The organism is Tritonibacter sp. AK171, from assembly GCF_030127025.1.
Classification (GTDB): Bacteria; Pseudomonadota; Alphaproteobacteria; order Rhodobacterales; family Rhodobacteraceae; genus Epibacterium; species Epibacterium mobile.
Genome location: NZ_CP126134.1, coordinates 445,670 through 560,542, shown reverse-complemented (window position 1 = coordinate 560,542; position 114,873 = coordinate 445,670). Strand labels below are relative to the sequence as shown.

Below are 114,873 nucleotides of genomic sequence, written 5' to 3'. Positions count from 1 at the left end.
CACCGAAAAATCGGACGCGGTTGTGGAAGAGCGCTCGCGTCCGGTCACGCCTCGCATAATACCATGCGAGTATGGGCCTGTGCATACCCGCAGGACCCTAAGCGTGCAAGCATCCGCCCACCCGTCACCACACCAAGCGTCACATTTTCGTCATGCCCATGGACGCGGCGACGCGGATCGCGCAATCAGAGGGAGATTGCAGGAGTATCGCCGCAGATATGCGGCTTATACTGCACCCAAGATTTGTCCCAGAACGAGGATCGCCATGAAACGCATGTTGTCTCTTGCCCTTGCCCTCGCGCCGCTTTCGGCGTGGGCCTCTCCCGATCCGGCGGACTGGCCCACTGTGCTGGAGGAAGCGCAGGGCCAGACCGTGCATTGGCATGCGTGGGGAGGCTCCACCGCGACCAATGATTTTATCGCATGGGTCGGGGAACGGCTCGCGGACGACTACGATATCACGCTCACTCATGTGAAACTGGAAAACACTGCCGATGCGGTGACGCGGGTGCTGACAGAGAAATCCGCAGGTCAGGACGAGGATGGTGCGGTGGACCTGATCTGGATCAACGGCGCCAATTTCGCCTCCATGAAAGACGCCGATCTGCTGTTTGGCCCCTTCGCCGAGGCGCTGCCGAACTGGCAATATGCCAACACGGAGAACAGCACCCTGACGCATGATTTTACCGTCCCGACCGAGGGCTATGAGTCCCCATGGGCGATGGCGCAGGTGGTGTTTATGCATGACACCAAAGACCTGCCCGAACGCTTAGGCTCAATGGATGCGCTCTTGGACTGGGCCCGCGAACACCCCGGTCGCTTCACCTATCCGCAGCCGCCGGATTTCCTCGGCACCACTTTCCTGAAACAGGCATTGGTCGATCTGAGCGACAACCCCAAGGCGCTCTCTGAGCCCGTCAATGAAGACAATTATGTCGAGGTGACCGCGCCGCTGTGGGCTTTCATTGAGGAGCTGACGCCGCTGTTGTGGCGTGAGGGGCGCGCCTACCCACCCACCGGCCCGCGCCAGCTGCAACTGATGAACGATGATGAGATCGATCTCGCGATTTCCTTCAGCCCCGGCGAGGCCAGTACCGCAATCGCCAATTATCAACTGCCTGAAAGCGTGCGCACTTTCGTGCTCGACAAGGGCACCATCGGCAATGCGTCCTTCGTGGCGATCCCTTATAATTCAGGGTCCAAAGCTGCCTCCATGGTGGTGGCAAACTTCCTGATGTCGCCCGAGGCCCAGTTGCGCGCCCAAGACCCAGAGGTGCTGGGCTATGGCACCGTGCTTGATATGAACGCCTTGCCGGTTCAGGATCGGGCGGCCTTTCGCACGCTGGATCTGGGAATCGCGACGCTTTCGCCCGAGGAACTCGGCGCTGTGCAGCCGGAACCGCATCCGAGCTGGATGACCCGCATCTCCGAGGATTGGGTGGCCCGCTACGGCGTCGGCAACTGAGCCTTAGATCGCAACCTCTGTGCGCTCCTCCCTTGCCCTGCCCCCGGTCCTGCCGCTGCTGACCATATTGGTGCTCATCGGGCCTGTTCTGGCCGGGCTATGGGGCACCATTAGCGCGGCCTTCGGGCATCTGCCGGTGGCGGGGCTGCAGGGGCCGTCGCTGACGCCGTTTCAGACGCTGTGGGAATGGCCGGGGCTATCGGCCTCGGTGCGCCTCAGCCTTGTAACGGGCGGGCTTGCCACATTTCTTTCGCTGGCGATCACGCTGCTACTGCTCGCAGGCTGGTCCGGTACGCGCCCCTTTCGTGCGGTCCTGCGGCTGTTGTCGCCGCTATTATCAGTGCCGCATGCCGCCGCTGCCTTTGGGCTGATGTTCCTGATCCAACCTTCGGGCTGGATTTCTCGCGCGCTCAGCCCGTGGCTCACGGGTTGGCAGCGCCCGCCCGATGTGTTGTTGGTGCAGGATCCGATGGGCCTAGCGATGACGCTGGGGCTGGTGGTGAAGGAGGTGCCGTTCCTGCTGCTGATCAGCCTCGCGGCCCTTGGTCAGATCGACACCCAAGGCCGCCTGCGCGTTGCCATGGCGCTTGGATATGGGCGCATGGCCGCATGGATGTTTGGCGTGCTGCCCGCGCTTTATGCGCGCATTCGTCTGCCGGTCTATGTGGTGCTTGCCTACTCTATGTCGGTGGTCGATGTGGCGGTGATCCTAGGCCCCAACACGCCACCGCCGCTGTCCGTACAGATCGTGCGCTGGATGGGAGAGCCGGACCTTACGCTGCGCACGCTGGCCTCGGCGGCGGCATTGGTGCAATTGGCACTGGTCATTGGCGCGCTTCTGCTCTGGCACGGGGGGGAACGTGCGCTTGCCGCACTGGGCCGACGTCTGATCTACCGCGGGCCGCGCCTGTCGCGGGATGGCCTCTGGCGCGCATTTGGTCTCATGACGTCTTTGCTCTGTGTGGGGCTGGTTCTGACCGGGCTTGCGGGGCTGGTGGTCTGGTCTTTTGCCGCCCGATGGAGCTTTCCCGACGTTCTCCCTGACGGCTTTAGCCTGCGCAGTTGGCAACGCAACGGCCCCGCCGCGCTAGAGACGCTCACGACCACTTTCGCCATCGCCCTTGCCGCCACCCTTGCCGGGCTGGTCCTGACGCTGGGGTGTCTTGAAACCGAAGAGCGCCGCAATCTGCGCCTCACGCGCAAGGGGCTTTGGCTGTTGTATTTGCCGCTCTTGGTGCCGCAGACCGCGTTCTTGCCAGGCATGCAGACGCTTTTGCTGGGCTTTGGCATCGACCGCACACTCTGGGCGGTGATGCTCGCGCATCTGGTCTTTGTGTTGCCCTATCTGCGCCTGTCCCTCGAAGGCCCCTACAAGGCGTGGGATGCGCGCCTTGGCGCGGTGGGCGCAGCGATGGGGGCCTCTCCGAGCCGTATTTTCCTGACCCTGCGGCTGCCGATGATGTTGGCGCCGATCCTGACCGCGGTGGCCGTGGGCATGGCGGTCTCTGTCGGGCAATATCTGCCGACGCTTCTGGTGGGCGGCGGGCGCGTCCAGACCCTCACCACCGAGGCCGTCGCCCTTGCTGCTGGTGGCGACCGCCGTGCCATTGGCCTATACGGGCTGTTACAAACGGCGGCGGCACTATTGCCATTTGTGCTGGCGCTGAGCCTGCCGCTGATCGTCTGGCGCAACCGGAGAGGACTGCAACATGGCTGAGGGCCTGAGACTGCGCGCCCTGCGCATCAAACACGGCGACCGCCCCTTGCTGGAACTCGACCTCACCGTGCCCCCCGCCACCATCCTGAGCGTGATGGGACCATCAGGCGTGGGCAAATCCACCCTGCTTGCGGCGATCACCGGGCAGATGAGCGCGGATTTCAGCCTTGAGGGCGAGATCCTTCTGAATGGCCGCAACCTCTGCCCCCTGCCACCGCAGGAGCGCCGTGTCGGCATCTTGTTTCAGGACCATCTGTTGTTTCCGCACCTGAGCGTCGGGGCCAACCTCGCCTTTGGCCTCGCGCCGCAGATCCGAGGCCGCGCCCGTCGCGCGCGTATTGAGGACGCTCTGGCAGAGATCGGCCTTGAAGGCTTTCACGACCGCGACCCGGAGACGCTCTCAGGCGGTCAGAAAGCCCGCGTGGCGCTGATGCGGATGCTGCTCTCCGAGCCGGATCTTTTGTTGCTGGACGAGCCGTTTTCCCGACTGGACGCCACCCTGCGGAGCCAGATGCGCGATCTGGTGTTCACCTTCGCCCGCGACCGCGCGCTGCCGGTGCTGATGGTGACACATGATGCCGCAGACGCTGAGGCTGCAGGGGGGCCGATTGTTCAGTTGGAGCCATGAGGGTTGGGAATATCGACCGTCCATTTTCAAATGGACATCATCGCAAGGGACGCCGACACAAGATAAACACACTTTACGACGTTCTGATCAGAGTGTCCGTATCTCACGCGAAAACTCAGCGTTAATACATGTGACGCGACAGTATCAGGAAAACCCTGCGTTTTTCAGAAATCTATCGCTTAATCGGAATGCTCACACCATTGCCGATCCAGACGAGAGACCGCATATAATATTTGAAGGACCATCGAAAAGTTCTCAATTCAATCAACCGCTCTCGTTTGCCGAACGATCTGATTTCGGCTGCAACCAAGTCTTTCTTATAAAACACTAATCCCAAAGGCAGTATCTCAACTTTGTCCTCATGTACGACGACGTGATGCACCTTCTTCAAAGACGCCCAGGTTGACCAAACTACCAAAAATAGAAATGGGGAAAGAAATACCAACACGGAGCGTTTGTGGCTGGAGTGATCCCACGACATTAAAGGGATAGCGATCAAGGATGATGCAAGAAGTATCAAGAACATTTTCAAAACCGCCTTTCTACCCCAATCATCGACAGTGTAATTACCTTGTTCGTTCCGAAAGAACGCATCAATATCGCTCATATATTGCATCCACTTGAGTATTTAGTGTGATCTACTCAAACGCGTTGGGGCGCCTAAAGCGCCCCAACCAGTGTGACAGGATAAGGTGTTTCACCCTATCTTACCGCACAAACTTCTTGTGCTTCAGGCGCTTGGGCTCCAGTGCGTCCGGGCCCAGACGGCGCTTCTTGTCTTCTTCATAATCCTCGAAGTTACCCTCGAACCACTCCACATGCGCGTCGCCTTCAAAGGCGAGGATGTGGGTACAGATCCGGTCGAGGAAGAAACGGTCGTGCGAGATCACCACCGCGCAGCCGGCGAAATCGACCAGCGCATCCTCAAGCGCGCGCAGGGTTTCCACGTCGAGGTCGTTGGTCGGTTCGTCGAGCAGCAAGACGTTGCCGCCTTCCTTCAGAAGGCGCGCCATGTGGACACGGTTGCGCTCACCCCCAGAGAGGAGGTTCAGCTTCTTCTGCTGATCGCCGCCCTTGAAGTTAAACGAGGAACAATAGGCGCGCGAATTGACCTGCGCATCGCCCAGCTCGATGATCTCGGCACCGCCGGAAATCGCTTCCCAGACGGTGTCATTGTCGTTGAGGTCATCGCGAGACTGGTCAACATAAGAGAGCTTCACCGTGTCGCCATAGGTGACGGAGCCCTCGTCGGGCTGTTCCTGACCGGTCAGCATCCGGAACAGCGTCGATTTACCGGCGCCGTTGGGGCCGATCACGCCGACGATGCCACCGGGCGGCAGCGAGAAGGACAGACCTTCGACCAGCTGCTTGTCGCCGTAGTGTTTGGCGAGGTTTTCCACCTCGATCACCTTGCCGCCCAGGCGCGGGCCATTGGGGATGACGATCTGGGCGCGCCCGACCTTTTCCCGCTCGGAGGTGTTGGCCATCTCGTTATAGGCGGCGATACGGGCCTTGGATTTGGCCTGACGGGCTTTTTGACCCTGACGCATCCATTCGAGTTCGCGCTCCAGCGTTTTCTGCTTGGCCTTGTCCTCGCGGGCTTCCTGCTCCAGACGTTTGGCCTTTTGCTCCAGCCAGCTGGAATAGTTGCCCTCATAAGGAATGCCGCGCCCCCGGTCGAGTTCAAGAATCCAGCCGGTGATGTCATCGAGGAAGTAACGGTCGTGGGTGACGCAGAGGATGGTGCCCTTGTAGTCGATCAGGTGCTGTTGCAGCCAGGCGATGGTTTCCGCATCCAGGTGGTTGGTCGGTTCGTCGAGCAGCAGCATGTCGGGCGCTTCAAGCAGCAGTTTGCACAGCGCCACGCGGCGTTTTTCACCGCCTGAGAGATCCTTGATCGCCGCATCATCCGGCGGGCAGCGCAGCGCCTCCATGGAGACGTCGACCTGACTGTCGAGATCCCAGAGGTTCTCGGAATCGATGGCGTCTTGCAGCGCCGTCATCTCTTCCATCAGCTCGTCGGTGTAGTTTTCGGCCATTTCAACCGCGATCTGGTTGAAGCGGTCGACCTTGGCCTTTTTCTCGGCCACGCCCAGCATGACGTTTTCACGCACGGTGAGGCTCTCATCAAGCTGCGGCTCCTGCGGCAGGTAGCCAACCTTGGCCCCCTCAGCCGACCAGGCCTCACCGGTGAAGTCCGTATCCATACCGGCCATGATCTTCATCAGGGTCGATTTACCGGCACCGTTGACGCCGACAACACCGATTTTCACGCCGGGCAGGAAGGACAGATGGATGTTTTCAAAGCATTTCTTGCCACCCGGGTAGGTCTTGGAGACACCCTGCATGTGGTAAACGTACTGGTAGGAGGCCATGGGATTGCTCCGTCATTAGGGGAAAGAGTTTGGCCGCTGTGATAGCGCGTGCGACGGGCAGGAGCAATCGCTGCCGTACAGGTGCGCAAGCGGGCACGTCATCGCGCGCCTTGCCGTGACGTCATTGACCATATTCTGACCACATTTATCTACAATTATTCCAGACATACAGCCCGTATCCGCAGAAGCGGAGAGTCGCAGAACGCCGGGCGAGGCAACAGGAGACCAAATATGATCGTGGCAGCACTCATCCTTGGAGTCATAAGCGGGGCATTGTCCGCGCTCAGTGCAGGGCTGTTTTTTGATGTGAGTTTTTGGGTCTGCTGTGCTATATATATGTCGACAGGGCTCTTTGTGACGGTGCTAACGCTCTTTGTTGCAACAGTTTTGCGCGCGCGTCGTGAGGACACAATGGAACGCGACGACCGGTCCATCGCCCATGCCTGAGGTGGCATTTGATCCGGCGATGTGCGGTTAGCAAAATACGCCCTTTTGTTTCTGGCGCGATCCCGCTCAAACAGCATCAAACACTGTCGCGTTAACCTTTTCTCAACACAATTCTGCTAGTTTAGGATGAGCGGCTTTGAACAAATCAATTAAAGATTGAACATCAAAGCATCGTAATTCGGCTCGATCTTGGGTCGAAAACTGACTGAGGGAGGATCGCAAACAATGGCTTTCGCTGGATTGCTCCTAGGCATGGTTGCAGGGCTGATCACCGCCTCCATCGGGTATATCGCATTGGATCTGTCGATCTTGATCTGCCTGCTTATCTATTCCTTCGTCGGCGCCCTCAGCACATTGAGTGTCACGCTTTTTGCGCATTTGTTGCACAACCGTTCGTCCGAGTGGGAGTCAAACTCCTCGCATGAAACCGCAGTTGGCTAACACCTGAGAGATTGCCTCTCGACGCAAGTGAACTTTTCTAAACCCGGTCGCCGTGGGCGAGGTTTAGCCTCCACCTTGAACGCGCATTTAGATGATAGATGTGCCACTTCTCATGCTGGGTCATATCAGATGCGCGCCTGTCCGCCCCTGATCCTGCGCGACCTCTGCTACGGCATTCGGCGCGACAACGAACCGACTGCCGCGCAAGCCGTTGCCTTCCCCTGCTAAATCTGCGCATCAATCCGATGATGAGACATGCGTATCCCTATCTCGCGCCCGGCATGACCGTGGGCCTATTGGGTGGATCTTTTGATCCCCCCCACGAAGGTCATGTGCAGATCTCGCGCGCGGCTCTGAAACGCTTTGGTCTGGATCAGTTGTGGTGGCTGGTGACCCCCGGCAACCCGCTGAAGGAAAACCCGCCTGCCTCCATGGCCCGTCGCGTGCAGGCGGCCCGCGAGATCATGGGCCACCCAAAGGTGCGCATCAGCGATATCGAAGCCCGCCTCGGCACGCGCTACACCGCCCAAACTCTGCGCGCCTTGCGCAAGTCTTACCCCCGCGTGCGGTTTGTCTGGCTGATGGGCGCGGATAACCTCGCTCATTTTCACCGCTGGAAAGACTGGCGCGAAATCCTCGACAGCGTGCCAGTGGGGGTTCTGGCCCGCCCCGGCGAACGCATTTCCGCCAGACTGTCTCCGGCCGCGCGCATCTACAGTCGCTACCGCATTCCCGCCGCACAGAGCCAGCGGTTGGCGCGGGCTGAAACCCCTGCGTGGTGTTTTCTCAATGTCCCGATGATCAACGCCTCATCCACCGAGATCCGCAAACGTGGTGGCTGGTCCGAATGACCCACGCCCGGCGCAACCGACGTGCCACGTCACAAAAACTTCTTGGTGATATGACCTTCAAAGCATTTGCCCTAGGTTCGGGAATTTGATTCACAATGTTCACCATGATTTCACGTCGTCGCTTCCTCAGCACCGCCCTCGCAGGTCTCGCCACCGGCCCGGCCCTCGCCAACGCCCCCGGCCTCACCCCGCGCCCCAAGGCACGCGGTGTCAGCCCCTACACCCCCGGTGCGGACGGGCTGGAGGCCATCCTCAAAGGTGCAGGGCTTTCGGGTGAAAGCGCCTGCGTGGTCGCAGATGCCCGCACCGGTCAGATACTCGAAAGCGCGCGGGGCGACGCCGCGCTTCCCCCCGCCAGCGTCGCGAAGGTATTGACCGCGCTCTATGCGCTCGACTCGCTGGGCGCAGGCTACCGTTTCCGCACCCGCCTGATTGCCACAGGTCCACTCAGCAACGGCATCATCCAAGGCGATCTGGTATTGGCCGGAGGGGGTGATCCCACCCTCGACACCGACGCGCTAGCCGATCTTGCAGCCCAGATGAAGGCCGCCGGGGTACGCGGTATCTCTGGTCGTCTGTTGATCTGGGACGACATGCTGCCCTATGTGCGCTCCATCGACCCGGATCAGCCCGACCACATCGGCTACAGCCCCTCGGTGAGCGGTATTGCCCTGAATTTCAACCGGGTTCACTTTGAATGGAAACGCGCAGGCGGCAGCTGGGCCATCACCATGGACGCCCGCACTCAAAAATACCGCCCGGATGTCTATACTTCCAAGATGGCGCTCGCCCGACGTGACCTGCCCGTCTACAGCTATCAGGACAAGGCAGGCGTCGATCACTGGACCGTTGCCAGCGGGGCGCTCGGCAATGGTGGCGCGCGCTGGTTGCCGGTACGCAACCCTGCGCTTTATGCAGGGGATGTCTTTCAGACGCTGTCGCGCGCAAATGGCATCTCGCTTCCCAACCCCAAAGTGACCTCCTCGCTGCCCGGCGGCAATGTCATCGCACAGAACCAGAGCGCGCCCTTGCCGGACCTGCTGGAAGCGATGCTCAAATATTCCAACAACCTGATGGCCGAAATGATCGGCATGACCGCAACCGTCAATCGCGGCAGCCGCCCCTCCAACCTCAAATCCTCCGCTCAGATCATGAACGATTGGGCCCGCAGCAACCTCGGAATGCAGCGCTGTCGGATGGTGGATCACTCTGGCCTTGGCGAAGAATCCCGCCTCACTGCAGACGATATGGTGCGCGCGTTGATCGCCTCGCGCCGCACCGGCGCGCTAAAGCCGCTGCTAAAACCCTATTATTTCAGCGACGCCAAAGGTCGCCCCATAAAGACCCACCCGGTCAAGATCGCAGCAAAGACCGGCACGCTGAACTTCGTCTCCGGCCTTGGCGGATTTATCACCACCCCGGACGGCAATGAACTGGCATTCGCGATCTTCAGCGCCGATCAGCGCGCGCGGGCCAAAATCAGCCGCGCTGAACGCGAACGCCCTCGCGGCGGGCGCAGCTGGAACACGCGTGCCAAGAAACTACAAGAAAGCCTGCTGGACCGCTGGGGGCAGGTCTACGGCTCCTGACCCATATAAAAAGGGGCGCATCCTCGCGCCCCTCTCGTTCCGTAAGACATCTCTTCTAACCAGAAATATCCCGGAGCGCGAGGCAGCGCCTCGCATCCCGCCCGCAGACACATCTCAGACCATGTGACGTGCGCGCGAGCCCCGTTCAATCGCCGCCGCATGCAGCCGATCCACATTCAGCTCATAACGGATCTCTTCCAGCAAACGCAGCTCACCTTCGTTCAGCTTGCCATCCGCCGCCGCCACATCGCAGGCCAGCGCATAGCAGGTCTCGGTGAGGCGCTCGGGCAGGATATCCCGCACCAAACCAAACAGCGCATCCAGCCCGTCTTCCTGCTCAAACAGGTCAAAGACCGTGCGCGAAACGGCTGCAATCCGATCCGCATCATATTCGGCAAAGATCGGCAGCATATTGACCGCATTCTGGATCTTCACCAGCTCAGCGGTGCGAATGTCCTCGTCCGATGCCGACACAGCCACCATAACCGCCACAAGGCAGTCCTGCGGGGTCAGCAACTGGATGGTCTCTTCTGTCATCTAGGGCGTCCTTTGTGCCTGAAACTGCGGATTTTCTCCTCCTCCAAGAATAAGCCCCCCCTGCCCCGCATACAACAATGCACCGCGCGAAAAGTGGTTTTCCGCCCATGCTCAGAGAACGGCGCTTGTTGACTCATGCTGCACAGGCACAATAGAGAAGCGCGTCGGTGTGCATGGTGCCACCACACATCCCTGAAAAAGACGCTGACTGGAGTACATCATGTCTGTTCTGCGCGAAGAAGCTCTGAAGAGCAAAGCCTGGCCGTTTGAAGAAGCACGCCGTGTTCTCAAACGTTACGCCAAGGGCGCGCCAGAAAAGGGCTATGTCCTCTTTGAGACAGGTTACGGCCCTTCCGGCCTGCCCCATATCGGCACCTTTGGCGAGGTGGCGCGTACCACCATGATCAAGACCGCCTTCGAGGTGATCTCCGACATTCCGACCAAGCTGATCTGCTTTTCGGATGACCTCGACGGGATGCGCAAAATCCCCGGCAACGTCCCCAATTCCGAGAGCCTCACGGAGCATCTGCAAAAGCCGCTTACTTCGGTGCCGGACCCGTTTGGGACGCATGAGAGCTTTGGCCATCACAACAACTCCATGCTGCGCCGCTTCCTCGACACCTTTGGGTTTGAGTATGAGTTTTATTCCGCGACCGAATTCTATGGCTCCGGCCAGTTCGACGAGATTTTGAAGCGCGCGGTCGAAAAATACGACGACATCATGGCGATCATGCTGAAGTCCCTGCGTGAAGAACGCCGCCAGACCTATTCCATCTTCCTGCCGATCCACCCCGAGACCGGCCGCGTGCTCTATGTGCCGATGAAAAAGGTCTGCGCCGAGACCTACACCATCACCTTTGATGATGAGGACGGTCGCGAATGGACCCTGCCGGTGACCGGCGGCAATGTGAAACTGCAGTGGAAGCCTGACTTTGGCGCACGCTGGGCGGCGCTTGGCGTCGATTTTGAGATGTACGGCAAGGACCACTCCACCAATACGCCGATCTATGACGGCATCTGCCGGGTGCTGGGCCAGCGCGCGCCGGAGCATTTCACCTATGAATTGTTCCTCGACGAAAACGGCCAGAAGATCTCCAAGACCTCCGGCAACGGCGTCTCCATCGACGAGTGGCTGACCTACGCCTCGACCGAGAGCCTTGCGTATTTCATGTATCAAAAGCCCAAGACCGCCAAGCGGATGCATTTTGACGTGATCCCCAAGGCGGTGGATGAATATCACCAGCAATTGCGGGCCTATCACGGTCAGGACCTGAAGGCGCAGCTCAACAACCCGGTCTGGCACATCCACGGCGGCAATGTCCCGCAGTCGGATATGGTGGTGCCGTTCTCGATGCTCTTGAACATCGCCAGCGTCTCCAACGCCGAGGACAAGGAAACCCTTTGGGGCTTCATCAACAAATACGCGCCCGACGCCACCGCCGAGACCCATCCCGGCATGGATCAGGCCGCAGGCCATGCGGTGCGCTATTTCAATGACTTCGTGAAGCCCGCAAAAACCTACCGCCTGCCCACCGATCAGGAGCGCGCAGCCCTCACGGATCTGGCCGATGCGCTGCGTTCTCCAGAGGCGGCACTGGCGGCAATCGCCAAGAAAAACGAGCTGGTCGGCAACGATGATCCGCTGCCCGAGGCCAACTTTGCCGACGACGAGTTCCTGCAGTCCGTGGTCTTTGCTATTGGCAAGATCCACGGGTTTGAACCACTCCGTGCGTGGTTCTCGGCGATCTACGAGGTGCTTTTGGGCGCGAGCCAAGGTCCGCGATTTGGCGGCTTCATCGCGCTTTATGGCGTTGAGGACACCATCGCGTTGATCGAGAGCGCCTTGGCGGGCGAATTGGCCTAAGGGTCAGCTTGCACACAAAACTTCTGACGGGCGCGCTGTATCTCAGGGCGCCCGTTTTGCGTTCCCTATCATCAGGCGAGCATAAATCACCTTCCTAAAAATGCAGACGCCCCGGCTCCGCTTCAGAGAGCGCAAGGACGGAATCATAGAGCACCATGATATCGGCAGGGATCTCTGATCTCAGCTTGATCCCCGTCAACAACTGGTTGGGTTCCTGCTCCACTTCCCGCCCGATAAATTTCAAAGCTGTGATACTTGTGGTCACGCGCGCGCCACTGATAAAACGGTGCCCCATCTTCTGCCCAGCCAGCTCTGCGCCATAGCCATCCAGACGCCGCAACGCCATTGATCCCATAGTGTTGCGGACACAAATATTGGTCTGAAACACGGTCACTTTTCCCTCGGCCTCATAGTAGCGCCCCCAGAATTCTTGGGGGACAATGGTGCCGTCCGCGCGCACACCCTGATTATAACGATGATAAAGCCCGCCGGTTTTCTGGGGAATGAAATGCGTGAGGCTCAGGACGAACTGATCACCGGGGTCTCCATAGCGGGTGATCTCCCAATAAAACCCCGGTTCGACCAATCCTGTGTTGGGTGATGCGTTTTCATTAAACAACTGGTCTAGCGGCATTTTCTCGGGATCTGTCTCTCTCGTCACAGCTTGCCCGGCCAAACTGTCCAAAGACACACCAAGCGCCGATGCGATCCGGTAGGCCGTCGCCAATGAGGGGATGTTCTCACCGCTTAAATACCGGTTGAACTGCTGCCGATTGAGGCCCGCGTTCTTGCAGATGTGAGCGATTGCCCCGCGTTTTTCAACAAGCTCGCCGAGCTGCGCACAGAACAGATCGCGCTCAAATGCACTCCCGCTCTTGTTTTGGGATTCCTCAGACACTTTAGGCACTCGTTAAAATGAATGTTTCAATAGATACGCATCCGCTTACTTTAGCATCAAATACGTGACGAACCACTCGAATATTCTGAATTTCCTACGCAGAAGTTTTTAGAAAACTAAAGTTACGAAATTCAACCAGAGGCCTATGTGCGCTACCATCATAAGCGTCAGAGTGTTGCACAAAGGTATGTCCCTCCCAACTTCACCGGGGTGCAGCGCATCTGACGAACGCAGAGAAAAGCCTTTGAACCGGGTTATGGTGTTTTGGATGAATGGTGTTGTCATTTGGGTCGATGCAGAAAGCAGTGAGGCAATCGTCTGGTGCGAGGACCATGACGAACTGGCTTATTGCGACCTATCCCTTGAAGAAAGCATCCGCCCTTGCACGCCCGGCCTTTGGGTCACATTTCGCCTGAAGGACGATACCGGAGTGCGCGTTGCATATGACATTGCTCCAGCCGCTCATCCCGACTCGCCGGATCTTGCTTTGCTTCTGCGTTCACCTCTTCAGACGGGTTTTCTGCTCTAGCCTGTCCGCACACCACTCACGGCATGGGGTCCCACTGCGGGGCCCCATTTCCTTTGGACGCAAGCCTGCGCCGGGTGTTGCCCATGGGGCGTACGCCCTCCTGAGTGAGAGTTAAATTCAAACTGGTAAAACCCTTCCTCACTCCCGGCGTGGTGGAACAGGAAAGGGTTTTTTATGAACAAGGCAATCACCGACGGTCTGCAACTGATGCCGCCCGCGTTTAGCGACGGATTGGGCATCTGGTCCAGCGGCGACGGCACACCCGGCTCTGACACCTATGACGGGGCGGCAAATGCTGCCGTGGTTGCGGGGGACGCCGATTTTGGCGGCTGTCTGGAGCTGCAAAAGACCGACAGCACCCAGCGGCTGCGCTACATGGGCGAAACGCCGATCCTGCCGGGCTGCTACCTGCGGGTGACCGCGCGTGTCAAAGCCATGAGTGGTGCTTTTCCCACCGTGCGCATCGCGGGCTGGGCCGGGGCGGCCAACAACTCCCATGTCTCTGGCGTGGTTGAGAGCGGGCCGGGCATCACGCTCAGCGCCTATGGCGAGGTGGTCGAGGTGCAGGCCATCGTCGGCACCGGCAGCCGCTCTGGCGTCGATATGCCTTGGGGGCTGGACGCCGCCTACGGGCACCTCGGGCTGAACCTCACCGGGGCCAATGGTGGTGTGATCCGCATCGACGACATCGTGATCGAGGACATCACCAGCGTCTTTTTGCGCGATATGCTGAGCGTGGTGGATGTGACCGATTTTGGCGCTGTGGGCGATGGCACCACCAATAGCCACGCCGCGTTCGAGGCGGCGGATGACGCCGCCAATGGCCGCCGTATTCTGGTGCCCGAGGGCGAATTTCAGATCAACAACACGCTGTCGCTCAATCATGATGTGATCTTTGAGGGCACGTTGTCGATGCCTGATAGCGCCATGCTCCTGCTGACCAAGAGCTATGATTATCCGACCTATGCGGCGGCGTTTGGAGATGAGGAACTGGCCTTTAAGAAGGCGTTTCAGGCGCTGTTGAACAGTGTCGATCACGAAAGCCTCGACCTCGGCGGGCGCAGCATAGCCATCAGCGGCCCCATCGACATGCAGGCGGCGGTGCCCAACCGCACCAGCTACGCCACCCGTCGCTATATCCGCAACGGCCAGTTCACCGCGCAGGCGGGCGCCAGCTGGGATCATGACGTGGTCACCGCGCAGGCGACCTATGACAGCTCTGACAAGAAGAAACTGACCAATGTGGCCAATATCTCGGCCATTCCGGTGGGCGCGCTGGTCGAGGGCGCAGGTGTCGGGCGCGAGGTCTATGTCACCGCAAAGAACGTCGGCGCGACCGAACTGACCCTGAGCCAGCCCTTGTATGACGCAGAAGGGACGCAGAATTTCACCTTCACCGCGTTTAAATACATGCTGGATTTCTCCGGCTTCTCGGCGCTGAAAAAGTTCGGCATCTCCGGCGTGGAATTCCAGTGCAACGGCGTCGCCAGCGCGTTGCGTCTTGCGCCGGCAGGCACCGTCTTTGCGCTGCATGATTGTTTCTTTACCCGCCCCAAGGCGCGCGGGATCACCTCGATCGGCAGCGGCTGTCAGGGCATGCTGGTGGACAATTGCCAGTTCCTGTCGGACGAGGACGCCATGGATGTGGCGGATCGCGAGAGTATTGCGCTCAACGTGAACTCCAACGATGTGAAGCTGCGCCACAACCGCGCCACGCGGTTCCTGCATTGGGCGGTGATGGCCGGGTCGAACCACACGGTCACCGGCAACCACTTCTTTCAGGGCGACAGTGTTGCGGGCGGCATCCGCACCGCCGGGATTGTGGTGACGGATACCTATGCCTCGCACACGATTTCGGAAAACTACATCGACAACTGCTTTATCGAGTGGACCAATGAATATGACGCAAACCCCGATTTTAACGGCGGGTTCTCCTTTGCGGCCATGTCGATCACCGACAATGTGTTCCTCAGCGGCGATGTGGCGAGCTGGTTCAGCTATATCGTGATAAAGCCTTATGGCAGCGGACATTTTCTGAATGGGGTATCGGTGACCGGCAACAAGTTCCGGTCGATCAACGGCACCATCGACCGGGCCGAGCGGGTCGATACCAGCTTTGCCACTCTCGATTTTTCGCGCTCAAAGGACGTGTTCTTTGACGCCAACAGCTTTCACAACGTCAGCACCCAGTGCCGCAATCCGCTGCGGGTGGAGTTTGACCAGAACACCGCTGCCAGTACCTGGACCATACCCACCGGCGGCACGCTGCCGTTTCAGGGCTACAGCCGCGCGGTGGATGCGGTGATCGTTGAGGGATCACTGCGCGGCAGCAGCGGCGCGGTGGTTTACCCCGGCCACTATGTGCGCACGCAGGAGGGCAGCAACAATGATGAGATCGACATCGTGTGGGAACAGGCCGTGCGCGGCACCGTACGGGCGCTGATCCGCATCGACCGCTAGGCACTCAGGGCCAGATCGGCGGGGGTGAGCACATAAGCCTTGCCAAAACCGCCGTTCAGAAAGGCCTCATCAATCTGGAACCGCACGAAGTGGAAATCGGCAAAGCCGATGTAGAGCTTGGCCTTGGGGTGGCGGCGCAGATACTGCGCGGCCATCTCCTCATGCGCGGGGCAGGCGTTGGGCAGGATCTCGGCGCATCCATTGAGCGTCAGGCGCGGATGCGTCAGCGGATCCCCCTTGTCGCCGGGCTCGCCAATCAGGAGCGACACCTGCGGGCGCTCGGTGATCGCCTGCGTGTGCTGCGCCAATGTGGACACCAAAGAGATCGGTCGCCCCCCAGTATCCAGCGCAAAGGCCACACGGCTCTGGACCGGGTGACCTGCCGCGCTGAGCGTGGCCAATGCGGCAAATGTCGCGCTCTGCATCAAATCGGACGCGAGGCCGCGCGCCTCATCATCGGTGGGGCGGATGGGTGATTTTGGGTCTTTCGGGGTATTTGTATTTTCTGGCACGGCTGCGCTCTCCGGTTTGCAAAACAGGCCGGGCGGGCGGATCACGATCCGGCTGGCGAGGCTCAAAACCTGTGCCACAACTCCACCGTCAGTCCAAGCCGCTCCGCGCCAAAAGACCGCCACTCCAACCCGGTCAGCACTTCTCGTTGAGGTGAAAGCTGCCAGCGCAGCCCCGGCAGCGCCTTCCAGATCATCTCACCGCCGTCTGGCTGATAGAGTTCGGTACGCAGGATTACAGAAGGTCCGGTTTTGCGCGCAATCCCCAAGGCGCTGTCGAGCTTCCATGCGGTGAGATCCCCGCCACGCCGCCATTCGCGTGTGAGATCAAAATTAACCCAACCATCGCGACCCTGCCACGACAGGCCGCGGCCCGCAGAGAGGCTGAGCCGCCGCATGCCGGACCACTGCGCCCCGTCGCGCCCGAACCCGCTTGCAAGCTCAAACGCCAATTGCCAGCCCTGATCCGATTGGCGCAGCGGCAGCCGTGCAAACACAAGAGCATGGGCGCTCTTCGTCTTCATGCCCGTGCTGTGATGTAGATCGAGACCAAAGGTCAGCCGCCGCGACACCCCATAAGCGACATAGCCGCTGAGCTCTTGTCCGGACGCGCGTGCCCTGAGTGCGGTTGAGGTGAAACCACCGCCCTTTTGCTCCAGCCACGCCCCCGCCAAAGCAGGCAGCGACCACAGCTGACCTATAAGAGCAATGAGGATGGGCAGACGCATCGGCCAAGCCTTTTGAAATCACACCCACTCCACCTATGGTAGAGCAAGCGGATGTAGACTTTCAAGCGCATTGGATTACGCTTTGAGAAGGGAGGACGTTCTCATGCCGACAATCAAGAAGTCAGACGATCTACAGACGGTCATCACCACCTTCGAGGTCACGCCGGGCACCTGTCAGGATTTGATCGACACACTGGAGGCCGCTTATGCGGAATTCATCTCGCATCAGCCGGGATTTATCGCCGCCGGGCTGCATGTGAATGACGCACAAACGCGGGTCGCCAATTACTCGCAATGGCAAAAGCGTGAGGACTTTATGGAGATGCTACGCTCGACAGAGATGCGCAAGCGCAACCGAGAGCTAAATGCGTTGTGCCGCAGTTTTGAGCCGGTGATGTATGATGTGGTCACGACATTCGGCTAGGCGCGGGATCAAAGGGGCCCATTGGTGTTGCGCAGCGAGGGCTGCGCGTATCATGGCATAATTGGCACCGATCGCGTCCGCGATGTCTTGGAAATGCGGCTTTTGCAACGGCCCCGTCGCGCGCAGGAGTGACGCCCTCGCCTCTTCCATCGCGCGCAGGGTTTCACGTTTCACCGCCTCCTGCGTGCCGGGTTTGATCGCGCCATAGCTCATGATGCCTCGGCGCAAGCGCGTCGCGGTGGGGTCGGCATTGGCAGCAACCATCGCGCCAACCCGCTGCTCTACGCTGTTAAGCGCCTCATAGGCGGGCAGATAATCAATGCTTCCTTTGATCAGTCGCGCCGCAATATTGTAAGATTTCACAATACAATCAAAACGGTAGGCCTCAAAAACCTGAAGACACAAGCCAACCTCATGCTCCAGCGTTCGCACCACTTCGCGCGTTGTACGCTGATTGACTGTATTGTTGGAGCCGTCACCCGCCGCGATAAAATTTCGCGCCTTCGCTAAGGGGGCGTTGAGACACAGAAAAATAACAAGAACACTGATCAAAACACGCATGATCAACCCATCCTTTCGATGAGATCACCTGCGTGAGGATACCATAAAATCTGCCGCGGGCGTATAGTACTCTGCGTTCGCGCGAGGGGGAAAAGCGCGGCTTATTTGGCTTTTTCAGGATAGAGCACCCGACATTGCGCGGCGGCCTCTGCGGCGCGGCTTTGGGCGGCGGGCAGCACGTCCTGAAGCCGGCGCAGTTTCTTGCGCTCTTCTTTTACGTCGATACTGACCGGGGTCTCAATCGTGCGATAATAGGTCTCTGGACAGGGGTAGTAGCCGACCACTTTGCCGTCGTTGACCCGTCGGCAACTGTAGAAAACCGTCTCTGGCACGGTCTGTCGATGGATCGCGTAACCGCGCGTGATATTGGCTTCGGTCTCTTTGATCTTGTTCAGAATCTGCGTTTGTTCTGAGGCCCCTTTGCGGATGCAACGTTCCTGAGGCGTGGCGCAGGCGGCGAGCACCGCAAGGGCAGAAAGGGTCAGAGAGACACGGAACATGAAAGGCGTCCTATGATTGCAGCAAATCGGTTTTGTTATGCCAATACCTTAGCAGATATGCCCTTGTTATTCGATATCAACGCCAACCCCGTGCCCCGACAGCAAAAAGCCATTGGGCCTGCTTACTCCGCCACCTCGGCCACCGCGAGTTCGGCCAGTTTCAAAATCGCATCCCGGCTGTCGGCAATCGCAAGGAAGCGGGCGTTGTGGCAGAATTTCGCGCCCTCCACCCCGGAGGCCTGCTCCAGCGCCGCATCGGTAAGACCCGCCCATGCGGCAGGCAGATCGGCGCGGGTCTCGAACGTGTCGTCGCCCGTGCGGATCGTGGTCAGCGCCCAATCGGAATTGCGCGGGTGGACCACAAACAACAGATGATCCGCGCCCGCGCGCTCGACCGCGCCGCGAAAGGGCATGCCCATGGGCAGTTCCAGCACACGGCCTGTGCCCGCATGCTCAATCGCGGTCAAAACCACATCGGCAGCGCGCAGCTTGGCCGCCTTATGGCGGATGCGAGCCTCAACAATGGCTCTGGCCACCGTAAGCGCCGCATGAAACGCCGTATCATCGGCCCCCTCGCTGCGGTCATCAAACACCGGCTTCAGGCTCTCCAGCAGCACCGGCAGCGTGAGGCCTGCAAACAGCGGTCCCGCCTCTGCCGTGTCCACCGCGCCATTGTCCAACAGGTCCACAGGGCGCACAAAATCCTCGTCAAATGCGGCGTGGACCTGCTCCAGATCTTTCTCCGGCACCGCCTGCGCACGCAGATAGTCACGCCCAAACTCCGCCCAGATCAGACCAAAGGAGCTATAAGGCTGCCCATCCGGACGCAGCGGGTTGGGGCGCTGGTGGTGGTCGAAAATCCCGGCAGCTGCATCAAATTCACCACCCACATCATAGATGATCCGCCCTTCAGCCGGGGTGATCCAAGATTTGTCGCGCGTCCGTACCAGCTCTGCCTCGGGATAAAGGCGGCTCAGGATGACGGTCGACAGCAGTTCATCCGCGTGAAAACCGCCCGAATGGGTGACAAGATGGGAAATGGTCATGGGCGCGCCTCACGTAGCAGGGGCGACCTTGGGCCGCCTTTTGGGGTGCCATGGGCAATAGCGCGCGCAACGTCAAGCGTCACCTTATTGCGGCCCACAGGATTGCGCGCATTTAACTAAAAATCGCTCCCCCAAAGGCCGCATCACCCGCCACTTTGGGCCGAAACCTCGGTAAGACGCTGCATAAACGCGCGCAGCGTCGGCTCCATTGCTTTGATGTTGAGCGCAACCCCGCGTACGTTTGGGTGGATGCCGTCATCTTGCATAAACGCCCCCATTTGGGCCGGGTCCTCGCCGGTCTCGGCCGCCATGCCTGCAAAGGCAAACGGATGCAGAACCAAATCATAAGCCTGCGTCAGATCGGGGTAGATACTGTCAAAGGCGGCCTTGTAATCCGCGCCGTAGTTGCCCGGCGCCTGCATGCCGATCAGCATGACCTCCGCCCCCGCCGCGCGTGAGGCCTCTATGATGCGGATCAGATTGGCGCGCGTGTCTTCGGGCGGCAGGGCGCGCAACAGGTCATTGCCGCCCAAGAGCACAATCACCCCATCGGGTTGATCCGCCAAGGTCCAGTCGATCCGTGCCGCGCCCCCTGCGGTGGTGTCGCCAGATACGCCCGCGTTGGTCAGTGCCACATCATAGCCTTCGGTGTCGAACCAGACCTGCAGTTGCGCGACCAAGCCCTGATCCTGCGGCAAGCCGTAGCCCTGCACCAGACTGTCACCAAAGGCGGTAATGCGCAGGGGTTCTGCCCACGCAATGGACAAAAGCAAGGGAATGCTAACCAAACTGACCACAATTTGCCTAAGAAACTTGCGCATGGCGTTAGACACTCCATATCCATTTGAGATCAAAAAGACAGGTAGCCCCATATGAGCAACGACGCCCGCCCCGTTCTTACGCTTCAAGATGTGCATTTGTCGCTCAATGGCAATACCGGCCCGGTACGTATCCTCGAAGAGATCACTCTGGATGTCGAGGCGGGCGAGACGCTGGCGCTGGTGGGACCGTCGGGGTCCGGGAAGTCCTCGCTCTTGATGGTGATGGGCGGGCTGGAGCAGGCAACAGGCGGCAGCGTGCGCGCCATGGGCGAGGATCTGACCCGGCTGAGTGAGGACGCCTTGGCCCGGTTCCGCCGCGCCCATATGGGGGTGGTGTTTCAGAGCTTTCACCTGATCCCGACGATGACGGCGCTGGAAAATGTCGCCACACCGTTGGAACTGGCTGGCGCGCGTGATGCGTTTGACCGCGCCCGCGAGGAACTGAAGGCCGTGGGGCTGGGCCATCGCTGCGATCATATGCCCGCGCAGATGTCCGGCGGCGAACAGCAGCGGGTGGCGCTGGCCCGTGCGGTGGTGACGCGGCCCGAGATCCTCTTGGCAGACGAACCCACCGGCAATCTCGATCAGGCCAATGGTGCGCAGGTGATGGATCTGCTGTTTGATCTGCGTGACCGGCATGGCTCCACGCTGGTGATGGTGACACACGCGCCTGAGTTGGCCGAGCGCTGCGACCGCACCGTGCATTTGCGCGATGGTCGCATCCTGACAAACGCCCAGCGTGAGGCGGCGGAATGAGTGCTGAGACAGCGGCTCCGAGCCAGCTTCGCCTTGCGTGGCGCTTTGCCCTGCGCGAATTGCGCGGCGGCCTGCGCGGCTTTCGTCTGTTTCTTGCGTGCCTTGCGCTAGGGGTCGGTGTCATTGCTGCCATCGGCTCCATCCGGGCGTCGATCGAGGCGGGGCTTGCGCGCGAAGGCGCGAGTCTTTTGGGGGGTGATGCGGAACTGACATTCACCTATCGCTTTGCTTCCGAGGATGAATCCGCCTGGATGGAGGAGATCGCCCGTGATCGCTCCGAGGTGGTGGAATTTCGCTCCATGGCCGTGGTGGGGGAAGAACGCGCGCTGACCCAAGTGAAGTCGGTGGATGCCGCCTACCCTCTGCGCGGTGAGGTCCGCCTGACCTCGGGCCAGCCCCTGCACGCGGCACTGGCCGAGGTCGATGGCCGCCCCGGCGCGGTGATGGAAAAGGTGCTGGCTGACCGGCTGGGCCTGAGCGCGGGCGACGGGTTTCGCCTCGGCACGCAGGAGTTCCGCCTGAGCGGCCTCCTCGCGTGGGAGCCGGATGCCGCCGGGTCCGGGTTTTCCATCGGGCCGCGCACCTTGGTGCACACCGACGCCTTGGCGCAATCGGGCCTTTTGGCACCGGGGACGCTCTATTCCACCAAATACCGCCTGACCCTCCCCCCCGAGGCTGACTTGCAGGCGCTGGAACAGGACGCCCGCGCACGGTTTGAGGACAGCGGCATGCGCTGGCGCGATGCCCGCAACGGCGCGCCAGGAATTGCGCGTTTTGTCGAGCGTCTGGGCGCGTTTCTGGTGCTGGTCGGCCTCTCTGGTTTGGCGGTCGGGGGCGTCGGGGTCTCAACGGCGGTGCGCGCGTACCTCGCAACCAAGACAGAGACCATCGCCACCCTGCGCACCCTTGGGGCCGAACGGCGAGTGATCTTTCTGACCTATTTTCTGCAAATCGGTGTGCTGTCGCTCTGCGGGGTTGCCCTCGGGTTGCTGCTCGGCGGGCTTGGCCCACTGTTGCTGGGGCCGTTGATTGCGGCACAACTGCCCTTTCCGGCGGTGTTCTCGGTCTATCCCGGCGCACTGGCGGAATCGGCACTTTACGGTGTTTTGACCGCATTGCTGTTCACCCTCTGGCCCCTGGCGCGGGCGGAACGCATCCGGGCGGCGGCGCTCTACCGGGATGCGGTGGGCGGGACAATCCATTGGCCCGCGCCACGGTACATCGTCGCAACGCTTGCGACGCTTGGCCTTCTGATCGCCGCTGCCGCCTTCTTTAGCGGAGCACCGGAACTGGCGCTCTGGACCGCTGGCGGGTTGATCGGCGCGCTCATCGTGCTGCTGATTGCCGGGGCCGCCATCGGCGCGCTGGCGCGGATAGGCAATCGGGTGGCACGGGGGCGACCGGCCCTGCGCTGGGCGCTGGCTTCCATCTCTTCGACCCGCGAAGGCGCAATGCCGGCGGTGCTGGCGCTGGGGCTTGGCCTCACGGTGCTGGCCGCGATTGGCCAGATCGACGGCAACATGCGCCGTGCCATTGCGGGCAACCTGCCGGATGTCGCGCCGTCCTATTTCTTTGTCGATATTCAGCGCGAGCAGATGCCCGCCTTTCTGGAGCGCGTCGAGGGGGACCCACAGGTCAGCAAGGTCGACAATGCGCCGATGTTGCGCGGCATCATCACCCGCATCAATGACCGCCCCGCCAAGGAAGTTGCAGGCGATCATTGGGTGATCCGGGGGGATCGCGGCGTGACCTATGCGGCCGCCAAACCCACAAGCACCAAAGTAACCGCAGGCGCATGGTGGCCCGAGGATTACAGTGGGGAGCCACAGATCTCCTTTGCCGCCGAAGAGGCCGAGGAAATGGGCCTGAAGCTCGGCGATACCATGACCATCAATGTGTTGAGCCGCGACATCACCGGCACCATCACCAGTTTCCGCGAGGTGGATTTTTCCAACGCGGGCATGGGGTTTGTGCTGACCATGAACGAGGCCGCCCTGCGGGGCGCGCCGCATAGTTATATCGCCAGCGTCTATGCCGAAGAGGAGGCCGAGGCGGCAATCCTGCGCGACGTGGCCCGCGCCATGCCCAATATCACCGCAATCCGGGTGCGCGACGCGATCAACCGCGTGTCCGAAATCCTCGGCCAACTGGCCACCGCCACCGCCTATGGCGCGGCGGCGACCTTGTTCACGGGGTTTCTGGTTCTGTTGGGCACGGCGGCCGCGGCGGAACCTGCGCGGCGCTACGAGGCGGCACTCTTGAAAACGCTGGGCGCGCCGCGCAGTCAGATCCTGCGCAGCTTTGCGCTGCGCTCGGCCCTGCTGGGCGCGGCGGCGGGGAGTGTGGCGCTTTTGGCGGGCATCCTTGGCGCATGGTCGGTGAGCCATTTTGTACTGGAGACCGACTATGTCGTGATCTGGGCAAATGCGCTTGGGGTGATCGGCGGCGGCATATTGGTGACGCTCTTTGCCGGGCTGGCCTATGCGCTACGCCCGCTGGCCGCCCGGCCCGCACGGGTGCTGCGCGCGCGCGACTAGGGGCGCAGACCTCTAGGCGTGCGCGGCCACCGCCGGACCCGGACAGGACACAGGTGCCAAAATGCGTTGCAGATCAAAGTTATCGCAGGTCAGGCTTTCCAATGTGACCCCGTCGAGCGCACTGTAAAAGGCCTCTCCCGCGCGGCTGAGCGCATCGCGCAGGCGGCAGGCATCCACCAGCGGGCAGGTATTGTCGACATCGGCAAAGCACTCCACCATCGGCAGGCCACCCTCGACCTGCCGGAATACATCGCCAATGCAGATCTCATCGGCAGAGCGGCTCAGGTTCAGCCCGCCATTGCGCCCGCGCTGTGTTTTCAAAAACCCAAGCTGGCTCAGCTGATTGACCACCTGTGCCAGATGGTTCTCCGAGATGTTGCAGCGCTGCGCGATTTCGGATTTTGTAACGAGGCGACCCTCATTGAGGGCGCAATACATCAGCAGACGGACCGCGATATTGGTTCTTTTTGTGATACGCATGTCTGGGGCCCTCTCCCATTGGCGGCGATGGCCCACTGTTGCAAATTAGGACAAAAAGCGGTTTGACATACATCAAAGCTCGCTCAGAAAACGACAAGGCCCCATGACACCGCATTTCTTCGGCTTCGGCAGCCTCGTGAACACCGCCACCCATGTTTATGGCAACACCCGCCCCGCGCGCCTGCAAGGCTGGCGGCGTGCATGGGTCCATACGCCTGAACGCGATCTGGCATTCTTAAGCGTCACCGCCGCCCCCGGCAACGTGATCGAAGGGCTGCTGGCCGCCGTGCCGAATGGCGACTGGGCTGCTTTGGATGAACGGGAAACCGGCTATGTGCGGGTGGATGTAACCGCGCAGGTGGGACATGACATGGCCCCTGCCCCGCAAATCTCGCTCTATCAGGTGCCCGAAGAGACGCAGGACCGGGACGCCAATGGCCACAAGATCCTGATGAGCTATCTTGACGTGGTGCTGCGCGGCTACACAGAGGTCTTTGGCGAAGGCGGCGCGCGGGCCTTTATGGCGACGACCGATGGCTGGGACACGCCGATCCTCGATGATCGCGCCACCCCGCGCTATCCACGCCATCAAGAGATGACCACAGCCGAGCGCGCGTTCCACGATGCGCTGATCGCGGAGGCTGGCGCACGGGTTCTGGCGGACAGCCAATGATCTCGCGCGGCCTCCTGCTGCTGCGGCGCATTGTGCGCCAACTGTGGTTTCGGGTGGTTGCGATTTCGCTGTTTTCCTTGCTGGCGCTTGCGGTGGCCCCCTTGCTGGCACCGGTCCTGCCGCAAGAATGGGAAGATCGCTTTGGCCGCGATGCGGTGTTGCCGGTTCTGACGATCCTGGCCTCCGGCATGCTGGCGGTGACGACATTTTCGCTGAACGTCATGGTCAGCGCCTATCGCACGGCTTCCTCCATGGCGACACCGCGGGTCTATCGGCTGCTGCTGGAAGACACGGTCACCCAGAGCGTGCTGGCGACCTTTACCGGCGGCTTTGTCTATTCCCTGAGCGCGATCATTCTGTTTCGGGCGCAACTCTACCCGCCGGGGGCGGCCTTTGTGGTGTTTGTGATGACGGCGCTGGTGGTGGTGCTGATCGTGGTCGCAATCCTGCGTTGGATCGATCACCTGTCGGATTTGGGCAGCATGGACCACACGCTGCGCCTGATCGAAACCCGCACCTGCACCAGCCTGCAAGCCCGCAAGGACACGCCTTGTCTTGGTGGCTGCTGCGGCACGAGCGCGCCGCCATCAGATGCCCGCCCCATTTCAGCAACCCAAAGCGGCTTTGTCCGCTATGTGGATATGGCTGCGCTGAACGCCCGCGCTGACGAAGCGGGCGTCATCCTCTACCTCACTCGGCTGCCCGGTGAATTTGTCCTGCGTGGCCGCCCCGTTGCGGTGGCGGAGGGGGCTGACGAGGCCTTTTGCGAGCAGGCCTGTGACCTCATCGATATCGGTGACATACGCAGCTTCGAACAAGACCCGACCTTTGGGCTGACCTTGCTGGCGGAAACTGCGCAGCGCGCCTTGTCCCCCGGCGTCAATGATCCGGGCACCGCCTATGAGGTCATGGGGCGCATCACCCGCCTGTTATGGGAAAACCTGCCCGAAGACACGAGCGCCACAAAGGCAGAGGCGGATTATCCGCATGTTCACCTGCCGCCTGTGACAGCCAAAGACCTGCTGAAGGTGAGTTTTCCACCCATCGCGCTTTATGCAGAAGATGCGCCAGAGGTCATGACATGGATGGAGACATCGCTCAAAGCGCTGGAACATCACTCCAACACCGCCATGACAGAGGCCGCCCGCGAGATGCGCCGCAGCTATTTTGACGCGCAATAGCCCATAAAAAAGCGGGCAGAGCCTGCGCCCTGCCCGCTTTTTGTCTTGGATGCTTCCCGGCTCAGCCGCGCGCGCGCACGGTCTGCATCAAGGCCAGCAGCGCCGACATGTCGGGACCGCGCTCCATGCCGGTTACGGCCTTGCGCAGCGGCATGAACAGCCCCTTGCCCTTGCGGCCGGTCTTTTCTTTCACTGCGGCGGTCCATTTGCCCCAGCTCTCAGAGTCGTAAGGGCCTTCGGGCAGCAGGGTCATCGCCTCGGCGATAAATTCCTTGTCCTCGTCGGCGATCAGCGGCTCCGCCCCGTCGCGGCAGAGTATCCACCAGCCCTCAAGATCCTTGAGCGTGGTGATGTTTTCCTTTGCGACCGCCCAGAAGGCCTCCTGCTTGTCCGCTGGCACGCCGATCCCATCAAGCTCTGCCTTGACGGTCTCCACCGGTAGAGTTTGCAGGTAGCGCGCGGTCAGCGGGTAGAGGTCTTCGGCGTCGAACTTGGTCGGAGCAGAGCCGAACCGGTTGATCTCAAAGCCCTCGATCAGCTCTGCCATATCAGTGCGCAATTCCACCGGATCAGAAGACCCCAGACGCGCCATCAACGACAAAAGCGCCATCGGCTTCACGCCCGCTTCGCGCAGATCGCGCAGCGCCAGCGTGCCGAGACGTTTCGAGAGCGCCTCCCCTTGCGGTCCAGTCAGGAGCGAGTGGTGCGCAAATTCCGGGTGACCAAAGCCAAGGGCCCCCATGATCTGGATCTGCGTCGCGGTGTTGGTCACATGGTCAGAGCCGCGCACCACATGGGTGACGCCCATGTCGGTGTCATCCACCACCGAGGCGATGGTATAGAGCACCTGCCCGTCACCGCGGATCAGCACCGGGTCCGAGACAGACGCCGCATCAATGGAGATGTCGCCAAGAATGCCATCGGTCCACTCAATGCGTTCCTGATCGAGCTTGAAGCGCCACACGCCATTGCCACGCTCGGCGCGCAGGGCGTCTTTTTCGTCCTCCGACAGCGCCAGTGCGGCGCGGTCATAGACCGGCGGCTTGCCCATGTTGAGCTGTTTCTTGCGCTTGAGGTCGAGTTCGGTCGGGGTCTCGAAGGCCTCGTAGAACCGGTTGATCTCGCGCAGCTTGTCGGCGGCCTCGGCATAACGGTCGAGCCGCTCGGACTGGCGTTCGACCTTGTCCCATGTGAGGCCGAGCCATTCGAGATCCTGCTTGATCGCGTCGACGTATACCTCTTTCGAGCGTTCGGGATCGGTGTCATCGATGCGCAGGATGAAGGTGCCGCCGGCCTTGCGGGCGATCAGATAGTTCATCAAGGCGGTGCGCAGGTTGCCCACGTGGATATAGCCGGTGGGCGACGGCGCAAAACGGGTGGTGGTCATCGCAAATCTCCTGTTGAGGTTGCTCTGTCACAGGCGCGCGGAATTGTCCAGTTTTCGCGTCTTTCGCTGCAAAGATGCGCCCCTGTCGGGGCGCGGCCTCCGGCGGGGATATTTTGGAGAAGTTGAAGGCGGTGTGGTGCTCCCACGCATTCGTGATCGGACTTCAGAGGACTTTGCGGGCTGGCGCGCTAGGCTTGGATCATACCACTCAACAGGGAGACCAAGAGGATGACAATAAAGCTATCCCGCCGTGCCGCGCTGGCCGGTGCCGCCGCCGTCCCGATTGCCGCCAGTGTTGCTGCGCCCCTGCGGGCCGCTGGTGAAGGGGGCGCCATGAAACCCTTGCATGCCCGCGCCTTCAAGGTTGGCGATTATACCGTGCACAGCCTGCTGGCGGGCAGCACCGGGCGCGATGGGGTGAAAGATATCTTTGGCGGCGGGGCCTCGGATGAAGCGTTTACGCAGGTCGCTGAGGAGAATTTCATTTCTGACACCAGCGCGCAGTTCTATTTCACCCCGACGCTGGTCGATACGGGGTCAGAGAAAATCCTGTTTGATACCGGCCTCAACGCGGGCGGCATCACTTCGGCGCTGGCGGATGCGGGCGTGACACCCGACGAGATTGATGTGGTGGTGCTGACCCATATGCATGGCGACCACATCGGCGGCATGACCGACGACAGCGGCGCTGTGACATTTCCCAATGCGCGCTATGTGACGGCGGCGGCGGAATACGACCATTGGACCGGGCTGCCCGAGGGCAATGGCGGCGCGGATCGGGTGCGGGCCAAGGTGACACCGCAGGCCGAGAAGATGAGTTTTATCGAGGATGGCGGCGCGGTGGCCTCGGGCGTGACCGGCATGGCGGCCTTTGGGCATACGCCGGGACATATGGTCTACATGATCGAGAGCGGCGGGCAGCAACTGCTGCTGACAGCGGATCTGGCCAATCACTATGTGTTCCCCTTTGCTCATCCCGAATGGCAGACCAGTTTTGACACCGACAAGGATGCGGCCTCGGCAACGCGGCGGCGGGTGCTCTCAATGCTGGCGGACAGCCGCACGCCGATGATCGGCTACCATATGCCGTTCCCGGCTGCGGGCTATGTGGAGACGCGGGGCGACGGGTTCAGGTTTGTCCCGGTCAGCTATCAGATGATGGGTTAAGACCCAAAGCGGCTTAGGCGGAAGGGGCGCGGGTCCACGATGGGCGCGTCCCCCGTCACCAGATCCGCAGTGAGCCGCCCGGCACCGGGTCCAAGACCGAAGCCGTGCCCGCTGTAGCCCGTAGAGACAAACAAGCCGGGGCGGGCCTGCACTTCGGAGATCACCGGAATTTCATCCGGGGTCACATCAATCAGGCCCCCCCAGCTTTGGGTGACATCGGCCTTTTCCAGTGCTGGGAAAGCGTCGCGCACCGCTGCAAGCCCACGGCGCAGCGCCTTTTGTGAGGGCTGAGGATCAAGCACGCGGGTTTCCTCAAAGGCGGTACGATCCTGCCCAGTCCAGGGGCGGGCCTCGCGGGCCTCAATGCGCCAGCGGTTGGACAGGCGAAACCGCAAGGCGGTGACATCCTGCAGGAAGGCGGGAATAAAGCGGTGCCCGATGCGAAACGTGTCGGGCACGATGTCAAAGGTGTTTTCACCGCCCGAGGCAACGGTATAGCCGCCATCTGCACGTTTGCGCAGACCAAAGCCCGCCGCCCAGAGCGCGGTTTCCGGCACACCCTCGACCGGAGAGAGGCGCATCACGGAATTGAGCACCTTGAGTTGTGGCAGGAAGATGCCCTCGTTGCGCAGGAACAGGCGCGACCAGGCCCCGCCCGCAACTACAACAGCCGTTGCTGTCACGCGGCCTTTTTCGGTGACAACACCCCGAATGCGCCCGGCTTCCACATCCAGCGTGCGCACAGCACAGCCAGCGACCACCACGGCCCCTTTGTCGCGCGCAGCCGAAGCAATTGCATGCGTGGCCATCTGCGGTTCGGCGCAGCCGTCCTGAGGTGTATGAAAGCCCGCGCGCAACCGATGGCCATAACCCGGTGTTAGTGCCTCTAGCGCCGCGCCGCGCAGCATATGGCCTTCGCCACCAATCGCCTTGAGATGCTCTGCCCAGGCCAACAACTCCGCCTCGCGCTTGCGGCTGCCTGCGGTGAACATGATGCCGCGTTTAGCATAGCCCGTCGCGTAGCCGGTACGTGCGTCGAGCCCCTCCCAGATGCGCTGGGAATGGGTCATCAGTTCCATCTCGCGGGGGTCACGCTGCGACATGCGCACCCAGCCCCAATTGCGTGAGCTTTGTTCGCCCGCAATCTGACCCTTTTCGCACAACAGCACCGAATGGCCCCGTTCAGCGAGTTCCAGCGCCGTGGATGCGCCAACGATTCCACCGCCGATCACGACGACATCAACCGCGTTTGGCAGCACGCGGTCCGAATTGAAATGAGGCAGCTGTGGTCCGGGCATGGGTCAGTTCTAGTCCGTGGGCAAAGAGCGGGTCTAGCCGCGTATAAGGCTCTGTCGGCCAGTTCCTCTGGCCTGTGTTCTTCCGGCCTCAATCAAGGCCGGAACCACCTTGTTTTCCGAATGCGCCGCAGCGTTTTTCAGCTGGGGTCACGCCAGCGATTGACAATCGGATAGCGCCGATCAAGCCAGAAGGCGCGTTTGGTCAGGCGGGCACCGGGGGCGGACTGAAAGCGTTTGTATTCGCTCATATAAAGCAGGTGCTCGACCCGTTTTGCCACGTCGCGATCAAAGCCTGCAGCGACGCAATCCGCGATCGATCCGTCCTGATCCACAAGGATATCGAGAATCGCATCCAGTTCGGGATAGTCCGGCAGGGAATCGCTGTCTTTTTGATCTTCGCGCAACTCGGCCGAGGGGGGCTTGTCGATGACATTGGGGCGGATCACCTCGCCCGAAGGGCCCATCATCCAGTCGCGGTGATTGGCGTTGCGCCAGCGGCAGGTTTCAAAGACCCGTGTCTTGTAGAGATCCTTGATCGGGTTATAGCCGCCGTTCATATCGCCGTAGATGGTGGCGTAACCCACTGCGACCTCGGATTTATTGCCGGTGGTCAGCAGCATCTCGCCAAATTTGTTGGACATTGCCATCAACAAGAGCCCGCGCAGGCGGGACTGGATGTTTTCTTCGGTGAGATCCGCGTCACGCCCCGCAAAGAGCGGTGCAAGCGTGTTGGTGATCGCTTCGCGCCCCTCTGAAATTGGCACATAGTCGTAATGCACGCCCAGCGCCTTGGCGACGGCCTCGGCATCCTCCAGCGAGTCCTTGGAGGTATATTCCGAGGGCAGCATGACGCAGCGCACGTTCTGCGCGCCCAGCGCATCGACCGCGATGGCGGCCACGATGGCAGAGTCCACACCGCCCGAGAGACCCAGCAGCGCTTTCTTGAACCCGGTCTTGCCCATATAGTCGCGCAAGGACAGCACCATGGTGCGATAGTCCTGCTCCCACGCATCGGGCAGATGCGCCTTCTCGCCCTCTTTGATGCGCCAGCCATCGGCCGTGCGCTCCAGATCGAGCTGCGCGATGCATTCGTCAAAGACCGGCAACTGAACCGCCAATGCGCCATGCGGGTTGAGCGCAAATGTCCCACCGTCAAAGACCTGATCGTCCTGACCGCCCACCATATTGAGATAGATCACCGGCAGGCCAGTCTCGACCGCGCGGGCCACCATGTGGTTGTAGCGGGTTTCCATCTTGCCGCGATAATAGGGCGAACCGTTGGGGATCAGCAGGAACTCGGCACCGGTTTCTTCTAGCGTCTCGGCGACATCCTCATGCCAGCCGTCCTCGCAAATCGGGCTGCCTATACGGGTATTGCCAACGGAATATGGCCCGCCCAACGGCCCGGCATCAAAAATCCGCACCTCGTCGAACACCGTTTCATTCGGCAGGTGGTGTTTCAGGCATTTGGACGCGATCTTGCCACCCTTCAGGATCAAGTAGGCGTTGAAAAGCTTGCCATCCTCAACCCACGGGCTGCCAATCGCCAGCGCCGGACCCTCTGCCGTAGCCGCGGCCAGTGTCTCCACCTCGGCAATTGCGGCCTGATGAAAGGCCGGTTTCATCACCAGATCCTGCGTATTGTAGCCGGTAATGAACATCTCCGGCAGCGCCACAAGGTCAGCCCCGGCGTCGCGCCCCTCTTGCCATGCGCTGAGCGCCTTGGCGGCATTGCCAGCCAAATCGCCAACGGTCGGGTTCAATTGCGCAAGCGTGATGCGAAAACTATCGGCCATCTTACGGGTCCTCGAATTCATCTCTTACCCAGCCATGTATCAGATCCCCGCCGAAGGGGAAGCCTAAGGGGGCAAAACCGTTGCGACCAGATCGCCGCTGACATAGGTTCGCGGTCAAGCAACCCAATTTCCAGGCAGCTCTCGAAGAACTTGAGGCAACTGAGGTTTCCATGATCCGCATCGGCTCCACACTTATCCTGACTTCCCTGCTGGCGCTGACCGCTGCGGGTGTCGGGGCTCCCGCATTTGCACAGGACGGACAGGTCCTGACCACCCAAGACGAAATCGGCGGCGTCTATGAGGGGGAGTTCAAGGGCGGGCTGCAACATGGTCAGGGCACTTATAAATTGCCCAATGGATATGAATACTCCGGCCAATGGGTCGATGGCGAAATTCGCGGCAAGGGTATCGCGCGCTTTCCCAATGGCTCCGTCTATGAGGGGGATTTCTCCAAGGGCAAACCCGAAGGTCTGGGCAAGATCACCTTTGCCGATGGCGGCACCTATGAGGGCGAATGGCAAAACGGCGTGATCAACGGCCAAGGCATCGCGATCTACGCCAATGGCGTGCGCTACGAGGGCGCATTCGTCAACGCCAAGCATCATGGTCGCGGCATTATGCAAAACCCCGGCGGTTATCAGTATGAAGGCGATTGGATTGAGGGGCGTAAAGAAGGCACCGGCAAGATCACCTATCCCGATGGCACCACCTATCAGGGCGGCATCAAGGACGGCAAACTCGACGGGCTTGGCACGTTGGTGATGCCGGACGGGCTGAAGTATGAGGGCGAATGGGCTGACGATCAGATGAACGGCACCGGCACGCTGACCCAACCCAACGGCGACGTCTATGAGGGTCCGCTGGTCAATGGCCGCCGCCATGGCGAAGGCATCCTGCGCTATGCCAATGGCGATAGGTACGAAGGCCGGTTTGAGGATGACCTGCGGCAGGGTCAGGGGACATTCACTGGCACCGATGGCTATATCTACACTGGCCAGTGGCAGGCGGGCCAGATCGAAGGCCAAGGCGAGGTGACCTATCCCGACGGATCGGTCTATGTGGGCGATTTCCGCGATGATCTGGCCCATGGCACCGGCAAAATCACCTACCCCGATGGCTCCACCTATGAGGGCGAATGGGTCGCTGGCGTCATTGAGGGCGAAGGCAAAGCCACCTATGCAAATGGCGCAATCTACGAAGGCAGTTTCAAAAACGCCAAGAACGACGGTCAAGGCGTGATGACCTCACCCGAAGGCTACCGCTATGAGGGCGGCTGGAAAGACAGCCTGCGCCACGGCGAGGCCAAAGTGACCTATGCGGATGGCTCGGTCTATGAGGGCGAGTTTGCAAATGGTCAGCGCCATGGCACCGGTAAAATCACCCGTCCCGATGGTTTCAGCTATGAGGGCGAATGGTCCGAGGGCAAGATCAGCGGCAAGGGCATTGCCACGTATGCCAATGGCGACATCTACGAGGGCAATTTCGTGGATTCCAAACGTCAGGGGCCGGGCACCATGCGTTACGCCTCTGGCCAAGAGGCCTCCGGCACTTGGGAGAATGGCGCGCTGAAATCCACAGCCGACCAACCGGCTGAAACTGAAGGCGGCAGCGACTAACTCTTCGCATGGCCACGCTCCTTTATCTTGTCTTTGGGCGCGCGCTGCGCCAACAACAGCAGCTCTCTTACAGCATCCTCTCCGCCCTGAAACAGGGGCTGGAGGGGGTGGAGATCCTGCTGATGTGCGATGAGGCCAATCGCCGCACGGATTTGCCCGTGCGCCATCATATCCTGTCAGCCGATCAAATCGCACAGTGGACGGACGCCGGGCGCACACCTGCCCGCGCGCAGCTTCATGCGCTCAAACTGGCCCTTTCAGAAAGCACCGCCCCGGTCTGCTGGGTGGCGACGGACACTGCGTTTAAGGCGCCGCCCCGTGAGATGACCGAGCGCATCGCGAGGCAGGTGCCCCTGTTCTATGATCGCGACGGCTGGCTGGCGGGACGCCCGGACTGGGCGCCCATCATTGACGCCTGCAAAGGCACCGCGCTTGAGGCCCATATTCACAGCAGTACCGAAGTCCTGAACACAGGGGTTTTAGGCCTGACAGCGGCAGAAATTGATTTCATAAATCAATCATTAGAGTCGCATATGGCCTCAATAGGTGATCTAAAAATTGACAATATAGAACAAATTCACCTCGGCGCGCTTCTATCAAAAAACGCGCAGGAATTGCGCTTTGCCAACGATACGGTGAGCCAATATTCAAACTATATGCGGCATGTGTATCATGGACGTTTTGACGTCATGTTTCCGCATGGGCGGGCTGTGAACCTGGAACTTGTTCAAAAGTTGCCCACAATAAATGAGCCGCCTAAACCCTTGTCCCTGAGACTAAAAGCAAAAGCATACTCAATGCGCCACGGGCTTGGGCGCGGCACGGAGTTTGGTTATCTCGCTTATCTCTGCGCCTTTGCCGCCCCAACGCCGGAGGGGCGCAATGTCTGGGCCAATATCGCGCTTGATATGATGGAACGCTCGGCACGCGCCCCCGACAAACTCGCCAAGGATTTGCCCAAACTGGCACCGAATGCTCTGGCGCTCGCCGAACTGTCGCCCGAGACAGAAGACAGATGGCGCAAGTTCTGGATGAACAGAACCCGCTAAACCTTTTCGCCCGCCTCCAGTTTGGCAAGGAACGCGTCGGCCTCCTGCAAGATCACATCTCGCTTGTCAGCGTCCATCCTGCCCCATGTGCGGTACATATTGCCCATACGCGGATTGCCCTCGAACCGATCCCGGTGACGGTTCAGAAAATGCCAGTAAAGCAAATTGAACGGACAGGCCCCCTCGCCCGTTTTCTGCTTCACCTTATAGGCGCAACTGGCACAATAATTGGACATTCTGTCGATATAGGCGCCGCTGGACACATAGGGTTTGGAGGCAATGATGCCGCCATCGGCAAACTGGCTCATACCGACCGTATTGGGGGCCTCCACCCATTCAAACGCATCCGCATAGACCGCCAGATACCAGTCGTGCACCTCGGCGGGATCGACCCCGGCCAGCAATGCAAAATTGCCGGTCACCATCAGGCGCTGGATATGGTGAGCATAGGCCTCTTCCTGTGTTTGCCGCACCACTTGCGACAGGCACTGCATCTCTGTTTCCGCCCCCCAATAGAGCGATGGCAAGGCGCGCGTCTGACCCAGCGCGTTGCGACTGGGGTAATCCTCACCCTCGATGAAATAGATGCCGCGCACAAATTCGCGCCAGCCGAGGATCTGGCGAATGAACCCCTCCACCGCGTTGAGCGGCGCGCGACCCGCCTGCCATTCTGCCTCTGCGGCCTCGCAGACCTCCAGCGGTGACAGCAGGCCAATGTTCAGATAGGGCGACAGGATCGAATGATAGAGCCAGCGCTCATCCGTCATCATAGCGTCCTGAAAATCACCAAACTGTGGCAGGGCATGGGTGATGAAATGCGCCAGCGCCTCCAACGCCTGATCGCGGGTGGTGGCAAACCAGAACGGGCGCAATTCGCCAAAATGCTTGCCAAATCGTGCCTCGACCAGATCCAGCACGTCCTTGACGTCGTTATCTGGCTCAAACCGGGGCGGGCCAGCATGGTCGATCTCCTTTGGTGGCGCTTTGCGGTTCTCCGCGTCATAGTTCCACTTGCCACCCGCCGGGTCGTCCCCCTCCATCAAAAGGCCGGTTTTCTTGCGCATCAACCGATAGAAATACTCCATCCGGAGCTGCTTTTTTCCCGCTGCCCAATCGGCAAAATCCGCGCGTGTCGCCAGAAACCGATCATCCGCGTGGAAATGAACCTTGAGCGGTGCGTATTTCAGCGCGCGGATCAGCCGCCACTCGCCGGGCGTGGTGGCCAGCACCTCGGAGGCGTCAAACTCCTCGGCCCGTCGCAACAGCTCCCCCACGATGCTGTCAGCGCCGTCCTCGTCCAGACGGCGATAGGCCACCTGCCAGCCCTGCGCACGCAAATGGGCCGCAAACTTGCGCATCGCTGCCAGAACCAGAGCGATCTTTTTGGGATGATGCGGCACATATGTGCCCTCATCCAGCACTTCGGCCATGACCACCACATCGCGTGCGGGATCAGCCGCCTTCAGCGCTGATAATACTTCGGACAGCTGGTCGCCCAATACTAATACAAGCCGTGTCATGACCGGCATAACTGGCGTGATGCGCGGGGAATTCCACTCTTTGCTTTCAACTTCTTATAAATATCCAAATCCAACCGAAGTCTCAGCACACCACGGTCGCTGCAGCGCAGAGAAATTTGTCCCTTTTCATTCGGCGCATGGCCTGTATAACTCAGCCCATGACCACGTATCCGCATATCCAGATTGCCGACGCTGCCACCTGCAGCGCGCTTTCGCGTGGCCTACTGCTCCTAATCCGCCTCTGAGCGTGCCATCCGGCGCGCCCGCTCAGAGGATGTGCATGCGCGCCAAGGATTGGACCCTACCCCCCGAACACAACGCCTGACGTCCCCGGGGATCAGAGCAAGAAAGACATCTGACATGACCAGCATTACCGACACCGTGAACCCGCAGGATCGCGTTCTCATTTTTGACACCACCCTGCGTGATGGCGAGCAGAGCCCCGGCGCCACCATGACCCATGATGAAAAGCTCGAAATTGCCGAGCTTCTGGACGATATGGGCGTCGATATTATCGAGGCAGGCTTTCCGATCGCCTCTGAGGGCGATTTCAAGGCTGTGAGCGAGATCGCAGAACGCTCCAAGAATTCCGTGATCTGTGGTCTGGCCCGCGCCAACCTCAAGGACATCGACCGCTGCGCCGAGGCCGTGCGCAAAGCCGCCAAGCCGCGCATCCATACGTTTATTGGCACCTCGCCACTGCACCGCGCGATTCCGAACCTCACCATGGATGAGATGGCCGAGCGCATCCACGACACAGTGACCCATGCGCGCAATCTGGTGGATAACGTACAATGGTCGCCGATGGACGCGACCCGTACTGAGTGGGATTACCTCTGCCGGGTGATTGAGATCGCCATCAAGGCGGGTGCGACCACCATCAACATCCCCGACACGGTAGGCTACACCGCCCCGCGCGAAAGCGCTGATCTGATCCGTCGCCTGATTGAAACCGTGCCCGGCGCGGACGAGATTGTCTTTGCAACCCACTGCCACAACGACCTTGGCATGGCGACCGCGAATTCGCTGGCAGCTGTCGAAGCGGGCGCGCGCCAGATCGAGTGCACCATCAACGGTCTTGGCGAACGCGCGGGCAACACCGCGCTGGAAGAGGTGGTCATGGCGATGCGCGTGCGCAACGACATCATGCCGTTCCAGACCGGGATCGACACCAAGAAAATCATGCATATCTCGCGCCGAGTCGCCACGGTTTCGGGGTTCAACGTGCAGTTCAACAAGGCCATTGTCGGCAAGAACGCCTTTGCCCATGAGAGCGGCATTCACCAGGACGGTATGCTCAAGAACAAGGAAACCTTTGAGATCATGCGCCCCGAGGACGTGGGTCTTGCGGGGACCTCGCTTCCTTTGGGCAAACATTCGGGCCGCGCGGCGCTGCGCGACAAACTCACCAATCTCGGCTACGAGGTCGGCGACAACCAGCTCAAGGACTTGTTTGTCCGCTTCAAGGAGCTGGCCGACCGCAAGAAAGAAGTCTTTGACGACGACATTATCGCGCTCATGCGCACCAGCGGCGATGAAGATGATCATCTGAAGCTGGTCTCGATGAAGGTGGTTTGCGGCACCGGTGGTCCGGCAGAATCCACTGTCGAGATGGAAGTCGACGGCAAGGACGTGACGGAAACCGCCGAGGGTGACGGTCCGGTGGATGCGACCTTTAAGGCGATCCGCAAGATCCACCCCAACGCCGCGCATCTGCAGCTTTATCAGGTACATGCGGTGACCGAAGGCACTGACGCACAGGCGACGGTTTCTGTGCGCCTCGAAGAAGATGGCGTCATCGCCACCGGCGACAGCGCCAACACCGATACGGTTGTGGCCTCCGCCATGGCCTATATCGACGCACTTAACCGCCTGATCGTGCGCCGCGACAAAATGGGCGAAGGCGCAGACTCGCGTGAGATTTCCTATAAAGACGTCGACTGACACCGCAGCTTGCTACAAAAAACGACAGCAAAAAGGGCGCCCGAAGCGCCCTTTTTCTTTGTCGCGGTGACGGCTCTCGTAGAGTGCCTTAACGGAAACGCCCGCCTGCCTCGATCACTTCGATCTGATAGCCATCAGGGTCCGCAACAAAGAAGAACCGCGCGACACGCTCTCCGGCGGGGCGGAAGTCCACGATATCACGCGGCGCGCCACCGGCTGCCTCGACCTTGGCGCGGGCATGTTCAAGATCCCCAACCACCAGCGCCAAATGGCCATAGCCATTGCCCAACTCATAAGGCTCGCTCTGTGCTTTGTTGATTGTCAGTTCCAGCTCAAAGCTGCCTTCGGGCGCGGTCAGATAGATCAGCGTGAAATCATCGAAATCAAGACGGTCGGCGATTTCCATGTCAAAAGCCGCTTTGTAGAAGGCCACAGAGGCGGCCTCATCAAGAACACGGATCATACTATGTGCGATTTTGGCCACTATGACCTCCATTCAATTGTTTGAAATGTCGCGAGATCAGCGCCCTTAGAGTGCAGCGCGAATTTTCTCGGCGTGGGCGGCGATTGCATCCATATCGCCCATTTGCCCCGGCGCGCGCGGAGAGACTCCCTCGTGACGAGGCAATACGTGGAAATGCAGATGGAAAACTTCCTGCCCGCCTGCGGCCTCGTTGAATTGCTGGATCGTAACCCCATCTGCATCAAAAGCAGCCTTGCTGGCCTGTGCGAGCTTTTGCACGGTGCGGATTACAGCCTCCAGTTGCGCGGGGTTGGCATCCAGCACGTTTCGGCAGGGTGTTTTGGGGATCACCAGCAGATGCCCGTCAACGCGTGGCATAATATCCATAAAGGCCAGCGTGTCGTCATCCTCATAAACGCGGGTGGAGGGGATCTCACCGCGCAGGATTTTTGCGAAAATATTGTCGTCATCATAGGCGGTCATGGTCGACTCTCTCCGTATCAAAGGCCCAACGCAGGCGTCATGCTTGGGTGTCGCAGTCTCTGCAGATGCGGTCAAGCAACTGGTCTATGCCCGCCGCGACCGCTACGCTCGAGGCATCGCGTAGACCGGATTCGACCGTAAGGCCGGCAAAAAACTCAAGGGGGCGCGACAATTATTCTTGATCCAGATCAAACTCCGCCATTGAAGGGCCGGGCAGGCCATTCTAAAACCGGCAAGAGTCCAGAGCCGCCGGGAATCCCTCGTGCGGTCTCTGAGGAGTATTAACAGGAGGCACCCAAATGGCAGACGCAGCCATTCAAGGTCACGGCCACGAAGACGAGCGGAGCTTTTTCACCCGCTGGTTTATGAGCACGAACCACAAGGATATCGGTATCCTTTACCTGATCGTTTCGGCGCTCACCGGCTTCATTTCCGTCGCATTCACCGTCTACATGCGACTCGAACTTATGGATCCCGGTGTTCAATACATGTGTATGGAAGGCTTTGCCTCCGACCCCTGTACCCCGAACGGCCATCTCTGGAACGTGCTGATTACTGGCCACGGCATCCTGATGATGTTCTTTGTCGTCATCCCGGCCCTGTTCGGCGGTTTCGGCAACTATTTCATGCCGTTGCAGATCGGCGCGCCGGACATGGCGTTCCCGCGGATGAACAACCTTTCGTTCTGGATGTATGTTGCCGGTACCGCGCTGGCGGTGTGCTCGGTCTTTGCACCGGGTGGCAACAACCAGCTTGGCTCCGGTGTGGGCTGGGTGCTGTATCCGCCGCTTTCGGTCAAAGAAGGCGGTTTCTCGATGGATCTGGCGATCTTCGCCGTGCACGTCTCCGGTGCCTCCTCGATCCTCGGCGCGATCAACATGATCACCACCTTCCTGAACATGCGTGCCCCCGGCATGACCCTGTTCAAGGTGCCGCTGTTCAGCTGGTCGATCTTCGTCACCTCTTGGCTGATCCTTCTGTCCCTGCCGGTTCTGGCAGGCGCGATCACCATGCTGTTGATGGACCGCAACTTCGGGTTCACCTTCTTTGACCCCGCAGGCGGCGGCGACCCGATCCTCTATCAGCACATCCTGTGGTTCTTCGGCCACCCGGAAGTGTACATCGTGATCCTGCCGGGCTTTGGCATCATCTCTCACGTGATCGCCACCTTCTCGCGCAAGCCGGTGTTTGGCTATCTGCCGATGGTCTGGGCGATCATTGCGATTGGTGTTCTGGGCTTCGTCGTTTGGGCGCACCACATGTACACCGTCGGCATGAGCCTCAACCAACAGGCCTACTTCATGCTCGCCACTATGGTGATTGCGGTTCCGACCGGGGTGAAGGTTTTCTCGTGGATCGCAACCATGTGGGGCGGCTCCATCGAGTTTAAGGCACCGATGGTCTTTGCCTTCGGCTTCCTCTTCCTGTTCACCGTTGGTGGTGTGACCGGTGTGGTTCTGTCACAGGCTGCGGTCGACCGTGCCTATCACGACACCTATTATGTGGTTGCACACTTCCACTACGTGATGAGCCTCGGTGCGGTCTTTGCGATCTTCTCGGGTATCTACTTCTACTTCGGCAAGATGACTGGCCGTCAGTATTCCGAGCTGGGCGCGCAGATCCACTTCTGGATGTTCTTCATCGGCGCGAACCTGACGTTCTTCCCGCAGCACTTCTTGGGTCGTCAGGGCATGCCCCGCCGTTACATCGACTATCCGGAAGGCTTTGCATATTGGAACAAGATCTCGTCCTACGGCGCGTTCCTGTCCTTTGCCTCCTTCATCTTCTTCTTCGGTGTGGTGATCTATTCGCTGCTGCGTGGCGCACGCGTAACCCAGAACAACTACTGGAACGAATACGCTGACACGCTGGAATGGACCCTGCCCTGCCCACCGCCAGAGCACACCTTTGAAACCCTGCCTAAGCAGGAAGACTGGGACAAAGGCCACAGCCACTAAGACTGGTCTGACCTAAAATCAAAACGCCCCGGAGCCTCGCGCTTCGGGGCGTTTTCTTTTGTGCCACCGATCCAGAACTGGCGGCCATTTCACTCGACAGCCTGCGCATGAGAGCTAAAATGCGCCCCATGCCCTATGACTGGACACGTCCCCCCAGCGATCAAGATGGCGAATTGCACCTGTGGCCCCATCAGTCGCTCCAACCCGAAGGCTATGTACGCTTTCTGGGGGTGACGGCTGCGTTGATCACAGTGCCGCTGCTGCCACTGATGGGCACGCCGTTGTTCTGGGCGCTGATCCCATTTCTCACGCTGGCCGTATTCGGGATGAAATACGCCCTCGATCAGAACCGCCGCAATGCGCAGGTGCTGGAGGTGCTGCGTCTTGGACCGAAGGACGCAGAGTTGATCCGCTCCGATGGACGCGGCAGCACACAAAGCTGGCGCTGCAATCGCCATTGGGCCGAGGTCACCCTGCACCATGAGCGCGGGCCGGTGCCTAACTACGTAACCCTGCGCGGTGCCGGGCGAGAGGTGGAAATCGGAGCGTTCCTGTCCGAAGACGAGCGCAAGGCACTGTATGAGGATCTGCGAAATTCCATTCGTCAGAGCCCTGCCGCCACGTCACGTCAGGACTAAACGGCAGCAAAAAACCCCGGCTCGCGTCTCGAACCGGGGTTTATCTATTCTTGATCGTCAAGCTCTGGGCGTTGGCCTCAGCAGCCACCAGCCGAGCAGAGCTGATCTTTGACCATCGGGCCAACTTTGCCGAAATCCATTTGGCCGGTGTATTTGGCCTTCAGCGCGCCCATGACTTTGCCCATGTCGCGAATCGATTCGGCGCCGGTCTCATTCACAGCGGCTTTCACCGCATTGGACACCTCATCCTCCGAGAGCTGCTTTGGCAGAAACTCTTCGATGATCTCGATCTCATTCATCTCGCGCTCAGCAAGGTCGAGCCGTCCGCCCTCCTCATAGGCGCGCACGCTTTCTTTGCGCTGTTTGGTCATCTTACCGAGGATGGCGAGAATATCTTCGTCGCCGATGCCGCCCTCTTCGCCGTCACCGCGCGCTGCGATTTCACGGTCCTTGATGGCAGCATTGATCAGACGCAGAGTGCAAAGGCGTTCCATCGCCTTATCCTTCATCGCCTGCTTGAGGGCCTCGTTGACCCGAGTTCGCGTATCCATGTGTTCTCTTCGTCCATGTGGAACAAGAAGAGGCAGTATTAATCAAATCCGCGGTAACATTCAAGCTCTCGGGATTGCACGCGACGCAGGCCCGTTATCGGCTTATCTGTGCTTGACCCCACGCTATGCGAGACTTATTGATGCGCGAATTTTGCCCGCATGGAGAGTCGAGTCATGGTCGAAACCGTTTCGCCGAAGCCAACCGCCTGCCTGGCCCTTGCAGATGGCACCGTGTTCTACGGACACGGGTTCGGCGCCACCGGGCGATGCGTGGCCGAGCTGTGCTTTAACACCGCAATGACCGGCTATCAGGAAATCATGACCGATCCCTCCTATGCGGGTCAGGTTGTCACCTTCACCTTCCCCCACATCGGCAATACCGGCGTCACCCCCGAGGATGACGAAACCGCCGACCCCGTCGCCGCGGGGATGGTGGTGAAATGGGATCCGACGCTGGCCTCGAACTGGCGCGCCACCGAAGAGCTGAAATCATGGCTCACCCGCACTGGCCGCATCGCCATTGGCGGCGTGGATACCCGCCGTCTGACCCGTGCGATCCGCCAGCAAGGCGCGCCGCATGTGGCGATGGAGCATAACCCGGACGGGAATTTTGACCTCGAAGCGCTGGTCGCCGCTGCGCGTGCATGGCCCGGCCTTGAGGGCATGGACCTCGCCAAGGACGTGACTTGCGCGCAATCTTACCGCTGGGACGAGATGCGGTGGGCATGGCCCGATGGCTACAGCCGTCAAGAGGACCCCAAGCACAAGGTGGTCGCCATCGACTATGGCGCCAAACGCAACATCCTGCGCTGCCTTGCGTCCGCCGGGTGTGACGTCACCGTGCTGCCCGCCACGGCAACCTCTGAAGAGGTCCTGGCACATAATCCCGATGGTGTGTTCCTCTCCAACGGTCCCGGCGACCCGGCAGCAACCGGTGAATATGCGGTGCCGATGATCAAGGACATCCTTGATAAGACCGACCTGCCGGTCTTTGGGATTTGTCTTGGCCACCAGATGCTTGCACTGGCATTGGGGGCAAAGACCACCAAGATGAACCACGGTCACCACGGGGCCAACCATCCGGTCAAGGAACACGGAACCGGTAAGGTTGAGATCACCTCCATGAACCACGGCTTTGCGGTCGATGCGCAAACCCTGCCCGAGGGTGTGGAAGAGACGCATGTCTCGCTGTTTGATGGCTCCAACTGCGGCATCCGCATGAAGGATCGCCCGGTTTATTCCGTCCAGCACCACCCCGAAGCCAGCCCCGGCCCGCAAGACAGCTTTTACCTGTTTGAACGTTTTGCGGAAGCAATGGCGGCCCGCAAGGCCTGATCAGCGGCCACAGCACAGTTCAAAACCGCCCGGTTGCCGCTGCAGCCGGGCGGTTTCTTTTACGGTGACTTCCCCATCTGTTGCGGGTGTTTAACTTAGGCGCTGGCCACAGCTCTGTTAGCTATAAGCTATGGGCAAGAACCAGATGGACCTGCACCGGCGCAGCCGCGTGCTCTATCGCCGGTCGGCGCGACCGGGCAGTTTGCGTGATCCGCCGTCTTCCTTGGATCTGGGCAATCTCCACCAACAGCATTTGGAAAATATCGCGCGGCTTCAGAACACCCGCCGCGCGGCTCAGTTGCAGCGGATCGGTACTGAGCGCCCCGATCAGGATATTCTTGCTCTGCGTCCTCCTGCCTTTTGGTTACGGCATCAGGCGGTGCCATTGGAAACCTTGGGGCATACCGCCCTGATCCTGATGGCTGACCCCACGGGGTTGCCGGAATTAAAACAAGAGCTTGCGGGGCATTTTCACGACCTTGTTCCCATACCGACCCCTGCGGCAGAGATTGAGGCGACCCTGCTTCAGGTGTTTCGCCAAAAGATGACGCAAGCGGCGTCAAACAGCGTTCCCCCTGCTCTCAGTTGCCGGACGTTTGACTATCAAGCAGCCCGCGCCCCAGCCTTTGCGATTGCGGCGCTGTTTGTGCTGTTCTCATTACTGGTTCCGCAGGTCGTCATCGCTTTTCTGGCCTTTGGTGCGCTGTTGACCTTGGTATTGTTCACAACCCTCAGGATCACCGGTCTTCTGGCGGCCAGGCGCGCAAACCAGCCCAAAATTGAGCCGCAGAACGCCGCCCCCATGATCTCCATGCTGGTGCCGCTCTATCGCGAGGCGGAAATTGGCAAACATCTGTTGCGACGCCTGTGTCGCCTCACCTACCCGCGTGCCCGCATGGAGGTGTTCTTGGTGTTGGAAGAAAGCGATGAGGTCACGCGCAACGCTGTGAAATGCGCCGATTTGCCCGACTGGTTCCGGGTGGTTGAGGTGCCGGGTGATGGCTCTCTTACCACCAAACCTCGGGCGATGAACTACGCTCTGAATTTTTGCCATGGCGAGATCATCGGCATTTGGGATGCAGAAGATGCGCCGGAACCAGACCAACTGGAAATCGCCGCGCAGGCGTTTTCCCACGCGCCACCCGAAGTGGCCTGTTTCCAAGGGGTTCTGGATTTCTATAACCCGACCCGCAATCTGATATCGCGTTGCTTTACGCTCGAATATGCGGGCTGGTTTCGGGTCCTGTTACAAGGCATCGCGCGGCTGGGGCTGGTGGTTCCATTGGGCGGAACCACCCTGTTCATCCGACGCGATGCCCTCGAGAACCTCGGCGCGTGGGATGCACATAATGTCACCGAGGACGCCGATCTTGGCGTGCGCCTTGCCCGCGCAGGCTATCGCACAGAGATGCTGCCCACGACCACCTATGAAGAAGCCAACAGCCGCATCACACCATGGATCAAGCAACGTTCACGCTGGCTCAAGGGGTTTATGATGACCTATCTGGTGCATATGCGTGCGCCCAACCAGCTGCTGCGCGATATCGGCTGGTGGCGTTTTTGGGGCGTTCAGGCGTTCTTCCTCGGCACCTTGGGACAATTTCTATTGGCCCCGGTGTTATGGAGTTTCTGGCTGGTGGCACTGGGCCTGCCACATCCGCTAGAGGGTGCGCTGCCGCCCGGCGCGCTGCACGTCACCGCCGGGGCGCTTGTGGTCTTTGAGGTGCTTAACTTTTGCATCTGGATCAGCGGTGCACGCGCATCAGGCCGCCCGTTGCTCGCGTTTTGCGCCCCGTTGATGCCACTCTATTTTGCGCTTGGCTGTTTTGCCGCCTACAAAGCCCTGTGGGAGGTTTTTGCCGCTCCCTTCTTTTGGGACAAGACCGCTCACGGTGATCACGGCGGCACGGCGGAGGAGTAACTCAGCCGCCGCGCGCGCCTGCGTCCTGCTTCAGGCGCGTGGTGAAAGCGACCGAGATATGATCCTTCAACGCTTGCCCCGCTGCAGCCTCGTCCCGGTTGGCGATGGCTGCGACGATTGCCTTATGCTCATCTTGCGCAATACGCCCGCGCCCTTCGGCAGCCAGTGACGTGGTGGCCATCAACGCCATCGAGCGATGCACCAAATCCAGCTGCTGCACCAGATAGCGGTTGTGTGACGCCAGATGGATTTGCTGATGAAACCGCCGGTTTGCCTTGGCAAGCTCTACCGGTTTGTCGACCAGCGCATCATCTGCCGCGACCATATCGCGCAGAACCTGCACTTCCTCATCGGTGGCATGGCGCGCAGCCAGCGCCGCCGCCAGCCCTTCCAGCTCGCGCCGGACAACATAAAGCTCGGCCATCTGGTTGTGATCGAGCGAGGCCACAATCAGCGAACGGCCATCACGCTCCAGCAAGCTCTGGGTTTCAAGCCGTTGCAATGCCTCGCGAATAGGAGTGCGCGACACGCCAAACCGATCGGCCAGATCGTTCTCCACCAGACGGTCGCCGGGTTTGAACATTCCAACGTCGATGGCGTCGAGGATCAGCCCATAGGCGTCTTTCTGGGTGCTGTTCTTCGTCTGGCTCATCGGCGCTTTGCCCTCCATTGCACCGCAACTTTCTACGCTTTGCCAGCGCTGCGATCAAGTCTGAGGCGGAATGCGCCTCATGCTAATCCATTGCGAATCCGAGACATAGCGCCTAGGTCTCGGATTATGGTCAAGCAATCCTTCTCTCATGTCGAACATTGGGTGTTCGATCTCGACAATACGCTCTATCATCCTTCGGCCCGACTGTTTGACCAGATCGAGGCGAAGATGATCACTTATGTGATGGACACGCTCCGGATCGATCATGGGGCCGCCGATAAGCTGCGCGGCGATTATTGGCGCAATCACGGCACCACGCTGGCGGGGTTGATGCAGGAACACAGCATCGACCCCGAACCGTTTTTGGTGGCGGTACATGATATCTCGCTCGACCATCTGGAACCTGATCAGATGTTGGCGGGCCATATCAAAGCCTTGCCGGGGCGCAAAATCGTCTACACCAATGGCTCTGCCCCCTATGCGGAGCGCGTTCTGGCTGCGCGGGGGCTCTCGGGGCTGTTTGACGGCATCTACGGCGTTGAGCACGCAGATTATCGCCCAAAACCAGAGCGCAGCGCCTTTGAACGGGTGTTTGCGCAGGCTGGCGTCGAGACCGCCAAGGCGGCGATGTTTGAGGATGACCCGCGCAATTTGACCGCGCCGCATGCGATGGGCATGCGCACGGTGCACGTCGCACCCGAGGTCTTTGAGGGCGATCACATCCATCATCACACCATGGATTTGACAGAATTTCTGGGCCACCTGCGGTAGCCTGTCGCAGCGACCAAAATGCACATGTTTTAGTCATGTTTTGCGCCCTATATCGCAGAGCGACACGACATGACGGAGCCTGACATGACCGCCTACACCCTGCCGCCGAAGCTCACGACCTTTGAGCGCATCATCTTTCGTGTGCCCGTGCTGGGCCGCATCTGGAAAGAGGTGAGCTATGGCGATGAGGGCAACATCTACTACGCGATTGCCACATTCATCAGCCTCTGGGGTATTTCCATCATGCTGTTTGGCCTGCCCGGCCTCTATTTGCCTGCGCTCGCTCTGGTGCCGGTGATGTGGATCATATTGATCCTGATTTCGCGCGGCTGATCCCCTGCGGCACAGAGCCGCTTGTCATTCGCCCGCCCCGCGCCCTATGTCTCCCCTCATAGCAACAGCGCGGGGCCGAGGTGATGAGCGAGACATGTGACATCCTGATTTCCGGGGGCGGCATTGCCGGGCTGACCGCTGCGGCGACATTTGCAGCGCGCGGATTTTCCGTGATCTGCGTGGACCCGACGGCCCCTGTGACCGCGCGCGAGGATGCGGGCGCGGATCTGCGCACCACGGCGTTTCTGCAACCGGCAAAATCACTGTTGGAGGATGCAGGGCTCTGGACGCGGTTGGCGCCTTATGCCGCACCTTTGCAGATCATGCGCATCATTGACGCGGGTGGCGCTGAACCCGAACCGCGTGTGGTGCGAGAGTTCAATGCCGCAGAGATTTCCGAACTGCCCTTTGGCTGGAACCTGCCCAACTGGCTGCTGCGCCGCGAAATGTTGTCGCGTATCAACGAGTTGGCCAATGCGGAATTTCGCCCCGGCGTTGGCACCCAAAGCCTGTTCACCCGTACGGGAGAGGCCCGTGTGACCCTGAGTGATGGCGCGCGTGTGCGGTGCAAACTGGTGCTGGCCTGTGATGGGCGCGCCTCCCCCATGCGCGAGGCCGCAGGGATCGAGGTGCAGACCACCCGCTACGGACAAAAGGCGCTGGCCTTTGCGGTGACCCATGATCTGCCGCATGAAAACGTGTCGACCGAAATTCACCGCACCGGTGGCCCCTTTACGCTGGTGCCCCTGCCAGATCTGGACGGGCGGCCCTCGTCGGCGATTGTCTGGATGGAGACCAGTGCCAACGCCGACCGGCTCGCAGCCCTTGATGAAGCCGCATTTGAAGGCGAGATGAACACCCGTTCCTGCGGGGTGCTTGGGTCGCTGAAACTGGCCTCGCGCCGCACCCTTTGGCCCATCATCAGCCAGCGTGCCGAACGTCTGGTGGGTGAGCGTCTGGCATTGATGGCCGAAGCAGCACATGTGGTGCCACCCATTGGGGCGCAGGGGCTTAATATGTCACTGGCGGATTTGCGGGTACTGATGGATCTGGTGGAGGCGCGACCGGAGGGGCTCGGTGATCAGGTGATGCTGGATGCTTATGAGAAAGCCCGTCACAGCGACATCAAATTGCGGGTCAGCGGTATTGATCTGCTGAATCGTGCCTCGATGATCGAGGCACGTCCGCTCAGGGATTTGCGGGCCGGTGGGCTGAACGCGCTTTATTCCCTGCCGCAGGTGCGCAAGATGCTGATGCAGATGGGGCTTGGCGTACGATAAAAAACGGGCCTGCCCTATGGGACAGACCCTTGCCTCCGGCGGAGGTATTTTTGAAAAGATGAAGCGGTGTCAGAGCACTTGGTCGAGCACGGTTTTCAGCCGCGACAGCGTGCCGTTGACGTCATAGAGCTTATCAAGACCAAAGAGGCCAAGGCGGAAGGTCTTAAACCCCTCAGGCTCATCGACCGCCAGCGGCACGCCTGCGGCGATCTGCATGCCTTGGTCAGCGAATTTCTTGCCATTCTGAATCTGCGGATCATCGGTGTAGCTGACCACCACACCCGGCGCGCCAAAGCCTTCTGCCGCGACGGAAGTGACGCCTTTTTTCGCGAGCATTTCACGCACGCCATTGCCCAGTTTCCACTGCGCCTCGCGCAAGCGTTTGAAACCATATTCTTTGGTCTCCGCCATGGTATCACGGAACATGCGCAGCGCATCGGTGGGCATGGTGGCGTGATAGGCGTGGCCGCCGTCCTCATAGGCTTGCATGATCGCGCGCCATTTCTTGAGATCGAGGGCGAAACTGTCGGAGGTGGTCTCGTCCAGTCTCGCAAGCGCGCGTTTGGAGAGCATCACCAGCCCCGCAGACGGCGACGCGCTCCAGCCCTTTTGCGGGGCGGAGATAAGCACATCGACACCGGTGGCCTTCATATCGACCCACGCGCAGCCAGAGGCGATGCAGTCCAGCACCATCAGCGCGCCGACCTCATGGGCGGCCTCCGCCATTTGGGTCACGTAGTCATCCGGCAGGATCACACCGGCCGCAGTTTCCACATGGGGCGCAAAGACGATGGCCGGTTTTTGGTCGCGGATTGCTTCGGTGACCTCTTCGATCGGGGCCGGAGCAAAGGGCGATTGCGCAGCATTGCCGGTCTGGCGCGCCTTCATGACACTGGCAGATTTGGTAAGGCCGCCTGTTTCAAAAATCTGGCTCCAGCGATAGGAGAACCAGCCATTGCGCACCACCAACGTGTCCTGATTGCGGGCAAACTGGCGCGCGACGGCCTCCATCGCATAGGTCCCGCCACCGGGCACCAGCGCGGTCGCATCCGCCTTGTAGACCTCTTTCAGCATGGCGTTGATGTCCAGCATCACCTGCTGGAATTCCTTTGACATGTGATTGAGGGACCGGTCGGTGAACACCACCGAGAACTCATCCAGACCATCAGGGTCGACTGTATCCAAGAGGGCCATGAGAAATCTCCTTGCTGCAATAGGGTCGGCTGGGGCCGGTTGTCTCTGTCATGGCAGAGCCGCCCCTCTGGCTCAAGCGCCACGTGGCTACAGCTCTTGTCGTAAAAGCCGTTAAATGCGCATCAGCCCAAGGGGCCGGGGCGACGTTCTTCGGACAGGAGCACATTGGCGTCCACATTACCCGCCCCCGGCAAGGTCATGATCCGCCGCCGCAAGACGCGTTCGAAATCGGCAATGTCGCGGGCGACCACCCGCAGGCGATAGTCGTAAAACCCCAGCACATGCTCCACCGTCTGCACCTCCGGGATGGCCGAGACCGCGCGCTCAAAGTCATCAAGGCTGACACGCCCTTTGGTGGCCAGTTTGACGCCGACAAAAACGGTGACACCGAACCCCAGTTTCTCCAGATCAAGATCCAGCACCCGATGCGACAAAATCCCTGCCTCCTCCAGCCGCTTGATGCGTCGCCATGTAGCGGGCTGGCTGAGGCCTAGCGCGCGGCCAAGTGCGCCTGCGGTCTGGGTTGCATCCTCCGACAGGGCCCGCAGGAGTGCCAGGTCAATGTCATCCAGTTCTGTCATAGCGGCAGCGCCGTCCGTGTGGTGATCCGCGCCACATGCATCAGCGCCTCGATGTCGGTGATATTCGGCAGTTGCAGGATGCGATCCCGATACAGCGCCTGATAATGGGCCATATCGCGCGCAATCACGCTGAGGCGCACATCGACCTGCCCGAGGAAGGTCTGGATCTCCAGTACCTCCGGGATTTCACGCGCGGCGGGGATGAATTCATCAAAAGCGCGTGGATTGGTCTTATCAAGTGTCACCCGCAGTGAGACCTCAACCGCGTAGCCCAGAGCCTGCCAGTCGATGACCGCCCGCGTGCCCTTTACGACACCACCCTCACGCAGCTTCTCCAGCCTGCGTGACAGACGCGAGGCAGTGAGTCCCAGCCGGTCTGCCAGATCCGGCAGCGATTGGGTCGGGTCCTCCTGAAGGTTGCGCAATATGCGCCTGTCGAGATCATCAAGCATGATTGCTACGCTAATCTACATTTTCGCGAATAGATACCGCGAAAATTGGTGAATTCATACACCAATCGCACTCGCATCCCCTGCGCTGCCGACTATGATCGCTGACAGATAGAAACTCAGGTCAAAGGATTGATCCGATGCGTGTGTACTACGACCGCGACTGCGACGTGAACCTCATCAAGGAAAAGAAAGTCGCCATCCTCGGCTATGGCTCGCAAGGTCACGCGCACGCGCTGAACCTGCGTGACTCTGGCGCAAAGAACCTTGTCATCGCGCTGCGCGAAGGCTCCCCTTCCGCCAAGAAAGCCGAAGCCGAAGGCCTGCAAGTCATGGGCATCGCCGAAGCGGCGGCCTGGTGTGACGTGATCATGTTCACCATGCCCGACGAGCTGCAGGCCGAGACCTACAAGAAATACGTCCACGACAACATCAAGCCGGGTGCCGCAATTGCATTCGCCCACGGCCTGAACGTGCATTTTGGCCTGATTGAGCCAAAAGAAGGCGTCGACGTCATCATGATGGCGCCCAAGGGCCCCGGCCACACCGTGCGTGGCGAATACACCAAAGGCGGCGGCGTGCCCTGCCTTGTGGCGGTTCACAATGACGCATCCGGCTCCGCACTGGAAACCGCGCTGTCTTACTGCTCCGCCATCGGTGGCGGTCGCTCCGGCATCATCGAGACCAACTTCCGCGAAGAGTGCGAAACCGACCTGTTCGGCGAACAAGCCGTTCTCTGTGGCGGTCTGGTTGAACTGATCCGTTGCGGCTTTGAAACCCTCGTTGAGGCAGGCTACGCGCCGGAAATGGCCTATTTTGAGTGCCTGCACGAAGTGAAACTGATTGTGGACCTGATCTACGAAGGCGGCATTGCGAACATGGATTATTCCATCTCCAACACCGCCGAGTACGGCCAGTATGTCACCGGCCCGCGCATCCTGAAGTACGACGAAACCAAAGCCCGCATGAAAGAAGTCCTCGCCGACATTCAGCAGGGTAAATTTGTGCGCGACTTCATGCTGGAAAACGCCGTGGGTCAGCCGACCATCAAAGCGTCCCGTCGTGCCAACGACGAGCACGCGATCGAGGCCACCGGCGCCAAACTGCGTGAAATGATGCCTTGGATCTCTGCCGGCAAGATGGTCGACAAGTCCAAAAACTAAGGACCCCGTTTGCGGAGCCAAGGCTCCGCAGCCCGGACCTCTGCAGGGCGCCTCGGGACACCGGGGCGCCTTTTTCACGGTGTGACACACTTCGTTCTCGAACGAAGCGTGCCTCATTGACCTTTCCTCGCACCATAGGTCATCTGCCCGCACGGCACCCGAGTTCAGCCCGTGCCCATTGTCAGGAGAAAATCATGCCGGAAATCGCCCCCCGTTACTGGGCCATGGTGGCCGCCTTAGGTCTCACTTGGGGCGGGACCTTCATGGTGGTCGAACTGGCACTGCGCGGGATCACCCCGTTTTGGCTCGCGTCCGGGCGGATCGGATTTGCGGCGCTGTTGCTGACCGCGATCTGGGGCCTGCGCGGTTTTCAACTGTTTAAAGAACGGCCAAACTGGTGGATTGTTATCTTCATTGGCGTCCTGAGCTCCACGCTGCCCTTCATCCTGATCAGCTGGGGCCTGCAGCATGTGACCTCCGGTTTTGCTGGGGTCAGCATGTCGGCCATCCCACTGATGGTTTTGCCGCTGGCGCATTTCTTCGCCTCAGAACCTCTGACCCTGCGCCGCCTGATCGGTGTGGTCATCGGCTTTTTCGGGGTCGCTTTGCTGATCGGTGGACAAGCCTTCGAAAGCAACGGCTCCGATCTGGAATGGGCCGGCCGCCTTACCTGCCTGACCGCTGCAGCCTGCTACGCGGTGTCATCCATCTCCATGCGCCGCTTGCCAGAGGTCGACTCCGTTGGCCTTGCCGCAGTGCTGCTCTTGATCGGCACCCTTGGCATCATCCCCGCCGCATGGATGGTCGAAGGCCCGCCACCTGTCATCTCGTCAGAAACCTGGATGTGGTTGGCAATTTTAGGTCTGATCCCAACCGCCGGAGCAAACCTGTTACGCGTCTTGGTCATTCGCGGTGCAGGGCCAACCTTCATGAGCCTCACCAATTATCTGGTCCCTGTCTGCGCCGTTTTCTTTGGTGCGGTGTTCCTCAGCGAAGCCCTGCCGGGCACGCTTCTGTGGGCCTTGGCCCTGATCCTCGCAGGAGTAGCCCTCAGCCAATATGGTGCCTTAAAACGCCTGTTTGGCCTGACCTGACGCTCGGGCACAAAGGCAAGCTACCCACTCATTCAGCTTTTCAGAAATATCCCGGGGGTGAGGGCTTCGCCCGAGGGGGCAGCGCCCCCTCTCGCGCGCCGAGCCAAAGGCTCGGCGCGCGGGTCCGCCCGGACACCCGGGCGGAAAAACCTCAAATCGTCGCCGCCTCTACAGCAGCGACCACATCATCCACCGCGCGGTTCAGGAGGTCTGGATCCTCACTCTCTGCCATCACTCGGATCAGCGGCTCAGTGCCGGATTTTCGGATCAAGAGACGCCCATGCCCATTGAGCTGCCCTTCCGCCTGCGCAATCGCATCCTGCACCGCATCCACCTCTAACGGTACCTGCCCCGCCTCAAAGCGTACATTTTTCAACAACTGCGGCACCGGTTCAAACTGCTGTGCCAACTCAGAGGCTTTCTGCTCCCGGCGCACCATCTCGGCAAGGAAATGCAGCCCCGCCATCAGCCCGTCTCCGGTTGTGGCATAGTCGCTCATCACAATGTGGCCGGATTGCTCACCACCGAGGTTAAAGCCACCCTGCCGCATCCGCTCCACCACATAGCGGTCACCGACGCCTGTGCGCTCGAGCCCGATACCACGATCATTCAGGAACCGTTCCAGACCGAGGTTGGACATCACCGTTGCCACCAGCGCACCGCCGCTCAACCGCCCGTCCTCAGCCCATGCGGACGCCAGAAGCGCCATCAGCTGATCGCCATCCGCAACGGTGCCGGTCTCGTCGATCACCACCACCCGGTCCGCATCACCATCAAGGCAGATCCCCACATGGGCACCATGCGCCACCACGGTTTCTGCGGCGACAGCGGGCTTGGTAGAGCCGCAGCCGCGGTTGATGTTCTTGCCGTCCGGTGACACACCTACCGGGATCACATCCGCGCCCAGTTCCCACAGTATTTCCGGAGCAGCCCGATGGGCCGCGCCATTGGCGCAATCGATCACCACCTTCAACCCGTCCAGACGCATATCGCGTGGCAGAGAGCTCTTCACCCGCTCTCCATAGCGAAAACGGGCATCATCAATCCGTTTTGCGCGACCGATATTGTGGGACTGTGCAGGCTCAACCCCCGCCTCAATCAGCGCTTCCAGCTCCAGCTCCACTTCATCGGAGAGCTTGTAGCCATCGGGGCCAAAGAATTTGATGCCATTGTCTTCGGCCGGATTGTGGCTGGCGGAAATCATCACACCCAGATCTGCCCGCATAGACCGTGTCATCAGCCCCACCGCAGGCGTTGGCACTGGCCCCAGGAGCAGCACGTTCATCCCCGTCGAGGTCAGCCCCGCCGTCAGCGCGTTTTCAAACATATAGCCTGACAGCCGTGTGTCCTTACCGATCACCACCCGGTGCACGGTATCTGTTTCACGGCGAAAATACCGACCGACAGCTGCTCCAATACGCAGCGCCATCTCGGCAGTCATGGGATGCAGATTGGCCTTGCCACGCACCCCATCGGTTCCAAAGAGTTTGCGCATCAAAGCTGCTCCTCTGTCCGGCGCACCGCCGGAGGGTCCAACAGCTGCCGTAATCTCGTTATCTCGTGGCTTGCCACAGGCGCAGGGCCTGCGCCGTTTCCGCCACATCATGCACCCGTAGCAATTGCACGCCTTGGGCAAATCCCGCAAGTCCTACGGCAATAGAACCTGGCGCACGCCGTGCAGCTTGCGGTTCTTTGCCAATCGCGCCAATGAATCCCTTGCGCGAGACCCCCAGAAGGATCGGACAGCCAATACCGTGAAACAGGCTCAAATTGCGCAGAAGCGCCAGGTTATGCGCCTCGCTCTTACCAAAACCGATGCCCGGATCAATGACGATCTGTTCACGCAAAACACCGATGGCCTCCAGTTGGTCCACCTGTGCTGCAAGGAAATCATAGACGTCGAGCACCACATTCTCGTACTGCGGGTTTTCCTGCATGGTCTGCGGATCCCCCTGCGCATGCATTACGCAGACCGGCACCCCAGCCTGTGCCGCCAGCGGCGCTAACGCGGCATCGAAGGTAAAGCCCGACACGTCATTGATCAGCGACGCGCCCGCCTCCAATGCTTCCATCCCCACGGTCGCTTTGCGCGTATCAATTGAGATTGGCACCTCACTTGCCTCGCGGATCGCGGCGATCACGGGCGCGGTGCGGGTGATCTCTTCCAGCTCTTCGACCTCAGCCGCGCCGGGGCGGGTGCTTTCGCCCCCCACATCAATAATCGAGGCCCCGTCTGATACCATCTGCAAAGCCGCGTCGCGCGCCGAGGTAAGCTCGTCATGCTGACCGCCGTCAGAAAAACTGTCCGGAGTGACGTTGAGAATGCCCATGATATGCGGATGGGTCATATCGAGCCCGGCAATTGCGGCGCGCCGGCTCATCAGACGGAACCGGACCTCTTCTGGCAATAGACCCGCCGGCACGATACGGGGCGGGGCCAAACGATCTAAAACTTCGACCTCAGTGAACCAAAGCGCGCTGCCGGCAAGATGAATAGCGCCCTCGGGGCGCGCATCTCCATGACGAACCAGGGGGCGGTAGTAACTCACAGGGTATGTTGCTCCTCAGCATGGGCGCGCAGGGGCACGCCGGGGTTGTCCGGGAGCTCCGCGCCGATCACGATCATTTCTTCTGCTTCGAAAGTAGAAGCGAACCACGCCGCAAGTGCAACCGCATTCGACGGCGGCTCGCTTGGCCCCTCGACCGCATCCAGCACAATCTTGGACGGCGCCCAGACGCAAATCTGGCCATTCTTCATGGCCCAGTCGAGCTCAGTGCGTGTTTCCACCACTTTGCAGCGTTCATCCCTGGCAGCCAAGCGCCATGCATTTTGCTCAATTGCCAGCAAATCAATACGGCGCTGGGTCCATTTATGCCCGGTTTGCGGCAACGCCAGCTCATGCGCCCCCACACAGAGGATCAGCGGCCGTTCGCGGCATTCCATCTGATCGATCCAGCCGCTCAGATTGTCACTGTCGATTGCGGTATTGGACAGGAACATCAGCCGAGGGTGCGGTTTGATGTCCTCTTCTGTCTCATGCGACACCTGATCCGAGGAACGCACGATCTCCACGCCGAGTTTGCCGGGACCTCGGTCCAGTTTTTCGATACGCACAAACGCGCGCACCGCCTGCGGCTCCCACAGGATACGTTCCGCAACCCGCTCGGCGAGGGTTTCCAACAGCGCCAGACGTTCGCGGGCAAGCTCATGGGCAATAGCCTCCGTCACCTTGTCATAGGACAGGATGCGATCGACGTCGTCGTCCAGATCCGCAGGCAGCGGCGCAATCTCTACCACCACATTGAAACAGACCCGCTGCGTGGTGCCGCGCTCTTGCTGAAATGCGCCGATTTCAACCTCGACGATATGATCGCGCAGGGAAATACGGTCCAGCGGCCCCGGACGTGCCGTTGCGGCGGACCGCTCTGAGGGATGCGCGAAGGCGAGGTGGATATCGGAACTCATGGTGTGGCCCTCGGCTGGCTTAGAACAGGAAAGAGGCTGTGTCAGGAGTCACAGTCTTAGGTCCGTTCAGGCCAGATAACAGGCTCAGACCCGCCGTGCCAGAGCCGGAAAGCGGCGTCTGGCGATCTCTGGCGGGGAAAATCGCGTCGCTTATTTTGCCGCCGTGCGGAAACGCTCGTCACGGTAGAAAAGATGCACGCCAATACGCGCGGTCTTGGTAAACTTGCGCGACCAACGCGGCTTTACCGCTGTGGTGTGATAGTAGGTGGCACCCTGGGTGAGTTTCGGGTTCACCCCGTCTAGGATCAGCCGCGCCACCTTGGCGACACGTTCAAACGCGCGTGGCTCGCGGATCACTTCCTTTTGACCATCACAGGTATACGTGAACTGGCATTGATATTTGCGACCTGTGCCCTGATTGATCACGCCACAGAATGTATTTGGGAATTGTGAACTTTTGACCCGATTGCGGATCACCTCAGCGACGGCAAACTGACCTTTGACGGTCTCGCCCCGCGCCTCAAAGTACAGCGCTTCGGCAAGGCACGCAAACTCACTGCCGCCGGACGCTTCGGGTCGGCTATCCAAGAAGGCCCGCGTGTATTCGACCTGCGTGACTTCTTTGGTTCGGCTTTGGCGTTTTCCACCCAAAAAGCGTAGCATACGCTCCTTTGGCGCGGCCTGAAGCGTTGACTGCTCCTGTTTGAAAAGCGCATCCAGCCCCATGTCTGCAGAGGCAATGCTACCGCATAGTGTTGCCGCGATCACTGCGACACACATCAGATTCCGTTTCATTCAGGGTACCCCCGGTCCAACTGCCTGCAGCGGCATTCCGACCGCAAGCGACGGCTTCGGGTAACGGAAATGTATCAAAACGTCCACCCAAGCGGACGTATACCCGTTATGCCCCAAGGCTTACATCGATGCGGCGATGTCTCTTTTGCCGCCGAAGAACCCTGAATTCGTTAATTTTTTATGTATGTCGGCGCTATTCGGCCGGTTTTATCGGCGATCGCCAATTGCGCCGCCGCGAGCCGTGCAACGGGCACTCGAAAGGGGGAGCAGGACACATAATCAAAGCCCGCCTCGCGGCAAAACGCGATTGATTCGGGGTTGCCGCCGTGCTCACCACAGATCGACAGGGTGATTTCAGGCTTGGCCATCCGTCCCCGCTGCACACCGAGTTGCAACAGCTCTCCGACACCATCCACATCGAGCACGTGGAACGGGTCTTCTGCAAAGACACCCTGCTGCACATAGGCCGACATGAACCGCCCCGCATCATCGCGGGACAGACCATAGGTCATCTGCGTGAGATCGTTGGTGCCAAAGCTCAGGAAGGCGGTGTGAACAGCAATCTCATCAGCGCGCAGCGCCGCTCTTGGGGTTTCGACCATGACGCCCAGACGATAGGTGAAATCTGCCCCGCGCTCGGATTTCACTGCTGAGGCGACCGCATCAATCCGGGCCTTCACCAATTCCACCTCACGCTTGGCCGACACCAGCGGGATCATGATTTCTGGCACCACCGGCGCCCCATCGCGTGAGGCTTCCAGCGTGGCCTCAAAAATCGCACGCGCCTGCATGTCGTAGATCTCAGGCACCGTCACCCCAAGACGCACACCGCGCAGGCCCAGCATGGGGTTATACTCACCCATTTCTTCCACCCGGCGGGTCACATCGCTGACCGGCAGGCCCAAAGCCTCGGAAAGCTCGCGCTGACCGGCGGTGGTGGTCGGCAAAAACTCATGCAGAGGTGGGTCAAACAGACGAATGCAAACTGGCATCCCTTCCATGATCCGAAACAGCTCGCGGAAATCCTTCCGCTGCATCGGCAGCAGGCGCGCCAGCACCGCGGCCCGGCCCGAAGAGGTTTCGGCAAAGATCATCTCACGCATCACCGTCAGACGGCCGGGATCAAAGAACATATGCTCTGTCCGACAGAGCCCAATCCCTTGCGCATTGAAATTGCGTGCGGTTTGCGCATCTGCGGGCGTGTCGGCATTGGCCCGGATCGCGATGTCACGCGCCGCATCGGCCCACCCCATCAGAGTGGTAAGCGCATCGTCTTCCGCCGCCTCGGTCATTTTTGGCTCTCCCGCCAAAACCTGACCCGAGGTTCCATCCACGGTGATCGTCTCTCCGGATTTGAAAACCCGCCCATCCGGTGCGGTTAACTGCTTGCGTCGGCTATCAAATCTCAGGCTGGAGGCCCCTACGATACAAGGCAGGCCGAGCCCGCGTCCGATCACCGCCGCATGGCTGGTCATGCCGCCTTTTTCCGTGAGAACACCGGCCGCTGCGTGCATGCCACGTACATCCTCCGGCGAGGTTTCACGCCGTGCCAGAATGCACGGCTCGCCGCGCGATTTGCTGGCCTGCGCCTCTGTCGCGGTGAACACCAGCCGGCCCGTGGCAGCACCAGGGCTGGCGGCGATCCCGCTGCCGATCACATCGCGTTTGGCGTCCGGGTCCACCTGACGGTGCAACAATTCATTGAGCGAATGCGCGTCCACCCGCATCACCGCCTCTTCCGGTGGGATAATCCCGTCTTCGGCCAGCCGCACCGCAATCCGCACCGCAGCCTGAGCCGAACGCGTCACCCGCACCCCATCCAGAATATGCACGCGGCCATTCTCGATCACGAACTCCACCTGCATCTCCGCCCGCAGCTTTACCCGCATCAGAGCCGCATGGGCCTTTAGCTCCGCAAAGGCTTCGGGCGCCAACTCCTCAAGCGAAGGACCGCGTTCGTCCTGCTCCAGATAGATCGATTCCGCATCGACCCCCAGCGCGTCCCGCCCCTGACTTTGGCTAAGATACCGGCCCGTGATCTGCGGTAATCCGGTTTGAGAGTTCACAAGCTGCAGCACGCCAGAGCCGCATTCGCCCTGCCCCAGCCCCGGCACCATTTCCTGCACCACCAGCCCAAGCCCGGCATCCTCCGGCGCGCCCTTGGCCGCCCGCAACAGCCGCGCCGAAGTGCCCTCCCACGCGCGCGCCATCGACCTCAGCACTGCCGCCAGCTGTTCGCCGGGATCTTGGGGGAACGGCTCTTCGGCCTCAGCCTCATAGGCCTGCAACATCTCGCTCAGCGCATCGGGGCCGCCATCCTCGACGTCCTCAAACACATCCGGGTCCAGCCGCGCCACATGCACCGCATAGGACTGCACAAACCGCAAATAAAGCGCCGCCGCCGCATCCGCGCCGAGCGTGTCGCTCAGATCCACGAACCGCGCATCATTCATGCCAATGTTCAACACCGCACCGGGGCCACCCCAGTCGGGATCTTCCGAGGATGGGCGCACACAAAGCAGCGCATCGGGGCGCAGATCCGCAAGGATCGCCTGTACGTCGACCATATAGCCTTCGGCGATCTCATGCACCGCATCAAAAGACAGCGCCACAGTCTGCGGCACCGGCAGGTTCAACCGCACCAGCCGCTGCAAACATTTCGCCCGCCCGCCATGCGTCTGATTGGCAATCGGCGCGGTGGCCGTGATCAAAGTGGCCTTCGGGGTAGTATCCATCGGTTCGTCCCCTGTGTGTTTCTGCAATGCAGCGATCCTCCCTCAACCCGAGCATAATGCGCGCAATCACTCCCGCAAGGAAAAGCATGCCGAAGCTGCAACAAAAACGGCCCTCACTATAAACAGCGAGGGCCCTTGATCACGCGAGTTGGCGCGAAGGATCAGCCCTCAATGCGGCTCAGATCAGCCACTTGACCGCAGACCTTGCGGATCTGGCTCAGCAGGTTCAGCCGGTTGCGGCGCACCACTTGATTGTCGGAATTGACCTGCACCGCCTCAAAGAAGGCATCCACCGGCGCGCGCAATGCGGCCATGCCGCCCATGGCGGCCGCGAAATCCTCGGCCTCGATGGCCGAGGAGATCGCCCCCTCGTTTGCGGCAAGCGCATCAAACAGGGCTGCTTCCGCCGCATCCTCGATGAATTTCTTGTCGGCCCCGTAGGAATATTCGACCCCATCTTTTTCCTCGGCCTGCGACAGGATGTTGTTGGCGCGTTTGAACCCTTGCAGCAGGTTTTCGCCATCCTCCGACGACATGAACGCCTCCAACGCGCGGGCGCGTTTCACCAAGAGCGTCAGGTCGTCATTGCCCTCCATCGCAATACAGGCGTCGATCACATCATGACGAATACCCTGATCGCGCAGGAAGACCTTGAGGCGGTCGTGGAAGAAGGAGAGGAGGTCACTCTCATCCGCACCCTCGTAGCCTTGGGTAAAGACACCTGCCAAAGCGACGCGCACGCCATTCTCCAGCACCAGCCGGATCACACCCAGTGCGGCACGACGCAGCGCGTAGGGGTCTTTCGACCCGGTGGGCTTTTCATCAATCGCCCAGAACCCCGTCAGCGTGTCGATCTTGTCCGCGAGCGCCACCGCGACCGAGACAGGCTCTGTCGGCACCTCATCGCTGGGGCCCAAGGGCGAATAATGCAGCTGACAGGCATTGGCGACCTCTTGCGGCAACCCGGCGGCCTCAGCGTAGTAGCGCCCCATCAGGCCCTGCAGTTCGGGGAACTCATAGACCATCTCGGAGCTGAGATCCGCCTTGGCAACCTTCGCCGCCTGTTCCGCCAAATCCGCATCCGCGCCCACTATGGGGGCGATTTCGCGCGCCAGCGCCGCGATCCGGTCGATGCGCGCGGCTTGGGTGCCGAGCTTGTTGTGGAACGTCACATTGCCAAGGCTTTCCAGCCAGCCTTCCATGCCGACCTCGGATTTCGCGATGCGCAGGTCGTTCTCCCAGAAGAACTTCGCATCCGCCAGACGCGCGCTCAGCACCTTTTGGTTGCCCGCCAGAATGGTCGCGCCATTGTCGGCGGTTTCACGGTTGGCCACGGTGATGAACTTCTCGATCCGCCCGGTCTTGGGGTTCTTTACCGAAAAGAACTTCTGGTGCTCTTTCATGGAGGTCTGCAGCACCTCCGGCGGCAGGTCGAGGAACTCCGCATCAATCGAGCCCATCAGCACCACCGGCCATTCCACCAGCCCCGCCACCTCGGCCAGAAGGCCCTTGTCATCCACGACTTCAAGGCCCGACGCAAAGGCCTGATTGGTGGCATCCTGCCAGATCGCCGCCTCGCGTTCCTTGGGGTCGAGCACCACAAAGGCGCGTTTCAGCTTGGCGGCGTAATCCTCAAAGCTGGTGACAGAAATCCGCGCGGGTGCCATGAAACGATGGCCCCAAGTTGCGTCGCCGGATTTGATACCGTCGATATCCAGCGGGACCACCTCACTGCCGTCTTCACGCGTCAACACGCACAGGATCGAATGCAGGGGCCGCACCCAGCGCAAAGACCCTGCACCCCAGCGCATGGATTTGGGCCATGGGAAGTTGCGAATGGTGCCTTCCAGCACCTCGGCAATGATCTCTGCTGCCGGGCGACCCGGTTTCTCGATGATTGCAAAATAGACCGCCCCCTTGGGGGTGTCGCGTTCCTCAAGCTGATCGCGGCTCAGACCTGCGCCCCGCAAAAAGCCCTCAATCGCCTTGTCGGGCGCGCCCACCTTAGGGCCTTTGCGCTCTTCGCGCACGGTGGGGGAATGATCCAAGAGCCCCTCAATGGCCAGCGTCAGGCGGCGCGGCGTGGTCAGCGCATGGGCCCCGGCATAGGTCAGACCCGCCTCGACCAGACCGTCGGTCATCCGCTTCTTCAAATCTTCGCCCGCGCGCGCCTGCATGCGGGCGGGGATTTCCTCGGAGAAAAGTTCGATCAGAAGATCAGCCATTACGAGTCCTCAACGGTTCGGATCTGCCGTGCGTTCACGGCAATAAGGGATGTGGCAACAGACGCGCCTGCGCCCGTCAGTTGGTTTGCGGCCGTTTGGGGCATTCCTCGCCCACAATGGTGCCGTCATAGGCCTTTTCGCCACAGTTGTTCAGTTCGTGCCAGACGTAACCCCGGCCATCCTCAGTGATGGCCACGATACGGTCGACACCAAATTCGATGTTCTTTTCAGAGATAAACGCCGTCGCCTGACCGTCATGCAATGCCTGCCCGATGGTATTGGCGTCAAAGCAATCAAACCAGTTTGGCGCATTACGCGGCTCACGCGCGTCAGACAGTTGATAGAGCTGCGCCACCTCCGCCGGTTTCAGCGGCGTGGTGAAACAGGCGCGATAGCGGATCGGAGAGCTATCGGCATCAATGGCCTGAAAGTTTCCATAGGCGATGGGTTCCGGCGTCTCGCCTCCGATCGGCAACAACACGACATCCTGCCCGGGCTTTTCAACGACATCGTCATAAAAGCCATAGACCTGCAGGTAGTACATCGCGATCCCTGCCGCGAGGCCAGAGACGATGAGAATGATCGACAGGATTTTACCGGTCATATCAGATGCTCCCTTGCGCCGCTCAGGCCGCTGTTTCGCCCGCTGTCTCGCCGGTGTGTCCGCCCGCCTCGGTCAGCACAAAGGCATCGGCGCATTGCTTTGCCAGCGTGCGTACGCGCCCGATGTAGGCCTGACGCTCGGTCACGGAGATCACACCGCGCGCATCCAACAGGTTAAAGATATGCGAAGCCTTGATGCACTGGTCATAGGCCGGATGCGCCATGATGATGCGCTTGCCGGTTTTGGGATCCATATGCTCTTGGGCGAGGATCGCGGCACATTCGGCCTCGGCCTCCTCGAAATGACGCAAGAGCACCTCGGTATTGGCCACGTCAAAGTTCCAGCGCGCGTATTCTTCTTCGGTCTGCTTGAAGATATCGCCATAGCTCAGCGGTTGTGGCGACTGCGGATCGTTGAAGGGCATATCCATCACGTGATCAATGCCGAGGATATACATCGCCAGACGTTCCAGACCGTAAGTCAGCTCGCCCGAGACCGGGTGACAATCATGACCGCCGACCTGTTGGAAATAGGTGAATTGGCTGACTTCCATACCGTCACACCAGACTTCCCAGCCGAGCCCCCAGGCGCCAAGCGTCGGGCTTTCCCAGTCGTCTTCAACAAAGCGGATGTCGTGCAGCTCCATATCGACGCCGATGGCCTCCAGCGAGCCGAGATACAGCTCCTGCAAGTCGGGCGGGCTGGGTTTGATCAGCACCTGATACTGGTAGTAATGCTGCAAGCGGTTCGGGTTTTCACCGTAGCGCCCGTCCGTGGGGCGGCGCGAGGGCTGCACGTAGGCTGCGGCCCATGCGTTGGAGCCAAGCGAGCGCAGCGTGGTTGCCGGGTGAAAGGTGCCCGCGCCCACTTCCATATCGTAGGGCTGCAGGATGGCGCAGCCCTTGGAGGCCCAATAGGTCTGCAAACGCAGGATGATCTCCTGAAACGAACGCGGGGCTGTGGTCTGGGTCATGTCTCTTCCCCTCTAGGGCATCGGCGCGCCCGCCTCATGAGAGCCACCGGAAGCCCACACAGACGGTGCAATGTTCGACCGTCTTCCTATGCAAGCCCCCCGGCGGGGTCAACGGCCCCGTGCGTTGCAAACCCCAGCGAGACAGCAGACAGGGGGAAAATTCGCGTCGAAGTGTCGAAGATGAGAAACAGATGCATATAACACGCAGATGTGCGGATTCTCGCCGTTTCCTTTTGGGACACAAAATGGTTACCTGCGCGGCGAACAAAATCCGTTTCTTCGTACAGAGGATTAGCAATGAAGAACCTATTTGCCTCGGTGTTGTGGGCATTGATCCTGTGCTTTGCGGCGCTTCCGGGCGTCTCACAGGCGCAGCAATCCAATGCCGGAGGCGTCTGGATTCAGGTCGCCGCCCGCCCGTCGCTGAGCGAAGCGCAGGAAGAGGCACGTGATTTCGCCGCCCGCCTTCCCGATGTGTCAGGATATGCGCTTGGCGGGGGCTGGTATGGCATCGTCATCGGCCCCTATGCACGCTCTGACGCCGAACAAGTGCTGCGTGTCTACCGCGCTGAGGGCCAGATCCCGCGTGACAGTTTCATCACCTTCACAAGCAACCTGCGTACTCGCTTTTATCCTGTAGGAGCCGAGTCGGAAGGAACGGCCCCGGTGCCGCTGGCGGATTCCGAGGTTGAGGCCGCTCCCGCAGAGGATGCTGCTTCCGACGTCACCCCAGACGTCGCAGTGGCCGATGAAACTCCGGCTCAGGCGCGCCAAAGCGAACGCGCCCTCACCCGCGAAGAGCGCATGGACCTGCAAATCGCGCTGAAAGCGGCAGGGTTTTACAACTCTGGCATCGATGGCGCTTTTGGTCGTGGCACCCGCGCGTCCATGTCTGATTGGCAAGTGGCACGCGGCTATGAGGCGACCGGTGTTCTGACCACCGGCCAACGCAAAGCGCTTATGGATGAATATAACGCACCGCTGATTTCCACCGGTATGGCGTCATATACCGACGAAGCCGCAGGCATCTCGCTGGATCTGCCATTGAACGAAGTGGCCTTCAGCCGCTACGAGCCGCCTTTTGCGCATTTCGATACGGCGGGCGATCTTGGTGCGCGTGTGCTGCTGATTTCGCAGCCCGGCGACCGCCGCACGCTCTATGGTCTTTATGACATTATGCAGACGCTGGCGATCATGCCGCTCGAAGGTCCGCGCGAACGCACTGGCGACCGCTTCACCCTCGAAGGGCGCGACAGCAAGGTGGTCACTTATGCAGAGGCACGCTTGATTGATGGGGAGATCAAAGGCTTTACCCTTGTGTGGCCCACAGGGGATGAGGCGCGCCGCACCCGTGTACTGGCTGCCATGCAAGAGAGCTTTACCCGTCTGGACAATGTGCTCGACCCGGCTGCAGGTATGGATGATGCACAATCCATCGATCTGGTCTCGGGTCTGGAAATCCGCAAACCACGCCTGTCGCGCTCGGGCTTCTTTGTGTCGGGCGACGGTGTGGTTGTAACCACCGCTGACGTGGTGAACAGCTGCGGCAGCATCACCGTGGATCGCGACGTAACCGCCGAAGTGCTGCTAAGCGATAGCGAAGCGGGCATTGCAGTGCTGAAACCGACCGTAGCACTTGCGCCAATGGCAACCGCACCGCTTGCCTCCACCGCGCCACGCCTGCGCAGCGCGCTTGCGGTTTCCGGCTACTCCTACGGCGGTGTCCTCGGCGCGCCGAGCCTCACTTGGGGCGCGCTCAGTGACCTCAAGGGCTTGCAGGGTGAGGATTATCTAGCCCGTCTGGAACTCGCCGCTCAGCCCGGTGATGCCGGTGGTCCGCTTTTGGACAAGGACGGCACGGTGCATGGCATGCTGTTGCCCGTTGTGACCGATGGCCCGACATTGCCCGAAGGCGTGCGGTTTGCGCTCAAAGGTGAGGTGATCCGCATGGCCCTTGAAAAAGCGGGCGTCGGCCTGCCCGCGACAGAAGCCTCCGCCACTGGCGAGATGCCATTATCGCTGCTGCAAAAAGAGGCCACCGGCCTTACGACGCTGGTCAGCTGCTGGGACTAAGACCTCCCATACCCCGAACATCAAAAGGCTCCCGAAGATCACTTCGGGAGCCTTTGTTTTAAGGCCGGATCACACGTGCACGTGACCCGGATCTGATCTTGTCATCAGCCTTCGATTGCGGAAATCATATCGACACGAGTGCCGTGACGACCGCCCTCAAACTCAGTGTTGAGGAAAGCATCAACGATTTCCAGCGCCAGCCCTTCCCCCACGACACGCGCACCGATCGACAGCATATTGGCGTCATTATGGGCGCGGATCATCTGGGCGGAGAATGTATCAGAGCAGACACCGCAGCGGACGCCTTTGACCTTGTTGGCGGCCATCATGATGCCCTGACCGGTGCCGCACAGCAAAATACCCAAGTCGCTTTCACCTGCCGCCACGTGACGCGCGGCAGCTTCACCATGTTTGGGGTAATGGGTGCTCTCCGGCGTGGTGGGGCCAAGGTCGGTCACGCTATAGCCGCGTGCCTCGATATGTTTGGCAATGGTTTGACGCAGCTCGATGGCGGCGTGATCACTGGAAAGAACGATGCGTTTGCTGGCAGTCATGATGCGGTCATCCCGTTTCCCGGCCCGGATCATTGGGCCGGTGGTGGTGGATCAGAGGGGGTTCGCCCCGCACATAGCGGGTTTTACCTTGATCGCAAAGACCCCGCATGACTACACCCTCAGTAGGCGTGGACCTGACCGTCCCAAGTATGGAAACACCCCGTGGTGTCGAGCGACAGGACGTCAAATTCGTTAATCAGCCCCAAGGCGCATTCCTGCACCGAGATATCGCCGTCCTGCCCCCCCATATCGGTGCGTACCCAGCCAGGATGATAGATCCCAACCGCGATACCTTCGGGTTTGAGGTCGGTTGCAAGGTTGCGCCCGATATTGAGCGCTGCCGCCTTTGAGGCGCGATAGGCATAAGATCCCCCCGGCGCGCGGGCATGGCTGGCCATCTGCGAAGAGATAATCGCAATCTTCGGCGCCTCCGCGAGTTTCAGGTTTGGCAGCATCGCCTGCACGGTCAGAAACACACCGGTCACATTCACCGCCAGAGATTTCGCCCAAACCTCAGCGGTATAGTCCTTCAGCGCCATGGATTTATCGAGGTAGACGCCTGCATTACAGATCAGAAGATCAACCGGATCGCCTTTGATCTGCGCCGCAAAGCGCGCTTGCTGGCCCGGATCACTTACATCAAGCCGCGTGCCCGAGGAATGATCGCGCGAGGTGCCCGTCACCCGGTCGCCACGCTCAGTCAGCCGTGTTTTCAGCTCGCGTCCGATACCGCGGCTGCTGCCTGTCACCACCACATGCATTGGCGGTCTCCTTCCTGTCTGCTCTGCCTGCTCCTATCCGCAACCGGTCCCAGCGAGTCGCAAGATAGGTCTGCCTTAGTTGGTCTTGCGTGTGGGCGCAAAGGGCAAGGGCAAAACCGGCACGCCTTCTTCGATCAGCGCTTTGGCCTCTTCCGGCTTTGCCTCGCCATGGATCGAGCGCGTGGGCGCATCACCCAGATGCATCTCGCGCGCCTGTTTCACGAAATCCTTGCCGACGTAGTCTGAATTCGCCTCGACCTGTTTTTTGAGCGCAGAAATCGCCGCTTCCAGTTCATTCGATGGTGTCGAAAGCGATGTCGGGGCCGGCGCGACCTGTTTCGGTGCAGCTGGCACAGTGTCAGGTGAAGTTTCTGACGCGGGGGCAGCGGCCGCTTTGCGACCGGGGCGCACTCTTGGCGCCATCAGGGCCTTTTCCACCTTGGTGGATCCACAATGGGTACAGGCAACCATGCCCGTGCCTAAAAGCTTTTCGTAGGCCTCTGCCGATTGGAACCAGCTTTCAAAGCCGTGTCCTTCAGCGCATTTCAGTGCATAACGTATCATTTTTTGTCTCGTGCTCAGAGGCGACGATTAAATACGGCTGGGCGAGGTTTGCAAGGGTGGCCGTGCCCGGAACCACCCGCCCCGTCATTACAGGCCCTTTGGCGAGAATGAACGCAGCAAGGCCGCCAATTCTGGCTCGGCCACTTGTTTTGCTGCGCGGCTCAACGACATCCACACCCGCAAGCGGTCTTCGCGTTCAGGAAAACTGTCCGCGAGCTTGTGCACCTTCAGGGCAAACACATCCACCCGACAGCGCAAATTTGGTGCAGCTTCGCGCACCTTATCATAGGTAAACCGACCGATTGGCATGTCCAGCGTCTCTCCTGTGACGCCCGCCTCTTCCCATGCCTCGACACCAGCCGCCTGAGCCGCTGATTTCTCCTCCATCGGCCAGCCTTTTGGAATGATCCAGCGCCGTGTCCGCCGAGATGTGACAAGCAACACTTTGACCCGCCCCTTGGCAGTGATCCGATAACACAGTGCCCCGACCTGCTGGTGCAGGGCCTGCTGCTCGCCTTGCGGCCTGACTGCTTCCAAGACCTCTGACATGGGTCTCCTGCCTTTTTACTCTTTAAAATTGCGGCCCAAACACGGGCCAACCAAATAACACGCGCCTCAAGATTGCGAAAAAATGGTTAACATTCCTTTTACCCCTCTTCACCGTGCAATCCAGAGGAGCAAAGGTTATGGGCGTTATGATGCCGGTCGGCGGGTACGATCACGATACCGCGTCGTTTGGGATGCGCTCTCAGCTCAAAAGCCGCTGTTGCAGGCGTTCCACCATCTGCGGATAGGGCGTATCGGCCTCTAATGCGAGGCGACGCAGCGCAAAATGCACATGCGCCATTTCCTGATAATAGCCCGAATAGACATAGTTGACACTACCGCCCGCCACAGCCCCCAGAACGGGCACCATCTGCGCGGCGAGTTTTGGACCAAGCGCCACTGCCAAGCGCGGGGCAACGGCTGCGATCAATTGCGACAATCCTGCGCCAGACAGCCCCAGTCGCAAGGTCAAGAACCCCGTGTCCGCCCCATCATCATGCGCCATAGGCCCCGCAGCGGCAAAAACCTCGACCGCATCAAAACGCACGCTTTTGGCATTGGGATCAAAACCATACTCCTGCGCGACACCCTGAATGCTGCGCATCAAAAAGGTCGTTGTCGCAGGCAATTCCACCAATGCGCCCGGCAACCCGGCCGCGCCCCCCACCATGCCCATGGTGGTACTGACCCAGCGATTGGTTTGTGCTGGCTGATCGGGCAGAACGCGACGGCTAAGCGCCGCCCCCCGAACAGAGAGATGCAACGCCTGCAAAACCGCGCCCTCAATCGCACTGCGCACGGGCCTCGGCATACGGCGCATCAGATCTTCTCCCTGACCGCCCAGCGCATTCAACAACCGCATGCCAAAATGCCCCGCCGCCCGGTAGCGAGCGGCAATCGCATCCAATTCTGCTTCGACATCGCGCACCGTCAGGCTGCGCTCGCTGCTCTCCAGAATTTCACCCGGCAGTTCGCCCATGTCTGACCTCATCCCTGCTGCGCCTGCCATAAGAGATCAGAAGCCACGTCCATGGTTTCAAGGTCTGGGCATCGCCTCCGGGCCTTGAGTGTTACCCCTGCGCCGCACCGCTCCAGCGCGTCACCCGCCCCTGCACCCCCTGCCATGCATTTGGGCTCAGGTTCAGGCCCAGAATACGTTCGGGGTTGGTCGGCGGCGGCATCTCCACGCCCTCAAGCCGCACAAAGCCAAAGCGCTGATAATAAGGGGCATCCCCCACAAGGATCACGCGTTGCCAGTGGCTGTGCTCCGCCTTCCACAGGCTGTCGCGGATCAGTGAGGCACCGATGCCCTCGCCTTGCCGTGTCGGGTGAACCGCCACCGGCCCCAACAAAAGCGCGTCGCTGTCACCGACATGAACGGGCCAAAACCGGATCGCACCTGCCAGAATGCCATCGCTGTCGCGTGCCACCTGACTGAGCGCACGCACCGGGGCGACATTGTCGCGCAGACGATAAGAGGACAAAGCCGTCCGTCCCGGCGCAAAGCACAGGTCATAGAGGGCTTCCACCTCCCAAGAATCCTCCGGCATCTCCGGCGCGATTGTGATCACGTGTCTCAGGCTCCGTCTGCTGCGCTTTGCGACCACAGGGCCAACTCGACGCGGGGGTGGATTTCGCCCTAGCACGGGCGTAAGTCTGGGGCAAACACTTGGAGACATAGAATGTTCTACCGCCCCGAGGATGGCCACGGCCTGCCCCATAACCCGTTTAACGCCGTCGTGACCCCCCGCCCGATCGGCTGGATCTCCACGCGCTCCGGCGCAGGCGTCAACAATCTCGCGCCCTATTCCTTTTTTAATGCCGTTGCTTATGTGCCGCCGCAGGTGATGTTTGCCTCCACCTCGACCAAGGCGGATCAGGACGGCACCAAGGATTCCATGGCCAATATTCACGAGACCGGCGTCTTTTGCGTCAATATCGTTGAATATGCCATGCGCGATCAAATGAACAAATCCTCTGCAGCGCTTGATAAGGGCGTCGACGAGTTTGCCCATGCGGGGCTTGAGGCGGTTGAGTGCGAGACGATTAACTGCGCCCGTGTCGCAGGTGTGCCCGCTGCGCTGGAGTGCAAGCTCACGCAGATCATCGACCTGCCCGGCGAGGCCAACAAAGTGGCCTTTGGCGAGGTGGTTGGCGTGCATTTGCGCGATGATTGCCTTGTGGACGGGATCTTTGACGTGACCAAGTACCAGCCGCTCTCGCGTCTTGGGTATCGCGATTATGCCAAGGTCAGCGATCTGTTCGCGCTGACGCGTCCGGAAGACTGAGATGCCGCTCCCAGATCCAAAGATGCGCCACCCGATCATCCTGCCCGATGGCTCGCCTCATGCAGGCACGGTGCAGCTGGCGCGCGCGGTGGAGAACCCGAACTTCATCGTCGGTGATTACACCTATGCATCGGATTTTGATCCGCCACGGGACTGGGGCAGCCATCTGGCGCCCTATCTCTTTGCTGGCGCGCGCGAGCAGCTGAAAATCGGCCGGTTCTGCCAGATTGCCCATGGGGTGAAGTTTATCACCGCCTCGGCCAACCATGCACAAGAGGGCCTCAGCTGTTACCCCTTCCCGGTCTTTGATCCGGCGCAGATGGCCGGGTTTCAGCCGGATACCCGCGACACGGTGATCGGCAATGATGTCTGGATCGGCTACGGCGCGTTGATCCTGCCCGGTGCCCGCATCGGTGATGGGACCATTATCGGCGCGGGTGCTGTGGTACGTGGCACAGTCCCCCCTTATGCAATTATGACCGGCAATCCGGCCACCATTGCCCGCCACAGGTTCCCTAAGCCGCAGATTGCCCGTCTGTTGGCGCTCAAATGGTGGGATTGGCCAGCAGAACTGATCCTGCGCGCAGAACCCGCCATCACATCTGGCGATCTCGACATGCTCGAAGCGCTCGCGCCCGACTGATCTGCCGCTTCGGCGCGCGACCTCCTTTTTAAAACAAAAAAGCCGCGGTCCCATTTGGGACCGCGACCGCTTTGCTAACTTGCCTGCCAGATCTCAGTGACCGCCCAGAATGCCGGTTTTCACCGAGTAATCCACCGCCAGACCATATTCAGGGTCATCGTCGCTATCGACCATCAGATGACCCGCCTTCGAGAGCAACTGGTGACAATCGCGGCTCAGATGGCGCAGCTGCAACGCTTTGCCCGCCGCCGCATATTTTCCGGCCAAAGCCTCAATCGCCTGCAGCGCCGACTGATCCACCACGCGCGAGGCTGCAAAATCAACGATCACCACATCCGGGTCGTTCTCGATATCAAACAGCTCGATAAACCCGTCCGTAGAACCAAAGAACAGCGGGCCTTGGATCTCATAGACCTTGGCCCCTTTCTCGCTGACACTGTCGCGGGTGATCGCATGAATGCGGCGGGCGTTGTTCCACGCATAGGCCAAGGCCGAAACAATGACCCCAACCACCACGGCAATTGCAAGGTCGGTCATGACTGTCACCACAGTTACCAGCACAATGACAAAGGCATCCGTGAGCGGCACTTTGGTCATGATCTTAAAGCTGTTCCACGCGAAGGTGCCGATCACCACCATGAACATCACCCCGACAAGGGCAGCCAGCGGAATCTGTTCAATCAGCGGCGAGGCCGCAACGATGAACAGCAACAGAAACAGGGCGGCCGCAATCGCCGCAATCCGGGTCCGCCCGCCAGAGTTCACATTGATCATCGACTGGCCAATCATGGCGCAACCGCCCATGCCGCCAAAAAAGCCGGTGACGATGTTAGATGTCCCTTGCGCGATACACTCCTGGCTCGCACCGCCGCGTTTGCCGGTGATCTCCCCCACAAGGTTCAGCGTCAAAAGGCTCTCAATCAGGCCAATCGCTGCCAGGATCACCGCATAGGGCAGGATGATCTGCAGGGTCGCCCAATCCAGCGGCACCATCGGGATATGGAACATCGGCAAGCCCCCCTCAATCGAGGCCATATCCCCAACCCGCGGCACATCCAGACCAAATGCAATCACGATAATCGCCGTAATCCCAATCCCCGCGAGCGGTGCCGGGATCACCTTGGTCAGTTTTGGCATGCCCCAGATGATCACCATCGTCAGCACCACCAGCCCCAGCATCATCAAAAGCTGTGGCCCTGCGAGCCATTGTTCGCCGTTGCTACCCGGCTGTTTAAACTGCGTCAGCTGCGCAAGGAAAATCACGATGGCCAGACCGTTCACAAACCCCAGCATCACCGGATGCGGCACCAGCCGGATGAACTTCCCCCAATGCATCACCCCCGCAATCACCTGCAGGATGCCCATGAGAACCACAGTTGCAAAGAGATATTCGACGCCGTGGTCTGCAACCAGGGCAACCATCACCACCGCCAGCGCGCCAGTCGCGCCGGAAATCATACCTGGACGCCCCCCGATCAGCGCCGTAATCAGCCCCACCAGAAAGGCTGCATAAAGCCCCACCAGCGGGTGCACGCCCGCGACAAAGGCAAAGGCAACAGCCTCCGGCACCAGCGCCAGTGCGACCGTCAGGCCCGACAGAAGCTCGGTGCGCACACGGGCCACGGTGAAGCCCTCATCCTGCATGATGGAAAGATTGGGAGGAGAGATATTCTTGGCCAGAAGGCCCAGTACGCCGCGTGTCATGACACCAAAACCTGTGAATTCGGGAAGCTTGTTTTGAGCGCCTGTTAGCGCCATTGCCCCCGCGACACAAGGCAAGGCAAGAAAACAAGGGCCCATAGCGTCGCAGTCGCCCAATGCGAGGGCAGCATGCCACAGATAGGTCAGCTTTGTTGCCTCAATATATGCGGCGCCTCCAAAGGCTGACGCATGATCCCTTTGCGTTGCGCGCCACACACTTGCGGCGCTCACTACAGCGTCACGCGCCCAGAAACGCATCACTTAATTTATGGATTTTTTTGAAACTCTTTAGCCCGAAGACGAATTCCACCGTAGCGCGCGCAGAGTAAAATTGTTACAAATCAGGCAGTAACTGCGCAATCTGTGCAATGCCTCGATCTTAAACGTGAAGAATTCTCAACCGATGCCTGCAGCCATTGTTCTTGCTTTGATTGGCAAGGCCTCACAAGCTGAGCGTGACATCAAATAACACCCGCGCACTTTCTACGTCGCATCGAAAGTCGCGCAACATGGGACAACAGGGTACCGCGACGGGCTTTTCAAGATGACGATTACCTTTCATCTCAACGGTGAAGAGGTCTCGCTTCCAGAACCCCAGCCAACAACAACGCTCTTGGACTGGCTGCGCGAGGACCGTGGTCTCACCGGCACCAAGGAAGGCTGCAACGAGGGCGATTGCGGCGCGTGCACTGTGATGGTCACCGACCAAAGCGGTGCCAGAGCGCTGAACGCCTGCATCCTGTTCCTGCCGCAACTCCACGGCAAATCCATACGCACGGTCGAAGGCGTCGCCCATCCGGATGGCACCCTGCATCCGGTGCAACAGACAATGGTCGATCTCCACGGCAGCCAATGCGGTTTTTGCACCCCAGGCTTCATCATGTCGATGGTCACCGCCCATACCAATGGTGCCACTGATCATGACGACCAGCTCGCTGGCAACCTCTGCCGCTGCACCGGCTATGCGCCGATCATCCGCGCCGCCGAAGCCGCCCAAGGCACCCCTGTGCCGGAGCATATCAGGCAGGAGACATCCTTCATCTTCTCAGAAATATCTCGGGGGGAGGTCGCAGACCGGGGGGCAGAGCCCCCCTCCGACATCCCTGTGGCAGAGCCCCTATCTACCTTGCGTCCCAGATCCACGGATGAGTTGGCTGCAACCTATGCAGCCCGCCCCGATGCCACGCTGATCGCCGGAGCCACCGATGTGGGGCTTTGGGTCACCAAGCAATTGCGCGATCTGGATGATGTGATCTTCCTTGATGGCTGTACGGATCTGAAGGACATCACCGTCACCGAAACAGAGGTCCGCATCGGCGCAATGGCGGATATGAACCGCGTCCGCGCTGCCCTTGCACCGCTCCATGCCTCCTACGCCGAAATGATCCGCCGCTACGCCAGCCAGCAAGTCCGTGCCGCTGCGACCATCGGCGGCAATATCGCCAATGGCTCTCCCATCGGGGACAACCCGCCTGCCCTCATCGCATTGCGCGCCACATTGCACCTGCGCCACGCAGACACCAGCCGAGCCATCCCGTTGCAGGACTTCTTTATCGATTACGGCCAACAGGACCGCGCCCCGGGTGAATTTGTCGAGGCCGTGAGCTTTGCGCGCCAACCCGACAGCCTTCGGGTCTATAAACTCTCCAAACGCTTCGATCAGGATATATCTGCGGTGCTGGGCGCGTTTAATGTCACCGTGGTCAATGGCAGCGTGACCGCAGCCGCCATCGCCTTTGGCGGCATGGCAGGCATCCCGAAGCGCGCCACGCATGTGGAGGCCGCCCTGATCGGCCAGCCGTGGGCAGACGCGACGATCAAGGCCGCCAAAGCCGCCTTTGATCAGGATTTCACCCCCATGAGTGACATGCGTGCCTCCGCTGCCTATCGGCTGGACTGCGCCCGCAATATGCTCACGCGCTATTTCACAGATCTGAACGGCGCCTCTGAACATGTGTTGGAGGTGGACCTATGAGTGTTGCAAAACCCCTGCCCCATGATGCGGCAGCGCTACATGTGACGGGTCAGGCCCGCTATGTCGAGGACATCCCGACACCCAAGGGCACGCTGCATCTGGCCTTTGGCCTTGCTCCGATTGCAAAGGGCACAATCACCGCGATGGACCTCGCGGAAGTGCGCGCCTCTCAAGGTGTTGTCGCGGTGCTGGCGGCGAACGATTTGCCGTTTGACAATGATGTGTCGCCTTCGGCCCATGACGAGCCGCTGTTGGCCAAGGGAGAGGTGCATTATCTGGGTCAGCCGGTGTTTCTTGTGGTCGCGACCTCCCATCGTGCCGCCCGCATTGCTGCACGCAAGGGCAAGGTAGAATACGCCGAAGAAGAGGCACTGCTGACCCTTGACGCAGCGCTCGCTGCCGACAGCCGCTTCGAGGAAGGCCCGCGCATTTATCAAAAAGGCGACGCCCCTGCTGCCATCGCCTCAGCGACGCATGTGATCGAGGACACTTTCGAGATCGGCGGGCAGGAGCATTTCTACCTCGAAGGTCAGGCCGCGCTCGCCCTGCCACAGGAGGATGGCGGCATGATCGTCAACTCCTCCACCCAACACCCCACCGAAATCCAGCATAAGGTGGCCGAGGCCATTGGCCTGCCGATGCATGCGGTGCGCGTCGAGACCCGGCGGATGGGGGGTGGTTTTGGCGGCAAGGAAAGTCAGGGCAACGCGCTGGCCGTCGCCTGCGCCGTGGCCGCGCGCCTCACCGGCAAAGCCTGCAAGATGCGTTATGACCGCGACGATGACATGACCATCACCGGCAAGCGCCATGCGTTTCGGATTTCCTATCGCGCGGGCTTTGATGCGCAGGGGCGCATTCAGGGCATCGCGTTTACGCATCTGGTCAACTGCGGCTGGGCGCAGGATCTGTCGCTGCCGGTGGCGGATCGCGCCATGCTGCATGCCGACAACGCCTATGCGATCCCCGCGATCCGTATCGAGAGCCACCGTTTGAAAACCAACCTGCAAAGCGCCACCGCCTATCGCGGCTTTGGCGGCCCACAGGGAATGGTCGGGATCGAACGGGTGATGGATCATGCAGCGCATGTTCTGGGGATTGATCCGGTCGAACTACGGGTGCGCAATTACTATGATGCGCCTGATGCGGGAGGCTCTGCTGCGGCCTCGCGCAACGGGGGCTCTGCCCCCCGGCCTGCGGCCTCCCCCCGAGATATTTCTGAAAAGCTGAAAGACAACACCACGCCCTATGGCATGCCGATCACGGACTTTGAGCTGCATGAGATGACCGCGCAGTTGCTGGAGAGTTCGAACTACGCGGCGCGACGGGCAGAGATCGCGGCCTGGAATGCCAAAAATGAGCGGCTGAAGCGTGGGATTGCGTTTTCGCCAGTGAAGTTCGGGATCTCCTTCACCCTCACGCATCTCAATCAGGCGGGGGCCTTGGTGCATGTCTATCAGGACGGCTCCATCCACCTCAACCATGGTGGCACCGAGATGGGACAAGGGTTGTTCCAGAAGGTCGCGCAGGTGGCGGCCGCGCGCTTTGGTGTGGATCAGGCGCGCGTAAAGATCACCGCGACCGATACCGCCAAGGTGCCCAATACGTCGGCCACGGCGGCCTCTTCGGGGTCGGATCTGAACGGCATGGCAGTGAAGGCTGCCTGCGATACCATTCGCGACCGCATGGCGGCGCATTTGGCAGAGGTGCATCAGCAACCGATCTCTGCGGTCGTGTTTGAGGGGGACAAGGTCAGGATCGGCTCTGAGGAGATCAGTTTCGAAGCGGCAGCGATGCTGTGTTATACGGGCCGCGTGAGCCTGTCGGCGACAGGATTTTACAAGACCCCCTCGCTGGAGTGGGACCGGATCAAGGGCGCGGGGCGGCCGTTTTTCTATTTTGCCTATGGGGCGGCGGTCACGGAGGTCGTCGTGGACAGGCTGACCGGTGAAAACCGCATCCTGCGCACGGATATTCTGCATGATGCGGGGGCGTCGCTGAACCCGGCGCTGGATATTGGTCAGGTGGAAGGGGCCTATGTGCAGGGCGCAGGTTGGCTCACCACCGAAGAACTGGTCTGGGACGATAAAGGGCGGCTCAGGACGCATGCGCCGTCGACCTACAAGATCCCGGCCTGCTCTGACCGACCCGATGTGTTTAATGTGGCATTGTATGACGGCCAGAACCGCGAAGACACTATTTATCGCTCCAAGGCGGTGGGGGAGCCGCCCTTTATGCTGGGGATTTCTGCCTGGCTTGCGCTCTCGGATGCAGTTGCGGCCTGTGGCGATGCCTATCCGCATCTGAACGCGCCGGCCACGGCGGAGGAGATCTGGCGTGCACTTGGGACACAGCGCGATGGGGTTTGATGTCGACGCCCTCAGGGCCGCCGTCGCGGCCCATGGCCGTGTCATCCGTGTTGTGGTGGCAGAGGTCAAAGGCTCCGCCCCGCGCGAGGTAGGGGCCGCGATGCTGGTCTGGAGCGGTGGGCAATCTGGCACCATTGGCGGCGGCGCGCTGGAGTTCGAGGCGGCAGAAGCTGCGCTGGGTTTGAATGTCCCTCGCAAGCTCACCACCCATGCGCTCGGGCCGGATCTGGGTCAGTGCTGTGGTGGCTCAGTCACCCTACTAAGCGAGATTTACACGTCAGAGGATCTGGCCTGCCTTCAGGGGGATGTGATCGCACGCCCTATAAAGCCCGAACCGCAACCCCTTGCTGTAACGCGCCTTTTGAATGCTGCCCGTGCACAAGGACAGCGCCCCCAGCCACAAATGATCGCAGGTTGGATGGTGGAGCCGGTTGCGCGCCCAACACAGCCCCTCTGGATCTGGGGGGCTGGCCATGTAGGGCGCGCGCTGGTGCAGGTGCTGTCGCCTTTACCGGAGTTTGAAATCGCTTGGGTCGATGCGCTGCAGTCAAAGTTTCCGGAACGCATCCCTGAGTGCGTGACTGCCTTGCCCGCACAGGAACCGGACCGGTTGGTGCCGCACGCCCCCTCTGATGCGCATCATCTGATCCTGACCTATTCCCATCAGCTGGATCTGGCGCTATGCCATCGCCTGCTGGGGCATGGCTTTGAATTTGCAGGGCTGATCGGATCCAAGACCAAATGGGCGCGGTTTCGCGCGCGTCTTACAGCGCTGGGGCATAGCCCAGAGCAAGTCGCGCGCCTCACCTGCCCGATCGGGCGGCCCGAATTGGGCAAACACCCGCAGGCCATCGCCATCGGCGTGGCGACAGAACTCATGGCGCTCTCGCAGCGTTTGGACTTGAAAAAGGAGCATAGCGCGTGAGCACGCCTCCCCTTCTGACCATCGAGGGCCTCACCAAGGCCTACCCCGGCGTGGTGGCCAACGACCATGTCTCCTTTACCATCGGCGAGGGCGAGGTGCATGCGCTCTTGGGTGAAAACGGCGCGGGCAAATCGACACTCGTCAAGATGATCTATGGGCTTGTGAAGCCTGACAGTGGCCGGATGACCCTGCGCGGTGCGAGTTATGAGCCTGCCGAGCCCCGTCAGGCGCGCGCCGATGGGATCGCGATGGTGTTCCAGCATTTCTCGCTGTTTGACGCGCTGAATGTGGCGGAGAACATCGCGCTTGGGATGGAGAACCCGCCCGCCCTGCGTGATCTGGCGGCCCGTATCCGCGAGGTTTCCGAGGCTTATGGCCTGCCGCTTGATCCGTTCCGCACCGTCGGCGATCTGTCGGCGGGCGAACGTCAGCGGGTGGAGATCATCCGGTGCCTGCTGCAAGATCCCAAGCTCCTGATTATGGACGAGCCCACATCGGTTCTGACGCCACAAGAGGTGGAGATCCTGTTCGAGACCCTGAAGAAACTGAAAAGCGAAGGCACGTCGATCCTTTATATCTCTCACAAGCTCGAAGAGATCCGCGCGCTTTGCGATCACGCGACAATCCTGCGATTGGGCAAGAACGTCGGCGAATGTGTGCCGCGCGACACCTCGGCCCGCGACATGGCGGAGCTGATGGTGGGCACCGCCCTCAAGACGCCCGAACGCGGTGCGCGGGAATTTGGCGATGTGGCCTTGGATATCTCGGGCCTGTCGGTGCCTGCGCCTTCGGCCTTTGGCACCACATTGAAGAATGTGCATCTGACCGTGCGCCGCGGCGAGATCCTCGGCATTGGCGGTGTTGCGGGCAACGGTCAGGATGAACTTTTGGCGGTGATGTCGGGCGAGGTCACTTGCGCCCGCGATGCGGTGAAATTCGATGGCAAGCCGATCGGTCACATGGGGCCGACCGCGCGCCGCGCGCTTGGTGTGCTGACCGCCCCCGAGGAACGTCTGGGCCATGCGGCGGCACCTGATATGAGCCTGACGGAAAATGCGCTCCTGACCGGGTCGGTGCGCGAGGGGCTGGAAAACAATGGCTTTCTCAAATGGGGCGCAACCAGGACCTTTGCCGAAAAAATCATCAAGGCGTTTGATGTGCGCACACCCGGGCCGGAGAATGCAGCGCGCTCGCTCTCTGGTGGGAATTTGCAGAAATTCGTCATTGGCCGCGAGGTATTGCAACGCCCCGAAGTGCTGGTGGTGAATCAGCCCACATGGGGCGTGGATGCAGCCGCAGCGGCGGCGATCCGGCAGGCCTTGCTCGATCTGGCGGCAAATGGCGCGGCCGTGATCTGCATCAGTCAGGATCTCGATGAGCTGATGGAAATCTCCGACAATTTTGCCGCCCTTAATGAGGGTCGTCTGTCCGCTCCGCGCCCCACGGCGGAGCTGACGGTGGATGAGATTGGCCTGATGATGGGCGGTGCACATGGCATGGAAGTGGCGCATGTGTAGCGCACCTGTCGCGGACTTTGGGGATGTGACGCTTGGGGCGGGAGCCTCCGGCGGGGATATTTGGAAGAAGATGAAGAGAACCGGACCACAAAGATCCGGCCAAGAGGGACAATAGGGATGATCCGGCTAGAGAAACGACCGCAGCCGTCGCGGGCGTGGTCGATGGCGACGCCACTGGTGGCGGTGCTGGCGACCATGGTGATGGGGGGGCTGTTGTTTGCCACCCTTGGCAAGAATCCGGTGGAGGCGATCCGCACCATTTTCTGGGAGCCGTTGTTTGGCGAGTTTGCGTTCTATTACCGCCCGCAGCTATTGGTGAAAGGCGCGCCTTTGGTGCTGATTGCCATTGGCCTCAGCCTAGGCTTTCGCGCCGGGATCTGGAACATCGGCGCGGAGGGGCAATATATCATCGGCGCGCTCACGGGTGCAGGTGTGGGTCTGGCGTTCTACCCGATGGAGTCCCGGATCATCTTTCCGTTGATGGTTCTGGCGGGCGCTTTTGGCGGCTGGGCCTGGGCGATGATTCCGGCGGTGCTGAAGACACGGTTTGGCACCAATGAGATCCTTGTGTCCCTGATGCTGGTCTATGTGGCCGAACAGCTGCTGGCGTCCATGTCGCTGGGGTTGATGAAGAACCCAGAAGGGTTCGGCTTTCCGGGATCGCGCAACCTGCAACAATATGACAGCGCCCATAACGCCGAGCTGATCGCCGGAACCGGCATGCACTGGGGCGTGGTGGCCGCGCTGATTGCGGTGATTTTCTCTTATGTGCTGCTCAACCGCCATATGCTGGGCTATCATATCCGCCTGACCGGCGAGGCACCGCGGGCGGCAAAATTTGCGGGTGTGAAACCCGCCCGGCTGATCCTGTTCTGTCTTGGGGCCTCTGGCGCACTGGCGGGGCTTGCGGGCATGTTTGAGGTCTCTGGTCCCTCCGGGCAGGTGTCGATCGATTTCAACGTGGGCTATGGGTTTACCGCGATTATCGTGGCCTTTCTGGGCCGCCTGCACCCGGTGGGCATTCTGCTGGCGGGCGCATTGATGGCGCTGACCTACATTGGCGGCGATATTGCGCAGGGCAATCTGGGTCTGCCGTCCGCGGCCATTCAGGTGTTTCAGGGCATGCTCTTGTTCTTCCTTCTGGCGCTTGATCTGCTCACCAACTATCGCATTGCGATTGGCAAACCGGAGGTGGCGTGATGGATCTGTCTGCTATCAACCCAGTCCTTCTGATCGCGTCTCTGATGGTGGCTGCAACGCCATTGTTGCTGGCGGCAATCGGTGAGCTGGTAGTCGAGAAATCCGGCGTTCTGAACCTCGGGGTCGAGGGGATGATGATCGTCGGTGCGATCGCGGGATTCGCCGCAGCCGTAGAGACAGGTTCACCCCTGTTGGGGTTTGTTGCCGCCGCCATCGCGGGGGCACTATTGTCGCTCCTGTTTGTGATCATGACCCAAGTTGCATTGGCCAACCAGGTGGCCTCGGGTCTGGCACTGACGCTTTTTGGCTTGGGGCTCTCGGCCCTGATGGGACAGAAATACGTGGGTGTGAAACCGCCGCAGATGGGGCGTATCGACATTCCGGTCCTCTCGGATCTGCCGGTGTTTGGGCGCATTCTCTTTGGCCATGATGTTGTGCTCTATTTCGGGATCGCGCTGACGGCTGCGGTCTGGGCGGTGCTCAAGTACTCCCGCATCGGTCTGATCCTGCGCGCGGTGGGCGAAAACCACGATGCGGCGCATGCGCTGGGATATAAGGTGGTCAAGATCCGCACGCTGGCGATCCTGTTCGGTGGTGCCTGTGCAGGGCTGGGTGGGGCCTACATCAGCCTGATCCGCGTGCCGCAGTGGACCGAGGGGATGACCGCGGGCATCGGCTGGATCGCCCTTGCGCTGGTGGTCTTTGCCAGCTGGAAGCCCTGGCGGGCGCTTTTGGGTGCCTATCTTTTTGGCGGCGTCACCGTTGTGCAGCTTAATCTGCAGGCAGCGGGCGTTGCTATCCCAGTGGAATATCTGGCAATGTCGCCGTATCTGATCACCATTCTGGTGCTCGTTATTTTGTCCGCCGACAAGAGCAGCGCGCCTGCGTCGCTTGGCCGGAGTTTCCACGCGTCTCGCTAAAGCCGGGAGCGTATGACAGTTGCGGGATGTTTTGCCCGAACCGTTCAAGAGCAGTCCAGTCTCGGATGAAACCGGGGCGGACATTCAAACATGGAACCAATCAGGGGGAACCCATCATATGAAACTCACCAAACTTCTTGCCGGTGCTGCTGTTGCACTGGGTCTGGCCGCCGGTGGTGCGCTGGCTCAGGACAAAACCAAGGTCGGCTTTGTCTATGTTGGCCCTGTCGGTGATGGCGGCTGGACCTATGAGCACGATCAGGCACGTCTGGCCGTGGAAAAGGAATTCGGCGACAAAGTCGAAACCGTCTATGTGGAAAACGTCGCCGAAGGTCCCGATGCCGAGCGCGTGATCACCCAGATGGCGCTGCAGGGTGCAGATCTGATCTTCACCACCTCCTTTGGCTACATGGACCCGACCATCAACGTCGCCAAGAAATTCCCGAACGTGAAGTTTGAGCATGCCACTGGCTATAAGCGCGCCGAGAACGTCTCGACCTATTCGGCACGCTTCTACGAAGGCCGCGCTGTTCAAGGCACCATCGCGGGCCGTATGACCGAGAGCAATATTGTCGGCTACATCGGCTCCTATCCGATCCCCGAAGTGATCCGCGGCATCAACTCGGCCTATATCCACGCCAAGAAGGTGAACCCCGACGTTCAGTTCAAGATCGTCTGGGCCTTCACATGGTTTGATCCGGCCAAAGAAGCTGACGCCGCCAAGGTTCTGATCGAACAGGGCGCAGACGTGATCCTGCAGCACACCGATTCCACCGCGCCGCAGGCTGCAGCGCAGGCGGCGGGCAATGTGATCACCTTTGGTCAGGCCTCCGACATGGCAGAATATGCGCCCAAGCCGCGCGTGTCCTCCATCATCGACAACTGGGCACCTTACTACATTGCCCGCACCAAAGCAGTGATGGACGGCACTTGGAGCTCTGTTGACACATGGGACGGCATTGGCCCGGGCATGGTCGGCATCGGTGAGATCTCGGATGCGGTTCCTGCCGAGGTGAAAGCCGAAGCACTGGCCCTGAAAGATGCAATGGCATCTGGTGAGTACCACCCTTTCACCGGTCCGCTGAAAAAGCAGGACGGTTCCGACTTCCTTGCTGAAGGTGAGACCGCGGACGACGGGACCCTTGCCGGCATGAATTTCTATGTCGAAGGCATCGAAGGTTCGATCCCCGAGTAACGCCCCAAGATACTTGCTGTATTTGGCAAGACCCGTCCTATGTGGCGGGTCTTTTCGTGTCTGTTGGCCATGAAGGTTGCGCTCCCGCCCGTCGCCAAACCCGCAGGAAAATCCTGCGCATTCGCTCCCGTTGGGGGCAGCCGCGCGTGCCCCATATAGGGCACGCGCGGCTGCCTTTTGTCCGGGATCCCCGGACAAAAGGCCCGGCCCAACTCTGAAAGTAGGTCTGACCCCAAAGGGTCAGGGCGCCTGAAGCGGCGGGAGCCCCCCGCACGGCTGGGCGCGTCTCTATCTGTTGGAAAACACACGTGCCGCCAACAACACCCGCGACAAAGCAGTGGCAAAACACAGCCCCCCAAAAACATACGCCAACGGTATAAAACACTGAGGCCAGACGCACAGCAGCACAAAAAAGCCTATGGTCTCTGCCCCCTCCAGAATACCGCCCGTGAAATAAAGGGTCTTCACTCCTCGCGCCGCAGTTTGCATGTCATGCTTTTCCGCAAGCACGGCATAGCCGAGAAAACTCGCACCATTGGCGTAGAAGCTGCACAAGAGAAACGCTCCGGCCAAGCCATTGATCTCTGGTGCCAGCGCCACAAACCCCAGCGGCACGGCACCGTAAAAGACAAAATCACATACGATATCGAGATAGCCGCCAAAGTCGCTCGGCGCATGACATCGGGCCACCGCACCGTCCAAACCATCCGCCAACCGCGATGCCAAAAGCGGCACCAACGCCCAATAGGTCAAACCCAATGCAATCATGACAGCCGACACCAGGCCAAGCGCCAGACCCGCTACAGTGACCTGATTGGCGGTCACCCCAAAGGCGGCCAACCGCGCCCCTTGCGCGTTCAGGATCGGATCAATGAGAGGGCGGATTTTGGCGTCAAACATCCCCTTGATCTAGCGGCTAAAGGTTGAAACATCCACTCACGTTGCCGCTGCCGGATTGTGAAGCCCGCGATACTTCTACTTTGGATCACAAAATCGCATCGGGCTAAACTCTGCGTTGCGCGCCCTCCGGGCGCGTGTCAGTCTCCGCGCCATGACACATGTACCCCGCCCCCCGCTCACCACCCTGGATGGTCATGAGATTGGCCGTTTTGCCTTTGGCTGTATGCAGTTTGGCGGCCGCGCCGATGCGCAGGCCTCGTCCGAGATGTATGCCGCCTGCCGGAAGGCGGGCCTGCGCCATTTCGACACCGCGTGGCTCTATACGGATGGGGCAAGTGAGGAGATCCTTGGCAAGTTGATCGCCGCTGAACGGGAGAGCCTTTATGTGGCCACCAAAGTGGGCTTCACGGGTGGGGCCAGCGCCGCAAATATGCGCGCGCAGTTTGATCAAAGCCGCGCGCGTCTGAAACTTGATCAGGTGGACCTTCTCTATTTGCACCGCTTCGATTCAGAGACACCACTAGAGGACACGCTCACCTGTTTTGCGGAGCTGCAGCAAGAAGGGCTGATCCGTCATGTCGGGCTTTCCAACTTTGCCGCATGGCAAGTGATGAAGGCGGTTGCGCTGGCCGCACGTCTTGGCCTTCAGATCGACGTGTTGCAGCCGATGTATTCACTGGTCAAACGTCAGGCTGAGGTGGAAATCCTGCCCATGTGTGCCGATCAGAATATTCTGCCGGTGCCATACTCTCCCCTTGGCGGTGGCCTTCTGACCGGAAAATACGCCAAGGGCGGCAGCGGACGGTTGAGCGAAGATGAGAAATATCGCGCCCGATACGGTCAGGATTGGATGCACCGTACCGCGCAGGATCTTCTGCAACTGGCGCAGGAGCAAGGCACCGACCCGGCGACGCTGGCGGTCGCATGGGCTGCGCATCACCCCGCCCGCCCCGCTCCGATCCTGTCGGCGCGGTCTGCAAGTCAGCTGGCCCCTTCGCTTGCAGCCACAAAGTTTGACATGTCCCCGGAGCTATACGCCCGCATTGAGGCCCTGAGCCCCCGCCCTGCCCCCGCGACCGATCGGCTGGAGGAGGTATGACCGATTTTCTTGTCATCGGCGGTGGGGTGGCCGGGATCGCAGCAGCTGCGCATCTGGCAGAGCTCGGCTCGGTACTCTTATTAGAGCGTGAGGATGCGTTGGGCTATCACGCCTCGGGGCGGTCTGCGGCGATGTTTGAAGAAGATTACGGCCCGCCCGCGATTAAGGCGCTGTCTCGGGCAAGCCGGGCCTATCTCACGGCCCCCGGCGCGGGGCGCGAGAGCTACCTCAGCCCGCGCGGATTGATGCTCGTGGGTCGTGCCGACCAAAGGGCGGGGTTTGAAACGGATCTGGCCACACTGGATCTGGAGGAAATCCCTGTTGCAGAGGCACGCGCACGGGTGCCGATCCTGAACCCCGAAACGCTTGCTTTTGCGGCAACCCATGAAACCGCAACCGATATCGACACGGATCGGCTGATGGGGGACTGGGCAAAACTGCTGCGCCAACGCGGAGGCAAGACGCTCACGCGGCAGGAGGTCACAGCGATCACGCGCCATGAGGCAGGGTGGCGGGTCGAAACCCGCAATGACAGTTTTGACGCGCGCCAGATCGTGAACGCGGCAGGTGCATGGGCCGATATCATTGCCGAGATGGCAGGCGTGGCCCCGGTGGGTCTTCAGCCCAAGCGCCGTTCCATGGCACAGCTGCCCGCACCCGAAGGCCATGATGTGAACGGCTGGCCGATGCTGATGGGCGTGCATGAGGCATGGTACGCCAAGCCACAGGCGGGAAAGCTGCTGGTTTCCCCCGCCGACGCGAACCCCGTACTTCCACAAGACGCATGGGCCGATGACATGGTGCTGGCCGAAGGGCTTGCGCGTTATGAGGAAATGGTCACCACACCCGTCACGCGACTGGAAACCAGCTGGGCAGGTTTGCGTAGCTTTGCGCCGGACGGCGTTCCTGTCTTTGGCGAAGACCCGGCTCAGGCGGGGTTCTGGTGGTATGCAGGGCAAGGCGGCTATGGGTTCCAAAGCGCCCCCGCCTCTGCCCGGCTGCTACGCGCGCTGGTGGCAGGCGATACACCCGAAATCAGCGCCGATATTGTCCGCACCCTATGCCCCGGGAGGTTTCGATAATGCCCTTTCGATCGGTTCCCGGACAGGCCTCTGTGGCCGAGGAGAGTGAGGGCGGCAAGCTCTTTGCCCCTTCTGCGGCACGCAATCTGGCACCGCTTCTGGAGGTCGTGGAGCGTCACGCGCCCCCCAAAGGTCAGGCATTGGAAATTGCCAGCGGCACCGGACAGCATGTGGTCGCCTATGCGAAAGCCATGCCCGGGCTGCAATGGCAACCAAGCGATATTGACCCAAGCCGCCGCGCAAGCGTTGATGCCCACGTCACCGAGGCGGGCCTGCAGAACGTCGCACCCGCCGCAGCTCTTGATGCCACAACACAAGGATGGGGCGCGCTGATCGGGCCTTTTGATTTGATCGTGCTGGCCAATCTGTTGCATCTGGTCAGCGCGCATGAGGCGCGCACGCTCCTGTCGGAGAGTGCCACCGCCTTGGCCCCCGGTGGTCGTTTTATGATTTATGGGCCCTTTGCACGGGATGGCTTGTTGGTGAGCGAGGGTGATCAGAACTTTCACGCCGCTCTCACCGCACACGATCCCGACATTGGGTACAAGGATGTTGAAACCGTCACGGAATGGGCCGCTCTGGCCGGATTGAGTGTTGCAAGCCCCGTGGAGATGCCTGCCAACAACCTGTGCTTGATTTTGTCACGCACATGAGATGTGCAAAAATTTGACAGTTTTGTAACACGGGCCTCTCAAAAAACGGCGACTGCGCGCTTAATTCAAAACCAAGCAGCAGTTGCAAGGTTCCCCATGGCTCAGACCCTCCGCCCTTTCGTCACCGATCTGCAGGCTGTCGGCCTCAGACCCTTGTTTGCGTCTCTCTGTCTCACAGTCAGCCTCGGGGCAACATCTGTCTGGGCGGATCCTGATTTTTTGGAAAGCCTCGATTTTGATGGCGATGGGACGGTCACGGTCAGCGAGGTGGCATTGGTGCGAAATCAGCAGTTTACCCAAATTGATCGCGATGGGGACGGGAAGATCAATCCCGAAGAATTCGACCGTTCTCTGCAGAATGCCAGAGCCCGCTTTCGTCAGATGGGGCAAGGCTATCAGGAGCACAATGCAAGTCCCGGTCGCATTGATGCGTTTACGTTTGCTGATACCGATGCGGATGGGTTTATTTCTCTGCGCGAATTTCACCGTCACTCCGACCGTTTTGCCCATAGTCTGGATCGTGACGGAGACGGCATCGTCTCGCACGCCGACATGCAGCGTTAGATCAAAACGCAGACGAAAGTGCGTTGCGCCGGTAGTCTGAGCCGCTTGAGACCATGGATGACGCAAGATCAAGTGCCGCCTCAAAATCCTCTGGTGCCTTAACCTCAGAGACGCCGATCTGCGCCGTAATGCCCTCCGGCAATTGTGGCTGGAGGATCTTGCAGACCTTCTGGCCCAACTCGAAGCACTCAAACGCGCGCCAGCCTGCGAGGCCGATCATGAATTCATTGTTGCTCAGCCGATAGAGACGCTCGCGGGCGCTGAGAAGCGGCAGAATAGAGGCGGCGACAGTGACCATGATCTCATCCGCGCGCGCGCCCTCTCCTTGCGTGCGCAAGCCCATAAGCCCATCGAGCCGCACCACCACAATCCCCACGGGCAAATTGTCGGCGATCAGGCTTCTGTCCAGTTCCATTCGCGCGCGCGAATAGGCCCGCGTAAGAGGATCGCGGCCTTCGTCCCCGTCGAGCCTTGCGCGCAACGAGACGATCTCACCCTCCGCAAGCCAAAGATAGGCAGAGGTGATGATCCCCGCCGCCAGCAACCGGCCCGCGTTGCCAGCATCGCCATGATAAAGCACCACCAAGGGCACCATCACGATCAGCACAAGCCGCGCTGGTTGATACTGCGACGGTGGCGCAGCAAAGCGCAGCCCCACCAGGGTTGGGAACATCCAAGTTGCACCAGATAGACCCACGTAGAACGTGGTCAGGATCACGGTTGCGGTCAGTACGGCCACAAGAATTGACAGAGGTACGAAAGCCTCGCGCTCCAGATGCAGCGCCACCATATTGATCAGGATGATTCCGGCCAAAACCACCAAAATGGCGCTCAATGCCCAATGCGCCAGCAACACGCTTTTGAAGGCCAGCCCCAAGAGCAACAACACGCAGAACCCACGGGTGGCTGAATCAAGGCGGCGCGCTGGGATGTCCGCAAAAACGGCTAGGAACTTACTCGCGATCACTGTCTCTTTAACCTCCGGCGCCCTGTTCAAAGACGCCGCAACACTCACATCATTATTTCGCAATTCGTCCGGGTAACCAAGCGAAAAGCGCCCCGGTTGTACCGGAGCGCCTGAGGGAGATTTCCGTCACCACAGCCCGCCAGTGCAGGCAAAGGCTGCAGAGTTAGCCGTCCTTGCGGATGACCTCGTTCTTGGGGTCATAGGGGCTGTCGCAGGTGACAACCGCATCCCAGAGCTTGTCTTGCATTTTGACCTTCAGCTTGGTGCCTTCAACCGCGTGCTCGGGTTTGACGTAGCCCATGCCGATGGACTTCTCAAAAGCGACGGAGTAGCCGCCGGAGGTCAGACGACCAACGCGGGTGCCATCCTCCGCATAGAGCGCCTCGCGGCCCCACGGATCGGCATCACTTGGCCCATCGATCAGCAGCGTGCAACATTTCACCCGCACGCCGGTTTCTTCCAGCTTGGCCTTGCCGTGGAAATCTTTGGACAGGTCCACAAAGCGCGGCAGATCGGCCTCAAGCGGGGTGGCATCCCGGCCCAGCTCGTTGCCAAAGGCGCGGTAGGATTTCTCCTGACGCAGCCAGTTCTGCGCCCGTGCGCCCACCAGCTTCATGCCGTGCTTCTCGCCGGCCTTCTCCAGCAGATCGAAGAGGTAGTTCTGCATTTCGATCGGATGATGCAGCTCCCAGCCCAGCTCGCCAGTATAGGCCACGCGGATCGCATTCACCGGGCACATGCCCAGTTCGATCTGCTTGGCCGACAGCCACGGGAAGCGCTTGTTAGAGAGCGCGGTGGCCGGGTCGGCGTCGTTGATGACCTCTTTAAGCACATCGCGGGATTTCGGACCTGCGATGGCAAAGACGCCCCACTGCGTGGTTACATCCTGAATCTCGATGTAGCCGAACTCCTCCATCTTGTCCTCTGCCGCCTTGCGCAAGAAATCGGCGTCATACTCGGACCATGCCCCGGCGGAGACGAGGTAGTAATTGTTCTCGCCGTTGCGCACGATGGTGTATTCGGTGCGGGTGGTGCCGTTTTGGGTCAGCGCGTAGGTCAGGTTAATCCGGCCAACCTTCGGCAGCTTGTTACAGGTGAACCAGTCGAGGAATTGGGTGGCACCGGGGCCTTTGACCACGTGTTTGGTGAAGGCGGTTGCATCCACAAGGCCGACGCCCTCACGGATCGCTTTGGCCTCGTCCACCGCATGTTGCCACCAGCCGCCGCGACGGAACGAACGGGCGTCGTGGTCAAAATTATCCGGCGCATCCACAGGGCCGAAATAGTTCGGGCGTTCCCAGCCGTTCACCCAGCCAAACTGAGCGCCACGGGCTTTTTGACGGTCGAACGCAGGCGCGGTGCGCAGGGGGCGCGCGGCGGGGCGTTCTTCGTCCGGGTGGTGCAGGATGTAGACGTGCTCGTAGCATTCCTCGTTCTTGCGAGCCGCGAATTCGGTGGTCATCCAGTTCGACGAATAGCGTTTCGGGTCGAGCGACGCCATGTCGATCTCAGCCTCACCGTCCACCATCATCTGCGCCAGATAGTAACCGGTGCCGCCCGCAGCTGTGATCCCGAAAGAGAAGCCCTCAGCCAGCCACATGTTGCGCAGACCCGGCGCCGGACCGACCAGCGGGTTGCCGTCGGGGGTGTAGCAGATCGGGCCGTTGAAATCGTCCTTGAGGCCGGATTCGGCGCAAGAGGGCACACGCTCGGCCATCGCCATGTACTGATCCGCAATCCGGTCCAGATCAAGCGGGAAGAGGTCCGCGCGGAAGCTGTCCGGCACGCCGTGCTCGAACCGCGCCGGTGCGCCGTGTTCATAGATGCCGAGAATCCAGCCGCCGCGCTCTTCGCGGGCATAGGATTCATTGTCGGCGTCACGGATGACAGGGTGCTCCGGGTTACCTGCCTCGCGCCATTTGACCAGCTCGGGGTCCTTGTCCATGACGATGAAGGTGTGCTCCACCGGGATCGCGGGCATCTTGATGCCCAGCATCTTGGCGGTGCGCTGCGCGTGGTTGCCGGACGCGGTCACCACATGCTCGGCGGTGATGACGATTTGCTCGTCGCTCTCAACGAGATTGCCGCCCTTCTCAATCATCTTGGTGCAGGTGACTTCCCAATGGGTGCCAGTCCAGTGAAAGGCATCGGCCTGCAGTTTGCGGTGAATTTCGACGCCGCGCTGACGGGCGCCTTTGGCCATCGCCTGGGTCACATCTGCGGGGTTAATATAACCATCCTCGGTGTGGTAGATCGCGCCTTTGAGGTCGCCAGTCTCAATCAGCGGCCAGCGCTCCTTGATCTGCTCCGGGGTCAGCCACTCATAGGCCACATCGCAGGTCTCTGCGGTGGACGCATAGAGCATATACTCGTCCATGCGTTCCTGCGTCTGCGCCATACGCAGGTTGCCCACGACCGCAAACCCCGCATTAAGGCCGGTCTCTTCCTCAAGGGTTTTGTAGAAATCCACCGAGTATTTGTGGATGTGGGTGGTCGCATAGGACATGTTGAACAGCGGCAGCAGACCAGCGGCGTGCCACGTGGAGCCCGATGTAAGTTCGTCGCGCTCGATGAGCATGACGTCGTCCCAACCAGCCTTGGCCAGATGATACGCAATCGAAGTGCCGACGGCGCCGCCGCCTACGACCAGTGCTTTGACTTGGGTTTTCATGAGCCCGCTCTCCGAGTTCTCTGATTCACAATTGAATCGGTTATGACGCAGACTGTGGCAGAGACGCGAAATCAGTCCGACGCAAAAAATGACAAAACCGACTTCGTGTCAGAGTTTCGAAGCAAAGCGCGACCCTTGGCGGGCGACAGGAAATTTCGCGCAGCTAAATTTTAGCAGTTCAGCACGTTGCCGCGACGTACACAGGGACGCTGAGACGGGCTCTCTTCTGCTGAAGCGGCCTCTGTGTCCTGCGGTACAGTGAGCGTGGTCGGCGCGGGTGGAGGCAACAGGACCACCTGTTCCATCTTGAGATCCTGTCCCATCATCTGCGCCTTGACCACCGCAAGGCCGCGCAGGGCGCGAAACGCCACATCCAGCGGGGAGGTCACCTGCTCTTCCGGTGAACGAATGCGACCATCGGAGGATAGCTGAAGCGATTGCGGCCGACCAAGCCGACGCTGTAGGGTCGCAAGATAGGCATTGGGTTCATAGGTCCCAATCGTCTGTCCTACCGCTTTTGCCCGCATGTCGTAGTCGATACCCACCATCACGATCCCGCACAGCAAGACGAAGGTATAGAGCCTAAACAGCCTAAGTAATTTTCTGATGATAAACATGTCATCCCACCTCTTTGCCACTATCGCTGTTAACAGTGGGATCAGGCAGAATTTGGGCCTTATATCGGAAAAAAGATGCGGCGTAACCGCCGCATGCTTCCTCCCTATTCCTGCGTTACCCGTCGCTGAGGATTTTACCCGGGTTGAGGATATTGTCGGGATCAAGTGCCGCTTTTACGGCTGCCATGAACCGGGTGGTCTCGCCCAACTCGCGGATCAGATAAGGGCGTTTCCCCTGTCCAATGCCATGTTCGCCAGTACAGGTCCCTTCCATGGAGATCGCCAGATCATTGAGCCAGCCGACATATTCATCCGCCTTGGCCCGTTCCTCGGCGTTTTCCATATCGATCAGCAAGAGGGCGTGGAAATTACCATCCCCCACATGGCCAACCATCGGGGCCATCAGACCCATCTCCTCGGCCTTGGCGCGAGACGCAGAAACACATTCAGCCAGCCGCGAGATCGGCACGCAAACATCAGTCGATATCCCCTTGGCACCGGGGCGCAATCCAAGGCTGGCCCAGTACATATTGTGACGCGCCTGCCAGAGTTTGTTGCGTTCTTCTGCGGTCGACGTGGCAGAGATGTCAAAACCGCCAAATTCCTCGGCGATCTGAGCAAACATATCAGCCTGCTCAACGACGCCCGCGTCAGAGCCGTGGAACTCCAGAAGCAACAGCGGCACCTCTGGCAAATCCAGACCGGAGTGTTGGTTGGCCGCCCCGACGCTCATTTCATCAAGGAGTTCAATACGCGCAACAGGGATACCATATTGAATGGTCATCATCACCGCGCGGCAGGCATCATCCACCGATCGAAACGAGCACCGCGCCGAGCGGATCGCTTCGGGGATGCCCTGCAAACGCAGGGTGATTTCCGTGATCAGGCCTAATGTGCCCTCAGAGCCGACCAGAAGGCGGGTCATATCATAGCCTGCGGAGGATTTTTTCGCCCGCGATGCTGTGCGAATTATGGTGCCATCTGCCATCACCGCTTCAAGGCTCAGAACATTGTCCTTCATGGTGCCATAGCGCACCGCATTGGTACCGGACGCGCGTGTCGCCACCATGCCACCGAGCGAAGCATTGGCGCCGGGATCGATCGGAAAGAACAGCCCCTGGTCACGCAGATAAGTATTGAGCTGCTCCCGCGTTACCCCGGGTTGCACCACCACATCCAGATCCTCCGGGTGTACCGCAAGGATCTTGTCCATCCGCATCATATCAACGCAAATCCCCCCGGCAGGCGCATTCACATGTCCCTCCAGCGACGTGCCTGTGCCAAACGGAATGACCGGAACGCCAAATTCTGCGCAGATCTTCACAATATCGGACACTTCCTCACGAGAGGTTGGAAAAACCACTGCATCCGGGGCTTGGTTCTCGATCCAGGTGGTGGTGTGCCCATGTTGTTCGCACAACGCCTGCCCGGTTTGCATCCGGTCGCCAAATTTCTCCGAAAGCGCCTCAACTGCTGCTTTGATACCGCCTTCATTGCGGGGCAAGGTGGTGGCCTGAACCATAATGATGTCCTTTCAGAACGTGCGAAGGATCAACAAGGCGTGACACGTAACTTGCCTTGTTAACAATCAATTGAGCGGACTCTATGCCGATGGTCTTTTCATCACAAGCCCATGGCGCGTTGAGCTGTCTGAAATGCGAGGCTCTGCCTCGCGCTCCGGGATATTTGTCGTTAGAAGAGAAGCAGAACTCAGTCCTCTTCTAACGCAAAATATCCTGGGGTGAACTGGCCGTGAGGCCAGGAGGGGCAAAGCCCCTGCTCCCCTTCGCCTCAATGACCGAGCGCAATGCCTTCGCGGCGCGGGTCTGCACCGCCTTTAAGGCCTTCACCAATTTCAATTGCATGCAGACCGGAGTTGAGATCGCGGATGTTAACCTCAAATCCCATGTCCGTCAGCGCCGCCTCGAAGGACTCGGCCTCTGTGCCGGCCTCCAGATCATAGGTGCCAAAGCGGTTCACCGCATGTGGCAGCGACAGCGCTTCCTGCACGTTGAGACCCCAATCGGCCCAGCCCACAATGGCGGTGGCCACATAGCCGATGATGCGGCTGCCGCCCGGAGAGCCAATCGCAAGAACCGGTTTGCCGTCCTGCATCACGATGGTCGGCGCCATCGAGGAGCGAGGGCGTTTGCCCGGCTCCAATCGGTTCGCAATCGGCACCCCATCGCTGTGGCTGCGGAAGGAGAAATCGGTCAGTTCGTTATTCAACAGGAACCCATTGGTCATCAGACGTGAGCCAAACCCGTTCTCGATCGTCGTCGTCATCGACAGCACGTTGCCGTATTGATCGACGATGGAGATATGCGAGGTCGAGGGGAACTCGATGCTTTCGTCATCGGCCCAGATCAGGGCGTGGTCAAACGCGGGCGTGCCGGGGGCGACGCTGTCCAGTGCCGTGTCGCCTTGCAGCAGCTTTGCGCGCTCTGCGAGGTACTCGGCATCCACCAGACCCTTGGTGGGCATCGGCACAAAATCACTATCGGCCATGTAGCGGCCCCGGTCGGCAAAGGCGAGGCGCGAGGCATCCCCGATCAAGCGCCAGCTGACCGGGTTGTCCGCCCCAAGCGCTGCCAGATCATAAGGTTCAAGCATGCCAAGGATCTGCCCCACTGTGAGCGCGCCAGAGGACGGCGGACCCATGCCGCAGGCTTCATAAGCGCGGTAGCTGGCGCAGACCGCCGGGCGCTCCTTCACCTGATAGAGCGCCAGATCAAGCTCCGACAAAACGCCCGGATTGCCAGCTGCGCTTTGCACCGTGCGGACGATGTCCGCCGCGACAGGGCCGGTATAGAACGCATCCGTGCCCTCCATCGCGATGCGGCGCAGCACATCGGCATAGGGCTGGTTGGTGATCACCTGACCGGCCTCCAGCGGAGCACCCTCCGGCAAGAAGTAGGCCGCGGTCTCGGGGAACCGGCTTAGGCGCTCCGCATCGTTTGCAATCGACTCCGCCATCCTTGGCGACACGGCAAAGCCCAACTCTGCCAGCCGGATCGCATCGGTAAACAACCCGCCCCAGTTGGATTTACCCCATTTGCGATGTGCGGTCTCCATCAGCGCCGGTGTGCCCGGCGTGCCAACGGAACGACCACCCACAACCGCGTCGAAAAATTTCAACGGCTCGCCATTATGATCCTGAAACAAGGTCGGGGTCGCCGCAAGCGGCGCGGTTTCGCGCCCGTCAAGCGTGCTGAGCGCGCCAGTCGTGGCATCATAGTAAACAAGGAAAGCGCCGCCACCGAGGCCGGAGGACTGCGGCTCCACCAGCCCCAGAACAGTTTGGACCGCAACCATCGCATCTGCTGCCGTGCCGCCTTCGTGCAATACCCGTGCACCGGCCTCAACCGCGAGCGGGTTGGCAGCGGCGACCATCCAATCATCCGCCAGCACCGGCTCGCCCGCGTTGCGGGACGCCATCGCGGCAGATGCCGCATCAGAGAGCACCAAGCCCGCCGCGCCGGGGCCGATGGTTGCGGTTTCCGGTGCAACCGAATCTGCGGCCTGCTGGGCGATCAAAGGCGTTGCAAGGGACGCCAACAGCGCCCCGCTCCAGAATATCGGTCTCATATCTTCCTCCCAAATCGCGCAGCCCGGAACGCGCCGAGTGTTACGCTTACAACATGGAGGGCACCACCTGATCCGGTGGGCGATGCCCATCTTCAAATGTTTTGATGTTCAATAGAACCTTTTCACCCATCTCGATCCGGCCCTCAATCGTGGCAGATCCCATATGCGGCAGCAGCACCACATTGGGAAGTTCGCGCAGGCGCGGGTTAATCGTGGTCCCGTGTTCATAGACATCCAGACCACAGCCTGCGATTTCACCGCCGCGCAGGCCGCGTGTCAGGGCGTTCTCATCAATCACCTCGCCGCGTGATGTGTTCACGATCACGGCATCCGGTTTCAACAGCTTCAGGCGGCGGGCGTTCATCAGATGAAAGGTCGAAGGCGTCGACGGGCAGTGGATCGAAATCACATCCATCCGTGCCACCATCTGATCGAGGCTCTCCCACCAGGTGGCCTCCAGCTCTTCTTCGACTTCGGGGCGCAGGCGGCGGCGATTGTTGTAATGGACCTGCATGCCAAAGGCGCGGGCCCGGCGCGCAACCGCCTGGCCAATACGCCCCATCCCTAGGATACCAAGACGACGCCCCGCCAGACGCCCCCCCAGCATTGCCGTCGGGGACCAGCCCTCCCAGTCGCCGCGCTGCATAATAGCGAGACCTTCGGGAATACGGCGCACCACGGCCATGATCAGCGCCATGGTCATATCGGCGGTGTCATCTGTCAGCACGCCGGGTGTGTTGGACACCAGAATGCCACGCTGACGTGCGGTCGCGACGTCGATATTGTCGACACCGGCGCCGTAATTTGCGATCAACCGCAACCGTTCGCCCGCCTGTCCCAACAGGCCCGCGTCGATCGTGTCGGTGACTGTGGGCACCAACACATCAGCCTCTTTCATGGCGGCGGCCAGCTCTTCGCGGCTCATCGGGGTGTCATCGGTGCGCAACCGCACGTCGAACAGCTCACTCAGGCGGGTTTCCACCGGCTCTGGCAACCGTCGCGTAACAACAACACTCAGGCGTTCTCTGGGCACGTGCCTTCTCCCTCGGGCTATGCAAGTCGATCCATTCCATGGCATCGTGTCGCAAGATAATTGCGGGCACAAGCACCCTTCCGCCCGAGCTTGCGTTACGATATGAGCAGATGCAGGATCAGCGGGTGGCGGGATCATAAAAACAAGGCGCCCGGGACAATGATGGGCATTGAGGCCGTGCAGAAAATCACTGAAACAAAAGGTCGCCATCGCGGCCTATGCGCAGCAAATGCTGTGCGGCAGACGCTATGTGTGCTTTTGATGGGCAGCTTTCTGGCGGGCGCAACATTGGCGGCTGCAGCGCAGGATGGCGCCAGCACCAATGGCACAGGACCAAAGCTCGGCCCGGTGACGAACCTGCCGCTGCCTCGGTTCGTGTCCATGAAAGCCGCCGAAGGAAACGTGCGCCGCGGGCCCTCGCTCAATCACCGGATCGACTGGGTTTTTAAACGGCGTGGCATGCCACTTGAGGTAACTGCCGAGTACGGTCATTGGCGGCGGGTGCAGGACCGTGACGGACAAGGCGGCTGGGTGCATTACGCGCTCTTGTCGGGGATTCGCACCGTATTGATCGAAGAAGACATGCTGCAGGTGCGGGCCCGACCTCAAGAAGGCGCACCCGTCGTCGCCGCTTTTGAACTTGGCGTTGTGGCGCAACTGGGGGCCTGTGATCCCAGCTGGTGCGAGGTCACCGCCGGAGGTCACACCGGCTGGACGCGCAAGGAAAACCTATGGGGCGTAGACGCGGACGAGCTGCGCGAATAGGCGCAGCCCCCCTCACCCTTCGGCGGCCACCCGCAAAGCACGCCCTCCGGGCCCACGGCCCGATGTGCGCGACGTCGGGGCCAGATAGCGCCGGATCAGCATACAGCGGTGCGCAAACACTTTTTCATCCGTAAACGGCGCAGCCTCCATATGGGCACGGCGCATCAACATCGCCAAGGTTTCACGCTCATCGCTCAGCACAGCGAGCGTTTGTGCCAATCGTTCGGTATCTCCCTGCGGCACCAGAAGTCCCCCACCGCTACCGGCAATAAGATCCCGCGCATAAGCGCCCTCGTAGCCCACAATCGGCGTGGCACTGGTAAGTGCCTCGATCAGGCAGCGCGGTGACTCGGCGGTTTTATGGCAAAACAGGAAAACATCGGCGCGCTGCAGACGCGCACGCACATCTGCATGATTTTCGACGAACCCCGGAAAACGCACCTGATCGCACAGGCCCGCACGCCGGATACGGTTGCGCATCATTGGCAAGCAGCTGCCATCACCAAGCCATTCCGCCTCGAAGGGCACGTTAAGCACAGAGAGGCGTTCCAGCACGGAGATCCAATCGGCGGGGCCTTTCATGCCTTCGGCACGGCCCGCATAGACGATTCGCAGCGGCCTCTGGCGAAGTTCGCTGAGTTTGACCTGCAGCGCCTGATCGCTGATGTGATCCGCCCCGGCAATATGGATGTCGTGCACCAACTGCGGATTACGGCTGAAACCGGCGTAGGCGTCATAAGTCTCTTTGCCGTGAAACAGGCCCAGATCGGCACGTGAAATCAGCGTGCGCTCCAGCCACGCCATGGGGCGACGATAAAGGCGCGATTTCAGGCGCTGTTTCCAATCACCCCATTCGCGGGATCTGAGCAGAACGTCGGATTCGACACGATCCGTCCAGATGGCAAAGCGTTTGCGCAAACGCAGCGCTTCCAGCGCACAGACTGCCCCCCAATCACCAAACAACCCGCCAATGGCAAAACTCAGATAATCGGCCTCCGCCACAAGCGCCTTCAGACGGCGGCGTTCGCGTGGCCATACGCGCAAGAAATGCTGCGGGCTAAAGGCCGAAGGCACGGTCTCCACCCGCACGTCCGGCAATTCGCTCAACGCCTCCGCGAGTGGCATCCAGCCCTTTGGCACATCAGCATTTTTTTCCGGCATGACAACAGTAACTCGGGCGAAATGACGCGACCAGAGGCGCAGGCCGTTCACTGCCTGCCGCTCGACATAAAGCGCGTCTGCGTCCCGGTAGACCGGAACCGGCGCGTATATAAACAGATGGCCTGCCGCCGCTGTCCGCATAGTTTCATTCTCCGTTGCGCTGAGAGAGGAGACGGTCGCCTCACTCACCACGGCACCCTGCCGTTCATCTGGATCGAGGCAGCCCGGGGGCGCGGTTCAGTGCCCCCCGCATTCCGTACCGCGCCCGCTCCGGTGTCAGGGCATTAACCATCACGCCCCTTAAGCCATGTTAACCATGCACACGCAGCGATACTCAAACCAACGACAGAATAGCCGAAACGCGCAAATGGACAGGGGGAACCTTCGCAGGGATAGCTCATATCCTGAAAGGTTAGAGTTAAGTTCTATCCGTCGCTGCGCAACAATCCCGCGAACTCGCATGGAGACAATTGCCTTGTGCCGCCTCGTGGTCTAGGAGAGGCGTGTGAACATCATGCCTGCCCGGCGCTGGCTTTATGCCGCTGACCGGACGGACAACAGGTGACGCGACGAACGCGCACCGATTTGACGACGAACAACAGCTTCCGAATTCGCAGAAAGGTTGTGAAACATGGCAGAAAATTCAACGCCGGACATTTTGTATACCATTGTAGACGAAGCGCCCGAGCTGGCCTCGGCATCCTTCCTGCCGATCATCCGCAAGTTCGCGGATGCTGCCGGTGTCAGCGTCGGCACCAAGGACATTTCTCTGGCGGCCCGCATCATCGCGACGTTCCCTGAGAACCTGACCGACGACCAGCGTCAGAGCGATGATCTCGCCGCACTGGGCGAGCTGGTAAAGACCGCTGACGCCAACGTCATCAAACTGCCGAACATCTCCGCCTCCGTACCGCAGCTGGTTGCCGCGGTCGAGGAACTGCAGGCGCAAGGCTACAAGCTGCCCGACTACCCTTACGAGCCGTCCACCGACGCGGAAAAGGAAATCCGGGCGCGGTATGACAGCATCAAAGGCTCTGCCGTGAACCCGGTGCTGCGCGAAGGCAACTCTGACCGCCGCGCCGCCAAGGCCGTAAAGAACTACGCGCAGAACAACCCGCATTCCATGGGTTCATGGGCCTCCGACAGCAAAACCAAAGTCTCGTCGATGCCGGGCAATGATTTCTATGCAAACGAAAAATCCGCCACCATCTCCGCCGCTCAGGCGGGCGACGCAAAGATCGAATTTGTCGCCAAGGACGGTTCTGTCACCGTGCTGAAGGACGCATGGCCGCTGACCGAGGGCACCGTGGCCGACGCGACCTTCATGTCCGTCAAGGCGCTGTCGAGCTTCCTTGAGGGTGCGATTGAAGACACCAAATCCGATGGCACCATGTTCTCGCTGCATATGAAGGCCACCATGATGAAGGTCTCCGACCCGATCATCTTTGGTTACGCGGTGAAGGCCTGGCTGAAGCCGGTGTTCGACAAATACGGCGCGGAACTGAAGGCGCTGGGCGTCAATGCAAACTCCGGCATGGGCGACCTGCTGGAGCGCGTGAAAGGCAATGCCGAGATCACCGCAGCCATTGAGGCCGTGCGCGCCGAGCGTCCCGAAATGTACATGGTCGACAGCGACAAGGGCATCACCAACCTGCATGTGCCCTCCGACGTGATCATCGACGCCTCCATGCCGGCTGTGATCCGCGCAGGCGGCAAGGGCTGGGATTCCCAAGGCAACAAGGGCGACGTGAACTGCGTCATCCCCGACAACTGCTATGCCACCGTCTATGACGAGACCATCAACTACTTCAAAGCCAATGGCGCGCTGGACGTGACCAAGGCGGGCTCTGTCGCCAACGTCGGCCTGATGGCACAAAAGGCCGAGGAATACGGCTCCCACCCGACCACGTTTGAGGCACCCGCAGACGGGGTGATCCGCGTGGTTCTGGCCAATGGCGAAACGCTGCATTCCCATGACGTTGAGGCCGGCGACATCTGGCGTGCATGCACCGTGAAGAAAGCACCCATTGAGAACTGGATTCAACTGGCGCTGGACCGTCAGCGTCTGACCGGGTCGGAGGCGATCTTCTGGCTCGATGCCAACCGCGCCCATGACGCCGAGCTGATCAAATACGTGACGCCCGCACTAGAAGCGGCAGGTGTTGCGGATAAGTTCCTGATCCTCGCTCCGCGCGAAGCAACCCGTCAGTCGCTGGAAACCATCACCGCAGGCAAGGATAGCATCGCCATCACCGGCAACGTGCTGCGCGACTACCTGACCGACCTGTTCCCGATTCTGGAGCTGGGCACCTCGGCCAAGATGCTGTCGATCGTGAAACTGATGAACGGTGGCGGCCTGTTTGAAACCGGCGCTGGCGGTTCTGCGCCGAAGCACGTGCAGCAGCTGGTTGAGGAAAACCACCTGCGCTGGGACTCCATGGGTGAGTTCTGTGCCCTTGGTGAGAGCTTGAACTTCCTTGCCGATGTAAAAGGCAACAAGAAAGCGGGCGTGCTGGGCGCAGCCGCCGAGGTTGCAACCCAAGGCATCCTCGACAACAACAAGTCGCCAGACCGCAAAGTCGGCCAGCCCGACAACCGCGACAGCCACTACTGGTTTGCCCGCTACTGGGCAGAAGCGCTCGCAGCCCAGACCGAAGACGCAGAACTGGCAGAATACTTCACCCCCATCGCCGGAGCGCTTGCAGCCAGCGAAGGTGCAATCCTGTCGGAACTGGCAGCCGCACAAGGCGTGCCTGCCGATATCGGTGGCTACTACCACCCGTCTGTTGAGAAAAAGGCTGCAGTCATGCGCCCCTCTGCAACGCTCAATGACATCATCGGTTAAGCCGACTGAACGATAAGACCTTGCAACGCCCGGCCCTGTCCGGGCGTTGTTTTTTAGGGCCAGCGCCATCTGTGGCGCGCGACAGTTTTGAATTGCATTTTGTGAATACCTGCTGACCGCCTTTGTATCAGACCCCTTCTGTAAAGTCGGCGTTAGTATTTTTGGCGCAAGAATGGAGCCAATCGAAAACACGCAAGGCCTACCACCATGCCCGCCGCATTTTACGGATTATCCTATAGGATCTACGCCCTCGTGGCGCTTGCGCTCATCGCAGCCGCAAGCCTGACCTTCTTCACCCTCAACCGCGCATCTGATGCCGCATATGACCTTCGCGCAGAAGAACTGCGTCATATCACCGATGTCGGGCGCAGCCAGATTGAGGCCTATAACAACCGCGTAGAAGCCGGTGAAATCACGCTTGAAGAGGCCAAGGCCGCCGTCAGCCAGATTCTGAATGACCTGCGGTTTGGTGACAACGGCTATATCTACGCCTTTGACAGCGACATCGTCTATTCCGTCCACCCTTTTCGCCCGCAGTGGGTTGGCGGGGAAAGCCAGCGCAATCTGAAAGACGTGCATGGCAACAAAATCTTTGAGGCGATTCTCGGTAATTTGGATGAGAACGGGCAGTCCGTCTCCACCATCTACTTTGAGAACCCCGCGACCAAAGAGGTAGAACCCAAACTGACCTATGCGCAGTATTACGAACCTTGGGATTGGTATCTGGGGACCGGCGCTTACGTGAATGACATTGAGGCTGATATTGCTCAGATGCGCATGCGTGCTTTGGTTGGGTTGGGCGTCGCATTGGCGGTGCTGATCGGCGTTTCGCTTCTGATCATTCGCAGCATGCTGCCACCGCTGAATGCGCTCAAGGGGCGTATGGCGACGATGGCCGATGGCGATCTCGACTCTGATGTGCCGGGCCTCACGGACCGCAGTGAAATCGGCCAAATGGCCCATGCGGTTGCCAATTTCCGCGACGGGCTGCAGATGCAGGCCGCACTGGAAGCAGAAGCGCACATCAAGGATGAGGAACGCCAACGCGTCGTGGCCATCCTCAGCCAACGTCTGGCGAAATTCGCCCAAGGTGATCTGACCGTGCGCGTTGATGACGCCATGCCGGAAGAGTTCCGGCAGGTGGCAGAAGACTTCAACGCGACTGTGACGCAGATTTCCGATTTGATGCGCAAGCTGATGGTCGGCGTGGAGCGCATCGAGAGCGAAAGCGAAGCGCTCGACAGCTCTTCGCGAGAACTGGGCATGCGGACAGAAACGCAGGCCGCTTCGCTGGAGGAAACCTCCGCCGCCCTCACAGAGCTTTCGGCATCGGTTAAAAACTCTGCCGAGGAAAGCCGCGCCGCCTCTGAGCGCGTTCAACAAGCCAGCGACCGCACGGAGCGTGGTGCGCAGGTGGTCCGTCGCACCATTGATGCGATGCGCGGAATTGAGGAAAGCTCAGCCAAAATCTCCAGCATCACCTCGCTCATTGACGACATCGCATTCCAGACCAGCCTTCTGGCCCTAAACGCCGGGGTCGAGGCTGCCCGCGCTGGCGAAGCGGGTCGTGGGTTTGCGGTCGTCGCCGGAGAGGTCCGTGCCCTGGCCGGCAAATCATCGGATGCGGCGCGTGAAATCGCAGAACTGATCACCAACGCCAGCCGCGAGGTCGAAACCGGCGTCGCTCTGGCACGTGATTCCGGCACCGCGCTGGACGAGATCAACGAGCATATCTCGGCGATCAATGAAACAGTCAGCGCTCTTGCAGAGGCCGCGCGCGAGCAATCCACCGGCCTGTCTGAAATCACCTCCGCTGCGGACCAGCTGGATCAAGTCACCCAGCAGAACGCGGCAATGTTTGAGGAAACATCGGCGGCAACCCAACGCCTGCGGGATGAAGCCAATACTCTGGCGCAAAACGCTCGCCAGTTTCAGGTGGAGAAAGACGACACACACGCATTGCGCCGCGCGTCGTAAACACCGCTCGCACAAGCATACGCAATCCATTAACCGTCCGCGTTCAGACGCGGGCGGTTTTCTTATATAATTTAGGGCGTTAGCTGAAATTCTCGCGCGCTCAAAGGCGTGCGAATTTCGCGTCTAGACGCGCAGCTTCCTGTGCCAACCCAAAGGGCGCGTTGACCACGAACATCCCCGACCCCACCATCCGGTGTCCTTCACGCGCAGGCGGGAACCGCACCTCATGGCGCAGCGCATCCGGCAGGCCCTGCCCTTCAAGCGTTGCAAGCATCGACTTATGGCTCCCATCGCTCAGCAGCGGATACCAAAGCGCAATAACGCCTACGTTCCATTTGCGATGCAGTTTCGCGATGATACCGGGAATGCGCGTGTAATCGGTTTTGATCTCGTAACTCGGGTCTATCAGCACCAGCCCTCGGCGCGGTTCTGGCGGGGCCAGCGATTGCGCCATTTCAAACCCATCCTGCACATGGACTTTCGCGCCGCTACCGCGCATCGCGTCTCGGAGTGCCGCAGCTTCTTGCGGGTGAAGCTCTGCCAGATGCAGCTTATCGATGGGGCGCAACAATTCTGCCGCGATCTGAGGAGACCCCGGATAGCTGGTTGCGCCATGCACCGCCCGCACACGATCCAACGCCCGTGCGTAAGGATGATCGGGCGCAAACCAGTCCCGCGCGATGTCGATACCCTGTGCCGCCTCACCGGTCTTTTGCGCCTCGGCAGACGCCAGATCATAGAGCGCCCGCCCCGCGTGGGTTTCCAGATAGCTCAATGGCTTATCCTTGCGGGTCATGTAGTCCAGCATCCACGCCAACAGCGCGTGTTTTTGAACATCGGCGAGATTACCCGCGTGATAGATATGTTGATAGGACAGCATGCTCCTCCCTTAGCTGCAATGCAGGCGTTGCGAAAGGGGCAGCGCTCACGCGCCCTAAACCAAATCTCAACCACATTGCGGCACAGTGAGAGGAGAAATTACCCGCAGAAGCAGGTCCATATGCCCCTCAGAACGAGCCTCACATCCGGCGTTTTCATTGCGCTTACGCTGATCTTTTCCAGCTGGACCAGCGCCCTTCATGCCAATTCTGCGGGGTTTTCTCTGGTTGGAGATGGCGGTTTCTTTATGCGGACCTCTGCCCCATCTGCACGCGACGTGGTGCTCAATGATGATGCAACCGGGCGCGGCGCTGTGTCGATGAATCCGGGTGCAGCCAGCCTGTTTCGAGGCCGCAGCAGCGGCAGCCTCTTTGCGCGTGCGGCCGTGGCGGTGGGCATCGATGTCGCGGAAATCATGAACGTCATCGCAAGTGCTGAGGCCGGCAAGGCCGATTATGACGCCGTCCAACATGGCGCGAAAATCAAGCCTCCGGCGGACCCGACAGACATGACATTGCTGGAAATCTACACTTGGATTGACGCCACCCCCGGGCAACCACATGCCATCGGGCGCTATCAGTTCATCCCCGCCACACTGCGCCGTCTTGTCAAACACCAAGGCGTCCCGCTTGGCCGCAAGTTCAACAAAGATCTGCAGGATCAACTGGCACACCAGCTGATCGAAGAGGCGGGGCTGTCTCAGTTCAAAGCCGGTGACATGACCCAGACCACATTCATGAACAACCTCGCCAAGATCTGGGCAGGGCTCCCAACCTCCAATGGGAAATCCTACTATCACAACTACGCAGGCAACCGCGCCACCGTCAGCTGGGACAGCTATAAGGCCCGCATGGATGCTATCTTTTCGAGCTAGGGCGACGCCTTGATGTGATTCCTCCACCTTTGAGGACGCAATTGGCCCGTTTCACAAGCGAAAAGACGCTAGGTGAGCCCAATACTCCCTTTTACGGCAGGCCCGCCATGCTTATAAGGTCAAAGTCTGCGGCCCGACGAAAGAGTCGCGGCCCAGCAATTGCAGTACTTACAGGATCCCTTTTACATGGCGCTCTTCGGAAATCTCGGCGGTCTGTTCACCTCGGACATGGCCATTGACCTCGGTACTGCAAACACGCTGGTTTACGTCAAAGGCCGCGGCATCATCCTATCAGAGCCCTCTGTGGTCGCCTATCACGTCAAAGATGGCGTGAAAAAAGTGCTCGCGGTCGGTGAGGACGCCAAGCTGATGCTCGGTCGGACCCCCGGCTCCATCGAGGCGATCCGCCCGATGCGCGAAGGGGTGATCGCGGACTTTGATACTGCCGAAGAAATGATCAAGCACTTTATTCGGAAGGTGCATAGACGCTCCACATTCTCCAAGCCGAAGGTCATCGTCTGCGTCCCGCATGGCGCAACCCCGGTGGAAAAACGCGCGATCCGCTCGTCAGTGCTGGCCGCCGGTGCGCGCCGCGCAGGGCTGATCGCAGAGCCGATTGCGGCTGCCATCGGCGCTGGCATGCCTATCACGGACCCAACCGGCAACATGGTTGTCGACATCGGCGGCGGCACCACAGAGGTGGCTGTTTTGTCCTTGGGCGACATCGTTTACGCGCGCTCCGTGCGCGTGGGAGGCGACCGTATGGATGAGGCGATCATCTCCTACCTGCGCCGCCAGCAGAACTTGTTGATCGGTGAGGCCACGGCCGAACGCATCAAGACTTCCATTGGCACCGCCCGCATGCCCGACGATGGCCGCGGCCAGTCGATGCAGATCCGCGGCCGGGACCTGCTGAACGGGGTGCCGAAGGAAATCGAGATTTCGCAGGCGCAGGTCGCCGAAGCTCTGGCCGAACCGGTGCAGCAAATCTGCGAGGCGGTGATGACCGCACTGGAAACCACACCGCCAGATCTGGCAGCGGACATCGTGGACCGGGGCGTCATGCTGACCGGTGGTGGTGCGCTCTTGGGTGACCTGGATCTGGCGCTGCGCGAACAAACTGGTCTTGCGGTCTCGATCGCGGATGAGAGCCTGAATTGTGTGGCACTGGGTACCGGCAAGGCGCTTGAGTACGAAAAGCAGCTGCGCCACGCGATCGACTACGACAGCTAACGCCCCCGCCCTGATCGGGCATGCCCTTGGTTTTGATTGACTTCTGGAAGGAGAGCCTTGGCCAAAGACCGGTCACAGCGCGAAGATTACGCCGGTCCGCTCAAGCGATTGCTTGTCGGGATTTTGGTGCTTGTGCTGGCGGTGATTTTTCTGGTCTGGCGGATCGACAGCCCGCGCGTCGAACGGTTTCGCGCACAGGTGGTGGATGCCGTGGTGCCCAATATGCAATGGGCAATGGCACCGGTCACTGGCGCAATCAACCTCGTACGTGACTTTCAGAGCTACCAGCGTCTGTCGGAACAAAACCGGGAATTGCGGTCTGAGTTGCGCCAGATGCGCGCGTGGAAAGAGGCCGCGCTGCAGTTGGAGCAGGAAAACGCGCGCTTGCTGGATCTGAACAATGTGCGTCTTGATCCGCAGCTTACCTATGTGACGGGCGTGGTACTCGCCGACTCAGGCTCCCCCTTTCGCCAGTCCGTGCTTTTGAATGTGGGCGCGCGTGATGGCATCCAAGACGGCTGGGCCGCAATGGATGGGATCGGGCTGGTCGGTCGGATTTCTGGCACCGGGCTTGATACCGCGCGGGTGATCCTATTGACGGATGCAGCCAGTGCCGTGCCTGCGACGCTACAGCCTTCGGGGCAATCCGCATTGGTAAGCGGCGACAACACCGCAGCACCTTTGCTGAACTTTGTCGAAAACCCTGAATTGGTGCGCCCCGGCGACCGAGTCGTGACCTCGGGCGACGGAAAAGTCTTTCCACCGGATCTTTTGATCGGTCAGGTCGCACAAGACCGCGCCGGGCGCCTGCGGGTACGTTTGTCTGCAGATTATGAGCGACTTGAGTTCCTGCGGGTGCTGCGTCATCAGGGCAGTACGCCGATCACCGATCCCGGTGCCCTGATCGCACCCGTCCCCGAAGACATGATCCCGCTGCCGCGCCCCGATGGGTTTCTTGAGGGCGCAACGCCCACCGAGACACCGGAAGAGGCTGACAATGGCTAAGACCTCTCCGGCTGCGATCTGGCTCATGCGCGCGATCTTTGCCGGGTTGGCGCTTCTGATCATGTTCTTCCACCTGCTGCCGCTCGACACCATCCCCCGACGCTGGAGCCCGCCGGATTTCCTGCTGGCGATGGCGCTGGCATGGTCATCGCGGCGGCCAGATTTTGTGCCGCCGCTCCTGATCGCGATGGTGATGCTGCTGGCCGATCTTTTGTTCCAGCGCCCACCCGGACTCTGGGCGCTCTTGGTGCTATTGGCCTGCGAATTCCTGAAATCGCGCTTGTCGACGCATCGCGAAACGCCATTTTTAGGTGAGTGGGTCGCGGTCAGCATTGTCATGATTGCCATCGCTTTGCTCAACCGGATGATCCTTGGCATTCTGGCCGTGGATCAGGCGCATATTGCACTGATTCTGGTGCAGGTCATTATGACCATTGCCGCTTATCCGCTTGTGGTTCTGATAAGCCAGAGCCTGTTTGGAGTGCGCCGTCTGTCGGCAGCGGATGCAGAAACCCTTGGAGCGCGCCTGTGAAACGCAATCAGAAAGATCAGGACCACAGCCACCGCATGCTGACCCGGCGCACCTTGGTGCTGGGTGGTTTGCAGCTTGGGTTTACCGGTGCCTTGGCAATGCGGATGCGGTTCTTGCAAGTCGATCAGGCCGACCAGTTCCGACTGCTTGCAGAAGAGAACCGCATCAACATCCGCCTGCTCGCGCCCAGCCGTGGCGAGATCTATGATCGCAATGGCAATATCATCGCGCAAAACTCGCCGTCATATCGGATTGTGCTGGTCCCCGAGGACGCAGGTGATGTGGAGCAGGTGATTGCCAATCTGACCCGTCTGCTCCCGCTCGATGAAGAAGATCTGGAGCGCGCGCGCACGGAAATGCGCCGCTCGCGACCATTCCTGCCGATCACGCTGGCAGACCAGATTTCGTGGGACGATATCTCCAAGGTTGCGGTGAATGCCCCTGCCCTGCCCGGCATCACGCCAGAAGTCGGCCTGTCGCGTGTCTACCCGCAAGGCTCTGATTTTGCGCATGTTGTGGGCTACGTCGGCCCGGTCTCGGACTATGATCTGTCAAAGATGGAAAACCCAGATCCCGTCCTGCTGACCCCGCGTTTTCAATTCGGCAAAGTGGGTTTTGAATCCAAACAAGAAGAAACCCTGCGCGGCAAAGCAGGCATCAAACGGGTTGAGGTCAATGCCGCAGGCCGCGTGATGCGCGAACTCGACCGGCGCGAAGGTGAAGCAGGCGCAGATATGCAGCTGACACTGGATGCAGATCTGCAAAGCTATGTGCAGGCCCGTCTTGGCACCGAAAGCGCGGCCGCCGTGATCATAGACGTGGAAAATGGCGATCTGCGTGCGATCTGTTCGAGCCCCAGTTTTGATCCTAACCTGTTCGTGCGCGGAATATCAGTTGCCGATTACCGCGCGCTCACCGAAGACCCCTATCGCCCGCTGGCCAACAAAACGGTTCAAGGCACCTACCCGCCCGGATCGACCTTTAAAATGGTCACCGCCCTTGCGGGTTTGGAAGCTGGCGTCATCACGCCTGAGGAAACAACCTGGTGCCCCGGCTATCTGGAGGTCTCCGGTCGGCGGTTCCACTGCTGGAAACGTGCGGGGCATGGGCATGTTAACCTGCTGGACTCGCTCAAGAGTTCCTGTGACGTCTATTACTACGACCTTGCCATCAAGGTTGGCATCGATCGGATTTCAGAGATGGCAAACCGGCTTGGTCTGGGCATCCGCCATGATATCCCGATGTCTGCGGTGGCCGCAGGTCTGGCCCCGAACCGCGAATGGAAATCGCGCACCTACGGTCAGGACTGGCTGGTGGGCGACACCGTGAATGCCTCCATCGGACAGGGCTATATGCTGGCCTCTCCCATGCAGTTGGCGGTGATGACAGCGCGCCTTGCGTCGGGCCGCGAAGTCTCCCCGAGATTGGTCAAATCCATCAATGGGGTCGAACAACCCTCCGGCGCCGGTGAGCCGATCGGGCTCAATGAAAACCACCTCAACCATGTGCGCAAATCCATGTATGCGGTCAGCAACGACCGACGCGGCACGGGCTACCGCTCGCGCATTATCGGGGACGGGATGCGCATGGCCGGGAAGTCCGGCACCAGCCAAGTGAGGAACATCACCGCCGCGGAACGCGCATCGGGGGTTATCCGAAATCAGGATTTGCCATGGGAGCGCCGCGACCACGCGCTCTATGTGTGTTACGCCCCCTATGACAAACCGAAATACGCGGTCGCCGTTGTGGTTGAACATGGCGGTGGCGGCTCTTCTGTTGCGGCCCCTGTTGCGCGCGATGTGCTGTTGCAGGCGCTTTATGGTGGCACCCCGCCGCTGGAGGCTTATCCGGCTGGTGACCGGCGCAAGATCGAAGCACAGCAAGAGCGTCTTGAACGCGAGATGCGCCAGCGCACCGAGAGCGGCGGGAGTGATCGCGCATGAGCTATCTTGAGTATCACGCGAAATCGACCCCAACCGGGCTGCGCAAGATCCTCTTTCTGAACTGGCCGCTGGTGCTGTTGCTGTCTGCGGCTGCTGGTGTTGGCTTCTTGATGCTGTATTCTGTGGCGGGTGGTTCTTTCACGCCATGGGTCGAACCGCAGGCCAAGCGTTTTCTGCTCGGGCTGGGCGTCATGCTGGTGGTGGCAATGGTGCCCATCTGGTTTTGGCGCAATATCTCGGTGGTGGCCTATCTTTTGGCCTTGGTGCTTTTGGTAGCGGTGGAGTTCTTCGGCTCTGTCGGCATGGGGGCGCAACGCTGGGTCGACATTGGACCCATTCGGCTACAGCCTTCAGAGTTGATGAAAATCACCCTCGTGATGGTGCTTGCCGCCTATTACGACTGGCTTCCGGCAAACCGCACATCGCGGCCCCTGTTTGTATTGCTGCCACTGTTTTTGATCCTCGCACCGACTTTTCTGGTCCTCAAGCAACCCGATCTTGGCACCTCCATTCTCTTGCTGGCGGCAGGGGGTGGCGTGATGTTTCTGGCAGGTGTGCACTGGGCTTATTTTGCAGCGGTGTTTGCCGCAGCAGGGGGGCTTGTGGCGGCCGTATTTCAAAGCCGGGGCACCGATTGGCAACTGCTAAAGGACTATCAGTATCGCCGGATCGACACCTTCCTTGATCCGTCCCAAGACCCTCTGGGTGCGGGGTATCACATCACCCAATCCAAAATTGCCCTAGGGTCCGGCGGCTGGTCAGGGCGCGGGTTCATGCAAGGCACCCAATCGCGGCTGAACTTTCTGCCGGAAAAGCAGACCGATTTTATCTTCACCACGCTCGCCGAGGAATTCGGGTTTGTGGGCGGTGTGATGCTGCTGTCGATCTATGTGATGATCATTGTCTTTTGTGTCTCCACCGCAATCTCGGCCAAGGACCGTTTTTCGTCGCTGGTCACACTTGGGATCGCGCTGAACTTCTTTTTATTCTTTGCAGTCAATATGTCGATGGTGATGGGGCTTGCACCCGTTGTGGGCGTACCATTGCCACTGGTCTCTTATGGCGGGTCGGCGATGTTGGTGCTTTTGGCAGCCTTTGGCATCGTGCAGAGCGCAAACGTCCACCGCCCGCGCTAACGATCAAGACGCCCGCCTCCGATCCCGTCCCGCACAAGAGCGAGCAAGGGGCTGTCCAAATCCCGCAAGCGATGCACCAAACCTATGGTGCGATGCACATCTGGCCATGGTGCGAACTGCGCCTTGGGCGCGTGCCGCGACAGACCGCGCCATCTTGGCAGCAGCGCCTGGCCCACCCCGTCCTCCACCATCTGGGCAATGGTCTCCAACGCATCCATCTCAACCAGAACCGCAGGATCATGAACACGCGCGTTGAGCGCGGACCAACACACCGCCCCTCCCCACGCATCGCGTGAATAGACCAGATAGGGCAGCTTGTCTGAGGGTCCCTGCACGGGGCTAAGTAAGCCAATCGGCTCATTAAGAAGTGGCTGAAACCGCAATGATTTCGGTAACGCCATAGGCGGTTCTACCACCACAGCCACATCGATTTCTTCCGCCTCCAACAGCGCAAGCAATCCAGACGAGGTCCCCGGAACCAAACGCAAATCCACCTCAGGCGCAGTGGCACGCAGATGCCGCAACAGAGGTGCCGCCCAATCTCCCAACGCGGTAGAAATCGCCCCGACGCGCACGGTGCCTGCCATCCCATGCCCTCGCAGGTCAGCACGCAGATCCCCTTCCAACCGCATGAATTCCCGCAGTCGCGGCAACAAACGGCTGCAGGCATGGGTAGGCCGCACCATGCGCCCCTCACGCCGCAGCAGCGCAATCCCGAGATCACCCTCCAACGCAGCAACCCGTTGCGACAGCGCTGAGGCCGTCACGCCAGCACGTCGCGCCGCAGCGGCAATGGAACCTTCGTCGACAATGGCCAACAGGCTGGCAACAAATCGCGTGTCCACAGTTTTCCTTACGATTGAACCTTCAAAAACAAGCTAGCATGTTAAGCTCTCGAAGCGCTATGCAGAACTCAAATGCAATGCAACCGCAGGAGACGCTGAATGAGCATCTTTCACCTCGCCTATCACGTCGACGATCTGGACGCCGCGCGCAGCTTCTATGCAGAGACACTGGGCTGCCGCGCTGGACGCAGCACCGACAGCTGGATCGATTTCGATTTCTTCGGCCACCAAATATCGCTCCACAAGGGCACACCCTTTGAAACCGCCAAAACCGGCCGGGTTGGCGAACACCTCGTCCCGATGCCGCATCTCGGGGTGATCCTCCCTCAGGATCAATGGGAACGCCTCGCCGAACGTCTGCACGAAGCTGGCGTGGAGTTTGAGATCCCCCCGACCACCCGATTTAAGGGCGAGCCGGGCGAACAAAGCACGATGTTCTTCTATGATCCTGCCGGCAACCCCATCGAAGTCAAAGGTTTTGCAGATATGGACGGGGTCTTCGCCACATGATCAACGCCCTGTTTGCCGCCCGTCCCGAACGCTGGGAGACCTATGAGGCCCCGCTCAAAGCCGCATTTGTCGCCAATGGGCTGAAGGTCGATCTGCGTCAGGATTTTGCGCCCGAAGACGTCGACTACATCGTCTATGCACCAAATTCGGGCGTGCAGGATTTTCGCCCCTTCACGCGCTGCAAAGCGGTTTTGAACCTCTGGGCGGGCGTTGAGAAGATCACCGGCAATGAAACTCTGACCCGGCCCCTGTGTCGGATGGTTGATCTGGGCCTCACCCAATCCATGGTCGAATGGGTCACCGGCCACGTGCTGCGCTACCATCTGGAAATCGACCGGTCCGTCGCATTGCAAGACCGCTGGCTTCCCTATGTGCCACCATTGGCAGAGGAACGCCCGGTGACCATCCTCGGCCTCGGCGCGTTGGGTCAAGCCTGCGCCAAGGCGCTGACTCAGCTGGGCTTTCCGGTATCGGGATGGTCGCGCACCGCTAAGGACCTGCCGGATGTGACCTGCCACCACGGCTCTGATGGTCTCAAGCCTGCGCTGGCAGACGCGCAGATCGTGGTGCTGCTTTTGCCAGACACCCCGCAAACAGAAAACATCCTGAACGCACAGAGCCTCGGGTTTCTCCCCCAAGGCGCGCGCCTGATCAATCCGGGGCGTGGGCCGCTGATCGATGACACGGCTCTGCTGGCTGCGCTGGACAGCGGGCAGATCGACCATGCGACGCTGGATGTCTTCCGGGTGGAGCCCCTGCCCCACGACCATCCCTACTGGGCACATCCGCGCGTCACGGTCACACCGCATATTGCCGCCGAAACCCGGCCCCTCACCGCATCGCGCGTGATTGCAGAAAACATCCGTCGCGGCGAGGCAGGCGAGGACTTTGTGCATGTGGTAGATCGCGAGCGCGGCTACTAATAAAGAAGGGCGCCGCATCGCGCCCCTCTTCATCTTTTCCAAAATACCTCCGCCGGAGGCCGCGCCCCCGCAGGGGGCGCTTACGTCGCTGCCAGCCCGCGTCCTTTCAAAAGCGCCTCAACGCCGGGCAACCGTCCCCGGAACGCCGTATAGAGATCCGCCGCATCCTCTGACCCACCTTTGGAGAGGATATGCGCCTCCAGCGCCTTGGCACGTTCGGGGTCAAACGCGCCGCCGGCCTCCTCAAAGGAGGCAAAGGCATCCGCGTCCATCACCTCGGACCACATGTAGCTGTAATAGCCCGAGGAATAGCCATCGCCCGAAAACACATGCGCAAACTGCGGCGTCGCGTGGCGCATGACAATGGCTGAGGGCATGCCAATCTCCGCCAGAACTTCGGCCTGTTTTGCCATCGGATCAGCGGGGGCGGCACCATCGTGGAACTCCAGATCCACCAATGCCGAAGCGACATATTCCACGGTCTGAAAGCCCATGTTGAACGTCGCCGCTCCCAACACCTTATCGAGCATTGCCTTTGGCATCGGCTCGCCAGTTTCCGCGTGGGTGGCAAACTCTTGCAGCACCTCGGGCACTTCGAGCCAATGCTCATAAAGCTGGCTCGGCAGTTCCACAAAATCACGCGCCACGGAGGTGCCGGAGACACTCTCGTAGGTCACATCCGACAGCATCTGGTGCAGCGCGTGGCCGAACTCGTGAAACAGCGTGCGCGCATCGTCATAGGACAACAGCGCCGGGTCCCCTTTGGCGAAATTGCAGACATTGACCACGATGGGCGTCTGCGCCTCGGGGAACGTCGCCTGCGCCCGCATCGCCGAACACCACGCGCCCGAGCGTTTGGAGCCACGGGCAAAATAATCGCCGATGAACACCGCCAGATGCTTGCCGTTCCGGGTCACCTCCCACGCGCGGCAATCCTTGTGATAAAGCGGCACATCAAGCGGTGCGAACTCCAGCCCGAACAGGCGATTGGCACAGGCAAAGGCCGCCTCGATCATCCGGTCAAGCTGCAAGTAGGGTTTCAGCTCTGCCTCATCGAGGTCATGTTCGATCTTGCGGCGTTTCTCTGCGTAATAGTGCCAGTCCCACGGCTCCAGATCGCCGTTGATGCCATCTTCATGCATCATCTGCGTCAGCACCTCGGCGTCCTTGTCGGCCTGCGCCTTGGCCGGCCCCCAGACATCCATCAAAAGACCGCGCACGGCCTCTGGCGTCTTGGCCATTTCGGTTTCCAGCTTGTAGGCGGCGAAATTCTTATACCCCAGCAGCTTGGCGCGCTCTTCGCGCAGGGTCAGGATTTCAGCGGCAATTGCGCGGTTGTCGTGGTCACCGCCATTCGCGCCACGCGCCGCCCAGGCGCGGAACGCTTTTTCGCGCAGATCCCGTCGGGGCGAAAATTGCAGGAAGGGCGTCACGATCGAACGCGCGAGCGTAATCACCGGACCGGACGCGCCTTTTTCCTCACCCGCCGTGCGCGCCGCTTTGACCACAAATTCGGGCAGGCCTTCGAGGTCTCCCTCCGTCAGCTCCATGTACCACGCCCGCTCATCCGCAAGCAGGTTCTGGGTGAAATTGGTCCCAAGTGTTGCCAAGCGCGATTTGATCTCCTGCATGCGCGTATCTTCCGCACCTTGAAGCGCCGCACCGCCACGCACAAACCCACGATGCGTGAGCATCAGCACACGGGCCTGCTCATCCGTCAGGTCAAGGTCATCGCGCTGCTCCCAGACCGCCTGCACCCGGCCATAGAGCGCCTTGTTGGCGGTGATCGCCGAAAAATGCGCGGCGAGCTTGGGCGAAAACTCCCGCTGCAGTGCCTCACGCGCCGGGTTACTGTCCGCACCGGCGACCGAGAAAAACACCGACAGCACCTGCTCAAGCGGCTGACAGGGGGTCTCCAGTGCCTCCACCACATTGGCAAATGTGGGCGGCTCGGGATTGGTTGCGATGGCCTCAATCTGCGCCTGATGGGCAGCAAGGGCCTGATCGAGCGCGGGGGCAAAATCATCGTCAGAAATCTGATCGAAGGGCGCAATCCCAAAGGGTGTTTGCCAGTCGCGCAGCAGCGGATTTGTCATGTGAGGTCTCCTTTGGGTCGACGCTAGCGCCTTCCCCTCCGACCTGCAATCTGTCCGCAGCACTTCGGTTTTCTACGCCGCCAAAACGGCCTGACGTGCTATCGCTGATCCTGCTTGTTGCGCAGATGGCGCTCTAGGGCGCGCAGGCCTAGCGACAGGGAAATGGTCATCGCCAAATAGATCAGCGCCACCATGTTGTAGGTCTCGAAATAGCGGAAATTGCTGGCCGCCGTGACCTTGCCCAGCTGGGTGATGTCAAGAACACCGAGCACGGACACCAGCGAGGAAT

At 60.3% G+C, this 114,873-nt stretch carries 102 protein-coding genes (1 of these 102 running past the window's edge); 53 read left to right on the top strand and 49 right to left on the bottom strand.

Annotated features, from left to right (window positions below; all coding sequences use genetic code 11):
• Window positions 1-265 precede the first annotated feature (265 nt).
• The 3 genes from QNI81_RS02630 to QNI81_RS02620 are packed head-to-tail and all read left to right on the top strand — an operon-like array spanning window position 266 to window position 3,810.
• A complete protein-coding gene (locus tag QNI81_RS02630; protein ID WP_009176929.1) occupies window positions 266-1,465 on the top strand; it encodes an ABC transporter substrate-binding protein in 1,200 nt (399 codons plus the stop codon).
• A gap of 19 nt (window positions 1,466-1,484) precedes the next feature.
• Window positions 1,485-3,182 (top strand): ABC transporter permease, encoded by a 1,698-nt coding sequence (locus QNI81_RS02625; RefSeq protein WP_283967267.1) that lies wholly within the window; start codon window positions 1,485-1,487, stop codon window positions 3,180-3,182.
• Window positions 3,175-3,810, top strand: coding sequence for an ATP-binding cassette domain-containing protein (locus QNI81_RS02620; protein WP_283967266.1), 636 nt, complete (start codon window positions 3,175-3,177; stop codon window positions 3,808-3,810). The genes QNI81_RS02625 and QNI81_RS02620 overlap by 8 nt, the downstream gene beginning before the upstream one ends.
• Window positions 3,811-3,982: 172 nt before the next feature.
• On the opposite strand, the gene QNI81_RS02615 is transcribed toward QNI81_RS02620, so the two are convergent.
• Both QNI81_RS02615 and ettA read right to left on the bottom strand, forming a co-directional pair.
• On the bottom strand, window positions 3,983-4,417 hold the full coding sequence (locus QNI81_RS02615; protein WP_283967265.1) for a hypothetical protein: 435 nt from the start codon (window positions 4,415-4,417) through the stop codon (window positions 3,983-3,985).
• Between the two features lie 100 nt (window positions 4,418-4,517).
• Window positions 4,518-6,185: an energy-dependent translational throttle protein EttA gene (gene ettA, locus QNI81_RS02610; RefSeq protein WP_283967264.1), complete on the bottom strand. Its 1,668-nt coding sequence runs from the start codon at window positions 6,183-6,185 to the stop codon at window positions 4,518-4,520.
• Between the two features lie 231 nt (window positions 6,186-6,416).
• Between ettA and QNI81_RS02605 the strand changes: the two genes are divergently transcribed.
• From QNI81_RS02605 to dacB, 4 genes are all read left to right on the top strand, one after another.
• Window positions 6,417-6,632, top strand: coding sequence for a hypothetical protein (locus QNI81_RS02605; RefSeq protein WP_065324719.1), 216 nt, complete (start codon window positions 6,417-6,419; stop codon window positions 6,630-6,632).
• A gap of 225 nt (window positions 6,633-6,857) precedes the next feature.
• Window positions 6,858-7,073, top strand: a complete 216-nt coding sequence (locus QNI81_RS02600; protein ID WP_039982646.1) for a hypothetical protein — start codon at window positions 6,858-6,860, stop codon at window positions 7,071-7,073.
• 248 nt (window positions 7,074-7,321) lie between these two features.
• Entirely contained in the window at window positions 7,322-7,924 is a 603-nt protein-coding gene (locus QNI81_RS02595) for a nicotinate-nucleotide adenylyltransferase (RefSeq protein ID WP_283967850.1), read from the top strand.
• 104 nt (window positions 7,925-8,028) lie between these two features.
• Window positions 8,029-9,513: a D-alanyl-D-alanine carboxypeptidase/D-alanyl-D-alanine endopeptidase gene (gene dacB / locus QNI81_RS02590; protein WP_283967849.1), complete on the top strand. Its 1,485-nt coding sequence runs from the start codon at window positions 8,029-8,031 to the stop codon at window positions 9,511-9,513.
• A 114-nt stretch (window positions 9,514-9,627) separates the two neighbouring features.
• Here dacB and QNI81_RS02585 read toward each other — a convergent pair whose 3' ends face one another.
• Window positions 9,628-10,050 carry a tellurite resistance TerB family protein gene (locus QNI81_RS02585; protein WP_005635429.1) on the bottom strand — a complete coding sequence of 141 codons (423 nt, stop codon included), beginning with the start codon at window positions 10,048-10,050 and terminating at the stop codon, window positions 9,628-9,630.
• Between the two features lie 220 nt (window positions 10,051-10,270).
• On the opposite strand from QNI81_RS02585, the gene QNI81_RS02580 reads away from it, so the two are divergent.
• Window positions 10,271-11,914 (top strand): lysine--tRNA ligase, encoded by a 1,644-nt coding sequence (locus QNI81_RS02580; protein WP_283967263.1) that lies wholly within the window; start codon window positions 10,271-10,273, stop codon window positions 11,912-11,914.
• A 94-nt stretch (window positions 11,915-12,008) separates the two neighbouring features.
• Here the strand turns inward: QNI81_RS02580 and QNI81_RS02575 are convergent, their stop codons facing one another.
• Entirely contained in the window at window positions 12,009-12,812 is an 804-nt protein-coding gene (locus tag QNI81_RS02575; RefSeq protein ID WP_283967262.1) for a helix-turn-helix transcriptional regulator, read from the bottom strand.
• A 268-nt stretch (window positions 12,813-13,080) separates the two neighbouring features.
• Between QNI81_RS02575 and QNI81_RS02570 the strand changes: the two genes are divergently transcribed.
• Together QNI81_RS02570 and QNI81_RS02565 are read left to right on the top strand one after the other, a co-directional pair.
• A complete protein-coding gene (locus tag QNI81_RS02570) occupies window positions 13,081-13,341 on the top strand; it encodes a hypothetical protein (RefSeq protein WP_110590723.1) in 261 nt (86 codons plus the stop codon).
• A 174-nt stretch (window positions 13,342-13,515) separates the two neighbouring features.
• Entirely contained in the window at window positions 13,516-15,801 is a 2,286-nt protein-coding gene (locus tag QNI81_RS02565) for a glycosyl hydrolase family 28-related protein (RefSeq protein ID WP_283967261.1), read from the top strand.
• On the opposite strand, the gene QNI81_RS02560 is transcribed toward QNI81_RS02565, so the two are convergent.
• Together QNI81_RS02560 and QNI81_RS02555 are read right to left on the bottom strand one after the other, a co-directional pair.
• Window positions 15,798-16,391 (bottom strand): HugZ family pyridoxamine 5'-phosphate oxidase, encoded by a 594-nt coding sequence (locus tag QNI81_RS02560; RefSeq protein ID WP_283967260.1) that lies wholly within the window; start codon window positions 16,389-16,391, stop codon window positions 15,798-15,800. The two genes, QNI81_RS02565 and QNI81_RS02560, sit on opposite strands and share 4 nt — an antisense overlap.
• Window positions 16,376-17,038 carry a hypothetical protein gene (locus tag QNI81_RS02555; protein WP_283967259.1) on the bottom strand — a complete coding sequence of 221 codons (663 nt, stop codon included), beginning with the start codon at window positions 17,036-17,038 and terminating at the stop codon, window positions 16,376-16,378. Before QNI81_RS02555 ends, QNI81_RS02560 begins: the two co-directional genes overlap by 16 nt.
• Window positions 17,039-17,141: 103 nt before the next feature.
• Here QNI81_RS02555 and QNI81_RS02550 point away from each other — a divergent pair, with 103 nt between their 5' ends.
• Window positions 17,142-17,462, top strand: coding sequence for an antibiotic biosynthesis monooxygenase family protein (locus QNI81_RS02550; RefSeq protein ID WP_065322252.1), 321 nt, complete (start codon window positions 17,142-17,144; stop codon window positions 17,460-17,462).
• Here the strand turns inward: QNI81_RS02550 and QNI81_RS02545 are convergent.
• From QNI81_RS02545 to QNI81_RS02530, 4 genes are all read right to left on the bottom strand, one after another.
• Window positions 17,400-18,023, bottom strand: coding sequence for a hypothetical protein (locus QNI81_RS02545; protein ID WP_283967258.1), 624 nt, complete (start codon window positions 18,021-18,023; stop codon window positions 17,400-17,402). The two genes, QNI81_RS02550 and QNI81_RS02545, sit on opposite strands and share 63 nt — an antisense overlap.
• Window positions 18,024-18,124: 101 nt before the next feature.
• A complete protein-coding gene (locus tag QNI81_RS02540) occupies window positions 18,125-18,523 on the bottom strand; it encodes a hypothetical protein (RefSeq protein ID WP_283967257.1) in 399 nt (132 codons plus the stop codon).
• Between the two features lie 122 nt (window positions 18,524-18,645).
• Entirely contained in the window at window positions 18,646-19,569 is a 924-nt protein-coding gene (locus QNI81_RS02535) for an MYG1 family protein (RefSeq protein ID WP_283967256.1), read from the bottom strand.
• A 143-nt stretch (window positions 19,570-19,712) separates the two neighbouring features.
• The gene (locus QNI81_RS02530; RefSeq protein WP_283967255.1) at window positions 19,713-20,390 is read right to left on the bottom strand and encodes an arylesterase; all 678 of its coding nucleotides are present in this window, start codon (window positions 20,388-20,390) and stop codon (window positions 19,713-19,715) included.
• A 51-nt stretch (window positions 20,391-20,441) separates the two neighbouring features.
• Between QNI81_RS02530 and QNI81_RS02525 the strand changes: the two genes are divergently transcribed.
• Complete coding sequence (locus tag QNI81_RS02525; protein ID WP_065324729.1) at window positions 20,442-21,146, top strand: ABC transporter ATP-binding protein; 705 nt, start codon at window positions 20,442-20,444, stop codon at window positions 21,144-21,146.
• Complete coding sequence (locus QNI81_RS02520) at window positions 21,143-23,683, top strand: ABC transporter permease (protein ID WP_283967254.1); 2,541 nt, start codon at window positions 21,143-21,145, stop codon at window positions 23,681-23,683. Before QNI81_RS02525 ends, QNI81_RS02520 begins: the two co-directional genes overlap by 4 nt.
• 12 nt (window positions 23,684-23,695) lie before the next feature.
• Here QNI81_RS02520 and QNI81_RS02515 read toward each other — a convergent pair whose 3' ends face one another.
• Window positions 23,696-24,163, bottom strand: coding sequence for an RrF2 family transcriptional regulator (locus tag QNI81_RS02515; protein WP_219231892.1), 468 nt, complete (start codon window positions 24,161-24,163; stop codon window positions 23,696-23,698).
• Window positions 24,164-24,266: 103 nt separating this feature from the next.
• On the opposite strand from QNI81_RS02515, the gene QNI81_RS02510 reads away from it, so the two are divergent.
• Both QNI81_RS02510 and QNI81_RS02505 read left to right on the top strand, forming a co-directional pair.
• Window positions 24,267-24,836 (top strand): gamma-glutamylcyclotransferase family protein, encoded by a 570-nt coding sequence (locus tag QNI81_RS02510; RefSeq protein ID WP_065322257.1) that lies wholly within the window; start codon window positions 24,267-24,269, stop codon window positions 24,834-24,836.
• A complete protein-coding gene (locus tag QNI81_RS02505; RefSeq protein WP_283967253.1) occupies window positions 24,833-26,017 on the top strand; it encodes a DUF2254 domain-containing protein in 1,185 nt (394 codons plus the stop codon). Before QNI81_RS02510 ends, QNI81_RS02505 begins: the two co-directional genes overlap by 4 nt.
• A gap of 61 nt (window positions 26,018-26,078) precedes the next feature.
• Here the strand turns inward: QNI81_RS02505 and gltX are convergent, their stop codons facing one another.
• The gene (gltX, locus tag QNI81_RS02500; RefSeq protein WP_283967252.1) at window positions 26,079-27,404 is read right to left on the bottom strand and encodes a glutamate--tRNA ligase; all 1,326 of its coding nucleotides are present in this window, start codon (window positions 27,402-27,404) and stop codon (window positions 26,079-26,081) included.
• 228 nt (window positions 27,405-27,632) lie between these two features.
• Between gltX and QNI81_RS02495 the strand changes: the two genes are divergently transcribed.
• Window positions 27,633-28,571 (top strand): MBL fold metallo-hydrolase, encoded by a 939-nt coding sequence (locus QNI81_RS02495; RefSeq protein WP_283967251.1) that lies wholly within the window; start codon window positions 27,633-27,635, stop codon window positions 28,569-28,571.
• Here the strand turns inward: QNI81_RS02495 and QNI81_RS02490 are convergent.
• A complete protein-coding gene (locus QNI81_RS02490; protein ID WP_114961622.1) occupies window positions 28,568-29,869 on the bottom strand; it encodes an NAD(P)/FAD-dependent oxidoreductase in 1,302 nt (433 codons plus the stop codon). The genes QNI81_RS02495 and QNI81_RS02490 overlap by 4 nt on opposite strands.
• 137 nt (window positions 29,870-30,006) lie before the next feature.
• Entirely contained in the window at window positions 30,007-31,665 is a 1,659-nt protein-coding gene (locus QNI81_RS02485; protein WP_283967250.1) for an NAD+ synthase, read from the bottom strand.
• Window positions 31,666-31,835: 170 nt separating this feature from the next.
• Between QNI81_RS02485 and QNI81_RS02480 the strand changes: the two genes are divergently transcribed.
• Window positions 31,836-33,281: an MORN repeat-containing protein gene (locus QNI81_RS02480; RefSeq protein ID WP_283967249.1), complete on the top strand. Its 1,446-nt coding sequence runs from the start codon at window positions 31,836-31,838 to the stop codon at window positions 33,279-33,281.
• Window positions 33,282-33,289: 8 nt separating this feature from the next.
• Entirely contained in the window at window positions 33,290-34,330 is a 1,041-nt protein-coding gene (locus tag QNI81_RS02475; protein ID WP_283967248.1) for a hypothetical protein, read from the top strand.
• Here the strand turns inward: QNI81_RS02475 and QNI81_RS02470 are convergent.
• Complete coding sequence (locus tag QNI81_RS02470; protein ID WP_283967247.1) at window positions 34,327-35,850, bottom strand: cryptochrome/photolyase family protein; 1,524 nt, start codon at window positions 35,848-35,850, stop codon at window positions 34,327-34,329. The two genes, QNI81_RS02475 and QNI81_RS02470, sit on opposite strands and share 4 nt — an antisense overlap.
• 360 nt (window positions 35,851-36,210) lie before the next feature.
• On the opposite strand from QNI81_RS02470, the gene QNI81_RS02465 reads away from it, so the two are divergent.
• A complete protein-coding gene (locus tag QNI81_RS02465) occupies window positions 36,211-37,794 on the top strand; it encodes a 2-isopropylmalate synthase (protein WP_283967246.1) in 1,584 nt (527 codons plus the stop codon).
• 88 nt (window positions 37,795-37,882) lie between these two features.
• Here QNI81_RS02465 and QNI81_RS02460 read toward each other — a convergent pair whose 3' ends face one another.
• Window positions 37,883-38,278, bottom strand: a complete 396-nt coding sequence (locus QNI81_RS02460; RefSeq protein WP_283967245.1) for a VOC family protein — start codon at window positions 38,276-38,278, stop codon at window positions 37,883-37,885.
• Between the two features lie 45 nt (window positions 38,279-38,323).
• Window positions 38,324-38,740: an HIT family protein gene (locus QNI81_RS02455; protein WP_283967244.1), complete on the bottom strand. Its 417-nt coding sequence runs from the start codon at window positions 38,738-38,740 to the stop codon at window positions 38,324-38,326.
• 299 nt (window positions 38,741-39,039) lie between these two features.
• Between QNI81_RS02455 and QNI81_RS02450 the strand changes: the two genes are divergently transcribed.
• Together QNI81_RS02450 and QNI81_RS02445 are read left to right on the top strand one after the other, a co-directional pair.
• Window positions 39,040-40,698, top strand: coding sequence for a cytochrome c oxidase subunit I (locus QNI81_RS02450; protein WP_009177030.1), 1,659 nt, complete (start codon window positions 39,040-39,042; stop codon window positions 40,696-40,698).
• 119 nt (window positions 40,699-40,817) lie between these two features.
• Window positions 40,818-41,336, top strand: coding sequence for a DUF2244 domain-containing protein (locus QNI81_RS02445; protein WP_283967243.1), 519 nt, complete (start codon window positions 40,818-40,820; stop codon window positions 41,334-41,336).
• A gap of 77 nt (window positions 41,337-41,413) precedes the next feature.
• On the opposite strand, the gene QNI81_RS02440 is transcribed toward QNI81_RS02445, so the two are convergent.
• A complete protein-coding gene (locus tag QNI81_RS02440) occupies window positions 41,414-41,887 on the bottom strand; it encodes a GatB/YqeY domain-containing protein (protein ID WP_005618666.1) in 474 nt (157 codons plus the stop codon).
• A gap of 174 nt (window positions 41,888-42,061) precedes the next feature.
• Between QNI81_RS02440 and carA the strand changes: the two genes are divergently transcribed.
• Entirely contained in the window at window positions 42,062-43,222 is a 1,161-nt protein-coding gene (carA, locus tag QNI81_RS02435; protein WP_009176391.1) for a glutamine-hydrolyzing carbamoyl-phosphate synthase small subunit, read from the top strand.
• A 130-nt stretch (window positions 43,223-43,352) separates the two neighbouring features.
• Window positions 43,353-45,143: a glycosyltransferase gene (locus QNI81_RS02430; RefSeq protein ID WP_283967242.1), complete on the top strand. Its 1,791-nt coding sequence runs from the start codon at window positions 43,353-43,355 to the stop codon at window positions 45,141-45,143.
• Window position 45,144: 1 nt separating this feature from the next.
• Here QNI81_RS02430 and QNI81_RS02425 read toward each other — a convergent pair whose 3' ends face one another.
• Window positions 45,145-45,795 carry a GntR family transcriptional regulator gene (locus tag QNI81_RS02425; RefSeq protein WP_193600276.1) on the bottom strand — a complete coding sequence of 217 codons (651 nt, stop codon included), beginning with the start codon at window positions 45,793-45,795 and terminating at the stop codon, window positions 45,145-45,147.
• Window positions 45,796-45,921: 126 nt separating this feature from the next.
• On the opposite strand from QNI81_RS02425, the gene QNI81_RS02420 reads away from it, so the two are divergent.
• The 3 genes from QNI81_RS02420 to QNI81_RS02410 all read left to right on the top strand — a co-directional run bounded on the left by QNI81_RS02420 (window position 45,922) and on the right by QNI81_RS02410 (window position 48,179).
• Window positions 45,922-46,566: a pyrimidine 5'-nucleotidase gene (locus tag QNI81_RS02420; RefSeq protein ID WP_283967241.1), complete on the top strand. Its 645-nt coding sequence runs from the start codon at window positions 45,922-45,924 to the stop codon at window positions 46,564-46,566.
• 84 nt (window positions 46,567-46,650) lie between these two features.
• Window positions 46,651-46,899, top strand: a complete 249-nt coding sequence (locus tag QNI81_RS02415; protein WP_009176789.1) for a hypothetical protein — start codon at window positions 46,651-46,653, stop codon at window positions 46,897-46,899.
• Between the two features lie 83 nt (window positions 46,900-46,982).
• On the top strand, window positions 46,983-48,179 hold the full coding sequence (locus QNI81_RS02410; RefSeq protein ID WP_283967240.1) for a UbiH/UbiF family hydroxylase: 1,197 nt from the start codon (window positions 46,983-46,985) through the stop codon (window positions 48,177-48,179).
• Between the two features lie 69 nt (window positions 48,180-48,248).
• Here QNI81_RS02410 and QNI81_RS02405 read toward each other — a convergent pair whose 3' ends face one another.
• From QNI81_RS02405 to QNI81_RS02395, 3 genes are all read right to left on the bottom strand, one after another.
• Entirely contained in the window at window positions 48,249-49,373 is a 1,125-nt protein-coding gene (locus QNI81_RS02405; protein ID WP_283967239.1) for an aminotransferase class V-fold PLP-dependent enzyme, read from the bottom strand.
• Between the two features lie 122 nt (window positions 49,374-49,495).
• Window positions 49,496-49,954 (bottom strand): Lrp/AsnC family transcriptional regulator, encoded by a 459-nt coding sequence (locus tag QNI81_RS02400; RefSeq protein WP_283967238.1) that lies wholly within the window; start codon window positions 49,952-49,954, stop codon window positions 49,496-49,498.
• The gene (locus QNI81_RS02395) at window positions 49,951-50,406 is read right to left on the bottom strand and encodes an Lrp/AsnC family transcriptional regulator (RefSeq protein ID WP_009176894.1); all 456 of its coding nucleotides are present in this window, start codon (window positions 50,404-50,406) and stop codon (window positions 49,951-49,953) included. Before QNI81_RS02395 ends, QNI81_RS02400 begins: the two co-directional genes overlap by 4 nt.
• 137 nt (window positions 50,407-50,543) lie before the next feature.
• Here QNI81_RS02395 and ilvC point away from each other — a divergent pair, with 137 nt between their 5' ends.
• Together ilvC and QNI81_RS02385 are read left to right on the top strand one after the other, a co-directional pair.
• On the top strand, window positions 50,544-51,566 hold the full coding sequence (ilvC, locus tag QNI81_RS02390; protein ID WP_005632920.1) for a ketol-acid reductoisomerase: 1,023 nt from the start codon (window positions 50,544-50,546) through the stop codon (window positions 51,564-51,566).
• Between the two features lie 194 nt (window positions 51,567-51,760).
• A complete protein-coding gene (locus QNI81_RS02385; protein WP_065332998.1) occupies window positions 51,761-52,660 on the top strand; it encodes a DMT family transporter in 900 nt (299 codons plus the stop codon).
• 151 nt (window positions 52,661-52,811) lie between these two features.
• Here the strand turns inward: QNI81_RS02385 and glmM are convergent, their stop codons facing one another.
• The 8 genes from glmM to QNI81_RS02345 form a co-directional block, all read right to left on the bottom strand.
• Window positions 52,812-54,155 carry a phosphoglucosamine mutase gene (gene glmM, locus QNI81_RS02380; protein ID WP_283967237.1) on the bottom strand — a complete coding sequence of 448 codons (1,344 nt, stop codon included), beginning with the start codon at window positions 54,153-54,155 and terminating at the stop codon, window positions 52,812-52,814.
• 58 nt (window positions 54,156-54,213) lie between these two features.
• Window positions 54,214-55,209 carry a dihydropteroate synthase gene (gene folP, locus QNI81_RS02375; protein ID WP_009176600.1) on the bottom strand — a complete coding sequence of 332 codons (996 nt, stop codon included), beginning with the start codon at window positions 55,207-55,209 and terminating at the stop codon, window positions 54,214-54,216.
• Window positions 55,206-56,126 (bottom strand): dihydroneopterin aldolase, encoded by a 921-nt coding sequence (locus QNI81_RS02370; protein WP_126136376.1) that lies wholly within the window; start codon window positions 56,124-56,126, stop codon window positions 55,206-55,208. The genes folP and QNI81_RS02370 overlap by 4 nt, the downstream gene beginning before the upstream one ends.
• 150 nt (window positions 56,127-56,276) lie before the next feature.
• Window positions 56,277-56,921, bottom strand: coding sequence for a cell wall hydrolase (locus tag QNI81_RS02365; protein WP_005659184.1), 645 nt, complete (start codon window positions 56,919-56,921; stop codon window positions 56,277-56,279).
• 170 nt (window positions 56,922-57,091) lie between these two features.
• Entirely contained in the window at window positions 57,092-59,656 is a 2,565-nt protein-coding gene (locus QNI81_RS02360; RefSeq protein ID WP_009176933.1) for a putative PEP-binding protein, read from the bottom strand.
• Between the two features lie 161 nt (window positions 59,657-59,817).
• Complete coding sequence (gene glyS, locus QNI81_RS02355) at window positions 59,818-61,881, bottom strand: glycine--tRNA ligase subunit beta (RefSeq protein ID WP_283967236.1); 2,064 nt, start codon at window positions 61,879-61,881, stop codon at window positions 59,818-59,820.
• A 76-nt stretch (window positions 61,882-61,957) separates the two neighbouring features.
• A complete protein-coding gene (locus tag QNI81_RS02350; protein ID WP_009176459.1) occupies window positions 61,958-62,485 on the bottom strand; it encodes a DUF6446 family protein in 528 nt (175 codons plus the stop codon).
• A 22-nt stretch (window positions 62,486-62,507) separates the two neighbouring features.
• A complete protein-coding gene (locus QNI81_RS02345; protein WP_005626192.1) occupies window positions 62,508-63,458 on the bottom strand; it encodes a glycine--tRNA ligase subunit alpha in 951 nt (316 codons plus the stop codon).
• Window positions 63,459-63,755: 297 nt separating this feature from the next.
• Here QNI81_RS02345 and QNI81_RS02340 point away from each other — a divergent pair, with 297 nt between their 5' ends.
• Complete coding sequence (locus tag QNI81_RS02340; RefSeq protein WP_283967235.1) at window positions 63,756-65,531, top strand: trypsin-like peptidase domain-containing protein; 1,776 nt, start codon at window positions 63,756-63,758, stop codon at window positions 65,529-65,531.
• A gap of 104 nt (window positions 65,532-65,635) precedes the next feature.
• Here QNI81_RS02340 and rpiB read toward each other — a convergent pair whose 3' ends face one another.
• The 6 genes from rpiB to QNI81_RS02310 all read right to left on the bottom strand — a co-directional run bounded on the left by rpiB (window position 65,636) and on the right by QNI81_RS02310 (window position 69,527).
• A complete protein-coding gene (gene rpiB, locus QNI81_RS02335) occupies window positions 65,636-66,085 on the bottom strand; it encodes a ribose 5-phosphate isomerase B (RefSeq protein ID WP_283967234.1) in 450 nt (149 codons plus the stop codon).
• A 119-nt stretch (window positions 66,086-66,204) separates the two neighbouring features.
• Window positions 66,205-66,846 (bottom strand): SDR family NAD(P)-dependent oxidoreductase, encoded by a 642-nt coding sequence (locus QNI81_RS02330; protein WP_005626202.1) that lies wholly within the window; start codon window positions 66,844-66,846, stop codon window positions 66,205-66,207.
• A gap of 75 nt (window positions 66,847-66,921) precedes the next feature.
• The gene (locus QNI81_RS02325; RefSeq protein WP_126136370.1) at window positions 66,922-67,410 is read right to left on the bottom strand and encodes a DUF1178 family protein; all 489 of its coding nucleotides are present in this window, start codon (window positions 67,408-67,410) and stop codon (window positions 66,922-66,924) included.
• Window positions 67,411-67,497: 87 nt separating this feature from the next.
• A complete protein-coding gene (locus tag QNI81_RS02320; protein ID WP_283967233.1) occupies window positions 67,498-67,959 on the bottom strand; it encodes an NUDIX hydrolase in 462 nt (153 codons plus the stop codon).
• A 199-nt stretch (window positions 67,960-68,158) separates the two neighbouring features.
• Window positions 68,159-68,935, bottom strand: coding sequence for an EcsC family protein (locus QNI81_RS02315; protein WP_005626211.1), 777 nt, complete (start codon window positions 68,933-68,935; stop codon window positions 68,159-68,161).
• Between the two features lie 91 nt (window positions 68,936-69,026).
• Window positions 69,027-69,527: a GNAT family N-acetyltransferase gene (locus QNI81_RS02310; protein WP_168593420.1), complete on the bottom strand. Its 501-nt coding sequence runs from the start codon at window positions 69,525-69,527 to the stop codon at window positions 69,027-69,029.
• Between the two features lie 111 nt (window positions 69,528-69,638).
• Here QNI81_RS02310 and QNI81_RS02305 point away from each other — a divergent pair, with 111 nt between their 5' ends.
• Entirely contained in the window at window positions 69,639-70,244 is a 606-nt protein-coding gene (locus tag QNI81_RS02305) for a flavin reductase family protein (RefSeq protein ID WP_283967232.1), read from the top strand.
• Window position 70,245: 1 nt separating this feature from the next.
• Window positions 70,246-70,887 carry a CatB-related O-acetyltransferase gene (locus tag QNI81_RS02300; protein ID WP_283967231.1) on the top strand — a complete coding sequence of 214 codons (642 nt, stop codon included), beginning with the start codon at window positions 70,246-70,248 and terminating at the stop codon, window positions 70,885-70,887.
• Window positions 70,888-70,980: 93 nt separating this feature from the next.
• On the opposite strand, the gene QNI81_RS02295 is transcribed toward QNI81_RS02300, so the two are convergent.
• Window positions 70,981-72,591, bottom strand: coding sequence for a SulP family inorganic anion transporter (locus QNI81_RS02295; RefSeq protein ID WP_039982920.1), 1,611 nt, complete (start codon window positions 72,589-72,591; stop codon window positions 70,981-70,983).
• A gap of 541 nt (window positions 72,592-73,132) precedes the next feature.
• Here QNI81_RS02295 and xdhA point away from each other — a divergent pair.
• The 7 genes from xdhA (at window position 73,133) to QNI81_RS02260 (ending at window position 82,686) form a co-directional block, all read left to right on the top strand.
• Window positions 73,133-74,563: a xanthine dehydrogenase small subunit gene (gene xdhA / locus QNI81_RS02290; protein WP_283967230.1), complete on the top strand. Its 1,431-nt coding sequence runs from the start codon at window positions 73,133-73,135 to the stop codon at window positions 74,561-74,563.
• Window positions 74,560-76,929, top strand: a complete 2,370-nt coding sequence (gene xdhB, locus QNI81_RS02285) for a xanthine dehydrogenase molybdopterin binding subunit (protein ID WP_283967229.1) — start codon at window positions 74,560-74,562, stop codon at window positions 76,927-76,929. Before xdhA ends, xdhB begins: the two co-directional genes overlap by 4 nt.
• Window positions 76,919-77,854 (top strand): xanthine dehydrogenase accessory protein XdhC, encoded by a 936-nt coding sequence (gene xdhC, locus QNI81_RS02280; protein WP_283967848.1) that lies wholly within the window; start codon window positions 76,919-76,921, stop codon window positions 77,852-77,854. Before xdhB ends, xdhC begins: the two co-directional genes overlap by 11 nt.
• On the top strand, window positions 77,851-79,371 hold the full coding sequence (locus tag QNI81_RS02275) for an ABC transporter ATP-binding protein (RefSeq protein WP_168620394.1): 1,521 nt from the start codon (window positions 77,851-77,853) through the stop codon (window positions 79,369-79,371). Before xdhC ends, QNI81_RS02275 begins: the two co-directional genes overlap by 4 nt.
• A 117-nt stretch (window positions 79,372-79,488) precedes the next feature.
• Entirely contained in the window at window positions 79,489-80,571 is a 1,083-nt protein-coding gene (locus QNI81_RS02270; protein WP_283967228.1) for an ABC transporter permease, read from the top strand.
• Window positions 80,571-81,491 (top strand): ABC transporter permease, encoded by a 921-nt coding sequence (locus QNI81_RS02265; RefSeq protein ID WP_065329629.1) that lies wholly within the window; start codon window positions 80,571-80,573, stop codon window positions 81,489-81,491. Before QNI81_RS02270 ends, QNI81_RS02265 begins: the two co-directional genes overlap by 1 nt.
• A gap of 118 nt (window positions 81,492-81,609) precedes the next feature.
• Window positions 81,610-82,686 (top strand): BMP family ABC transporter substrate-binding protein, encoded by a 1,077-nt coding sequence (locus QNI81_RS02260; protein WP_114961646.1) that lies wholly within the window; start codon window positions 81,610-81,612, stop codon window positions 82,684-82,686.
• Window positions 82,687-82,974: 288 nt separating this feature from the next.
• On the opposite strand, the gene QNI81_RS02255 is transcribed toward QNI81_RS02260, so the two are convergent.
• A complete protein-coding gene (locus tag QNI81_RS02255; RefSeq protein ID WP_283967227.1) occupies window positions 82,975-83,586 on the bottom strand; it encodes a CDP-alcohol phosphatidyltransferase family protein in 612 nt (203 codons plus the stop codon).
• Between the two features lie 151 nt (window positions 83,587-83,737).
• Here QNI81_RS02255 and QNI81_RS02250 point away from each other — a divergent pair, with 151 nt between their 5' ends.
• The 4 genes from QNI81_RS02250 to QNI81_RS02235 all read left to right on the top strand — a co-directional run bounded on the left by QNI81_RS02250 (window position 83,738) and on the right by QNI81_RS02235 (window position 86,984).
• Window positions 83,738-84,685, top strand: a complete 948-nt coding sequence (locus tag QNI81_RS02250; RefSeq protein WP_283967226.1) for an aldo/keto reductase — start codon at window positions 83,738-83,740, stop codon at window positions 84,683-84,685.
• Window positions 84,682-85,767 carry an NAD(P)/FAD-dependent oxidoreductase gene (locus QNI81_RS02245; RefSeq protein WP_283967225.1) on the top strand — a complete coding sequence of 362 codons (1,086 nt, stop codon included), beginning with the start codon at window positions 84,682-84,684 and terminating at the stop codon, window positions 85,765-85,767. The genes QNI81_RS02250 and QNI81_RS02245 overlap by 4 nt, the downstream gene beginning before the upstream one ends.
• Window positions 85,767-86,420, top strand: coding sequence for a DUF938 domain-containing protein (locus tag QNI81_RS02240; RefSeq protein ID WP_283967224.1), 654 nt, complete (start codon window positions 85,767-85,769; stop codon window positions 86,418-86,420). The genes QNI81_RS02245 and QNI81_RS02240 overlap by 1 nt, the downstream gene beginning before the upstream one ends.
• 96 nt (window positions 86,421-86,516) lie before the next feature.
• Window positions 86,517-86,984, top strand: a complete 468-nt coding sequence (locus QNI81_RS02235; protein ID WP_283967223.1) for an EF-hand domain-containing protein — start codon at window positions 86,517-86,519, stop codon at window positions 86,982-86,984.
• A 1-nt stretch (window position 86,985) separates the two neighbouring features.
• Here the strand turns inward: QNI81_RS02235 and QNI81_RS02230 are convergent, their stop codons facing one another.
• The 6 genes from QNI81_RS02230 to QNI81_RS02205 form a co-directional block, all read right to left on the bottom strand.
• A complete protein-coding gene (locus QNI81_RS02230) occupies window positions 86,986-87,951 on the bottom strand; it encodes a nucleotidyl cyclase domain-containing protein (RefSeq protein WP_283967222.1) in 966 nt (321 codons plus the stop codon).
• A gap of 163 nt (window positions 87,952-88,114) precedes the next feature.
• Complete coding sequence (locus QNI81_RS02225; protein WP_283967221.1) at window positions 88,115-90,622, bottom strand: GcvT family protein; 2,508 nt, start codon at window positions 90,620-90,622, stop codon at window positions 88,115-88,117.
• A 170-nt stretch (window positions 90,623-90,792) separates the two neighbouring features.
• Complete coding sequence (locus QNI81_RS02220) at window positions 90,793-91,239, bottom strand: hypothetical protein (protein ID WP_283967220.1); 447 nt, start codon at window positions 91,237-91,239, stop codon at window positions 90,793-90,795.
• 115 nt (window positions 91,240-91,354) lie between these two features.
• Window positions 91,355-92,761 (bottom strand): FAD-binding oxidoreductase, encoded by a 1,407-nt coding sequence (locus QNI81_RS02215; protein WP_283967219.1) that lies wholly within the window; start codon window positions 92,759-92,761, stop codon window positions 91,355-91,357.
• A 269-nt stretch (window positions 92,762-93,030) separates the two neighbouring features.
• Window positions 93,031-94,827, bottom strand: coding sequence for a gamma-glutamyltransferase (gene ggt / locus QNI81_RS02210; RefSeq protein WP_283967218.1), 1,797 nt, complete (start codon window positions 94,825-94,827; stop codon window positions 93,031-93,033).
• A gap of 46 nt (window positions 94,828-94,873) precedes the next feature.
• Entirely contained in the window at window positions 94,874-95,860 is a 987-nt protein-coding gene (locus QNI81_RS02205; RefSeq protein WP_005623130.1) for a 2-hydroxyacid dehydrogenase, read from the bottom strand.
• 159 nt (window positions 95,861-96,019) lie between these two features.
• Here QNI81_RS02205 and QNI81_RS02200 point away from each other — a divergent pair, with 159 nt between their 5' ends.
• A complete protein-coding gene (locus QNI81_RS02200) occupies window positions 96,020-96,625 on the top strand; it encodes an SH3 domain-containing protein (RefSeq protein WP_283967217.1) in 606 nt (201 codons plus the stop codon).
• Window positions 96,626-96,637: 12 nt separating this feature from the next.
• On the opposite strand, the gene QNI81_RS02195 is transcribed toward QNI81_RS02200, so the two are convergent.
• Complete coding sequence (locus QNI81_RS02195; RefSeq protein ID WP_283967216.1) at window positions 96,638-97,927, bottom strand: glycosyltransferase; 1,290 nt, start codon at window positions 97,925-97,927, stop codon at window positions 96,638-96,640.
• A 490-nt stretch (window positions 97,928-98,417) separates the two neighbouring features.
• Here QNI81_RS02195 and QNI81_RS02190 point away from each other — a divergent pair, with 490 nt between their 5' ends.
• Window positions 98,418-100,631, top strand: a complete 2,214-nt coding sequence (locus QNI81_RS02190; protein WP_283967215.1) for an NADP-dependent isocitrate dehydrogenase — start codon at window positions 98,418-98,420, stop codon at window positions 100,629-100,631.
• 207 nt (window positions 100,632-100,838) lie between these two features.
• Window positions 100,839-102,608, top strand: a complete 1,770-nt coding sequence (locus tag QNI81_RS02185; RefSeq protein WP_283967214.1) for a methyl-accepting chemotaxis protein — start codon at window positions 100,839-100,841, stop codon at window positions 102,606-102,608.
• Between the two features lie 100 nt (window positions 102,609-102,708).
• On the opposite strand, the gene QNI81_RS02180 is transcribed toward QNI81_RS02185, so the two are convergent.
• Window positions 102,709-103,488, bottom strand: a complete 780-nt coding sequence (locus QNI81_RS02180; protein WP_283967213.1) for a 23S rRNA (adenine(2030)-N(6))-methyltransferase RlmJ — start codon at window positions 103,486-103,488, stop codon at window positions 102,709-102,711.
• Window positions 103,489-103,608: 120 nt separating this feature from the next.
• Between QNI81_RS02180 and QNI81_RS02175 the strand changes: the two genes are divergently transcribed.
• The 6 genes from QNI81_RS02175 to rodA all read left to right on the top strand — a co-directional run bounded on the left by QNI81_RS02175 (window position 103,609) and on the right by rodA (window position 110,210).
• On the top strand, window positions 103,609-104,361 hold the full coding sequence (locus tag QNI81_RS02175) for a hypothetical protein (protein ID WP_283967212.1): 753 nt from the start codon (window positions 103,609-103,611) through the stop codon (window positions 104,359-104,361).
• Window positions 104,362-104,547: 186 nt separating this feature from the next.
• Window positions 104,548-105,594: a rod shape-determining protein gene (locus QNI81_RS02170; RefSeq protein ID WP_005623148.1), complete on the top strand. Its 1,047-nt coding sequence runs from the start codon at window positions 104,548-104,550 to the stop codon at window positions 105,592-105,594.
• Window positions 105,595-105,651: 57 nt separating this feature from the next.
• On the top strand, window positions 105,652-106,599 hold the full coding sequence (gene mreC / locus QNI81_RS02165) for a rod shape-determining protein MreC (RefSeq protein WP_283967211.1): 948 nt from the start codon (window positions 105,652-105,654) through the stop codon (window positions 106,597-106,599).
• Entirely contained in the window at window positions 106,592-107,131 is a 540-nt protein-coding gene (locus QNI81_RS02160; RefSeq protein ID WP_009176149.1) for a hypothetical protein, read from the top strand. Before mreC ends, QNI81_RS02160 begins: the two co-directional genes overlap by 8 nt.
• Window positions 107,128-109,074 (top strand): penicillin-binding protein 2, encoded by a 1,947-nt coding sequence (gene mrdA, locus QNI81_RS02155; RefSeq protein ID WP_005623156.1) that lies wholly within the window; start codon window positions 107,128-107,130, stop codon window positions 109,072-109,074. Before QNI81_RS02160 ends, mrdA begins: the two co-directional genes overlap by 4 nt.
• Window positions 109,071-110,210 (top strand): rod shape-determining protein RodA, encoded by a 1,140-nt coding sequence (rodA, locus tag QNI81_RS02150; protein ID WP_005623158.1) that lies wholly within the window; start codon window positions 109,071-109,073, stop codon window positions 110,208-110,210. The genes mrdA and rodA overlap by 4 nt, the downstream gene beginning before the upstream one ends.
• Here the strand turns inward: rodA and QNI81_RS02145 are convergent.
• Window positions 110,207-111,055 carry a LysR family transcriptional regulator gene (locus tag QNI81_RS02145; protein WP_283967210.1) on the bottom strand — a complete coding sequence of 283 codons (849 nt, stop codon included), beginning with the start codon at window positions 111,053-111,055 and terminating at the stop codon, window positions 110,207-110,209. The genes rodA and QNI81_RS02145 overlap by 4 nt on opposite strands.
• Window positions 111,056-111,154: 99 nt before the next feature.
• On the opposite strand from QNI81_RS02145, the gene QNI81_RS02140 reads away from it, so the two are divergent.
• A complete protein-coding gene (locus tag QNI81_RS02140; RefSeq protein ID WP_005623164.1) occupies window positions 111,155-111,565 on the top strand; it encodes a VOC family protein in 411 nt (136 codons plus the stop codon).
• Window positions 111,562-112,488 carry a 2-hydroxyacid dehydrogenase gene (locus tag QNI81_RS02135; RefSeq protein WP_283967209.1) on the top strand — a complete coding sequence of 309 codons (927 nt, stop codon included), beginning with the start codon at window positions 111,562-111,564 and terminating at the stop codon, window positions 112,486-112,488. The genes QNI81_RS02140 and QNI81_RS02135 overlap by 4 nt, the downstream gene beginning before the upstream one ends.
• Window positions 112,489-112,568: 80 nt before the next feature.
• Here QNI81_RS02135 and QNI81_RS02130 read toward each other — a convergent pair whose 3' ends face one another.
• Together QNI81_RS02130 and QNI81_RS02125 are read right to left on the bottom strand one after the other, a co-directional pair.
• Entirely contained in the window at window positions 112,569-114,584 is a 2,016-nt protein-coding gene (locus tag QNI81_RS02130) for a M3 family metallopeptidase (RefSeq protein ID WP_283967208.1), read from the bottom strand.
• A 98-nt stretch (window positions 114,585-114,682) separates the two neighbouring features.
• Window positions 114,683-114,873 carry the final stretch of an amino acid ABC transporter permease gene (locus QNI81_RS02125; protein ID WP_009176468.1) on the bottom strand. Its footprint extends 616 nt past the window's final position, so 191 of the gene's 807 nt are visible here — the last part of the coding sequence; its start codon lies beyond the right edge, outside the window; it ends in the stop codon at window positions 114,683-114,685.

What these genes read in the sequence shown, in the direction of transcription:
- ettA (WP_283967264.1), bottom strand. Translation starts at nt 6,185, where the DNA reads ATGGCCTCCTACCAGTACGTTTACCACATGCAGGGTGTCTCCAAGACC.
- QNI81_RS02465 (WP_283967246.1), top strand. Translation starts at nt 36,211, where the DNA reads ATGACCAGCATTACCGACACCGTGAACCCGCAGGATCGCGTTCTCATT.
- QNI81_RS02445 (WP_283967243.1), top strand. Translation starts at nt 40,818, where the DNA reads ATGCGCCCCATGCCCTATGACTGGACACGTCCCCCCAGCGATCAAGAT.
- QNI81_RS02400 (WP_283967238.1), bottom strand. Translation starts at nt 49,954, where the DNA reads ATGACAGAACTGGATGACATTGACCTGGCACTCCTGCGGGCCCTGTCG.
- QNI81_RS02330 (WP_005626202.1), bottom strand. Translation starts at nt 66,846, where the DNA reads ATGCATGTGGTGGTGACAGGCAGCAGCCGCGGTATCGGACGCGAGCTG.
- ggt (WP_283967218.1), bottom strand. Translation starts at nt 94,827, where the DNA reads ATGAGACCGATATTCTGGAGCGGGGCGCTGTTGGCGTCCCTTGCAACG.
- glyS (WP_283967236.1), bottom strand. Translation starts at nt 61,881, where the DNA reads ATGGCTGATCTTCTGATCGAACTTTTCTCCGAGGAAATCCCCGCCCGC.
- gltX (WP_283967252.1), bottom strand. Translation starts at nt 27,404, where the DNA reads ATGACCACCACCCGTTTTGCGCCGTCGCCCACCGGCTATATCCACGTG.
- QNI81_RS02620 (WP_283967266.1), top strand. Translation starts at nt 3,175, where the DNA reads ATGGCTGAGGGCCTGAGACTGCGCGCCCTGCGCATCAAACACGGCGAC.
- QNI81_RS02580 (WP_283967263.1), top strand. Translation starts at nt 10,271, where the DNA reads ATGTCTGTTCTGCGCGAAGAAGCTCTGAAGAGCAAAGCCTGGCCGTTT.
- dacB (WP_283967849.1), top strand. Translation starts at nt 8,029, where the DNA reads ATGATTTCACGTCGTCGCTTCCTCAGCACCGCCCTCGCAGGTCTCGCC.
- QNI81_RS02340 (WP_283967235.1), top strand. Translation starts at nt 63,756, where the DNA reads ATGAAGAACCTATTTGCCTCGGTGTTGTGGGCATTGATCCTGTGCTTT.
- QNI81_RS02495 (WP_283967251.1), top strand. Translation starts at nt 27,633, where the DNA reads ATGACAATAAAGCTATCCCGCCGTGCCGCGCTGGCCGGTGCCGCCGCC.
- QNI81_RS02160 (WP_009176149.1), top strand. Translation starts at nt 106,592, where the DNA reads ATGGCTAAGACCTCTCCGGCTGCGATCTGGCTCATGCGCGCGATCTTT.
- QNI81_RS02350 (WP_009176459.1), bottom strand. Translation starts at nt 62,485, where the DNA reads ATGACCGGTAAAATCCTGTCGATCATTCTCATCGTCTCTGGCCTCGCG.
- rodA (WP_005623158.1), top strand. Translation starts at nt 109,071, where the DNA reads ATGAGCTATCTTGAGTATCACGCGAAATCGACCCCAACCGGGCTGCGC.
- QNI81_RS02605 (WP_065324719.1), top strand. Translation starts at nt 6,417, where the DNA reads ATGATCGTGGCAGCACTCATCCTTGGAGTCATAAGCGGGGCATTGTCC.
- QNI81_RS02540 (WP_283967257.1), bottom strand. Translation starts at nt 18,523, where the DNA reads ATGTTCCGTGTCTCTCTGACCCTTTCTGCCCTTGCGGTGCTCGCCGCC.
- QNI81_RS02395 (WP_009176894.1), bottom strand. Translation starts at nt 50,406, where the DNA reads ATGCTTGATGATCTCGACAGGCGCATATTGCGCAACCTTCAGGAGGAC.
- QNI81_RS02485 (WP_283967250.1), bottom strand. Translation starts at nt 31,665, where the DNA reads ATGGCCGATAGTTTTCGCATCACGCTTGCGCAATTGAACCCGACCGTT.
- QNI81_RS02565 (WP_283967261.1), top strand. Translation starts at nt 13,516, where the DNA reads ATGAACAAGGCAATCACCGACGGTCTGCAACTGATGCCGCCCGCGTTT.
- QNI81_RS02360 (WP_009176933.1), bottom strand. Translation starts at nt 59,656, where the DNA reads ATGGATACTACCCCGAAGGCCACTTTGATCACGGCCACCGCGCCGATT.
- QNI81_RS02365 (WP_005659184.1), bottom strand. Translation starts at nt 56,921, where the DNA reads ATGAAACGGAATCTGATGTGTGTCGCAGTGATCGCGGCAACACTATGC.
- QNI81_RS02520 (WP_283967254.1), top strand. Translation starts at nt 21,143, where the DNA reads ATGAGTGCTGAGACAGCGGCTCCGAGCCAGCTTCGCCTTGCGTGGCGC.
- QNI81_RS02170 (WP_005623148.1), top strand. Translation starts at nt 104,548, where the DNA reads ATGGCGCTCTTCGGAAATCTCGGCGGTCTGTTCACCTCGGACATGGCC.
- QNI81_RS02235 (WP_283967223.1), top strand. Translation starts at nt 86,517, where the DNA reads ATGGCTCAGACCCTCCGCCCTTTCGTCACCGATCTGCAGGCTGTCGGC.
- xdhC (WP_283967848.1), top strand. Translation starts at nt 76,919, where the DNA reads ATGGGGTTTGATGTCGACGCCCTCAGGGCCGCCGTCGCGGCCCATGGC.
- ilvC (WP_005632920.1), top strand. Translation starts at nt 50,544, where the DNA reads ATGCGTGTGTACTACGACCGCGACTGCGACGTGAACCTCATCAAGGAA.
- QNI81_RS02490 (WP_114961622.1), bottom strand. Translation starts at nt 29,869, where the DNA reads ATGCCCGGACCACAGCTGCCTCATTTCAATTCGGACCGCGTGCTGCCA.
- QNI81_RS02245 (WP_283967225.1), top strand. Translation starts at nt 84,682, where the DNA reads ATGACCGATTTTCTTGTCATCGGCGGTGGGGTGGCCGGGATCGCAGCA.
- QNI81_RS02585 (WP_005635429.1), bottom strand. Translation starts at nt 10,050, where the DNA reads ATGACAGAAGAGACCATCCAGTTGCTGACCCCGCAGGACTGCCTTGTG.
- QNI81_RS02215 (WP_283967219.1), bottom strand. Translation starts at nt 92,761, where the DNA reads ATGGTTCAGGCCACCACCTTGCCCCGCAATGAAGGCGGTATCAAAGCA.
- QNI81_RS02265 (WP_065329629.1), top strand. Translation starts at nt 80,571, where the DNA reads ATGGATCTGTCTGCTATCAACCCAGTCCTTCTGATCGCGTCTCTGATG.
- QNI81_RS02550 (WP_065322252.1), top strand. Translation starts at nt 17,142, where the DNA reads ATGCCGACAATCAAGAAGTCAGACGATCTACAGACGGTCATCACCACC.
- xdhA (WP_283967230.1), top strand. Translation starts at nt 73,133, where the DNA reads ATGACGATTACCTTTCATCTCAACGGTGAAGAGGTCTCGCTTCCAGAA.
- QNI81_RS02140 (WP_005623164.1), top strand. Translation starts at nt 111,155, where the DNA reads ATGAGCATCTTTCACCTCGCCTATCACGTCGACGATCTGGACGCCGCG.
- QNI81_RS02525 (WP_065324729.1), top strand. Translation starts at nt 20,442, where the DNA reads ATGAGCAACGACGCCCGCCCCGTTCTTACGCTTCAAGATGTGCATTTG.
- QNI81_RS02225 (WP_283967221.1), bottom strand. Translation starts at nt 90,622, where the DNA reads ATGAAAACCCAAGTCAAAGCACTGGTCGTAGGCGGCGGCGCCGTCGGC.
- QNI81_RS02200 (WP_283967217.1), top strand. Translation starts at nt 96,020, where the DNA reads ATGATGGGCATTGAGGCCGTGCAGAAAATCACTGAAACAAAAGGTCGC.
- QNI81_RS02305 (WP_283967232.1), top strand. Translation starts at nt 69,639, where the DNA reads ATGTTCTACCGCCCCGAGGATGGCCACGGCCTGCCCCATAACCCGTTT.
- QNI81_RS02515 (WP_219231892.1), bottom strand. Translation starts at nt 24,163, where the DNA reads ATGCGTATCACAAAAAGAACCAATATCGCGGTCCGTCTGCTGATGTAT.
- QNI81_RS02600 (WP_039982646.1), top strand. Translation starts at nt 6,858, where the DNA reads ATGGCTTTCGCTGGATTGCTCCTAGGCATGGTTGCAGGGCTGATCACC.
- QNI81_RS02130 (WP_283967208.1), bottom strand. Translation starts at nt 114,584, where the DNA reads ATGACAAATCCGCTGCTGCGCGACTGGCAAACACCCTTTGGGATTGCG.
- QNI81_RS02250 (WP_283967226.1), top strand. Translation starts at nt 83,738, where the DNA reads ATGACACATGTACCCCGCCCCCCGCTCACCACCCTGGATGGTCATGAG.
- QNI81_RS02300 (WP_283967231.1), top strand. Translation starts at nt 70,246, where the DNA reads ATGCCGCTCCCAGATCCAAAGATGCGCCACCCGATCATCCTGCCCGAT.
- QNI81_RS02295 (WP_039982920.1), bottom strand. Translation starts at nt 72,591, where the DNA reads ATGACACGCGGCGTACTGGGCCTTCTGGCCAAGAATATCTCTCCTCCC.
- QNI81_RS02405 (WP_283967239.1), bottom strand. Translation starts at nt 49,373, where the DNA reads ATGGCCCTCTTGGATACAGTCGACCCTGATGGTCTGGATGAGTTCTCG.
- QNI81_RS02370 (WP_126136376.1), bottom strand. Translation starts at nt 56,126, where the DNA reads ATGAGTTCCGATATCCACCTCGCCTTCGCGCATCCCTCAGAGCGGTCC.
- QNI81_RS02615 (WP_283967265.1), bottom strand. Translation starts at nt 4,417, where the DNA reads ATGAGCGATATTGATGCGTTCTTTCGGAACGAACAAGGTAATTACACT.
- QNI81_RS02415 (WP_009176789.1), top strand. Translation starts at nt 46,651, where the DNA reads ATGACCGCCTACACCCTGCCGCCGAAGCTCACGACCTTTGAGCGCATC.
- QNI81_RS02425 (WP_193600276.1), bottom strand. Translation starts at nt 45,795, where the DNA reads ATGAGCCAGACGAAGAACAGCACCCAGAAAGACGCCTATGGGCTGATC.
- QNI81_RS02190 (WP_283967215.1), top strand. Translation starts at nt 98,418, where the DNA reads ATGGCAGAAAATTCAACGCCGGACATTTTGTATACCATTGTAGACGAA.
- QNI81_RS02180 (WP_283967213.1), bottom strand. Translation starts at nt 103,488, where the DNA reads ATGCTGTCCTATCAACATATCTATCACGCGGGTAATCTCGCCGATGTT.
- QNI81_RS02270 (WP_283967228.1), top strand. Translation starts at nt 79,489, where the DNA reads ATGATCCGGCTAGAGAAACGACCGCAGCCGTCGCGGGCGTGGTCGATG.
- QNI81_RS02475 (WP_283967248.1), top strand. Translation starts at nt 33,290, where the DNA reads ATGGCCACGCTCCTTTATCTTGTCTTTGGGCGCGCGCTGCGCCAACAA.
- QNI81_RS02195 (WP_283967216.1), bottom strand. Translation starts at nt 97,927, where the DNA reads ATGCGGACAGCGGCGGCAGGCCATCTGTTTATATACGCGCCGGTTCCG.
- QNI81_RS02315 (WP_005626211.1), bottom strand. Translation starts at nt 68,935, where the DNA reads ATGGGCGAACTGCCGGGTGAAATTCTGGAGAGCAGCGAGCGCAGCCTG.
- QNI81_RS02385 (WP_065332998.1), top strand. Translation starts at nt 51,761, where the DNA reads ATGCCGGAAATCGCCCCCCGTTACTGGGCCATGGTGGCCGCCTTAGGT.
- QNI81_RS02430 (WP_283967242.1), top strand. Translation starts at nt 43,353, where the DNA reads ATGGGCAAGAACCAGATGGACCTGCACCGGCGCAGCCGCGTGCTCTAT.
- QNI81_RS02135 (WP_283967209.1), top strand. Translation starts at nt 111,562, where the DNA reads ATGATCAACGCCCTGTTTGCCGCCCGTCCCGAACGCTGGGAGACCTAT.
- QNI81_RS02470 (WP_283967247.1), bottom strand. Translation starts at nt 35,850, where the DNA reads ATGACACGGCTTGTATTAGTATTGGGCGACCAGCTGTCCGAAGTATTA.
- QNI81_RS02545 (WP_283967258.1), bottom strand. Translation starts at nt 18,023, where the DNA reads ATGCGTGTTTTGATCAGTGTTCTTGTTATTTTTCTGTGTCTCAACGCC.
- xdhB (WP_283967229.1), top strand. Translation starts at nt 74,560, where the DNA reads ATGAGTGTTGCAAAACCCCTGCCCCATGATGCGGCAGCGCTACATGTG.
- rpiB (WP_283967234.1), bottom strand. Translation starts at nt 66,085, where the DNA reads ATGACTGCCAGCAAACGCATCGTTCTTTCCAGTGATCACGCCGCCATC.
- QNI81_RS02420 (WP_283967241.1), top strand. Translation starts at nt 45,922, where the DNA reads ATGGTCAAGCAATCCTTCTCTCATGTCGAACATTGGGTGTTCGATCTC.
- QNI81_RS02505 (WP_283967253.1), top strand. Translation starts at nt 24,833, where the DNA reads ATGATCTCGCGCGGCCTCCTGCTGCTGCGGCGCATTGTGCGCCAACTG.
- QNI81_RS02345 (WP_005626192.1), bottom strand. Translation starts at nt 63,458, where the DNA reads ATGACCCAGACCACAGCCCCGCGTTCGTTTCAGGAGATCATCCTGCGT.
- QNI81_RS02455 (WP_283967244.1), bottom strand. Translation starts at nt 38,740, where the DNA reads ATGACCGCCTATGATGACGACAATATTTTCGCAAAAATCCTGCGCGGT.
- QNI81_RS02220 (WP_283967220.1), bottom strand. Translation starts at nt 91,239, where the DNA reads ATGTTTATCATCAGAAAATTACTTAGGCTGTTTAGGCTCTATACCTTC.
- QNI81_RS02320 (WP_283967233.1), bottom strand. Translation starts at nt 67,959, where the DNA reads ATGTCAGAGGTCTTGGAAGCAGTCAGGCCGCAAGGCGAGCAGCAGGCC.
- QNI81_RS02410 (WP_283967240.1), top strand. Translation starts at nt 46,983, where the DNA reads ATGAGCGAGACATGTGACATCCTGATTTCCGGGGGCGGCATTGCCGGG.
- QNI81_RS02570 (WP_110590723.1), top strand. Translation starts at nt 13,081, where the DNA reads ATGAATGGTGTTGTCATTTGGGTCGATGCAGAAAGCAGTGAGGCAATC.
- QNI81_RS02240 (WP_283967224.1), top strand. Translation starts at nt 85,767, where the DNA reads ATGCCCTTTCGATCGGTTCCCGGACAGGCCTCTGTGGCCGAGGAGAGT.
- QNI81_RS02555 (WP_283967259.1), bottom strand. Translation starts at nt 17,038, where the DNA reads ATGCGTCTGCCCATCCTCATTGCTCTTATAGGTCAGCTGTGGTCGCTG.
- QNI81_RS02535 (WP_283967256.1), bottom strand. Translation starts at nt 19,569, where the DNA reads ATGACCATTTCCCATCTTGTCACCCATTCGGGCGGTTTTCACGCGGAT.
- QNI81_RS02325 (WP_126136370.1), bottom strand. Translation starts at nt 67,410, where the DNA reads ATGATACGTTATGCACTGAAATGCGCTGAAGGACACGGCTTTGAAAGC.
- QNI81_RS02175 (WP_283967212.1), top strand. Translation starts at nt 103,609, where the DNA reads ATGCCCCTCAGAACGAGCCTCACATCCGGCGTTTTCATTGCGCTTACG.
- QNI81_RS02530 (WP_283967255.1), bottom strand. Translation starts at nt 20,390, where the DNA reads ATGCGCAAGTTTCTTAGGCAAATTGTGGTCAGTTTGGTTAGCATTCCC.
- QNI81_RS02480 (WP_283967249.1), top strand. Translation starts at nt 31,836, where the DNA reads ATGATCCGCATCGGCTCCACACTTATCCTGACTTCCCTGCTGGCGCTG.
- QNI81_RS02595 (WP_283967850.1), top strand. Translation starts at nt 7,322, where the DNA reads ATGAGACATGCGTATCCCTATCTCGCGCCCGGCATGACCGTGGGCCTA.
- carA (WP_009176391.1), top strand. Translation starts at nt 42,062, where the DNA reads ATGGTCGAAACCGTTTCGCCGAAGCCAACCGCCTGCCTGGCCCTTGCA.
- QNI81_RS02450 (WP_009177030.1), top strand. Translation starts at nt 39,040, where the DNA reads ATGGCAGACGCAGCCATTCAAGGTCACGGCCACGAAGACGAGCGGAGC.
- QNI81_RS02260 (WP_114961646.1), top strand. Translation starts at nt 81,610, where the DNA reads ATGAAACTCACCAAACTTCTTGCCGGTGCTGCTGTTGCACTGGGTCTG.
- QNI81_RS02255 (WP_283967227.1), bottom strand. Translation starts at nt 83,586, where the DNA reads ATGTTTGACGCCAAAATCCGCCCTCTCATTGATCCGATCCTGAACGCG.
- QNI81_RS02510 (WP_065322257.1), top strand. Translation starts at nt 24,267, where the DNA reads ATGACACCGCATTTCTTCGGCTTCGGCAGCCTCGTGAACACCGCCACC.
- QNI81_RS02440 (WP_005618666.1), bottom strand. Translation starts at nt 41,887, where the DNA reads ATGGATACGCGAACTCGGGTCAACGAGGCCCTCAAGCAGGCGATGAAG.
- QNI81_RS02630 (WP_009176929.1), top strand. Translation starts at nt 266, where the DNA reads ATGAAACGCATGTTGTCTCTTGCCCTTGCCCTCGCGCCGCTTTCGGCG.
- QNI81_RS02185 (WP_283967214.1), top strand. Translation starts at nt 100,839, where the DNA reads ATGCCCGCCGCATTTTACGGATTATCCTATAGGATCTACGCCCTCGTG.
- glmM (WP_283967237.1), bottom strand. Translation starts at nt 54,155, where the DNA reads ATGCGCAAACTCTTTGGAACCGATGGGGTGCGTGGCAAGGCCAATCTG.